This is a genomic window from Curtobacterium sp. DN_7.5, assembly GCF_022655355.1.
GTDB lineage: Bacteria > Actinomycetota > Actinomycetes > Actinomycetales > Microbacteriaceae > Curtobacterium > Curtobacterium luteum.
The window spans coordinates 793,511-908,853 of the sequence record NZ_CP093378.1; the positions used below are offsets into that span (position 1 = coordinate 793,511).

Annotated in this window: 108 protein-coding genes, 1 tRNA gene, 1 pseudogene and 1 riboswitch (1 of these 111 cut by a window edge); of the genes and pseudogenes, 61 read left to right on the top strand and 49 right to left on the bottom strand. The window is 71.9% G+C overall.

What is annotated here, in order from left to right; translation table 11 throughout:
- Positions 1–50 precede the first annotated feature (50 nt).
- Positions 51–1,319 (bottom strand): winged helix-turn-helix domain-containing protein, encoded by a 1,269-nt coding sequence (locus MON03_RS03780; protein ID WP_242090617.1) that lies wholly within the window; start codon positions 1,317–1,319, stop codon positions 51–53.
- 92 nt (positions 1,320–1,411) lie between these two features.
- Between MON03_RS03780 and MON03_RS03785 the strand changes: the two genes are divergently transcribed.
- From MON03_RS03785 to MON03_RS03795, 3 genes are all read left to right on the top strand, one after another.
- On the top strand, positions 1,412–2,653 hold the full coding sequence (locus tag MON03_RS03785) for an AI-2E family transporter (protein ID WP_022902299.1): 1,242 nt from the start codon (positions 1,412–1,414) through the stop codon (positions 2,651–2,653).
- Between the two features lie 187 nt (positions 2,654–2,840).
- Complete coding sequence (gene ilvA, locus MON03_RS03790) at positions 2,841–4,100, top strand: threonine ammonia-lyase (RefSeq protein WP_242090620.1); 1,260 nt, start codon at positions 2,841–2,843, stop codon at positions 4,098–4,100.
- Positions 4,101–4,259: 159 nt separating this feature from the next.
- A complete protein-coding gene (locus tag MON03_RS03795; protein ID WP_242090622.1) occupies positions 4,260–4,751 on the top strand; it encodes a hypothetical protein in 492 nt (163 codons plus the stop codon).
- A gap of 118 nt (positions 4,752–4,869) precedes the next feature.
- Here the strand turns inward: MON03_RS03795 and greA are convergent, their stop codons facing one another.
- A complete protein-coding gene (greA, locus tag MON03_RS03800) occupies positions 4,870–5,358 on the bottom strand; it encodes a transcription elongation factor GreA (protein WP_022902296.1) in 489 nt (162 codons plus the stop codon).
- A gap of 67 nt (positions 5,359–5,425) precedes the next feature.
- Entirely contained in the window at positions 5,426–5,914 is a 489-nt protein-coding gene (locus MON03_RS03805; RefSeq protein WP_175328491.1) for a DUF4307 domain-containing protein, read from the bottom strand.
- 54 nt (positions 5,915–5,968) lie between these two features.
- On the opposite strand from MON03_RS03805, the gene mca reads away from it, so the two are divergent.
- The gene (gene mca / locus MON03_RS03810) at positions 5,969–6,853 is read left to right on the top strand and encodes a mycothiol conjugate amidase Mca (RefSeq protein ID WP_175328492.1); all 885 of its coding nucleotides are present in this window, start codon (positions 5,969–5,971) and stop codon (positions 6,851–6,853) included.
- Positions 6,850–7,152, top strand: a complete 303-nt coding sequence (locus MON03_RS03815) for a hypothetical protein (RefSeq protein WP_022902294.1) — start codon at positions 6,850–6,852, stop codon at positions 7,150–7,152. The genes mca and MON03_RS03815 overlap by 4 nt, the downstream gene beginning before the upstream one ends.
- A gap of 47 nt (positions 7,153–7,199) precedes the next feature.
- On the opposite strand, the gene trhA is transcribed toward MON03_RS03815, so the two are convergent.
- Entirely contained in the window at positions 7,200–7,907 is a 708-nt protein-coding gene (gene trhA / locus MON03_RS03820) for a PAQR family membrane homeostasis protein TrhA (protein WP_242090624.1), read from the bottom strand.
- A gap of 87 nt (positions 7,908–7,994) precedes the next feature.
- Between trhA and MON03_RS03825 the strand changes: the two genes are divergently transcribed.
- From MON03_RS03825 to phoH2, 3 genes are all read left to right on the top strand, one after another.
- Complete coding sequence (locus tag MON03_RS03825; protein ID WP_031272331.1) at positions 7,995–8,780, top strand: isoprenyl transferase; 786 nt, start codon at positions 7,995–7,997, stop codon at positions 8,778–8,780.
- A 146-nt stretch (positions 8,781–8,926) separates the two neighbouring features.
- Positions 8,927–10,036 carry an aminotransferase class V-fold PLP-dependent enzyme gene (locus tag MON03_RS03830; protein WP_242090626.1) on the top strand — a complete coding sequence of 370 codons (1,110 nt, stop codon included), beginning with the start codon at positions 8,927–8,929 and terminating at the stop codon, positions 10,034–10,036.
- 410 nt (positions 10,037–10,446) lie between these two features.
- Positions 10,447–11,802 carry an RNA 5'-3' helicase PhoH2 gene (phoH2, locus tag MON03_RS03835; RefSeq protein WP_242090628.1) on the top strand — a complete coding sequence of 452 codons (1,356 nt, stop codon included), beginning with the start codon at positions 10,447–10,449 and terminating at the stop codon, positions 11,800–11,802.
- A 232-nt stretch (positions 11,803–12,034) separates the two neighbouring features.
- On the opposite strand, the gene MON03_RS03840 is transcribed toward phoH2, so the two are convergent.
- The 5 genes from MON03_RS03840 to xseA all read right to left on the bottom strand — a co-directional run bounded on the left by MON03_RS03840 (position 12,035) and on the right by xseA (position 16,617).
- The gene (locus MON03_RS03840) at positions 12,035–13,456 is read right to left on the bottom strand and encodes a class II fumarate hydratase (protein WP_277927274.1); all 1,422 of its coding nucleotides are present in this window, start codon (positions 13,454–13,456) and stop codon (positions 12,035–12,037) included.
- Positions 13,457–13,673: 217 nt separating this feature from the next.
- Positions 13,674–14,288 carry a carbonic anhydrase gene (locus tag MON03_RS03845; protein ID WP_022902288.1) on the bottom strand — a complete coding sequence of 205 codons (615 nt, stop codon included), beginning with the start codon at positions 14,286–14,288 and terminating at the stop codon, positions 13,674–13,676.
- A 57-nt stretch (positions 14,289–14,345) separates the two neighbouring features.
- On the bottom strand, positions 14,346–14,987 hold the full coding sequence (locus MON03_RS03850; RefSeq protein ID WP_022902287.1) for a DUF4245 domain-containing protein: 642 nt from the start codon (positions 14,985–14,987) through the stop codon (positions 14,346–14,348).
- Complete coding sequence (locus MON03_RS03855; protein ID WP_242090630.1) at positions 14,987–15,247, bottom strand: exodeoxyribonuclease VII small subunit; 261 nt, start codon at positions 15,245–15,247, stop codon at positions 14,987–14,989. Before MON03_RS03855 ends, MON03_RS03850 begins: the two co-directional genes overlap by 1 nt.
- Before the next feature lie 131 nt (positions 15,248–15,378).
- Positions 15,379–16,617, bottom strand: coding sequence for an exodeoxyribonuclease VII large subunit (xseA, locus tag MON03_RS03860; protein ID WP_242090632.1), 1,239 nt, complete (start codon positions 16,615–16,617; stop codon positions 15,379–15,381).
- Between the two features lie 137 nt (positions 16,618–16,754).
- On the opposite strand from xseA, the gene MON03_RS03865 reads away from it, so the two are divergent.
- Positions 16,755–17,819, top strand: coding sequence for a 4-hydroxy-3-methylbut-2-enyl diphosphate reductase (locus MON03_RS03865; protein ID WP_402743432.1), 1,065 nt, complete (start codon positions 16,755–16,757; stop codon positions 17,817–17,819).
- Positions 17,816–18,523 (top strand): DUF6264 family protein, encoded by a 708-nt coding sequence (locus MON03_RS03870; protein ID WP_242090634.1) that lies wholly within the window; start codon positions 17,816–17,818, stop codon positions 18,521–18,523. The genes MON03_RS03865 and MON03_RS03870 overlap by 4 nt, the downstream gene beginning before the upstream one ends.
- A 27-nt stretch (positions 18,524–18,550) precedes the next feature.
- On the opposite strand, the gene MON03_RS03875 is transcribed toward MON03_RS03870, so the two are convergent.
- Together MON03_RS03875 and fbaA are read right to left on the bottom strand one after the other, a co-directional pair.
- The gene (locus MON03_RS03875; protein WP_188889030.1) at positions 18,551–19,810 is read right to left on the bottom strand and encodes a M18 family aminopeptidase; all 1,260 of its coding nucleotides are present in this window, start codon (positions 19,808–19,810) and stop codon (positions 18,551–18,553) included.
- 171 nt (positions 19,811–19,981) lie between these two features.
- The gene (gene fbaA / locus MON03_RS03880; protein ID WP_175328503.1) at positions 19,982–21,010 is read right to left on the bottom strand and encodes a class II fructose-bisphosphate aldolase; all 1,029 of its coding nucleotides are present in this window, start codon (positions 21,008–21,010) and stop codon (positions 19,982–19,984) included.
- 220 nt (positions 21,011–21,230) lie between these two features.
- Between fbaA and glpX the strand changes: the two genes are divergently transcribed.
- On the top strand, positions 21,231–22,220 hold the full coding sequence (glpX, locus tag MON03_RS03885; RefSeq protein ID WP_175328504.1) for a class II fructose-bisphosphatase: 990 nt from the start codon (positions 21,231–21,233) through the stop codon (positions 22,218–22,220).
- A gap of 154 nt (positions 22,221–22,374) precedes the next feature.
- On the opposite strand, the gene MON03_RS03890 is transcribed toward glpX, so the two are convergent.
- Complete coding sequence (locus MON03_RS03890; RefSeq protein WP_242090636.1) at positions 22,375–23,637, bottom strand: DNA recombination protein RmuC; 1,263 nt, start codon at positions 23,635–23,637, stop codon at positions 22,375–22,377.
- Here MON03_RS03890 and MON03_RS03895 point away from each other — a divergent pair.
- From MON03_RS03895 to MON03_RS03945, 11 genes are all read left to right on the top strand, one after another.
- Positions 23,636–23,779, top strand: a complete 144-nt coding sequence (locus tag MON03_RS03895; RefSeq protein WP_022904930.1) for a hypothetical protein — start codon at positions 23,636–23,638, stop codon at positions 23,777–23,779. The genes MON03_RS03890 and MON03_RS03895 overlap by 2 nt on opposite strands.
- 73 nt (positions 23,780–23,852) lie before the next feature.
- Positions 23,853–24,866 carry a 5-dehydro-2-deoxygluconokinase gene (gene iolC / locus MON03_RS03900; RefSeq protein ID WP_277927275.1) on the top strand — a complete coding sequence of 338 codons (1,014 nt, stop codon included), beginning with the start codon at positions 23,853–23,855 and terminating at the stop codon, positions 24,864–24,866.
- On the top strand, positions 24,859–25,848 hold the full coding sequence (locus MON03_RS03905) for a class I fructose-bisphosphate aldolase (RefSeq protein WP_242090638.1): 990 nt from the start codon (positions 24,859–24,861) through the stop codon (positions 25,846–25,848). The genes iolC and MON03_RS03905 overlap by 8 nt, the downstream gene beginning before the upstream one ends.
- Entirely contained in the window at positions 25,845–27,419 is a 1,575-nt protein-coding gene (locus MON03_RS03910) for a CoA-acylating methylmalonate-semialdehyde dehydrogenase (protein ID WP_242090639.1), read from the top strand. Before MON03_RS03905 ends, MON03_RS03910 begins: the two co-directional genes overlap by 4 nt.
- A gap of 9 nt (positions 27,420–27,428) precedes the next feature.
- Positions 27,429–28,334 (top strand): 5-deoxy-glucuronate isomerase, encoded by a 906-nt coding sequence (iolB, locus tag MON03_RS03915; protein WP_022904927.1) that lies wholly within the window; start codon positions 27,429–27,431, stop codon positions 28,332–28,334.
- The gene (iolD, locus tag MON03_RS03920) at positions 28,331–30,247 is read left to right on the top strand and encodes a 3D-(3,5/4)-trihydroxycyclohexane-1,2-dione acylhydrolase (decyclizing) (RefSeq protein ID WP_242090641.1); all 1,917 of its coding nucleotides are present in this window, start codon (positions 28,331–28,333) and stop codon (positions 30,245–30,247) included. Before iolB ends, iolD begins: the two co-directional genes overlap by 4 nt.
- 35 nt (positions 30,248–30,282) lie before the next feature.
- A complete protein-coding gene (locus tag MON03_RS03925) occupies positions 30,283–31,209 on the top strand; it encodes a sugar phosphate isomerase/epimerase family protein (protein ID WP_242090643.1) in 927 nt (308 codons plus the stop codon).
- Between the two features lie 79 nt (positions 31,210–31,288).
- Positions 31,289–32,377, top strand: a complete 1,089-nt coding sequence (locus MON03_RS03930) for a Gfo/Idh/MocA family protein (RefSeq protein ID WP_242090645.1) — start codon at positions 31,289–31,291, stop codon at positions 32,375–32,377.
- Complete coding sequence (locus tag MON03_RS03935) at positions 32,374–33,489, top strand: transaldolase family protein (protein ID WP_242090647.1); 1,116 nt, start codon at positions 32,374–32,376, stop codon at positions 33,487–33,489. Before MON03_RS03930 ends, MON03_RS03935 begins: the two co-directional genes overlap by 4 nt.
- Positions 33,486–34,703 carry a Gfo/Idh/MocA family protein gene (locus MON03_RS03940; RefSeq protein ID WP_242090649.1) on the top strand — a complete coding sequence of 406 codons (1,218 nt, stop codon included), beginning with the start codon at positions 33,486–33,488 and terminating at the stop codon, positions 34,701–34,703. The genes MON03_RS03935 and MON03_RS03940 overlap by 4 nt, the downstream gene beginning before the upstream one ends.
- A 103-nt stretch (positions 34,704–34,806) precedes the next feature.
- Positions 34,807–35,211 (top strand): tautomerase family protein, encoded by a 405-nt coding sequence (locus MON03_RS03945; protein WP_242090651.1) that lies wholly within the window; start codon positions 34,807–34,809, stop codon positions 35,209–35,211.
- 16 nt (positions 35,212–35,227) lie between these two features.
- Here the strand turns inward: MON03_RS03945 and MON03_RS03950 are convergent, their stop codons facing one another.
- Entirely contained in the window at positions 35,228–35,986 is a 759-nt protein-coding gene (locus tag MON03_RS03950) for a GntR family transcriptional regulator (RefSeq protein WP_242090653.1), read from the bottom strand.
- Positions 35,987–36,137: 151 nt separating this feature from the next.
- On the bottom strand, positions 36,138–36,776 hold the full coding sequence (locus MON03_RS03955; protein ID WP_242090655.1) for an exonuclease domain-containing protein: 639 nt from the start codon (positions 36,774–36,776) through the stop codon (positions 36,138–36,140).
- A gap of 134 nt (positions 36,777–36,910) precedes the next feature.
- Between MON03_RS03955 and ychF the strand changes: the two genes are divergently transcribed.
- Positions 36,911–37,984: a redox-regulated ATPase YchF gene (gene ychF, locus MON03_RS03960; protein WP_175328516.1), complete on the top strand. Its 1,074-nt coding sequence runs from the start codon at positions 36,911–36,913 to the stop codon at positions 37,982–37,984.
- Positions 37,985–37,999: 15 nt separating this feature from the next.
- Here the strand turns inward: ychF and MON03_RS03965 are convergent, their stop codons facing one another.
- Complete coding sequence (locus MON03_RS03965) at positions 38,000–38,305, bottom strand: hypothetical protein (protein ID WP_022904917.1); 306 nt, start codon at positions 38,303–38,305, stop codon at positions 38,000–38,002.
- 55 nt (positions 38,306–38,360) lie between these two features.
- Here MON03_RS03965 and MON03_RS03970 point away from each other — a divergent pair, with 55 nt between their 5' ends.
- Positions 38,361–38,750: a DUF2510 domain-containing protein gene (locus MON03_RS03970; protein WP_022904916.1), complete on the top strand. Its 390-nt coding sequence runs from the start codon at positions 38,361–38,363 to the stop codon at positions 38,748–38,750.
- 78 nt (positions 38,751–38,828) lie between these two features.
- A complete protein-coding gene (locus tag MON03_RS03975; protein ID WP_022904915.1) occupies positions 38,829–39,290 on the top strand; it encodes a DUF8821 family protein in 462 nt (153 codons plus the stop codon).
- Positions 39,291–39,302: 12 nt separating this feature from the next.
- Here the strand turns inward: MON03_RS03975 and MON03_RS03980 are convergent, their stop codons facing one another.
- The 3 genes from MON03_RS03980 to MON03_RS03990 all read right to left on the bottom strand — a co-directional run bounded on the left by MON03_RS03980 (position 39,303) and on the right by MON03_RS03990 (position 40,398).
- Positions 39,303–39,497, bottom strand: coding sequence for a HepT-like ribonuclease domain-containing protein (locus MON03_RS03980; protein ID WP_242090657.1), 195 nt, complete (start codon positions 39,495–39,497; stop codon positions 39,303–39,305).
- Positions 39,498–39,670: 173 nt separating this feature from the next.
- Positions 39,671–40,135, bottom strand: a complete 465-nt coding sequence (locus tag MON03_RS03985; RefSeq protein ID WP_042726877.1) for a helix-turn-helix domain-containing protein — start codon at positions 40,133–40,135, stop codon at positions 39,671–39,673.
- Positions 40,136–40,200: 65 nt separating this feature from the next.
- Positions 40,201–40,398, bottom strand: a complete 198-nt coding sequence (locus tag MON03_RS03990; protein ID WP_022904913.1) for a hypothetical protein — start codon at positions 40,396–40,398, stop codon at positions 40,201–40,203.
- Between the two features lie 155 nt (positions 40,399–40,553).
- Between MON03_RS03990 and MON03_RS03995 the strand changes: the two genes are divergently transcribed.
- Entirely contained in the window at positions 40,554–40,892 is a 339-nt protein-coding gene (locus MON03_RS03995) for a hypothetical protein (protein WP_242090659.1), read from the top strand.
- A gap of 80 nt (positions 40,893–40,972) precedes the next feature.
- Here the strand turns inward: MON03_RS03995 and MON03_RS04000 are convergent, their stop codons facing one another.
- The 3 genes from MON03_RS04000 to MON03_RS04010 all read right to left on the bottom strand — a co-directional run bounded on the left by MON03_RS04000 (position 40,973) and on the right by MON03_RS04010 (position 43,017).
- Entirely contained in the window at positions 40,973–41,275 is a 303-nt protein-coding gene (locus MON03_RS04000; protein WP_022904911.1) for a hypothetical protein, read from the bottom strand.
- A 264-nt stretch (positions 41,276–41,539) separates the two neighbouring features.
- The gene (locus tag MON03_RS04005) at positions 41,540–42,148 is read right to left on the bottom strand and encodes an HD domain-containing protein (protein WP_022904910.1); all 609 of its coding nucleotides are present in this window, start codon (positions 42,146–42,148) and stop codon (positions 41,540–41,542) included.
- Positions 42,149–42,240: 92 nt separating this feature from the next.
- The gene (locus tag MON03_RS04010) at positions 42,241–43,017 is read right to left on the bottom strand and encodes an isocitrate lyase/PEP mutase family protein (protein WP_242090661.1); all 777 of its coding nucleotides are present in this window, start codon (positions 43,015–43,017) and stop codon (positions 42,241–42,243) included.
- A gap of 112 nt (positions 43,018–43,129) precedes the next feature.
- On the opposite strand from MON03_RS04010, the gene MON03_RS04015 reads away from it, so the two are divergent.
- Complete coding sequence (locus tag MON03_RS04015; RefSeq protein ID WP_242090663.1) at positions 43,130–44,317, top strand: MalY/PatB family protein; 1,188 nt, start codon at positions 43,130–43,132, stop codon at positions 44,315–44,317.
- A 125-nt stretch (positions 44,318–44,442) separates the two neighbouring features.
- On the opposite strand, the gene MON03_RS04020 is transcribed toward MON03_RS04015, so the two are convergent.
- From MON03_RS04020 to MON03_RS04030, 3 genes are all read right to left on the bottom strand, one after another.
- Positions 44,443–44,646: a hypothetical protein gene (locus MON03_RS04020; RefSeq protein WP_022904907.1), complete on the bottom strand. Its 204-nt coding sequence runs from the start codon at positions 44,644–44,646 to the stop codon at positions 44,443–44,445.
- Positions 44,647–44,745: 99 nt separating this feature from the next.
- Positions 44,746–45,201, bottom strand: coding sequence for a GNAT family N-acetyltransferase (locus MON03_RS04025; RefSeq protein ID WP_242090665.1), 456 nt, complete (start codon positions 45,199–45,201; stop codon positions 44,746–44,748).
- Between the two features lie 130 nt (positions 45,202–45,331).
- Positions 45,332–45,838, bottom strand: coding sequence for a GNAT family N-acetyltransferase (locus MON03_RS04030; protein WP_022904905.1), 507 nt, complete (start codon positions 45,836–45,838; stop codon positions 45,332–45,334).
- Positions 45,839–45,907: 69 nt separating this feature from the next.
- Between MON03_RS04030 and MON03_RS04035 the strand changes: the two genes are divergently transcribed.
- The gene (locus MON03_RS04035) at positions 45,908–46,894 is read left to right on the top strand and encodes a LysR substrate-binding domain-containing protein (protein WP_242090668.1); all 987 of its coding nucleotides are present in this window, start codon (positions 45,908–45,910) and stop codon (positions 46,892–46,894) included.
- Positions 46,895–46,958: 64 nt separating this feature from the next.
- On the opposite strand, the gene MON03_RS04040 is transcribed toward MON03_RS04035, so the two are convergent.
- The gene (locus MON03_RS04040) at positions 46,959–47,216 is read right to left on the bottom strand and encodes a hypothetical protein (RefSeq protein ID WP_022904903.1); all 258 of its coding nucleotides are present in this window, start codon (positions 47,214–47,216) and stop codon (positions 46,959–46,961) included.
- Positions 47,217–47,309: 93 nt separating this feature from the next.
- On the opposite strand from MON03_RS04040, the gene MON03_RS04045 reads away from it, so the two are divergent.
- Genes MON03_RS04045 through MON03_RS04055 form a run of 3 tightly spaced genes read left to right on the top strand, consistent with a single transcriptional unit; the run spans position 47,310 to position 49,912 of the window.
- A complete protein-coding gene (locus MON03_RS04045; protein WP_242090670.1) occupies positions 47,310–48,269 on the top strand; it encodes a helix-turn-helix transcriptional regulator in 960 nt (319 codons plus the stop codon).
- 35 nt (positions 48,270–48,304) lie between these two features.
- The gene (locus tag MON03_RS04050; RefSeq protein WP_242090672.1) at positions 48,305–49,018 is read left to right on the top strand and encodes an alpha/beta fold hydrolase; all 714 of its coding nucleotides are present in this window, start codon (positions 48,305–48,307) and stop codon (positions 49,016–49,018) included.
- 57 nt (positions 49,019–49,075) lie between these two features.
- Positions 49,076–49,912 (top strand): alpha/beta fold hydrolase, encoded by an 837-nt coding sequence (locus tag MON03_RS04055; protein WP_242090675.1) that lies wholly within the window; start codon positions 49,076–49,078, stop codon positions 49,910–49,912.
- A gap of 38 nt (positions 49,913–49,950) precedes the next feature.
- Here the strand turns inward: MON03_RS04055 and MON03_RS04060 are convergent, their stop codons facing one another.
- From MON03_RS04060 to MON03_RS04070, 3 genes are read right to left on the bottom strand one after another with little or no spacing between them, the layout of a single operon-like run.
- The gene (locus MON03_RS04060) at positions 49,951–50,433 is read right to left on the bottom strand and encodes an FBP domain-containing protein (RefSeq protein ID WP_242090677.1); all 483 of its coding nucleotides are present in this window, start codon (positions 50,431–50,433) and stop codon (positions 49,951–49,953) included.
- Between the two features lie 12 nt (positions 50,434–50,445).
- Positions 50,446–51,186 carry a M56 family metallopeptidase gene (locus MON03_RS04065; RefSeq protein WP_242090679.1) on the bottom strand — a complete coding sequence of 247 codons (741 nt, stop codon included), beginning with the start codon at positions 51,184–51,186 and terminating at the stop codon, positions 50,446–50,448.
- A gap of 12 nt (positions 51,187–51,198) precedes the next feature.
- A complete protein-coding gene (locus MON03_RS04070) occupies positions 51,199–51,573 on the bottom strand; it encodes a BlaI/MecI/CopY family transcriptional regulator (RefSeq protein WP_022904768.1) in 375 nt (124 codons plus the stop codon).
- 105 nt (positions 51,574–51,678) lie between these two features.
- A riboswitch (glycine riboswitch) is annotated at positions 51,679–51,778 on the top strand.
- Between the two features lie 169 nt (positions 51,779–51,947).
- Between MON03_RS04070 and gcvT the strand changes: the two genes are divergently transcribed.
- The 3 genes from gcvT to gcvP are packed head-to-tail and all read left to right on the top strand — an operon-like array spanning position 51,948 to position 56,399.
- A complete protein-coding gene (gcvT, locus tag MON03_RS04075) occupies positions 51,948–53,078 on the top strand; it encodes a glycine cleavage system aminomethyltransferase GcvT (protein WP_242090681.1) in 1,131 nt (376 codons plus the stop codon).
- Between the two features lie 4 nt (positions 53,079–53,082).
- Positions 53,083–53,460, top strand: coding sequence for a glycine cleavage system protein GcvH (gcvH, locus tag MON03_RS04080; protein ID WP_175328529.1), 378 nt, complete (start codon positions 53,083–53,085; stop codon positions 53,458–53,460).
- On the top strand, positions 53,457–56,399 hold the full coding sequence (gene gcvP, locus MON03_RS04085; protein ID WP_242090683.1) for an aminomethyl-transferring glycine dehydrogenase: 2,943 nt from the start codon (positions 53,457–53,459) through the stop codon (positions 56,397–56,399). The genes gcvH and gcvP overlap by 4 nt, the downstream gene beginning before the upstream one ends.
- Positions 56,400–56,486: 87 nt before the next feature.
- Here gcvP and MON03_RS04090 read toward each other — a convergent pair whose 3' ends face one another.
- Positions 56,487–58,478: a S9 family peptidase gene (locus MON03_RS04090; RefSeq protein WP_242090685.1), complete on the bottom strand. Its 1,992-nt coding sequence runs from the start codon at positions 58,476–58,478 to the stop codon at positions 56,487–56,489.
- Between the two features lie 317 nt (positions 58,479–58,795).
- On the opposite strand from MON03_RS04090, the gene MON03_RS04095 reads away from it, so the two are divergent.
- From MON03_RS04095 to MON03_RS04105, 3 genes are all read left to right on the top strand, one after another.
- Positions 58,796–60,559 (top strand): ABC transporter family substrate-binding protein, encoded by a 1,764-nt coding sequence (locus MON03_RS04095; protein ID WP_022904762.1) that lies wholly within the window; start codon positions 58,796–58,798, stop codon positions 60,557–60,559.
- Between the two features lie 239 nt (positions 60,560–60,798).
- Entirely contained in the window at positions 60,799–62,322 is a 1,524-nt protein-coding gene (locus tag MON03_RS04100; RefSeq protein ID WP_204620474.1) for an ABC transporter permease, read from the top strand.
- A gap of 85 nt (positions 62,323–62,407) precedes the next feature.
- On the top strand, positions 62,408–63,424 hold the full coding sequence (locus tag MON03_RS04105; RefSeq protein ID WP_022904759.1) for an ABC transporter permease: 1,017 nt from the start codon (positions 62,408–62,410) through the stop codon (positions 63,422–63,424).
- 14 nt (positions 63,425–63,438) lie between these two features.
- Here the strand turns inward: MON03_RS04105 and MON03_RS04110 are convergent, their stop codons facing one another.
- Complete coding sequence (locus MON03_RS04110) at positions 63,439–64,035, bottom strand: PH domain-containing protein (RefSeq protein WP_187289832.1); 597 nt, start codon at positions 64,033–64,035, stop codon at positions 63,439–63,441.
- A gap of 146 nt (positions 64,036–64,181) precedes the next feature.
- Here MON03_RS04110 and MON03_RS04115 point away from each other — a divergent pair, with 146 nt between their 5' ends.
- Positions 64,182–65,957, top strand: a complete 1,776-nt coding sequence (locus MON03_RS04115; protein ID WP_175328531.1) for an ABC transporter ATP-binding protein — start codon at positions 64,182–64,184, stop codon at positions 65,955–65,957.
- Between the two features lie 248 nt (positions 65,958–66,205).
- Here the strand turns inward: MON03_RS04115 and MON03_RS04120 are convergent, their stop codons facing one another.
- The 3 genes from MON03_RS04120 to MON03_RS04130 form a co-directional block, all read right to left on the bottom strand.
- A complete protein-coding gene (locus tag MON03_RS04120; protein ID WP_242090687.1) occupies positions 66,206–66,745 on the bottom strand; it encodes a PH domain-containing protein in 540 nt (179 codons plus the stop codon).
- 203 nt (positions 66,746–66,948) lie between these two features.
- Complete coding sequence (locus MON03_RS04125; RefSeq protein WP_242090689.1) at positions 66,949–67,428, bottom strand: peroxiredoxin; 480 nt, start codon at positions 67,426–67,428, stop codon at positions 66,949–66,951.
- Between the two features lie 165 nt (positions 67,429–67,593).
- The gene (locus MON03_RS04130; RefSeq protein WP_175328532.1) at positions 67,594–68,343 is read right to left on the bottom strand and encodes a CPBP family intramembrane glutamic endopeptidase; all 750 of its coding nucleotides are present in this window, start codon (positions 68,341–68,343) and stop codon (positions 67,594–67,596) included.
- Positions 68,344–68,481: 138 nt separating this feature from the next.
- Between MON03_RS04130 and typA the strand changes: the two genes are divergently transcribed.
- The 7 genes from typA to MON03_RS04165 all read left to right on the top strand — a co-directional run bounded on the left by typA (position 68,482) and on the right by MON03_RS04165 (position 76,536).
- A complete protein-coding gene (gene typA / locus MON03_RS04135; RefSeq protein WP_175328533.1) occupies positions 68,482–70,404 on the top strand; it encodes a translational GTPase TypA in 1,923 nt (640 codons plus the stop codon).
- A gap of 143 nt (positions 70,405–70,547) precedes the next feature.
- Positions 70,548–71,741: an amidohydrolase gene (locus tag MON03_RS04140; protein ID WP_175328534.1), complete on the top strand. Its 1,194-nt coding sequence runs from the start codon at positions 70,548–70,550 to the stop codon at positions 71,739–71,741.
- Between the two features lie 70 nt (positions 71,742–71,811).
- A complete protein-coding gene (locus MON03_RS04145) occupies positions 71,812–72,354 on the top strand; it encodes a hypothetical protein (protein WP_242090691.1) in 543 nt (180 codons plus the stop codon).
- Positions 72,355–72,378: 24 nt separating this feature from the next.
- On the top strand, positions 72,379–73,569 hold the full coding sequence (locus MON03_RS04150) for a PIG-L family deacetylase (protein WP_242090694.1): 1,191 nt from the start codon (positions 72,379–72,381) through the stop codon (positions 73,567–73,569).
- A 9-nt stretch (positions 73,570–73,578) separates the two neighbouring features.
- Complete coding sequence (gene fdxA / locus MON03_RS04155) at positions 73,579–73,896, top strand: ferredoxin (RefSeq protein WP_071292706.1); 318 nt, start codon at positions 73,579–73,581, stop codon at positions 73,894–73,896.
- A 14-nt stretch (positions 73,897–73,910) separates the two neighbouring features.
- Positions 73,911–75,038, top strand: coding sequence for a succinyldiaminopimelate transaminase (dapC, locus tag MON03_RS04160; RefSeq protein ID WP_242090696.1), 1,128 nt, complete (start codon positions 73,911–73,913; stop codon positions 75,036–75,038).
- Positions 75,039–75,237: 199 nt separating this feature from the next.
- On the top strand, positions 75,238–76,536 hold the full coding sequence (locus MON03_RS04165; RefSeq protein ID WP_242091412.1) for a citrate synthase: 1,299 nt from the start codon (positions 75,238–75,240) through the stop codon (positions 76,534–76,536).
- A gap of 301 nt (positions 76,537–76,837) precedes the next feature.
- Here the strand turns inward: MON03_RS04165 and dapD are convergent, their stop codons facing one another.
- A complete protein-coding gene (gene dapD / locus MON03_RS04170; protein ID WP_242090698.1) occupies positions 76,838–77,803 on the bottom strand; it encodes a 2,3,4,5-tetrahydropyridine-2,6-dicarboxylate N-succinyltransferase in 966 nt (321 codons plus the stop codon).
- Positions 77,804–78,012: 209 nt separating this feature from the next.
- Here dapD and dapE point away from each other — a divergent pair, with 209 nt between their 5' ends.
- Both dapE and MON03_RS04180 read left to right on the top strand, forming a co-directional pair.
- Positions 78,013–79,095, top strand: a complete 1,083-nt coding sequence (gene dapE / locus MON03_RS04175; RefSeq protein WP_022905040.1) for a succinyl-diaminopimelate desuccinylase — start codon at positions 78,013–78,015, stop codon at positions 79,093–79,095.
- Entirely contained in the window at positions 79,080–80,336 is a 1,257-nt protein-coding gene (locus MON03_RS04180; RefSeq protein WP_242090700.1) for a hypothetical protein, read from the top strand. Before dapE ends, MON03_RS04180 begins: the two co-directional genes overlap by 16 nt.
- A gap of 104 nt (positions 80,337–80,440) precedes the next feature.
- Here MON03_RS04180 and MON03_RS04185 read toward each other — a convergent pair whose 3' ends face one another.
- Positions 80,441–81,589 (bottom strand): AI-2E family transporter, encoded by a 1,149-nt coding sequence (locus MON03_RS04185; protein ID WP_042726901.1) that lies wholly within the window; start codon positions 81,587–81,589, stop codon positions 80,441–80,443.
- A gap of 127 nt (positions 81,590–81,716) precedes the next feature.
- Between MON03_RS04185 and MON03_RS04190 the strand changes: the two genes are divergently transcribed.
- Together MON03_RS04190 and MON03_RS04195 are read left to right on the top strand one after the other, a co-directional pair.
- Positions 81,717–81,887: a DUF3117 domain-containing protein gene (locus MON03_RS04190; protein WP_022905043.1), complete on the top strand. Its 171-nt coding sequence runs from the start codon at positions 81,717–81,719 to the stop codon at positions 81,885–81,887.
- 109 nt (positions 81,888–81,996) lie between these two features.
- Positions 81,997–82,737 carry an AAA family ATPase gene (locus tag MON03_RS04195; protein ID WP_242090702.1) on the top strand — a complete coding sequence of 247 codons (741 nt, stop codon included), beginning with the start codon at positions 81,997–81,999 and terminating at the stop codon, positions 82,735–82,737.
- A 37-nt stretch (positions 82,738–82,774) separates the two neighbouring features.
- On the opposite strand, the gene MON03_RS04200 is transcribed toward MON03_RS04195, so the two are convergent.
- The gene (locus tag MON03_RS04200) at positions 82,775–83,407 is read right to left on the bottom strand and encodes an O-methyltransferase (protein ID WP_022905045.1); all 633 of its coding nucleotides are present in this window, start codon (positions 83,405–83,407) and stop codon (positions 82,775–82,777) included.
- A 64-nt stretch (positions 83,408–83,471) separates the two neighbouring features.
- Between MON03_RS04200 and MON03_RS04205 the strand changes: the two genes are divergently transcribed.
- Positions 83,472–83,840, top strand: coding sequence for a twin-arginine translocase TatA/TatE family subunit (locus MON03_RS04205; protein ID WP_022905046.1), 369 nt, complete (start codon positions 83,472–83,474; stop codon positions 83,838–83,840).
- A 94-nt stretch (positions 83,841–83,934) separates the two neighbouring features.
- Here MON03_RS04205 and MON03_RS17360 read toward each other — a convergent pair whose 3' ends face one another.
- The 5 genes from MON03_RS17360 to MON03_RS04230 all read right to left on the bottom strand — a co-directional run bounded on the left by MON03_RS17360 (position 83,935) and on the right by MON03_RS04230 (position 89,310).
- Entirely contained in the window at positions 83,935–85,251 is a 1,317-nt protein-coding gene (locus MON03_RS17360; protein WP_277927276.1) for a carbohydrate-binding protein, read from the bottom strand.
- A 145-nt stretch (positions 85,252–85,396) separates the two neighbouring features.
- On the bottom strand, positions 85,397–86,245 hold the full coding sequence (locus MON03_RS04215; protein ID WP_242090704.1) for a class I SAM-dependent methyltransferase: 849 nt from the start codon (positions 86,243–86,245) through the stop codon (positions 85,397–85,399).
- A gap of 63 nt (positions 86,246–86,308) precedes the next feature.
- Positions 86,309–87,457, bottom strand: coding sequence for an Mrp/NBP35 family ATP-binding protein (locus tag MON03_RS04220; RefSeq protein WP_242090707.1), 1,149 nt, complete (start codon positions 87,455–87,457; stop codon positions 86,309–86,311).
- Positions 87,450–87,956, bottom strand: a complete 507-nt coding sequence (locus tag MON03_RS04225) for a DUF1003 domain-containing protein (RefSeq protein WP_042726902.1) — start codon at positions 87,954–87,956, stop codon at positions 87,450–87,452. Before MON03_RS04225 ends, MON03_RS04220 begins: the two co-directional genes overlap by 8 nt.
- 34 nt (positions 87,957–87,990) lie before the next feature.
- Positions 87,991–89,310 (bottom strand): magnesium transporter MgtE N-terminal domain-containing protein, encoded by a 1,320-nt coding sequence (locus MON03_RS04230; RefSeq protein ID WP_242090708.1) that lies wholly within the window; start codon positions 89,308–89,310, stop codon positions 87,991–87,993.
- A 120-nt stretch (positions 89,311–89,430) separates the two neighbouring features.
- Between MON03_RS04230 and MON03_RS04235 the strand changes: the two genes are divergently transcribed.
- Positions 89,431–90,426: a general stress protein gene (locus MON03_RS04235; RefSeq protein ID WP_242090709.1), complete on the top strand. Its 996-nt coding sequence runs from the start codon at positions 89,431–89,433 to the stop codon at positions 90,424–90,426.
- 240 nt (positions 90,427–90,666) lie between these two features.
- On the opposite strand, the gene MON03_RS04240 is transcribed toward MON03_RS04235, so the two are convergent.
- Together MON03_RS04240 and MON03_RS04245 are read right to left on the bottom strand one after the other, a co-directional pair.
- Entirely contained in the window at positions 90,667–91,143 is a 477-nt protein-coding gene (locus MON03_RS04240) for a GNAT family N-acetyltransferase (RefSeq protein ID WP_031274513.1), read from the bottom strand.
- 15 nt (positions 91,144–91,158) lie between these two features.
- Positions 91,159–92,643, bottom strand: a complete 1,485-nt coding sequence (locus tag MON03_RS04245) for an aminopeptidase P family protein (protein WP_242090710.1) — start codon at positions 92,641–92,643, stop codon at positions 91,159–91,161.
- 69 nt (positions 92,644–92,712) lie between these two features.
- Here MON03_RS04245 and MON03_RS04250 point away from each other — a divergent pair, with 69 nt between their 5' ends.
- Positions 92,713–93,585 carry a PHP domain-containing protein gene (locus MON03_RS04250; RefSeq protein ID WP_242090711.1) on the top strand — a complete coding sequence of 291 codons (873 nt, stop codon included), beginning with the start codon at positions 92,713–92,715 and terminating at the stop codon, positions 93,583–93,585.
- Between the two features lie 100 nt (positions 93,586–93,685).
- Here MON03_RS04250 and MON03_RS04255 read toward each other — a convergent pair whose 3' ends face one another.
- Positions 93,686–95,158: a DEAD/DEAH box helicase gene (locus MON03_RS04255; protein ID WP_242090712.1), complete on the bottom strand. Its 1,473-nt coding sequence runs from the start codon at positions 95,156–95,158 to the stop codon at positions 93,686–93,688.
- Positions 95,159–95,242: 84 nt separating this feature from the next.
- On the opposite strand from MON03_RS04255, the gene MON03_RS04260 reads away from it, so the two are divergent.
- Positions 95,243–95,956 (top strand): ferritin-like fold-containing protein, encoded by a 714-nt coding sequence (locus MON03_RS04260; RefSeq protein WP_242090713.1) that lies wholly within the window; start codon positions 95,243–95,245, stop codon positions 95,954–95,956.
- Positions 95,957–96,050: 94 nt separating this feature from the next.
- Here the strand turns inward: MON03_RS04260 and MON03_RS04265 are convergent, their stop codons facing one another.
- Positions 96,051–96,347, bottom strand: coding sequence for a hypothetical protein (locus MON03_RS04265; protein WP_022905056.1), 297 nt, complete (start codon positions 96,345–96,347; stop codon positions 96,051–96,053).
- A 1-nt stretch (position 96,348) separates the two neighbouring features.
- Positions 96,349–96,573 carry a DUF3107 domain-containing protein gene (locus MON03_RS04270; protein WP_031274521.1) on the bottom strand — a complete coding sequence of 75 codons (225 nt, stop codon included), beginning with the start codon at positions 96,571–96,573 and terminating at the stop codon, positions 96,349–96,351.
- Between the two features lie 168 nt (positions 96,574–96,741).
- Here MON03_RS04270 and MON03_RS04275 point away from each other — a divergent pair, with 168 nt between their 5' ends.
- Both MON03_RS04275 and MON03_RS04280 read left to right on the top strand, forming a co-directional pair.
- On the top strand, positions 96,742–99,897 hold the full coding sequence (locus MON03_RS04275) for an ATP-dependent helicase (RefSeq protein ID WP_242090714.1): 3,156 nt from the start codon (positions 96,742–96,744) through the stop codon (positions 99,895–99,897).
- Positions 99,894–103,238, top strand: a complete 3,345-nt coding sequence (locus tag MON03_RS04280; protein ID WP_242090715.1) for an ATP-dependent DNA helicase — start codon at positions 99,894–99,896, stop codon at positions 103,236–103,238. The genes MON03_RS04275 and MON03_RS04280 overlap by 4 nt, the downstream gene beginning before the upstream one ends.
- Positions 103,239–103,707: 469 nt before the next feature.
- Here the strand turns inward: MON03_RS04280 and MON03_RS04285 are convergent, their stop codons facing one another.
- Positions 103,708–104,706, bottom strand: a complete 999-nt coding sequence (locus tag MON03_RS04285) for a phosphotransferase (RefSeq protein WP_242090716.1) — start codon at positions 104,704–104,706, stop codon at positions 103,708–103,710.
- Positions 104,707–104,801: 95 nt separating this feature from the next.
- Between MON03_RS04285 and nudC the strand changes: the two genes are divergently transcribed.
- Positions 104,802–105,737 carry an NAD(+) diphosphatase gene (gene nudC, locus MON03_RS04290; RefSeq protein WP_242090717.1) on the top strand — a complete coding sequence of 312 codons (936 nt, stop codon included), beginning with the start codon at positions 104,802–104,804 and terminating at the stop codon, positions 105,735–105,737.
- Complete coding sequence (locus MON03_RS04295) at positions 105,734–107,482, top strand: ATP-dependent helicase (protein ID WP_242090718.1); 1,749 nt, start codon at positions 105,734–105,736, stop codon at positions 107,480–107,482. The genes nudC and MON03_RS04295 overlap by 4 nt, the downstream gene beginning before the upstream one ends.
- Here the strand turns inward: MON03_RS04295 and MON03_RS04300 are convergent.
- Both MON03_RS04300 and MON03_RS04305 read right to left on the bottom strand, forming a co-directional pair.
- Positions 107,463–108,266 (bottom strand): annotated as a pseudogene (locus MON03_RS04300) (TOMM precursor leader peptide-binding protein); the annotation flags it as partial. The gene MON03_RS04295 and the pseudogene MON03_RS04300 overlap by 20 nt on opposite strands.
- 120 nt (positions 108,267–108,386) lie before the next feature.
- The gene (locus MON03_RS04305; protein ID WP_242090719.1) at positions 108,387–109,784 is read right to left on the bottom strand and encodes a zinc-dependent metalloprotease; all 1,398 of its coding nucleotides are present in this window, start codon (positions 109,782–109,784) and stop codon (positions 108,387–108,389) included.
- A 104-nt stretch (positions 109,785–109,888) separates the two neighbouring features.
- Here MON03_RS04305 and MON03_RS04310 point away from each other — a divergent pair, with 104 nt between their 5' ends.
- The 4 genes from MON03_RS04310 to MON03_RS04325 all read left to right on the top strand — a co-directional run.
- A complete protein-coding gene (locus tag MON03_RS04310; protein ID WP_242090720.1) occupies positions 109,889–110,998 on the top strand; it encodes a YlbL family protein in 1,110 nt (369 codons plus the stop codon).
- 254 nt (positions 110,999–111,252) lie between these two features.
- On the top strand, positions 111,253–114,285 hold the full coding sequence (locus tag MON03_RS04315) for a UPF0182 family membrane protein (protein WP_242090721.1): 3,033 nt from the start codon (positions 111,253–111,255) through the stop codon (positions 114,283–114,285).
- 64 nt (positions 114,286–114,349) lie between these two features.
- Positions 114,350–114,426 (top strand) — tRNA-Met (locus MON03_RS04320).
- A 111-nt stretch (positions 114,427–114,537) separates the two neighbouring features.
- Positions 114,538–115,343 carry the 5' portion of a carbon-nitrogen hydrolase family protein gene (locus tag MON03_RS04325; protein WP_175328553.1) on the top strand. It continues 10 nt past the right edge of the window, so the window shows 806 of its 816 coding nt (coding positions 1–806); its start codon is at positions 114,538–114,540; the stop codon falls past the right edge of the window.

The window sequence follows — 115,343 nt, forward strand, 5'->3', positions numbered from 1 at the left end:
CGGCGCCGCCGGGAGGCCCGTGACGGCGCCGCCACGGGCCTCCCGGCCGGTCAGACGGTGACTTCCAGGTCCGGGAGCGGCTCGGCCACGTCCGTGTCGTCCGCCGACTCGTGCGGGACCAGCGCGACGCCGAGGGCCCCGGCCAGCGCGCGCGCAGCGGTCCCGCGATCGGTGACCTCCACGTCGCCGAGCCCCTGCCACGCCGCTGTGCGCCGCAGCACCTCGGCCAGCCGCTCGGCGTCGAGGTGCTCCCCGGGCTCCTCCCACGCCGTGCGGACGCGGAGCACTCCGCGCTGCCGGTCGCTCTTGAGGTCGATCCGTCCGGTCAGGCGGTCGTCCTGCAGCACGGGCAGCACGTAGTACCCGAACACCCGTTTCGGCGCCGGCGTGTAGATCTCGATGCGGTAGTGGAAGCCGTACATCCGTTCGGCCCGCCGGCGGAACCAGACGACCGGGTCGAATGGGCTGAGCACCGCGTCCGCCGACGTGCTCCGGGGAACCCTGGCGTCCGCGTGCAGCCACGCACGGTCCGTCCACCCGTCGACCCGCACCGGGACGACCTCACCCGCCTCGGTGAGCTCGGCGAGGGCTCGCCCCGTGTCGTCCGCCCGGAGCCGGTAGTAGTCCGCGATGTCCGCGCGCGTGCCGACACCGAGCGCCCGGGTCGCTCGCCGGACGAGTTCCCGGACGGCGTCGGTGCGGTCCGGTGCGTCGTCGAGGAAGCGGTCCGGCAGCACCTGCTCCGGCAACGCGTAGACCCGCTCGAAGCCGGACCGGCCGGCACTGACGACCTCGCCCCAGCGGAACATCTGCTCGAGGCCGATCTTGACGTCGCTCCACCCCCACCACGGCCCGCGGCGCACGTTCGACTCGTGCTCGACCGCGCTCGCGGGGGAGGGGCCCTCGGCACGCAGCAGCGCCCGGAGCTCGTGACGGACCCGCTCCGTGCGGGCGACCTGCTCGACGCGGTTCGGTCGGGCGTCACGCTCGCGGAACGCGTCCATGCGCCACCGGAAGAGCGGGAGGTCGTCGCGCGGGATGAAGGCGGCTTCGTGCGCCCAGTACTCCAGGTACGGGCCGCGTCTGGCTGTGGTGAGCCGGTCGAGCGTGTCCCGGTCGTAGGCGCCGAGCCGGGCGAAGAGCGGGAGGTAGTGGCTGCGCTCGAAGACGTTCACGCTGTCGATCTGGAGCAGGCCGAGCCGGGCGAACCCGCTGTTCAGCGCCCGCGTCGACACCGCCGGCGCCGGCGCCGAGCCGAAGCCCTGCGCGGCGAGCGCGACCCGTCGAGCCTCGGCGGCGGAGAGCGTGGTCCTGACCATGCCCCGACGCTACCGATCCCCCGACACGCCTTCCCGGGGCCCGTATGCCTGATCCGGAACCTGTCAGGTTGCACATCGCTACAGTGGCGGGCATGGCCTGGGGCAGCAAGAAGACTCATCCCGATCCCGTCGTCGAGGACTCGGTGCCCACAGGCATGCGGATCGCGGGGGCGTGGTCGTGGCGCGTGCTCGTCGTGCTCGGCGTGGTGGCGGTGTTCATCTACCTCGTCATGCTGTTCAGCGAGGTGCTCATCCCGTTCCTCATCGGCATCGTGGTGGCGTCGCTGCTCGTGCCGCTGTCGAACTGGTTGCAGCGGCACCACGTGCCGAAGTGGATCGCGGTGCTCGTCAGCCTCGTCGGTGGGCTCGCCGCCGTGGGCGGGCTGATCTGGCTCGTCGTCGACCAGATCGCGGCCGCCTGGCCCTCGCTGCGCGACCGGGCGCTCCAGCAGTACGACTCCGTGCAGCAACTGCTCCAGAACTCCGGGCTCGACATCAGCGAGAAGGACTTCAACAACTCGCTGAACCAGGCGACGAACTGGCTCCAGGACAACTCCGGGTCGATCCTCTCCGGCGCCGCGAGCGTCGGCTCGTCGCTGACCCACGTCCTGACCGGGCTCTTCGTCGTCATCTTCACGGTGATCTTCCTGCTCATCGACGGCAAGAACGTCTGGCGCTGGGTCGTCCGGATCTTCCCGCGCAAGGCCCGCCCGGCGATCGACGGTGCCGGCGTCGCGGGGTGGACGACCCTGACGAGCTTCGTCAAGGTGCAGATCTTCGTCGCGTTCGTCGACGCGGTCGGCATCGGCATCGGCGCGGCCGCCCTGCAGCTGCCGCTCGTCGTGCCGATCGCCGTGTTCGTCTTCCTCGGCGCGTTCATCCCCGTCGTGGGTGCGATCGTGACCGGCATCCTCGCCGTCATCGTCGCGCTGCTGTTCAACGGCTGGGGTGCGGCGCTCATCATGCTCGGTGTCGTCCTCGCCGTGCAGCAGATCGAGGGCCACATCCTGCAGCCGCTCGTGATGGGCAACGCAGTCAAGGTGCACCCCCTGGCGGTCGTCCTCGGCGTCACCGCGGCCTCCGGGCTCGCGGGCATCGCCGGCGCGTTCTTCGCCGTCCCGCTCATCGCCACCCTGAACTCCATGGTGACGACCATCGCGAGCGGGCGGTGGCGCGGGCTCGACTCCGACCACGTGCTCGAGGCGCAGCAGCGCGGCCACGCGGCGAACAAGGAGGAGAAGCGTCGGCGGAAGTGGCGGAAGCGGCACCGTGACGACGTCCCCGAGCCCGGCAGCGACCAGCAGCCGACCGCGTCGAAGGGCACCGCCGGCTGAGTCCGCACGCTGCGGGGCGGCGCGTGGCCGTGCCCGCGGCGCGCCCCGGCCCCGGACGGGTCACGAGTCGCCGCGCACGCGTCACGAGTCGCCGCGCACGCGTCACGAGTCGCCGCGCACACGTCACGAGTCGCCGCGCACGCGTCACGAGTTCGCGGCGACGACCGCGAGCGACGATGATGGGCACGTGACCGACACCACCGCGCCCCAGCTCCCGACCGCAGCGATCCCCACGCTCGCGGACATCGAGGCCGCTCGCGCGACCATCGCCGGCGTCGCCCGCGTGACCCCGATGGAGTCGTCCCAGTACCTCGCGGAGCTCCTCGGCTCACCCGTGCACCTCAAGTGCGAGAACCTGCAGCGCACCGGTGCGTACAAGGTCCGCGGCGCGTACAACCGCCTCGCCGCGCTCACCCCGGAGCAGCGCGCCAAGGGGGTCGTCGCCGCGAGTGCGGGCAACCACGCGCAGGGTGTCGCCCTCGCCGCCCGGGAACTCGGGATCCCGGCGACGATCTTCACGCCCGTCGGCGTCGCCCTGCCCAAGCTCCAGGCCACGCGGCACTACGGCGCGGACGTCGTCCTCCGCGGGCACTCCGTCGAGGAGGCCCTGAGTGCCGCCAAGGACTTCGCGCACCGGACGGGTGCCGTCTTCATCCCGCCGTTCGACCACCCCGCGGTGATCGCCGGCCAGGGCACGCTCGGCCTCGAGATCCTCGATCAGGTGCCGGACGCCGACACGGTGGTCGTGCCGATCGGCGGCGGCGGCGTCATCGCCGGGATCGCCCTCGCGGTCAAGGGCATCGCCGAGCGGCAGGGACGCCACATCCGCGTGATCGGGGTGCAGGCCGCGAACGCCGCCGCCTACCCGACGTCGCTCGCGGCCGGGGAACCGGTCACCGTCCAGACCACCCCGACCATCGCCGACGGCATCGCGGTCGCGCGACCGGGCGACATGAACTTCCCGATCATCCGTGACCTCGTCGACGAGGTCGTCACGGTGACCGAGGACGACGTCGCCCGCGCGCTCCTGGTGCTGCTCGAGCGCGCGAAGCTCGTCGTCGAGGCGGCCGGCGCGGTGGGTGTCGCGGCGATCATGGCCGGCTCGGTGCGCGACACGGGCAAGACCGTGGTGCTCCTGAGCGGCGGCAACATCGACCCGCTCATGATGGAGCGCCTCATCACCCGCGGTCTCGTCGCGGCGTCGCGGTACATCGGCATCCGGATCATGCTCCCGGACCGTCCGGGGCAGCTCGCGCGGGTGGCGCAGGTCATCTCCGACGCGGGCGCGAACGTGGTCGAGGTGCTCCACACCCGACACGGTCAGGGGCTCGTCATCAACGAGGTCGCGCTCGACCTCTCGATCGAGGCCAGGGGTCCCGAGCACGCGCAGGAGGTCCTCGGTCGCCTGCAGGAGGCCGGCTTCCGACCCGAGATGATCGCGCGCTGAGGCACCGGGGGCGCGCCCGCGGCGAGGGCACGCCCGCGGCGTCAGGTGACGTCGCGTCAGCCGACCGCTCCGTCAGCAGACCGCACGGGTCCGGGTCCGCTCCGTCAGGGTTCCGTTCGCGACGGCGACGCCGGCCGGGAGGCGCGTGAGGCTGCCGTCATGACCCTCACGTCGATCCTCCCCACCCTCCGCGCTTCGCTGCCCGATCCGCTCGACCCGACCGTGTGGCCCGCAGCCACCGCCGCGACGGTCGACGACGTGACCGTGCGGGCGGTGTCGATGCAGCGGCTCGCGGCCGTCGCGGGGACGCCCTGCGTGCACACCGCCGAGGAGGCCCCGCCGCGGTACCGCCCGCGCGACTGGCAGCCGCGAACGGTGTGCGTGACCGTCGCTGCCGTGACGCGCGTCCGACGCCCGTGGGGCGTGCTCCTCGTCGAGCTCGACGCCGTGCTGCCCGACTGCGCGGTGCTGACCGAGGCCCGGCTGATCGGCCGCCCGTCGGTGGCGGCCTCCGCGGCCGTCACGGTGACCACGAACCCGGCCGGCACCGCGGGCGTGGACGCGGTGCTCCCGGCGGACGTCGCGGTCGGCGACCTGGTGTGCTTCCCGTGCCGCCGCGCGCTGGCGCACCGGGATGTCGTCGCGCGCTGAACTCGACCGGCGCCGTGGAACCACGAAACCGACGTGGAAGCAGGGCGCTGGCCTGGTTCGACGTCGGCTTCGTGGTTCGACCCGCGCGACACGTCCGCGGGGTCGGTGTGACGAGCGCCTACGGCTCGTAGCGCTCGACCTTCGTGACCTCGACGGCGATCTCCTTGCCGTTCGGGGCGGTGTAGCTCGTCTTCTCACCGGCGCGCAGCCCGAGGATGGCGGCACCGACCGGGCTGACCGGGCTGTAGACCGTGAGGTCCGAGCCCTCGCCGACGATCTCGCGGTTGCCGACGAGGAACGTCGACTCGTCGCCGGCGATCACGGCCGTGACGACCGTGCCGGGCTCGGCGGTGCCGTCGAAGTCGGCCTCGCCCACCGTGGCGTGCTTGAGGAGCTCCGTCAGCTGGCGGATGCGGGCCTCGATCTTGCCCTGCTCGTCCTTCGCGGCGTGGTAGCCGCCGTTCTCCTTGAGGTCGCCCTCTTCACGCGCCGCCTCGATGCGGTCCGCGATCTCCTTCCGGGCCGGACCGGACAGCTGCTCGAGCTCCGCCTGGAGGCGGTCGTGTGCCTCCTGGGTCAACCAGGTGCCCTGGGTGTCGTTGCTCATCGTGATCCCTTCGACAAAGAGCGAGACCGGCCGGTGTGGCCGGTCTCGCTCTGCGGATCACAGCAGTCTAGGGAACCCAGCAGTCGTGGATCAAGCCGGTCACGCCGCGCGTCGTCGTCCGGACCTCGGTCGACACGGTGCGCGAGCGCTGCTCCACGGCGGGGAGGTCGATGACCTTCCACCCGACGATCGTGTACGACTTGTCCAGCACCTGCACGGCGCACTCCGCCCGGGTGCCGGGGTCGACGGACACCTGGCTGCGCACGACGGTGGCGTGGTCGGAGAGCACCTGGTACCCGATGTCGTCGGTGTCCAGCCCGTGGTCGGTCTGCCCCGGCCCCGCCCACACGACCCAGACACCGAAGGTTACGACGATCGCGACCGCGGCGAGGATCGCCAGCAACCGACCCCGTCGCGCCCGTGACGGCGTGCGGCCGTACCGGTCGTCGAGCGCCGCGGTCGCGGTGGCCGCGGCGGGTGCCGGCGTGGCGGGGTGCTGCTGATCGGACAGTTCGGGGCTCCCGGGGTGATTATCCTGATCTCCAGGGTAGTTCACGCCTGGCTGTGCGCCGCCCGCGTCCGCGCCCGCTCCGACCGCGAGGAACCTCCCGTGCCGTACCGTCTGCTCGCCGTCCACGCCCATCCCGACGACGAGTCGAGCAAGGGCGCGGCGACCGCGGCGAAGTACGTGGCCGAGGGCCACCAGGTCCTCGTCGTGTCCTGCACGGGCGGCGAGGCCGGCGACATCCTCAACGACCAGCTCGGCGAGCCGGCGACCACGCGGGCGCACCGCGACATGGCCGGGTACCGCCGGACCGAGATGGCCGCGGCGCAGCAGGCACTCGGGATCGACCACGTCTGGCTCGGCTACCACGACTCGGGTCTGCCCGAGGAGGGCGAGACCGTCCGTCCCGGCACCTTCTCCACGGTGCCGCTCGAGTTCTCCACCGAGGCACTCGTCCGCGTCGTCCGGCGTTTCCGGCCGCACGTGCTCGTCACGTACGACGAGAACGGCGGCTACCCGCACCCGGACCACATCCGGACGCACGAGGTCTCCGTGCAGGCCTGGCGCGACGCCGCCGACCCGACGAAGTACCCCGAGGCGGGGGAGCCGTGGTCGATCGCGAAGCTCTACTACGAGCGCACGCTGAACCCGCGCCGCTTCACCGCGATCTACGAGGCGATGGTCGAGCGCGACCCGGACAGCCCCGGCGTCGAGCAGCTCCGCGAGTGGGTCGAGCGGTTCGCCGACCGGCCGGACCTCGCGACGACGCACGTCGACGTCCGGGGCCACTTCGAGGCCCGTGACGCCGCGCTCCACGCGCACGCGAGCCAGGTGCCGCCGGACAGTTTCTTCTTCTCCTGGCCGAACGACCTCCTCGCGACGGTGTGGCCGACCGAGGACTACCAGCTCGTCGAGGCCCGCGTGCCGACGTCGACGCCGGAGTCCGACCTCTTCGCGGGGATCCCGGCAGACGAGGACACCACCGCGTGAGCACCACCTGGGCGGCACTCGCCGCCGCCACCCCCAGCCCGAGCCCGACCTCGACCGTCCCGGACGTCGACGTCACCCCGGGCGTCGCCGGCTTCATCGCGATCGCGGTCGTCGCGGTCGTGACGATCCTGCTCGTCATCGACATGACGCGGCGCATCCGTCGGACGCGCTACCGGGCGGAGATCCGGGAGCGGCTCGAGGCCGAGGCGGGTGCGGAAGGCGCCGCGACCGACGAGCCGGAGCGGCGTGCCGCCGAGGACGGCCGCGCGGACGTCGGCGACGACACGGAACGCGGGTAGCCGCGACCGACGTGCGGCCGGGCGCGGCCCGCTCAGCGGTACCGCGCTCAGCGCACCGGGTCGAGCGCCACGATGAGCACGCCCACCCACTGCGCCGCGAACGCGACGACCGTGAAGGCGTGGAAGACCTCGTGGAACCCGAAGATCGTCGGCGACGGGTTCGGGCGCTTGAAGGCATAGACCAGCGCGCCGAGGATGTACGCCACACCGCCCGACAGGATGAGGACGGTCATCGGGATGCTCGCCGCGAAGAACTGGGGGAGCAGGCCGAGCGCCGCGCACCCCAGCACGAGGTAGATCGGCACGTAGAGCCACCGCGGTGCTCCGATCCAGAGGACGCGGAACGCGATGCCGAGCGCGGCACCCGACCACATCACCCAGAGCACCACGACCATGAGCGTGTGCGGCAGGGCGCAGATCGCGATGGGCGTGTAGGTGCCCGCGATGAGCAGCAGGATGTTCGTGTGGTCGATCCGCTTGAGGATCTTCTTCACCGTCGGCCCCCACGGGAACCGGTGGTACGTCGCCGAGACGCCGAACATGAGCAGCGAGCTCGCCATGAACACCGCGCTGCCGGCCTTCGCCGCCGGTGAGGCCGCCAGGCACACGAGCACGACGCCCATCGCGATCGCGAACGGGAACGTGCCGAGGTGGATCCAGCCGCGCCAGGCAGGGCGGGGAGGTTCAGTCGCGGTCGACGCCTCTTCGGTGAAGGGGACGTGCGGGAGGGTCCCGGTGTCGTTCGTGGCCTGCATGGGGCGACAGTAGGGCCCCAGTCCGAACGTCCGCCGAACACGCTCGCGTCCTGCGGGTCCGCAGGCGTGGTGCACTACAGTCGTCCCGTGGCGAGCAGGGTGGGACCGACGGGACGGGGCATCCTCTACCGCGCCTACCAGCGTCGCATCCGGAAGCAGATCGACGGTGCGTCGATGCCGAAGCACGTCGCCATGATCGTCGACGGCAACCGTCGGTGGGCGAAGCAGCTCGGCCTCGAGACCGCGGCCCACGGACACCGGGCCGGCGCCGCGAAGATCCCCGAGTTCCTCGACTGGTGCGACGAGCTCGGCATCGAGGTCGTGACGCTCTACCTGCTCTCCTCCGACAACCTCACCGGCCGCGGCGGACAGGAGCTCGACGAACTCGTCGGGATCATCGCCGAGCTCGCCGGGGTGCTCGCCGACCACCGGGACTGGCGGGTGCAGCACGTCGGGTCGAACGAGGGGCTCCCCGCGTCGCTCGTGGACGCGCTGGCGGCCGCCGAGCAGCGCACCGCTGACCACACCGGGCTGCACGTGAACCTCGCCGTCGGGTACGGAGGACGTCGGGAGATCGCCGACGCCATGCGCAGCATCGTGCGGGCCCACGGCGAGGGCGGCGGGACGCTCGACACCCTGGCCGAGGTCCTCACGCCCGAGCTCATCGGTGACCACCTCTACACGCAGGGGCAGCCCGACCCGGACCTCGTCATCCGGACCTCGGGCGAGCAACGGCTCTCGGACTTCATGCTCTGGCAGAGCGCGCACAGCGAGTTCTACTTCGTGGAGGCGTTCTACCCGGACCTCCGCGAGGTCGACTTCCTCCGCGCCGTGCGCGACTTCGGTCTGCGGTCGCGGCGGTTCGGCGGCTGATCGTCCGGCGCCGGTCCGTAGCAGGGCAGCCGTGTCCGCCGCTGCGCGCGGCGCCGGCCTCGTTGCGCGCAACGGATCGGGTTCGGTCCCCTCGCGACCGTCCCAGTAGACTCACAGGGTTTTTCGTTCCACGGAAGGTTGCACCTGTGAACACCGACGAGTACGCCGCGGGCTTCGCCGAGGAGCCCGGCTACCTCGACCACGCCGCGTTCGGCCCCGTCCAGACCGCCGTGCTCGAGGAGCAGCGGGTGCTCGGGACGATCCAGGAGCACATGCGCTTCGGCGCGATGGAGACGCTCGACGAGCAGGACGCCCGTGTGCGCACCGTGGCCGCCCGGCTCGTCGGACGTCGCGACGACCAGGTCGTCTCGCAGACCGCCACCACCCCGGGGCTCGTGCACACCGCGTTCGGGCTGACCGGTGGGGTGCTCGTGTCCGCGGACGACTACCCGTCGATGCCGCTCGCCCTCGCCTCGGCGGCGTCGTCGACCGGCGGCCGCGTCCAGCCCGTGGTGATCGAGTCCGGCGCCGGGTGGACCACGCCCACGCTGATCGCCGAACGCCTCACCGACGACGTCACGGCGGTCGCGGTCTCGCTCGTGGACTGGCGCACCGGCTACCTCGTCGACCTCGCCGGCATCCGCGAGGTCATCGGCGACCGCCTGCTCATCGTCGACGCGATCCAGGGCTTCGGCGTCGTGGACGCCCCGTACGAGGTCGCGGACGTCGTCGCCACGGGCGGGCAGAAGTGGCTGCACGCCGGCTGGGGCACCGGCTTCGTGGCGTTCAGCGACCGGGCGCTGAACCGCCTCCGCCCGGCGCTGTCCGGCCCCGCGGGGACCACCGGCTGGCCGGACGAGGTGCCGTCGGTGCGCCCGGGCGCCGCCGGGTTCCGGTCGACGCGGATGGACCCGGTCGCGCAGGCCCGGTTGGCGGTGTCGCTCGAGCGGCTCGCGTCCGTCGGAGTCCGGGCCGTGCAGGAGCGCGTCTCGGACCGGGTCGAGCGGGTCTTCGGCATCGCGGACGAGTTCGGCCTGGTCGTGGAGTCCAGCCGCGACCCTCGCGAGCGTGCCGGTATCGTGGTGCTTCGGCCGCCGCAGGGTCGGCTGACCGCGCTGTCGGCGGCGATGCACAACCATGGCGTCACCGTGACGACGCGGTCCGGGACCGCCCGGGTGTCGCCGTTCGCGTCGACGACCGACGAGACGCTCGACATGTTCCGCGACGCCTGCCTGTCCTACGCGACGATGCCGTAGGCCGCGCCGCGCGCCTGCCCGAGACTCGCGCTGGGCGACGGTTCTCGCGCTCCGGGGCACGAGAACTGTCGCCCACCACGAGACTCGGCCCCGCGGGCGCGAGACTCGGCCCCGCGGGCGCGCGACTCGGCGGCGCACCGCCGGACAGGAGGCGCGGGGCGGGCCCGCACCGTGCCTCCAGGCCGGTGCCACACGCGTCGGGCGCGACGCGCGACACTCAGGCTGCGTTCACGCGACCGTAACCGGACAGGCCGCGTGTCGCGATTCCGCGCCGCCGACGGCAGTCGTAGGTTGACCGCATCGGGCACCGCGCCCGATCGAAGCGGCCGCAGCAGGTGCTTCGAGACCCGCTCCAGAGGCCGCGTCGAGGACAAGGACCGGGTCCTTCGCGGCCCGGGGATGGAGTGGTCGTGACCTCTCAGAACGTCTCTCGCGGAACACAGCAGCAGCACTCCGCGGACTCGTCCACACCGGTCGCCCAGCGCACGTACGTGCTCGACACCTCGGTGCTCCTCAGCGATCCGCGGGCGCTGTTCCGCTTCGCTGAGCACGCGGTCGTCCTGCCCGTGGTCGTCGTCAGCGAGCTGGAGTCGAAGCGGAACGACCCGGAGATCGGGTACTTCGCACGGCAGGCGCTCCGGATCCTCGACGACCTGCGGGTCGAGCACGAACGCCTCGACTTCCCGATCGCGATCGGCGACGGCGGCTCCCTCCGGGTCGAGCTGAACCACTCCAACCAGGCGGTCCTCCCGTCCGGGCTGCAGCTCGGCGACAACGACTCGCGGATCCTCGCGGTCGCGATGAACCTCGCGAACGACGGGCTCGACGTGGTCGTGGTGTCGAAGGACCTCCCACTGCGCGTCAAGGCGTCCTCGATCGGCATGGCTGCCGAGGAGTACCGCGCCGAACTCGCGGTCGACAGCGGCTACACGGGCCTCACCGACCTGCAGGTGTCCGGCGAGCAGATGGCCGACCTCTACGAGCACGAGGAGATCCGCTCGGCAGCACTCGCCGACGTGCCGGTCAACACCGGGGTGGTCATCCACTCCGAGCGCGGGTCGGGCCTGGGGAGGGTGCACACCGCCGGCTCGGTGGCGCTGGTGCGCGGGGACCGCGAGGTCTTCGGGCTCCGCGGGCGGTCCGCCGAGCAGCGGCTCGCGATCGACGCACTGCTCGACCCGGAGATCGGCATCGTGTCGCTCGGTGGTGCGGCCGGCACCGGCAAGTCGGCCCTCGCGCTCTGCGCCGGCCTCGAGGCGGTCCTCGAACGGCAGCAGCACAAGAAGATCATGGTCTTCCGCCCGCTCTACGCGGTCGGCGGGCAGGAGCTCGGCTACCTGCCGGGCGACGCGGCCGAGAAGATGAACCCGTGGGCGCAGGCGGTGTACGACACCCTCGGCTCGGTGGTGTCCGACAACGTGCTCGACGAGGTCGTCGAGCGGGGGATGCTCGAGGTGCTCCCGCTCACCCACATCCGCGGCCGTTCCCTCCACGATGCGTTCGTGATCGTCGACGAGGCGCAGTCGCTCGAGCGGAACGTCCTGCTCACCATGCTCTCGCGCATCGGGCAGAACTCGCGGGTCGTCCTCACGCACGACGTGGCGCAGCGGGACAACCTGCGGGTCGGGCGGCACGACGGGATCGCCTCGGTGATCGAGCGGCTCAAGGGGCACCCGCTGTTCGCGCACGTGACGCTGACGCGCTCGGAGCGGTCGGCGATCGCAGCGCTCGTGACGGAGATGCTCGACTCGCCGGACCTCGTGTAGCGCAGCGCGGTGGGCGGCCGCGCCGCTGGGCGGCCGCGCCGCTGGGCGGCGGCCGGCTGCGCTCGGCACAACCGAAGTCACCTCGAACTGCGTGATCGCGCGGTTCGGGGTGACTTCGGTTGTGCGGCGGCGACCCGCGCCGGAACATCGCCACCGCGCGACGGACGGGAGGCGCGGTGCCAGCTGGCACCGCGCCTCCCGTCCGTCTGTCGGCCGCGTCGCGCGCTGCGCGTCAGCTCGGGTGCGTCATCGAGAGCACGTCGAGCGCGCTGTCGAGCTGCTCCTCGGTGACCTCGCCCCGCTCGACGTAGCCGAGGGCGACGACGGCCTCGCGGACGGTGATGCCCTCCGCGACGGCGTACTTCGCGACCTTGGCGGCCGCCTCGTACCCGATGACACGGTTCAGCGGCGTGACGATCGACGGGGACGACTCCGCGAAGGCGCGGGCGCGGTCGAGGTTCGCCTCGAGCCCGTCGACCGTCTTGTCGGCCAGCACGCGCGAGCTGTTCGCCAGAAGGCGGATCGACTCGAGCAGCGCGGTGCCCATGACGGGGATGGCGACGTTCAGCTCGAACGCACCGGAGGCGCCGGCCCACGCGACGGTGGCGTCGTTGCCGATCACCCGCGCCGCGACCATGAGGGTGGCCTCGGGGATGACCGGGTTGACCTTGCCGGGCATGATCGACGAGCCCGGCTGGAGGTCGGGGATGTGCAGCTCGCCGAGCCCGGTGTTCGGCCCGGAACCCATCCACCGGAGGTCGTTGTTGATCTTCGTCAGGCTCACCGCGATGACCTTGAGCGCGCCGGACGCCTCGACCAGGGCGTCACGGGCGCCCTGGGCCTCGAAGTGGTCGAGCGCCTCGGTGATGGGCAGCCCGGTGTCCTCGGCGAGCTGCGCGATGACCTCCTGCGGGAAGCCCTTCGGGGTGTTGATGCCGGTGCCGACGGCGGTCCCCCCGAGGGGCACCTCCGCGACGCGGGGGAGCGTGGCGTTCACACGTTCGACCCCGAGTCGGATCTGCCGCGCGTAGCCGCCGAACTCCTGCCCGAGGGTCACCGGGGTGGCGTCCATGAGGTGCGTCCGGCCGGACTTCACGGCATCGGCCCACAGCGTCGCCTTGCGCTCGAACGCCTCCGCGAGGTGCTCGAGGGCCGGGACGAGCGTGCGGGTCAGGGCCTCGGTGACGGCGACGTGCACGGAGGTCGGGAAGACGTCGTTCGACGACTGCGACGCGTTCACGTGGTCGTTCGGGTGCACTGCCGTGCCGGCGACGTCCGAGGCCAGCGTCGCGAGGACCTCGTTCATGTTCATGTTCGAGGAGGTGCCGCTGCCGGTCTGGTACACGTCGACGGGGAACTGGTCGTGGTGCTCACCCGCGATGATCCGGTCCGCGGCGGAGACGATCGCGTCGGCCACGGGCTCGTCGATGATCCCGCGGGCACCGTTCACGATCGCCGCCGCACGCTTCACCCGGGCGAGGGCGACGATCTGCGAGGGCTCGAGGCCGCTGCCGGAGATCGGGAAGTTCTCGACGGCCCGCTGCGTCTGGGCGCGGTAGAGCGCCGACTTCGGCACCCGGACCTCGCCCATGGTGTCGTGCTCGATGCGGAACCCGTCATCGGTCGTCGCTGCGGTCTGGGTGGTGTCGGTCACGTCGTCGTGGTCCTTCCTCGGTGTGCTCCGGCGCGGTCGCGTCGGTGGGTGCTGCGGCGGAGGTGGTCCGCCGCGCCGGTCGTGACGGTCGGTCACCGTCGTGCCGGTGGTGCGTGGTCGGGGCCGGTTCGGTGGTCACGGGCCGGGCCGTTCCGGTCGTGCGGCCGGACTGTCCCGGTCGTGCGGCCGGGACGGCTGGCCGGTCGTCCGGGCCGCGTCAGGCCTGGCCGACGACGGTGTCGACCGAGACCTCGCCGGTGGCCAGGTCGTAGGTCGCCCCGACGACCGCCAACCTACCCTCGGCGACGGCGTCGGACACGGCGCCGGATCGTTCGAGGATCTGGGCGAGGCTGGCTTCGAGGTGCGCGGCACCGATCGACTCCTGCGGCAGCTCGGCGTCGGCGGTGCGGACCTTCTCGACGCTCGGGGCGATCGCGTCGACGAGGGTCTGCAGGTGCGGGGCCGGGACCGGCTCGCCCGACCGGGCCGCTGCCACGGCGCCGCACTTCGTGTGCCGGAGGACCACGAGGAGCGGGGTCCCGAGCGCGACGACCGCGAACTCGATGGAGCCGAGCACGACATCGTCGACGATCTGGCCCGCGTTGCGGATGGCGAAGAGGTCGCCGATGCCCGCGTCGAACACGTGCTCGAAGGGCACCCGCGAGTCCGAGCAGCCGAGGACGGTCGCGAACGGCGCCTGGGACCCGGCGAGCTCCGATCGGCGGTCGGGGTCGATCCGGCCGGTGCGGCGCTTGTCGGCGGCGAACCGGGCGTTGCCCTCGACGAGCAGTCGGAGGGCGTCGGACGGGGTGGAGGCGGCGCGGTCGGGCATGGGGCTCCTCGTGGGCGGCGGTCGGATCGGTTCGGGAAGCGGTGGTGGCCGGGTCGGTCAGCTGTCCGGGAACTGCTTCGAGACCGCGGTCGCGAGCGTCCGGAACGATGCCTCGTCAGCGGTGCCGGCGAGCACGAACGTGTACTTGCCCGCGGTCCGGACCAGGGCGTACGCGTCGTTGCCGGCGCCCTTGCCCTCGTCACGTCGGTCGTACACGGTCCACTTCGTGCCCGCGATCGTCACGGACCCGGTCGCCGGCTTCTGCTCGAGCTGGTTCGCGACCCAGGTGTCGTTCGCCGACACGCCCTGCTGCAGTCCGATGAACTGCTGGTCGGGCGTGAGGAAGCCCACCGTCCAGACGTCGACGCCGTCGGCTGCCTTGTCGCTGTAGTCGGCGCGGTTGGCCGAGAAGCCCTTCGGCAGCGTCGGCGCCGCGAGCGTCACGCCGGGGACGTCGGCGTCCTGCGCCACCTGCCGGTAGTCGACCGCGCGGTCGACGACCTGGGTGTCCGGTCGGACGACGACGGCCACGAGGAACAGGACGATGCCGAGCGAGGCGATCATCGCGATGACGAGGTTGAAGGCGGTCTGGTGCTGACGTCGTGCGGTGCGAGCGGCGTCCTTGCGGGCCCAGGTCTCCTCGGGGGTCTCCGCGCGGCCGAGTTCGGCGACGATCGGGCGTCCGTCGGCGTCCGTCATCAGGCGCCACCCCCGTCCGTGGCCGAGCCGCGCTCGTCGGAAGCGGCACGGGCGGCGTCGAGCCGGGCCCGTGCGCCCACGAGCCACTCTTCGCACCGCGCAGCCAGCGCCTCGCCGCGTTCCCAGAGCCCGAGCGAACGCTCGAGGGTCGCGGATCCCTGCTCGAGCTCGGCGACGACGCGCACGAGTTCGTCGCGGGCCGCTTCGTAGCTCAGCGTGGCGACGTCGACGACCTGCTCGGGTTCCTGCTGGGATGACACACCACGATCCTACCGAGCGCCCACCGACCCGGCGTCGTCCGCCCGGCGTCTGTGGAGGGACGGCGGCCGAGCCGGCCCCGTGCAGGACCGGACCCGAGGAGCTGACGCGGGACGGGCCTCCTGGCCGGGACTCAGACCGCGCCGTCCGGACCCGGCCCGTCGGGCGCGAGCGTGCCGGTGGCGGTCCCGGCGCCGAGCGTCACGTGCACGGGTGTGGCGCCGTCGAGGTCCTCCGAGGCGCGGACGACCCCGCCGTCCGCGGTCTGGACGATCGCGTAGCCGCGCCGCAGGGTGTCGCGCGGCGACAGCGCACGGAGCCTGGCCGTGAGGTGGCCGACGTCCGCGTGGGACCGCTCGAGTCGGCGGTCGACCAGCTCCCGCGCGCGGGAGAGGTCCCGCGCGACCTCTTCCGCACGGGTGTCGACGAGCCACGCCGTCGAGGCGAGCGCCGGCCGGGAGCGCAGCGCGGCGAGACGGTCGGCCTCGACCGAGAGGGTGTGCGAGAGCCGCAGGCCCAGCCGGGCACGGGCCTGCCGGACGTTCGCGAGCTCCTCGGCGACGTCGGGGACGACCCGTTTCGCCGCGTCGGTCGGGGTCGAGGCGCGGAGGTCCGCGACCTCGTCGAGGATCGGGCGGTCGGCTTCGTGCCCGATCGCGGAGACGATCGGGGTGTTCGCCGCTGCCGCTGCGCGGACGAGCCCTTCGTCGCTGAAGCCGAGCAGGTTCTGGAAGTCGCCGCCACCGCGCGCGATGACGATGACGTCGACGGTCGGGTCGGCGTCGAGCTCGCGGATCGCGGCGGTGACCTCGCCCACCGTGCGTTCGCCCTGCACCGCGGTGTGCACGGTGCGGAACTCGACCTGCGGCCAGCGGAGCTGCGCGTTCCGCTTGACGTCCTTCTCGGCGTCGGAGTCCTTGCCCGTGATCAGCCCGATGCGGTGGGGGAGGAACGGCAGGCGCTTCTTGCGCGACGGGTCGAACAGCCCCTCGGCCGCCAGGGTCCGCCGGAGCCGTTCGAGCCGTTCGAGGAGGTCGCCGAGCCCGACGTGCTTCATCTCGACGACCTGCATCGTGAGCGAACCGCCCTTGACCCAGTAGTTCGGCTTGACGGCGGCGACGACGCGGTCGCCCTGCTTGAGGTCGGCTGGCACCCGGGAACGCACGCTCGACCAGATCGAGAAGGACACGGTGGCGTCGACCTCGACGTCCTTGAGCTTGCCGTAGACGTTGCTGCCCGCGACGTTCCACTGCGTGATCTCGCCCTCGACCCAGGCGGTGCCGAGCCGGTCGATCCAGTCGCGGACCTTGGCGCCGAGGAGCGCGACGGGCCAGGGGTTGTCGGCCGTCGGCGGGCCCTGTTCGATCGCCATCTCGCTCCTTCCGAACGCGGGACACCCATGCTGCCGCAGACCGGTGACACGACCGGTCGCACCGCGCCGCGGGGACGTTCTCCACAGGCCGGTCCGTGCCCAGGTCGTGCGGGTCCCGCTCACCTATCATCGGGGACGTGACGATCACCAACGGCCACACGGTCCCCCTCGCCCCGCCGCGGGTGCACGCGGCGCGCGGTCGACTGCGGGACGAGCCGGTCGCCGGCACCAAGAAGGTGTTGCTCGCCGCCCCGCGCGGGTACTGCGCGGGCGTCGACCGTGCGGTCGTGGCCGTGGAGCAGGCGCTCGAGCAGTACGGCGAGCCGGTCTACGTGCGGAAGCAGATCGTGCACAACGTCCACGTGGTGTCGACCCTGGAGCAGCGCGGTGCGGTCTTCGTCGACGACGTCGCCGAGGTGCCCCGCGGATCCCACGTCGTGTTCAGCGCGCACGGCGTCGCACCGGCCGTCGTCGCCGGTGCAGCCGAGCGCGACCTGCACGCCATCGACGCGACCTGCCCCCTCGTCACGAAGGTGCACCGCGAGGCCACGCGCTTCGCGAAGGCCGACCGCACGATCATCCTCATCGGTCACGCCGGTCACGAGGAGGTCGAGGGCACGATGGGTCACGCGCCCGACCGCACGATCCTGGTGAACGGTCCGGACGACGTCGCGGCCCTGCAGGTTCCCGACCCGGACAACCTCGTCTGGCTGTCGCAGACCACGCTGAGCGTCGACGAGACGATGGAGACCGTCCGGCTGCTCCGCGAGAAGTTCCCCACCATCCAGGACCCGCCCTCCGACGACATCTGCTACGCCACGCAGAACCGTCAGGTCGCGATCAAGAAGGTCGCTCCCGCAGCCGACCTGGTGATCGTGGTCGGGTCGGCGAACTCGTCGAACAGCGTCCGCCTGGTCGAGGTCGCCCTCGAGCACGGCGCCGCGGCCGCGCACCGCATCGACTACGCCGAGGAGATCCGGCAGGAGTGGCTCGACGGGGTCCGGACCGTGGGCGTCACCAGCGGCGCGTCCGTGCCCGAGGAACTCGTGACCGAGGTCCTCGAGCAGCTCGCCGATGCCGGCTACGCCGCCGTCGAAGAGGTGGTCACTGCCCACGAGGACCTCATGTTCTCGCTCCCGAAGGAACTCCGGACCGATGCGTCCGGCCAGCCCACCCGGGCGCTCGGCGGGCGGCGCGCATGAGCGGCGACTGGTCCGAGGCCCCAGTGCACGACCCGGGACACGGTCGCGTCGACGACGGCCGGGAGGCCCGTCGCGGCCCCGCGACGTCGGCCGCCGCCCCGGCAGCGGGTCGCGTCCACGGCACGCCGGCACCGCAGTACGGCGAGTACGCGCCCGAGGGCTGGGTGAACCCGGTGCTCGCCGAGCAGGAGCGCGTCGAGCGCGAGGCCGAGTCCCGGGCGCTCCGGGGGCAGGCGGCCCGCGAGACCGCCGGGACACCGGCGCGACCCGGTCAGACAGGCTCCCGTCCGGCGCGCGCCGGAGGCGTCACCACCGCCCCGTCGAGCCGGTTCGGCGCCTCGCCCCTCGACTTCGGGATGACCGTCGGGCTCCTCGTGCTCGGCCTCTGGTCGGTCCTGCAGTCACTGTCGGTCGGACAGGTGGCCTCGGCGGTCCGGCAGACGTTCGAGCAGCGCTACACGACGTTCTCGGACCCGTCGGTGCTCACCGGCGCCGCGATCGTCGGAGCCGTCGCGAGCGTGGTGCTCTTCGCACTGACCCTGTGGTGGTCGATCCGTCGCCTGCGGGCACGCCGGTGGACGTTCTGGGTCCCGCTGCTCGGTGGCGTCGTGTCGACGGCCGTCAGCGTCACGGCGTTCCTCGTCGTCGTCCTGCAGGACCCCCGCTTGGTCGACGCCGTGCTGCGGTCCAGCGGCGGCGCCTGAGCGCGTCGAACCGGGTGGTGCTGCCGACTACCCCGCCAAGAAGGCCGCGACGGCGCCGTGCAGGGCCGCGAGGTCGTCGACGTGCACGAGTTCGCGGACCGAGTGCATCGACAGCAGCCCCACCCCGATGTCGATCGTCGGGATGCCGAGACGCGTCGCCGCGATCGGGCCGATGGTCGAGCCGCCGGCGATCGTGTTGACGTTCACGAACGGCTGGTACTCGACGCCCGCCTGGTCGCACGCCGCCGAGAACACCGCTTCGCCCTTCGCCTCGGTCATGTAGCGCTGGTTCGCGCTGATCTTGAGCAGGGGACCGCCTCCCGGCCGCGGGCGGTTCGTCGGGTCGTGCTTCTCCGGCTGGTTCGGGTGCACGAGGTGCCCGGCGTCGCTCGACAGCAGCCACGAGGCCCGGAACGCCCGAGCAGCGTCGGAGCGGGTGGCGCCGAGGCCCTCCTGTACGCGCCCGAGGACGTCCTCCAGAAACGGCCCGCCCGCACCCGAGGGGGTCGAGGAGCCGATCTCCTCGTGGTCGAAGGCCGCGAACACCGGGATGTGGTCCCCGTCGGACGGCGCCTCGACGACGCCTCGGATTCCGGCGTGCACGCTCGTGAGGTTGTCCATCCGTCCGGACGCCAGGAACTCGCCCGCGAGACCGATCCGGGCCGGCGCCTGGGTGTCCGCGAGGAAGAGGTCCCACGACACGGCCTCGTCGCCGACCTGGTCGCGCAGCCAGCCGAGGACGTCGGTCCCGCCGACGTCGCCGCCCACGCCGACGATCGGGATGGTGTGCCGCTGACGGTCGATCTCCTTGCCGTCGTTCACCCCGCGGTCGAGGTGGATCGCGAGGTTCGGGATCCGGGCGACTGCGCCGGTGGACACGAGCCGGATGCTGCCGTCGGCGTCGACGACCCGGCCGGCGATCCGGAGGTCGCGGTCGAACCACGTCGAGAGCAGGGCGCCGCCGTAGACCTCCACGTTCAGCTGCTCCCAGCCGAGCGTCCGCACCGCGGGGTTCGGCTTCACCCGGAAGGTCGGCGAGTCGGTGTGGGCACCGAGGATCCGGAACGGTGTCGTCGCCGTCGCCCCGGTCGGCAGACGCCAGGCGATCACCGCACCGTCCCGGACGACGACGTACGCGCCGGGCGCGGTCGGCCAGGCGTCGAGTTCGGACAGCTCCGTGAACCCGGCCGCGACGAGTCGGTCCCGTGCCGCTGCCGCCGCGTGGAACGCGGTCGGGGACTCGGTGACGTACTGGGCGAACTCGGAAGCGATGGCGTCGGCGGTCACCCGACCATCGTGGCACGGCACCACCCCGACGGCGGCCAGAGCGACCGGACGCAGCACGGGGCGCGTCCTGTCGGACGCGCCCCTGGGCCCACGCCGGCCGGTACCGGGCCGACGCGCCAGCGGCGGCCCGGCCGTGACCGGTGGGGAGCCTCCCGGCCGTTGCCTGCCGGATCAGCCCTTGGTGTGGCCGGCCGAACCGAGGACCTTCGCGGCCTCGACCACGCGGGCGGCCATGGCGGTCTCGGCGACCTTGCCCCAGGCGCGCGGGTCGTACTGCTTCTTGTTGCCGACCTCGCCGTCGATCTTGAGGACGCCGTCGTAGTTCCGGAACATCGAGTCGGCGATCGACCGGGTGAACGCGTACTGCGTGTCCGTGTCGATGTTCATCTTGATGACGCCGTTGTGCACGGCCTCGTGGATCTCGTCGTCGGTCGAGCCGGATCCGCCGTGGAAGACGAGGTCGAGCGGGTTCTCGCCGGTGCCATGCTTCGCGGCGACCGAGGCCTGGATCTCGCCGAGGAGCTCCGGACGCAGCTTGACGTTGCCGGGCTTGTAGACGCCGTGCACGTTGCCGAAGGTGAGCGCGGCGATCCAGCGGCCCTGGTCGCCGAGGCCGAGCGCGTCGACGACCTTCTCGACGTCGTTCGGGGTGGTGTAGAGCGCGTCGTTCGTGCCCTCGTGCGCGACACCGTCCTCCTCGCCGCCGACGACGCCGATCTCGACCTCGAGGATCGCGTTGATGTTCCGCGTCTTCGCGATCATCGTCTTCGCGATCTCGATGTTCTCGTCGAGCGGCACCGCCGAGCCGTCCCACATGTGGGACTGGAAGATCGGGTTGCGGCCCTGGCGGACCTCTTCCTCGCTCGCGGCGATGAGCGGGAGGACGAAACCGTCGAGCGCGTCCTTCGGGCAGTGGTCGGTGTGGAGGGCCACGGTGATGTCGTAGTTCTTCGCGACCTCGTGGGCGAACTTCGCCATCGCGAGCGCGCCGGCGGCACGGTTCTTCACCGTGTGCCCCGCGAAGTAGTCCGCACCACCGGTGGTGACCTGGAGGATGCCGTCGGAGCCGGCCTCCTGCAGCCCCTGGAGGACCGCGTTGATCGTCTGCGACGACGAGACGTTGACCGCGGGGTAGGCGAACTTGCCGGCCTTCGCTCGTTCGAGCATCTCGGCGTACTGTTCCGGCGTTGCGATGGGCACTGCGATCTCCTTCGACTTCGGTGGTGTCCTCGCTGAGCCTAGTCAGCCGCACGGGGCCCCGCCGGCCGGTTCCGGACAGCCGCGCCAGCGGCGGGCTGGCCGTGCCCGGTGGGGAGAGGCACGGTCCGGGTCACGCGCGCGCGTTCCGTCCTTGCTGCACATGCGTTCACAGCGCTCGCGACCGGCCCGCCTCGCGGCGTGCCGTCGCTACGCTGGGAGCGTGACTCCCACGACTGAGACCGGCTCCCTGTTCCTCCAGCCCGACCGCAACCTCGCGCTCGAACTCGTCCGTGCGACGGAGGCCGCCGCGATCCGTGCGCAGCCGTGGGTCGGGCGTGGGGAGAAGAACCTCGCCGACGGTGCCGCGGTCGACGCGATGCGGAAGTTCCTCGGCACGGTGAACTTCGACGGCGTCGTGGTGATCGGCGAGGGCGAGAAGGACAACGCCCCGATGCTCTACAACGGCGAGCACGTCGGCAACGGCCACGGTCCGGCGTGCGACATCGCGGTCGACCCGATCGACGGCACCTCGCTGACCGCTGCCGGCCGGCAGAACGCCATCTCGGTGATGGCCGTGTCCGACCGCGGTTCGATGTACGACCCGTCCGCCGTGTTCTACATGGACAAGATCGCCGCCGGTGCCGAGGGCCGCGGGGTCCTCGACCTGGAGAAGCCGATCGGGGAGAACATCCGGGCCCTGGCGAAGGCGAAGGACAAGGACATCGAGGACATGCAGATCGCCGTCCTCGACCGGCCCCGCCACGACGAGCTCATCCGTGCGATCCGTGCGACCGGCGCGGGGACGCGGCTGCTGCTCGACGGTGACGTCGCCGGCGGCATCTCGGCGGCGCTGCCGGGGTCGAAGATCGACATGTGCGTCGGGGTCGGCGGCACGCCGGAGGGCATCATCACCGCGTGCGCGATCAAGGCGCTCGGTGGTGTGATCCTCGGCAAGCTGCAGCCGAAGGACGACGAGGAGCGGCAGAAGGCGATCGACGCCGGCCACGATCTCGACAAGGTCCTCGACCAGGACGACCTCGTCACGGGCGACAACACGTTCTTCGTCGCGACCGGCGTCACCGACGGTGTGCTCGTGGACGGGGTCCGGCGTGAGCGCGGCGTCATCCACACGGACTCGATCGTGCTCCGGTCCCGTTCGAACACCATCCGTCGCATCCAGGCCGACCACCGCGCCGAGAAGTGGTTCTGATCCGCTGACCCGGGGGCCGACGCGCGCTCCGCGTGGCGCCGTTCGTACTCGCCCAACCGAAGTCCGTCCGAACCGGGTGTACCCGTGGTTCGGGCGGACTTCGGTTGTGCGGCACGAGCGTCCGCAAGGCCGCGCCCGAACCGCAGTACCGAGGTCAGTCGTCGTCGAGGGCGCCGACGAGCTCCGGCGCGGTGAGCAGCCGCGGCTCGTCGTCGATCGTCGCCGGGTCGGCGATGACCTTCGACTCGTCGAGCAGGGAGAGCCGCCGGGCACTCGGCAGCACCTGCCGTTCGAGTGACCCCACGAAGCGGTTGTAGTCGACGACGGTGCCCCGGATCGCCCGACCGAGCTTGTCGACGTGCCCGCCGAGCGTGGACAGGCGTCCGTAGAGCTCGCGGGAGACCCGGAAGAGCTCGCGCGCCTCGGCCGTCACGACGTCCTGCTGCCACGAGAAGGCGACCGTCTTCAGCACGGACCAGAGCGTCACGGGCGACGCCAGAGCGACGCGTTTGCGGAATGCGTGGTCGAGCAGCCCCGGGTCCGCGGCGAGGGCGCTCGCGATGAGCGACTCCGACGGGATGAACGCCACCGTGAGCTCGGGGGAGGCGTCGTACCCGGACCAGTACTCCCGCGCTGCGAGGGCGTCCACGTGTGCGCGGAGCGCTCGGACGTGCTGCTGCAGGAGCTGGTCGCGGCGAGCCCCCTCGGCGCCGGTCGCGGTGGCGGGGATCTCCGCGGCCTGGAGGTAGGCGCTGAACGGCACCTTCGCGTCGACCGCGATGGTCTTGCCACCGGGCAGGTGCACGACCATGTCCGGACGCGCCGCCCCGGCGGACGTCGTGACCGAGCTCTGCACGTCGAAGTCGACCCGCTCCAGGAGCCCGGCTGCCTCGACCACGTTCCGGAGCTGCGTCTCGCCCCACACACCACGCGTGCTGTTCGACGAGAGCGCGCTCGCGAGGGTGTCCGCAGTGGCCCGGAGGCGCTCCTCGGACTCGGCGGCCGACCGGAGCTGCGCGGACAGGGCGCCGTACTGCTCGCTGCGGGACTGCTCGAGCTCGGCGATCTTGGCGCGCATGACGTCGAGCGTCTGCGCGACCGGGCTCAGCGCCGAGAGGACCTTCGACTCGTTCTGGTTCCGGGCCGCGTCCGCCCCGTGCATCCGCTGCACGAGGTGCTCGAGTTCCGCCGCACGGCGCTCGAGGGAGTCGACCTGCCGACGGTACTGGGCGTCCTGCGCGTCGAGGCGCTCCTCCGCGTCGGCGCGCACCGTGTCGAGCTGCGCCCGCAGTGCGTCCGCCGTGGCGTTCGCGGCGGCGGCGTCCACCCCGGCGCGTGAGCGCGCGAGTGCCCACGCGACGACGGCGCCGACGGCGACGCCGATGACGAGACCGATGACCAGGGCGAGGATCTGCATGACGCGACCCTGGCAGGACCCACCGACACCGCGCCTCCAGGCCGTCGATCGTGCCGCCGCCGGCCGACCGGCGACCTCGCGCCGCGCCGACGCGGCCCGCCGACGCCGCGCCCACCCCGGCGACCTCGCGAGCGCCATGTAATGACATTAGGGCAAAGCGGGTGTACAGTCGGACCGTCCGCCGATGACGCCGCACGGAAGGTCCACCCCGTCGCATGCCGCACGAAGCACCTCACGCACACGACGTGATCACCATGGGCCGCGTCAGCGTCGACGTCTACCCGCAGCAGACCGGCCCCCTCGAGGACGTCACCAGCTTCTCGAAGTCCGTCGGCGGCAGCGCGACGAACGTCGCCATCGCCGCGGCCCGACACGGCGCCGACACGGCGGTCATCACCCGCACGGGCAACGACCCCTTCGGCCGCTACATCGCCCGCACCCTGCCCGAGTTCGGCGTCTCGAACGCGTTCGTCGAGACCGTCGACGGGCTGAACACCCCCGTCGCCTTCTGCGAGGTCTTCCCGCCGGACGACTTCCCGCTCTACTTCTACCGTGCGCCGAAGGCCCCGGACCTCATGATCACGGCGGCCTCCCTCCCGCTCCACGAGATCGAGCGCGCGCGCATCTTCTGGACGACCGTCACGGGCCTCAGCGAGGAGCCGAGCCGGCACGCCCACCACGTCGCGCTGCGGGCCCGCACCGACGCCGCGGCACCGACCGCCCGGCACACCGTGCTCGACCTCGACTACCGACCGGTGTTCTGGTCGAGCCCGGAGGCCGCGTCCCGCGAGGTCGCGGTCGCCCTCGAGCACGCCACGGTCGCCGTCGGCAACCGGGAGGAGTGCGAGGTGGCGGTCGGCGAGACCGACCCCGTGCGCGCCGCCGACGCCCTGCTGGAACGCGGTGTCGAGATCGCGATCGTGAAGCAGGGGCCGAAGGGCGTGCTGGCGAAGACCCGCGACGAGTTCGTCGAGTTCCGGCCGCACACGATCGACGTCGTCAACGGCCTCGGCTCCGGCGACGGCTTCGGCGGAGCCCTGACCCACGGACTCCTCCAGGGGTGGGCACTCGACCGGACCCTCGCGTTCGCGAACGCCGCGGGCGCGATCGTCGCCACCCGCTTCGAGTGCTCCACGGCGATGCCGACGAGCGACGAGATCGAGCGGTTCATCCGGGCGAACCCGGCACCGGGGACCACGCACACCATCGAGGAGACGGCGGATGCCTGAGCTCACGACCGCTGACTTCCAGCGCCTGCGCGACCTGCGTGCAGGCCACCCCGAGCAGGTCGCGGACGCCCTGGCAGCGCGACGGCAGCGCCCGTTGCTCGCCGACGACGGCAAGCTGTTCATCGTGGCCGCGGACCACCCGGCCCGAGGTGCCCTCGCCGTCCGGGACGACGCGTCCGCGATGGCCGACCGGTACGACCTCCTCGAGCGGCTCGTCACGGCCCTCGGTCGGCCCGGGGTCGACGGGGTGCTCGGGACGCCGGACGTCATCGAGGACCTCGCGCTCCTCGGGGCCCTCGACGACAAGGTCGTGGTCGGCTCGATGAACCGCGGCGGACTCCGCGGGGCGACGTTCGAGATGGACGACCGGTACACGGCGTACTCGGCACGCGCCATCAAGGACGCCGGTCTCGACTTCGCCAAGCTCCTCGTCCGCGTCGCGCTCCAGGACGCCGCGACCGCCCCGACCCTCGAGGCGACGGCGCGGGCCGTCAGCGAGGCCGCGGCGCTGCGGCTGCCGATCATGCTCGAGCCGTTCATGTCGTCCTGGCGCGACGGGAAGGTCGTGAACGACCTCACGGCCGACGCGGTCATCACGTCGATGGCGATCGCGGCCGGCCTCGGGGAGTCGAGCGCCTACAGCTGGCTCAAGATCCCCGTCGTCGACGACATGGAACGCGTCATGGCCGCCACCACGCTGCCGACGCTGCTGCTCGGCGGCGATCCGTCCACGCGCCCGGTCGAGACCTACGCCAGGTGGGCGGACGCGCTCGCACTGCCCGGCGTCCGCGGGCTCGTCGTCGGACGGACCCTCCTCTACCCGCCGGACGGCGACGTCGCCGCCGCCGTCGACGTCGCGTCCTCGCTCGTCCACAGCCGGGAGGCGCGGGGCGCGTTCTCCACACCGGCTCGCGGTCCCGCCGACTCGCCTGCCCCGTCCACCACCATGGACTCGTCCATCCCGGAAGGAAGCAACGCATGACCACCACGGACCAGACCACCACGACCGTCGGCCACTGGATCGACGGGGCGCACGTGGCGTCGACGTCGGGGCGGACGGCACCGGTCTACGACCCGGCGCTCGGCATCGCGACGAAGCACGTCGCCCTCGCGGACGAGTCCGAGATCCAGGCGGCCATCGCGAGCGCCAAGGCGGCGTTCCCCGCGTGGAGCAACCTCTCCCTGGCGAAGCGGCAGCAGATCCTCTTCGCGTTCCGCGAGGTCCTCAACCGCGACAAGGCCGAGCTGGCCGAGATCATCACGAGCGAGCACGGGAAGGTCATCGACGACGCGCTCGGCGAGATCGCCCGCGGACAAGAGGTCGTGGAGCTCGCGACGAACATCCCGTCGCTGATGAAGGGCGAGTTCTCCGACCAGGTCTCGACCGGGATCGACGTGTACTCGATCCGCCAGCCGCTCGGGGTCGTCGGCATCATCTCGCCGTTCAACTTCCCGGCGATGGTGCCGCTGTGGTTCCTGCCGATCGCGATCGCCGCCGGCAACACCGTCGTGCTGAAGCCGAGCGAGAAGGACCCGTCCGCCGCGATCTGGCTGGCGCGGAAGTTCACCGAAGCCGGTCTGCCCGACGGCGTCTTCACCGTCCTGAACGGCGACAAGGCCGCGGTCGACGGGCTGCTGACGAGCCCCGACGTCGAGTCGATCTCGTTCGTCGGCTCGACCCCGATCGCGCAGTACGTGTACGAGACGGGCACGAAGCACGGCAAGCGGGTGCAGGCCCTCGGCGGTGCGAAGAACCACATGCTCGTGCTGCCGGACGCGGACCTCGACCTCGTCGCCGACAACGCGGTGAACGCGGGCTTCGGCTCCGCCGGCGAGCGCTGCATGGCGATCTCGGTCGTCGTCGCCGTCGATGGGCCCCGGCCGGCCGGTACCGACGCGTCGCGAAGCGACGTGGCGGCCGAGCCGGTCGGGACGGTCGCGGACGAGCTGATCGCGAAGATCACGGAGCGCGCGGCGACGCTGCGCATCGGTGACGGCCGCCGCGGCTGCGACATGGGCCCGCTCGTCACGGAGCAGCACCGCGACAAGGTCGCCTCGTACATCGAGGTCGCCGAGCAGGACGGTGCCGAGGTCGTGGTGGACGGCCGCACGGTCCGACCGGACGGGGACGAGAACGGGTTCTGGCTCGGCCCGACGCTGATCGACAAGGTCCCGACGACGAGCCGCGTCTACACCGAGGAGATCTTCGGCCCGGTGCTCTCCGTCGTCCGGGTGCAGACCTACGAGGAGGGCCTCGACCTCATCAACTCGGGTGCGTTCGGCAACGGCACGGCGATCTTCACGAACGACGGCGGCGCTGCCCGTCGGTTCCAGCGCGACGTGCAGGTCGGCATGATCGGCATCAACGTGCCGATCCCGGTGCCGGTCGCGTACTACTCGTTCGGCGGGTGGAAGAACTCGCTGTTCGGCGACCACAAGGCGTACGGCACCGACGGCGTGAGCTTCTTCACCCGGCAGAAGGCGATCACCTCGCGGTGGTTGGACCCGGCCACGCACGGCGGCGTCGACCTCGGCTTCCCGTCGAACGGCTGACGCGCTCCGATGACGAACGACACCTGGTTCATCCCCGCCGGTTCCCGCCCCGAGGCGGGCTGGACGGACGTCGTGGACGGACGGATCGCGGGGTGGGCGCACACCGGTCTGCGGACCGGGAGCCTCGCCGACGGCGGTGAGCTGCGCCTCCCGGCCGGTGCGGTGGAACGCATCGTCGTGCCGCTCGCCGGCTCCTTCGAGGTCACGTACGACGGTGCCGCAGGCACCGGTGCGCAGGGCCTGGAGGGACGGGGGAGCGTCTTCGACGGACCGACCGACGTGCTGTACCTGGGTTCCGGGACGGAGGCCCGGATCACCGGAGCAGGTCGGGTCGCGGTCGCCGAAGCGCCCACCGCGGTGGTCAAGCCGACGACGTACACGGCCCGGCAGGACGTGCCGGTGGAGCTCCGCGGCGCCGGGCACGCGAGTCGGCAGGTGCACAACTTCGGCACCCCCGCCGCCCTCGACGCGGACAGGGTGATCGTGTGCGAGGTGATCACGCCCGCCGGCAACTGGTCGTCGTACCCGCCGCACAAGCACGACACGACCGTGCCCGGCGTGGAGTCCGACCTCGAGGAGATCTACTACTACGAGGCCGCGGTCGCCCGGGGCCTCGAGGCTCCGCCGGAGGCCGACCCGTTCGCGCTGCACCGGACGTACGCCTCCGACGACCGTCCGATCGACGAGTTCCGTCAGGTCCGCACGGGCGACATCGCCCTCGTGCCGTACGGCTGGCACGGACCCGCCGTGGCCGCCCCCGGCTACGACATGTACTACCTCAACGTGATGGCCGGCCCCGGGCCGGAACGCGTGTGGGACATCACCGACGACCCGGCCCACGGCTGGGTCCGTCAGGCGTGGGGATCGGAGTCGATCGACCCGCGCCTGCCCTACGGAAAGGACCGCGTCCGATGACCGAGAGCCCACGATCCGGGGCGACCCGGCGGATGACCGTCGGCCAGGCGCTCCTCGAGTTCCTGGCGAACCAGTGGACCGTCGACGGGGACGAGCGCGAGCGCACGATCCCGGGCATCTTCGGCATCTTCGGTCACGGCAACGTCGCCGGGCTGGGGCAGGCGGTGAAGCAGCTCCACGTCGAACAGCCCGGTCTGCTGCCCTACCACCAGGCACGCAACGAGCAGGCCATGGTGCACCAGGCCGTCGGCTTCGCCCGGATGCGCCGTCGTCGCGCGACCTACGCGGCCACGGCGTCGGTCGGGCCCGGCGCCGCGAACATGCTCACCGGTGCAGCGCTCGCGACGACGAACCGACTCCCCGCGCTCCTGCTGCCGTCGGACACCTTCGCGACCCGGACCACCGACCCCGTGCTGCAGCAGATCGAGATGCCGCACGACACCTCACTGCAGGTCACGGACGCGTTCCGGCCCCTGTCCCGGTTCTTCGACCGGGTCGAGCGGCCGGAGCAGCTGTTCTCGATCGCCCTCGCTGCGATGCGGGTCCTCACCGATCCCGCCGAGACCGGTGCCGTGACGATCGCGCTCCCGGAGGACGTGCAGGCCGAGGCGCTCGACGTCCCCGTGTCGTTCCTCCAGCCGCGCGAGTGGCACGTCCGCCGCCCGCTGCCCGAGCACGGACCGCTGGCCCGGGCGGTGGCGGCGATCGCGGCCGCCGAGCGTCCGGTGATCGTCGCCGGCGGCGGCGTGCTCTACTCCGGCGCGGAGCAGGCGCTCGCCGCGTTCGTCGAAGCGACCGGCATCCCCGTCGGCACCTCGCAGGCCGGCGGCGGCTCCCTCGTCTGGGACCACCCGCAGTACCTCGGCGGCATCGGCGCGACCGGTACCGCTGCCGCGAACGCGATCGCCGCGCAGGCCGACGTCGTCATCGGCATCGGCACCCGGTACAGCGACTTCACGACCGCGTCCCGGACCGCGTTCCAGCACCCGGACGTCACGTTCGTCAACGTCAACGTCGCCGCGTTCGACGCGTACAAGCACGGCTCGCAGCTGCCCGTCGTCGCGGACGCCCGGGAGACGCTGGAGGCGCTGACGGAGCAGCTCGCGTCCCACTCGGTGTCGGACCGGTACGCGGCGGAGATCGCGGACCGCAAGCGTTCCTGGGACGAGACGGTCGACACCGCCTTCGCGCCGTCCGGACTGGCCGTCCCCGGTCAGTCCGAGATCATCGGCGCCGTGCAGTCGGCCACCGATCCCCGCGACGTCGTCGTCCAGGCGGCGGGGTCGCTCCCGGGCGACCTCCACAAGCTCTGGCGCGTCCGCGACCCGCTCGGCTACCACGTCGAGTACGCGTTCTCGTGCATGGGCTACGAGATCGCCGGTGGCATCGGGGTGCGCCGGGCCGCCCCCGACCGCGACGCGATCGTGATGGTCGGCGACGGCTCGTACCTCATGCTCCACACCGAGCTCGTCACCGCCGTGGCCGAGGGCATCAAGATCGTCGTCGTCCTCATCCAGAACAACGGCTACGCGTCGATCGGGCACCTCTCCGAGACCGTCGGCTCCGAGCGGTACGGCACGAAGTACCGCTACCTCGACGAGACCGGGTCGTTCGAGGGCGAGCAGGTCCTGCCGGTCGACCTCGCCGCCAACGCCCGCTCCTACGGCGTCGACGTGATCGAGGTCCAGCCCGGGCCGAACGCGATCGAGGACCTCACCGCCGCCGTCCGTCAGGCCAAGGCGAACGACCGGACGACGCTCGTGCACGTGCACGCCGACCCGCTCGTCTACGCCCCGGACGGCGACGGCTGGTGGGACGTCCCCGTCGCGCAGACGTCCACCCTGCCGAGCACGCAGCAGGCCCGCGCCACCTACGAGCAGCAGGTCGCGGCGCAGCGACCCCTCCTCGGCTGAACGACCCACCCACACCCCCGGAGGACACCGACGTCATGACCGACACCGCCACCGCCACCGACGCCATCCGGATCGGGACCGCCCCAGACTCGTGGGGCGTCTGGTTCGCCGACGACCCCGGCCAGGTGCCGTGGCAGCGCTTCCTCGACGAGGCCGCTGCCGCCGGCTACCGCTGGATCGAGCTCGGGCCCTACGGGTACCTGCCGACCGACCCGTCCCAGCTGTCCGACGAACTCGAGTCCCGGGGCCTCGAGCTGTCCGCGGGCACGGTGTTCACCGGCCTCCACAAGGGCGACGAGCAGTTCCAGCGCGCGTGGGACCAGGCCGTCAAGGTGGCAGGTCTCGCGTCGAAGCTCGGTGCCGAGCACCTCGTCACGATCCCCGACCTGTGGCGGTCCGACGCGAACAACGAGGTCCTCGAGCCGCGGACCCTGACCGACGAGCAGTGGGAGCGCCTCGGCAAGGGGCACGACCAGCTCGGCAAGGCGCTCCTCGAGGAGTACGGCGTCCACCAGCAGTTCCACACGCACGCGGACAGCCACATCGGCACGTTCCGTGAGACCGTCCGATTCCTCGAGGTCACCGACCCGCGGTACACGAACCTCTGCCTCGACACCGGCCACTTCGCCTACTACGGCGGTGACAACCTCCGGATGATCGCCGAGCACCCGGAGCGCATCGGCTACCTCCACCTCAAGCAGGTCGACACGGAGCTGCTGTTCGACGTCCTCAAGAACGACGTGCCGTTCAGCACCGCGGTCGCCGACGGCATCATGGTCGAGCCGCCGCACGGGACCCCGGACCTCGCCCCGATCATCGAGGCCGTCGCCGCGATCAACCCCGAGGTGTTCGGCATCGTCGAGCAGGACATGTACGGCTGCTCGGTCGACGCCCCCGGGCCGATCGCCGAGCGCACCTTCCAGCACATCCTCGGCTCGACCTCGGCCGCACGCGTCTCGTAGCGCCGGGCGCCCACCGGCGCGACCCGAGTCATCAGCGACGGCCGGCGGTCGTCTCCAGTCGTCACCTCCAGGAGAACCCATGAGCACCACCGAGAACCTCCGCGTCGCCGTCGTCGGTGCCGGCGCGATGGGCAGCGACCACGTCCGTCGCATCACGTCCACCATCGCCGGTGCGGACGTCGTCGCCGTCGTCGAACCCGATGTCGCACGCGCGACGGCCGCCGCCGCGAAGGCCAGTGGCGCGATCACCGCCGCGTCGTTCGAGGACGCCCTCGACGCCACGCCGATCGACGCCGTCATCGTCGCCACCCCCGGCTTCCTGCACGAGCCCGTCCTGGTGCCCGCGATCGAGCGCGGTCTCGCGGTCCTCTGCGAGAAGCCCCTCACCACGAGCGCCGAGGACTCCCTCCGCATCGTCGAGCTCGAGCAGGCGACGTCCGACCGGCCGCGCATCCAGGTCGGGTTCATGCGCCGGTTCGACCGCGGGTACCAGGAACTCAAGGCGCTCCGCGAGTCGGGCGCCAACGGTGCCCTGCTCGCCCTGCACCACGCGCACCGCAACCCGACGACGCCGCCGAACTTCAGCGAGTCGATGCTGATCCACGACTCCGTGATCCACGAGATCGACATCATCCCGTTCCTCACGGGCGAGCCGATCGTCTCGGTCGAGGTGAAGAAGCCGCGCCGGAACTCGCTCGCACCCGCCGACCTGCCCGAACCGCAGTTCGTCCTCTTCACGACCGCGTCGGGGACGATGTCGATCGTCGAGATCAGCGTCAACGCGCAGTTCGGGTACCAGGTGACGACCGACGCCGTGTTCGAGTCGGGCGTCGCGTACATCGGCCGCGAGACCACGATGCACGTCGTCTCGGCGGGGGTGTCCGGCCAGGGCGTCACGCCGTCGTACATCGAGCGCTTCGGCGCCGCCTACGACGAAGAGGTCCAGCGCTGGGTCGACGCCGCACGGAACGGTGGCATCGACGGCCCGAGCGCCTGGGACGGCTACACGGCGTCCGTGGTCGCTGAGGTCGCCGTCCGCGCCCAGCAGTCCGGGGCCCTCGAGCACGTCACGTACGCCACCGCGAGGCCCGCCTTCTACGAGCCCACCACGACCGATGCAGGCGCGCTCGCCGGGGTCGGCCCCACCACGACGGGACCGAGCCGATGACCACCCCGCTCGACGTGTCGGCCGACCCCTCCGCCGTCGACACCAGGCCGGTCACCCTGCAGGCCGCGACGCAGACCCCGACCGCGCTCTGGAACGACTCCGCCGACCCGCACGAGCTGTCCACCGCGATCCACGAGTACGGGGCCGTCGGCGCGACCTGCAACCCGGTCATCGCCTTCACCTGCATCCAGCAGGACCCCGAGCGGTGGGTGCCCCGCATCCGTGCGATCGCTGCCGAGCACCCGACGGCGGGGGAGTCCTGGATCGGGTGGAAGGCGGTCGAGGAGCTCTCGGTCGCCGCGGCCGAGCAACTCCTGCCCGCGTTCGAGGCGTCCGGCGGGCGGAACGGCCGGCTGAGCATGCAGACCGACCCGCGCCTCCACCGTGACCGCGACGCCCTCGTCGAGCAGGCCGTGCGGTTCTCCGGGCTCGCGCCGAACATCATCGTGAAGATCCCCGCGACGAAGACCGGCATCGCCGCGATCGAGGAAGCCGCGTACCGGGGTGTCTCGATCAACGCCACCGTGTCGTTCACCGTGCCGCAGGTCGTCGCCGTGGGCGAGGCCATCGAGCGTGCCCTCGACCGCCGCGCTGCCGACGGGCTGCCCGAGCAGGAGTTCGGGCACGTCGTCACCCTCATGGCGGGCCGGTTCGACGACTGGCTGAAGACCGTCGTGGCGCGCGACCACGTCATGCTCGACCCCGGCATCCTCGAGTGGGCCGGAGTCGCCGCGGTGAAGAACGCCTACCGGGTGTCCCAGGAGCGCGGCTTCCGGTCGCGCGTGCTCGTCGCCGCCTTCCGGAACCCGCTGCAGTGGTCGGAGTTCCAGGGCGGAGACCTCGTGGTGTCGCCGCCGTTCCAGTGGGTGAAGGACATCAACGACAACGGCTTCCCGTGGCGCCCGGACGCGATCCACGACGAGGTGCCGGCCGACGTCATCGCGGCGCTCCGCGCAGCCACACCGGAGTTCGCCCGCGGGTACGACGTCGACGGCATGACGATCGACGAGTTCGACCGGTTCGGCGCCACGGTGACCACCCTGCGGCAGTTCCTCGACGCCGACGCGAAACTCGACGCGCTGGTCCGCGACATCATCCTCCCCGCCGCATGACCGAACGCGCCCCCGACGCCCGCGACCGCCTCGGCGTCGGCCTCGTCTCCGTCGGCTGGATGGGACGACTGCACTCGCGCGCCTACCGAGCGCTGCCCGACCACTTCCCGGAGCTCGGCGTCCACCCGAGGCTCGTCGTCGCCGCGGACCCGGTCGAGGCCGCCCGCGACCAGGCCGTCGACCGACTCGGCTACGAGCGCGCCGTGGCCGACCACCGCGAGGTCATCGCCGACCCCGAGGTGGACGTCGTCTCGATCTGCTCGCCGAACTTCCTCCACCGCGAGGTCGCCGTCGCCGCGGCCGAAGCCGGCAAGCCGTTCTGGATCGAGAAGCCGATGGGCCGGGACGCCAGCGACTCCCGGCAGATCCACGACGCCGTCCGGTCCGCCGGCATCGTCACGAGCGTCGGCTTCAACTACCGGCACGCCCCGGCGATCCAACGTGCACGGGAACTCGTCCGCGGCGGTCGGCTCGGCCGGATCACGAACGTGCGCGGGTCGCTCCTCGCCGACTACTCCGCCGATCCGGCGGCGCCGCTCACCTGGCGTTTCGAGCGGGAGCGGGCCGGCTCGGGCGTCCTCGGCGACCTGCTCTCGCACGGACTCGACCTCGCGCAGTACGTGGTGGGCCGGATCGCGAGCGTGACGGCGCTCGCCGAGACCGTCATCGCGACACGGCCGCGACCGGGGCAGGGGATCATCGACCGGACGGCGGCTGCGACCGGTGAACACGGACCCGTCGAGAACGAGGACTACGCCGCACTGCTCTTCCGCTTCGACGACGGAGCCGTCGGCACGATGGACTCCAGCCGGGTGATGCGGGGCCCGCACGCCGAGTACGCGCTCGAGGTCTACGGCACCCGCGGCTCGGTGCGGTGGGACTTCCAGCGCCTCAACGAGCTCGAGGTCTTCCTCGACGGCCAGGAGGTCGACGGCTACGCGACGCACTTCGTCGCGCCGGGCGACGGGGAGTTCGCGCGGTTCCAGCCCGGCGCGGGCACGGCGATGGGCTACGACGACCTCAAGACCATCGAGGCCGCGCAGTTCGTCGCGAGCGTGCTCCGCGGTGAGCAGCTCGCTCCGTCGGTCGCCGACGGCCTGTCGGCCGCGAGCATCGTCGAAGCGGCGGAGGCCTCCCTCCGCGACGGCGCGTGGCACGACGTCGCGCGCGTCGACGGAGCGCTCACGTACCCCGCGGCGACCCCCGCGCTGTAGACGCACCGACAGTCGGACTGCAGGCGCGGTGCAAGCTGGCACCGCGCCTCCAGTCCGCTGGGCACCCGCGCACCCCCTCGCATCCCCGACCCCAGGAGGCAGCATGCCGCTCGTCCGCATCGACCTCGCCACCGGCCGCAGCCCGGAGCAGGTCCGCGCCATCGCCGACGCGATCCACACCGCCATCGTCGACGAGTACAGCATCCCGCCGCGTGACCGCTTCCAGGTCATCACGGAGCACCCGGCGCAGCAGATCATCGCGGAGGACGCCGGTCTCGGGTTCGAACGGACCGAGGGTGTCGTGATCATCCAGGTCTTCACGCAGGCCGGACGCTCCGACGACGCGAAGCAGGCCCTCTACGCCGCCGTGCACGACCGGCTGACCGAGGTCGGCGTCGCGAGCGAGGACGTCTTCATCGGCTACGTCGAGAACGGCCCGCAGGACTGGTCGTTCGGGTTCGGGCGCGCGCAGTACGTGACCGGGGAGCTCCAGGTCCCGTCCTCCTGACGGGCTCGTCGAGCGCCTACTTGTCGACCAGCGTCACCTCGAAGGAGTACCGGTCCGGCCGGTAGCAGTGCACGCCGTACTCCACGGCTCGGCCCGAGGCGTCGTACGCCGTGCGGCTCATCGTCAGCACCGGGTCGCCGTCCTCGATCTCGAGGAGGCCGGCCTCCTCGTCGGTGACCGCCCGCGCTCCGATCCGCTGCTTGGCGACGCGCATCGTCACCCCACGGCCGCGCAGCAGCTGGTACAGGCCGTGCGCCGCGAGGTCCTCGTCCGTGATGTCCGTGAACTCGGGCGGCAGGAAGTTCTCGAGGATCGCCATCGGCACGTCCTCGGCGAACCGGACCCGGCGGATGTGCGCCACCGTCGTCCCCGGCTCGACGCCGAGCGCCTCGGCGACGGTGTCCGATGCCGGGACGTCGTCGCGGACGAGGAGCTTCGTCGTCGGCACCTGCGACCCCTGTGTGAGGTCGTCGTACAGGCTCGTCAGCTCGACCTTCCGCGTCACCGGGCCGTGCACCACCTGCGTGCCGATGCCGCGACGGCGCACGAGCAGGCCCTTGTCGACGAGGTCCTGGATCGCCCGGCGGATCGTCGGCCGCGACAACCCGAGCCGTTCCCCGAGCGCGATCTCGTTCTCCAACCGGGCCCCCGGCGGCATCGCACCGGAGCGGATGGCGTCCTCGATGCGCGATGCGACCTGGAAGTAGAGGGGCATCGGCCCGGACCGGTCCAGGTCCATGAACAGGTCGGACGGCAGCTGGCCTTCGTTGGTCATCGCGGTCCTTCGGGGAGCTCGAGCGCGGCACCGCTGCCACCCGGGTCGACGTGCGCGGCACCGCTGCAGCGGGAATGTCGTGACAATACCACCGGGGCCCCGCCACCCCGGGCACGAGCACGACGGGTGTCGCCCTCCGGAACCGCGGTGGTCAGTCCGAGAACACCATCGGCCGACGGGAGAGACGCGGCTGCGGTGCGGCCGTGCGCGGCTTCTCCTCACGCGGTCGGACCGGCGTCACGTGCACCCGGGTCGCAGCGCCCAGCGCCTCGACCGTGTCCGCACGGTGGAGCTGCGCGGCGTGCACCACGATCGCGGCGCAGGCTTCGGCGTCCGCTGCGGCGTCGTGGTGCGCGAAGCCCTCGTGCCCCGCGGCGCGCGCGGCCATCGGCAGCCGGTAAGACTCGAGCGTGTAGGTCTTGCGGGCCACCTGCAGCGAGCACAGGGAGTGGTGCTCGGCCAGCGGCGTCCCCGTCGCGGCGCATCCACCCGCGATCACACCCATGTCGAAGCGGGCGTTGTGCGCCACGAGGACGTCGCCGTCCGCGAACGCCACGATGTCCGCGTACTGCTCCGCCCAGCCCTTCGCCCCCACGACGTCGGCGGCGACGATCCCGTGGATGCGGGTGTTCCACTCGAGGAAGGCGTCGTGCCCGACCGGCGGTTGGATGAACCACGAGGCACGCTCCGCGACCCGGCCGGCGCGGATCTTCACGAGTCCGACGGAGCACGCGCTCGCAGGGGAGCTGTTCGCGGTCTCGAAGTCGATGGCGGTGAAGTTCAACGGCACGGTCCCGATCGTCGCACGGGGCTCCGACATCGGCTGCGGTTGTCGACGGCGTTGCGCCGCGACGGCCGCGTCAGCGGGCTCCGCGCCCGCACGCCGGACCGGTCGTGACCCCGTCGCGGGTAGGCTGTCCTCCCGTGGCTCTCACCATCGGAATCGTCGGTCTCCCGAACGTCGGCAAGTCGACCCTGTTCAACGCCCTGACCAAGAACCAGGTCCTCGCCGCGAACTACCCGTTCGCGACGATCGAACCGAACGTCGGCGTGGTGAACCTGCCCGACCCGCGGCTCGACCAGCTCGCGGAGCTGTTCGGTTCCGAGAAGACCGTGCCCGCGCCGGTGTCGTTCGTCGACATCGCCGGCATCGTCAAGGGTGCGAGCGAGGGCGAGGGCCTCGGCAACAAGTTCCTCGCCAACATCCGCGAGGCCGACGCCATCGCGCAGGTCGTCCGCGGCTTCGCCGACGACGACGTCGTGCACGTGGCCAACAAGGTCTCGCCGAAGGACGACCTCGAGGTCATCAACACCGAGCTGATCCTCGCCGACATGGAGACCATCGACAAGGCGCTCCCGCGGTACGAGAAGATGCTCAAGCTCAAGCAGGCCGAGCCGGTCGTCCTCGAGACCGCTCGGGAGGCGCGTGCCGCCCTCGAGCAGGGCACGCTGCTGTCAGCGACGTCGATCGACCTCACGCCGATCGCCGAGCTCGGGCTGCTCTCCGCCAAGCCGTTCATCTTCGTCTTCAACGTCGACGAGGCCGTGCTCACCGACGAGGCGCGCAAGGCCGAGCTCGCGGCACTCGTCGCCCCCGCGCAGGCCGTGTTCCTCGACGCGAAGATCGAGTCGGAGCTCATCGACCTCGACCCCTCGGATGCGGCCGAACTCCTCGAGTCCACCGGGCAGACCGAGTCCGGGCTCGACCAGCTCGCGCGCATCGGGTTCGACACCCTCGGGCTCCAGACCTACCTGACTGCAGGTCCGAAGGAGTCGCGGGCGTGGACGATCGGCAAGGGGTGGAAGGCGCCCCAGGCTGCCGGGGTCATCCACACCGACTTCGAGAAGGGCTTCATCAAGGCCGAGGTCATCTCGTTCGAGGACCTCATGGCGGCCGGCTCGATCGCCGAGGCCCGCGCGCACGGCAAGGCCCGGATCGAGGGTAAGGACTACGTCATGCAGGACGGCGACGTGGTGGAGTTCCGCTTCAACAACTGAGGCGCCGCGGAGTGGTCACTCGGCGACCTCGTGCATGTTCTGCGCCTGCCACCCCTCCGGCACGGACTCCCGGTACGCGGCAGCGGCGGCCCGGTAGTCCGGCCCGGTCGCCTCGTGCGGCCGGAGTGCCTTCGAGCGGGCGAGCGCCTTGACGGTCGACTCGCCCGTTGCCTTGCTGGTGACCGTGTTGACCTGGAGGAGCTCGAACCCGTCGAGGTCGAGCCCCGCGATCGCGGCAGCTCGGGCCTCGCCGATGGTGTCACCGCTGCCCTCGGATTCCCGGGTCTCGGTGGATCGCAGGGTGCCTCGCAGTGTCGTCACCCTTCCAGTATGGATCGATCGACACGCTGCCCCTGACGTGCGCCAGGATGGGCGCATGACGAACGCTCAGGCAGGGTGGTACGACGACGGCTCCGGCACGATGCGGTGGTGGGACGGCAGCGCGTGGACGGAGCAGGTGCAGCAGCCGGCGGCCCCCGCGCCCGGCATCGGCGGGATGATCGACCGGATCCAGGCCGAGGCGACGTCGGGTGCGAACGCGCGGCCCGCGCCGGCGGGCATGAGCTACGTCGTCCTGCAGGTGGTCCTCAAGGAGAAGTTCTTCGGCACGGGCTCCGGGAACCTGACCGAGCTCGAGCGGGCGATCAACGCGCAGGCCGCGCTCGGGTACCGGCTGCACACGATCACCACGTCGTCGTCGGGCAGTACCGGCTTCGGCGGGGGCGACAGGATCCAGGCGACGATGGTGTTCGAGAAGCTCGTCTGATCACGACAGGTTCGCCGTGGCGCGTCGCCGCCACACGGCGCTAGGTTGTCGCAGAGCAGCCAGCACCGAGGAGCGCCCATGTCGTACGTCGTCGACTTCGTGACCGTGTCCACCGTGGGGCTGGAGTCCTCGCCCGTCGCCGACGCACTCGCGGGGCTCCGCGCGAACGAGGCGCGGTACTTCAAGAACAAGTACGACGTCGACTTCACCACGCAGCCGGCGGCGGAGGTCCCCGACCTCGTGGAGTACGTCGCACGGGTCCTCCGCGAACGGGATGTGACGATCGCGTCCCCGGCGCTGGAGGCGACCGAGTTCGAGGTCGACGGTGTGCGCTGGACGTACGTGTTCTACCAGTCCGGGTTGTCGGTCAACGTGCTCTACACACTCGAACCGGGCGGGAAGCGGGCTGTCGGGTTCAAGCTGTCCGACGGCATGGAGGTGCCTGAGGAGCTCACGGACAAGTTCAAGTTCGCCAGGCAGCGGTCGAAGCTCGCCGGCACGATCCGCGGCTCCTACTTCGTCATCAAGGGCGAGTACTGACGAGCGGGATGGTCAGTCGAGGATCGCGATGATGACCGCAGGGATGCGGAGCTCGATCACGTCCCAGACGATCTCCTTCTTCGCCTTTCGGTAGTCGTGCGACAGGATGTTCCGCGTCCGTCGGACTGCGGCGAGAGACAGTCCCTCGGGCAGCAGCGCAGCGCGGTCTGTGGGGAGGCGTCCGACAAGGTCGTCGAAGTGGATCACCACTGCCTCCGCTGCACGGTAGGTCAGACTCCGCGGCGCGTCGAATGCCGGTCGCCCGTGCTCCACGATCTCGGAGCACTCGGCGAGCAGGTCGAGGAAGCCTTCTCGGAGCGCGGACCAACGTTCGCGTGGTTGCTCGGACTCGCCTCGCGGAACTGGATGGAATCGGTCGCTCACAGCGGCACGGCCTCACCGAGGACGTGGGCGAAGTGCGGGTCGTCGCCGATGTCGTCCGTCAGCAGGTCGACCTCGAAGCCGGTCATCTCCTCGACCGCGTGTGCGAAGCCACCGAGGTCGAAGAGCGACGCCTCCGACGTGAGCCCGACGAGGAGGTCGATGTCGCTGTTCGGGGTGTCGTGTCCGCGGATCGCGGAGCCGAACACGCGGACGTTCACGAGGTGGTGCCGGTTTGCCTCGATCAGGATGTCGTCCGCATAGATGCTGAGCGGGATGCTGGGACGTATCTGAGCCGCACGGAGGATGCGCTCGAGTGATTCTGCGCGGGGCTGCTGTCGGCCACTTTCGTACGCGGAGATCGTGGGCTGTTGCATGCCGGCCGCGCTCGCGAGCGCCGCCTGGGACATGCCGATGTCGAGCCGAGCCGACTTGATGAGATCAGCAGCTCGATCGACGCGCATGGAGCCCTCCCATAGCGAGGGACTATACCGCCTACGACTGCTGATTCAGCCGTGTAGGGGAAGGATCAGCGCCCGCTCCACCGCACCCACGCCTGCACCTGCGCGCGCGCCCCTTCGAGCGACGAGTGTGCACCGCGGATCGAGCGGTCCGGCGACGAGACGACGTACTGCCGTGCCCGGGTGACCTCGCACAGCTGGTCGGCACCGAACGACACCTTCCAGTGGTCCTCGGCGTCCCTGACCCACTCCAGACGATTCGGCATGTCGACTCCTTGTTCACCGCGTCGATGCCGCGGTCGTGAATCGGACAGTAGACCCGGACCCCGTGAGACCGGGGTACGCCCTGGCCCGGATGCGCGGACCTCCGGTGTCGTTCCGGGCACGTTCCGTACCGTCACGGGGAACGAAGGGGGACAACGTGAAGTACATCAGTTGCGAAGGTGTCGACGTGATGACCGGCGATCTCATCGCGGACGCGGTCATGGACTACGCGGCGGTGCTCGGCGCGAACGCGCGGACCGACTCGGTCTCGGTGCCGTCGGTCGGTCCGGACGGCGCCCTGATCCGGACGACCCTCCTCGTCGGGCCGGCCTCCGAGTTCGTCGTGGTCCCGGCTCCGGACGACGTGCTCGAGCCGGAAGACCCGGACTTCATCCGCCGCCTGCGCGACGCCGCGGGCCGGGCCGGTGATGCGCGCCCCCTCGACGCGGACGGCCGGCCGCGGTTCGTCGGCGCTGACGGGCCTTCCCGGCGCTGACGGGCCTTCCCGCCGCTGAGGCCGTGCACGACGAAGCGCGCCGCCGGGAGGACCGGCGACGCGCTTCGTGGGGGAGTGGATCAAGCAGCGAGCAGGAGCTCACCCGCCGTGACGTCCTGCGCCTGCAGGAGCGTGCGGCTGGCCTCGCCGCGCCAGGACCGGCCGGGGATGGTCCAGCCGGCCTCGCCGCGGACCTCCACGCGTGCCCCGGGGGCGACGAAGGCGCCGAGGTCGTCGGCGTCCATCCGGACGAGGTACTCGCGCCCGGTCCAGACGTCCCGGACGGGGAACTCGGCGATGTTGTCGGGGGAGGTGACGGGAGCCGCGAGGGCGGTCCCGATGATGCTGAGTCGGTCGTTGCCGACGTTCGTGATGGTGTTCATGGTGCTGGTCTTCCTGAGTCGTTCGGCGCCGTCGCGGTGTCCGCTGCTCGGTCCGTGACTTCGTGGTCCCGGTCGTTCGCGGTGTCCGCTGGCGCGCACGCCGTGTGTCGACGTGCGGCTCGTCCGTCGGGACGAGCGGTGGTCTCGTGGGAATGCGATCCCGGTTGGATCGGTGTCGAGACGGTTCGGTGTGCGCGAATCAGATGGGTTCGCTGCAGTGCACCAAAGCAACAGTATAGGTCGGAACCTGCCAGGTGTCCAGGCTCAGGCCAGGAACGCGTCCCAGCGGGCTCCACCGGCCGCCACGTTGCCGCTCCGGTCGAGCCGGCCCGCAGGGGATCCGGGCTTCCGCCCGGCCTGCTCGTGGATGCGTCCTGCGAACGTCGCGGAGAAGTCGAGCCGGGGCACGGCTGCGGTCACCGTGCGGAGCACGTCCGGCGGCACGAGGTCGAAGCCGACCCCGGACACGTCCAGCGAGGTCGCGACCTCGAGCAGGTGCCCTTCGACGTCGACGTCCGGGTCCACCGAGGTCCACATGTGGCGCTCGATCACCTCGCCGACGCGTCGTGCTCGCGCAGGGTCCCACCCGGCACCGAGCGCGAAGACCGACCCGACCGCGCCACCCGCGTCCTCGAACGGGATCGTGTGCGCGTCGAACGACGGCGTCACCCCGAGGTCGTGCAGCATCGCCGAGACGAAGAGCAGCTCGCGGTCCGGCTCGAGCCCGGCGGACGAGGCGATCACCGAGGCCCAGGCCCACGACCGCAGGCAGTGGTTCACGAGCGCCGTCGGGGACCACGTGCGGACGACCTCGAGCGCGCGCGCCGCGACGGCGGTGGGCGGTGTCAGCAGGGCGTCGACGTCGGTGGTCACGGCACGACGCTAGCGCAGGTCGCGACGCGACCCCCCTGACGGCCTGGAGGCACGGTGCAGGCCCGCCCCGCGCCTCCAGGCCGTCGACCGGTTCAGTTCAGGGTGGGGGTGTCCTCCGGCACGACGCCGCCGCCGTAGAGGTCGGTCGCCAGGTCGCGGAGCGCGCGCAGCGCGACGCGCTGCGTGAGCGGTCCGTACGAGATGCGGGCGACGCCGAGGGCCTCGTACTCCGCGGCGGGCAGTGCGCCCGGGAGGCCGATCACCGAGAGCTTCCCGCGGCCGAGCCCGTCCACGAGGCGCTCGACGACGTCGCGCTGGATCGCTCCCGGGACGAACACGAGCGGGGCGCCGGCGTCGAGGAACGCCTTGCCGCGGGCGATGGCGTCCTCGATGCTCTCGTCGAGCGGGCGGTCGCCGCCGCGGGCGATGGCGTCGGTGCGGGCGTTGAGCTGGAAGTCGATGCCCTCGGCTTCGACGGCCTTGGTGATCGCGGCGACACGGGCGACGGCCTCGTCGAACGGGCGGAGGCGGTCCTCGACGTTCGCGCCGACGATCCCGACGCCGATGGCGCGTCGGATCGTCTCGGCCGGGTCGTCGTAGCCGTCGTCGAGGTCGGCGGTGACGGGCAGGTCGGTGGCGGCGACGACCGTGGCTGCTCCGGCGAGGGCGACGTCGAGGGGCATGCCGCCGTCCTCGTAGCCGTGGCTCGCGGCGATCGAGTGCCCGGCGGTCGCGATCGCCCGGGTCTCGGGGAGGTCGCTCACGACCTTGGCGCTGATCGCGTCCCACACGTTCACGACGCGGAGGATCTCGGGGGCTTCGTGCAGCTGCTTGAGGGTGGACGCCTTGTCGGCGGTGCTCGTGCTCATGACGCCGACAGTAGGCCGAGCCCGGGGTCGCCGTCCCGTGGTGCGCGCCTGCGCGACGCAGGATGACGGTCGGGGTCGCGCCGTGCCTCCAGGCCGGTGCATCCTGGGACGCATGGCGCACGACGAGCAGGACCCGGTCGGGGACCTCCGCGGGGTCCGCACGAGCATCAAGTGGACGCGGTACGCACCCGAGGTGCTGCCGCTGTTCGTCGCCGAGATGGACCACGAGGTGGCGCCCGAGATCCGACAGGCCCTGATCGAGCGGGTGCAGCAGTCGGACCTCGGCTACCTCGACGGGCCGGGCCCGCTCGCCCCCGCGTTCGCCGGCTTCGCCCGTGACCGGTGGGGCTGGGAGGTCGACCCGGCACGCGTGTACCTCGCGACCGACGTCAGCGTGGGCATCGTGGAGACACTCCGGCTCGCGCTGCCCGACGGCGGGCGGGTCGCGATCACCCCGCCCGTGTACCCGCCGTTCTTCGAGCTGGTCGAGGAAGCCCGATGTCAGGTCGAGGAGGTCCCGCTGCTGGAGCAGTGGGGTGACTACCGGCTGGACCTGGACGGCCTCGAGCGTGCGTTCGCCGACGGTGTCCGGGTGTTCCTGCTCTGCAACCCGCACAACCCGGTCGGGCTCGTGCACGACCACGCCGACCTCGTCGCGCTCGCCGAACTGGCCGCGCGGTACGACGTGCTCGTCGTCAGCGACGAGATCCACGCACCGCTCACGCACCCGGGCGTCCGGTTCACCCCCTTCGCGATGGTGGCGGAGCCGGCCGGGGCCCGCAGCGTGTGCGTGACGTCGGCGAGCAAGGGGTGGAACCTCGCCGGGGTGAAGTGCTCGGTCATCGTGGCGGGGGACGGGCGGACGGCAGCGCTCCTCGACACCCTCTGGGAAGAGGTCGCCTGCCGGACGAGCATCCTCGGCCTGCACGCGAACACGGCGGCGTTCACGCTCGCGACCGACTGGCTCGACGACGTGGTCGCGCGGATCGTCGCGAACGAACGGCTGCTCGGCTCGCTGCTCTCGGAGCACCTGCCGGGTGTGGTCTACACCCGGCCTCGCGCGGGCTACCTGGCATGGCTCGACTTCCGGGGCATCGGGCTCGGGGACGACCCGGCGGTGCCGTTGCGGGAGCACGCGTACGTCGCGCTGAACTCCGGCCTCGGGTTCGGGTCGCAGGGGCGGGGGTTCGCCCGGCTCAACCTCGCGTGCTCGCCGGAGACGCTGCGTGAGGCCGTGTTCCGGATCGCGTCGGCGTACCCGTCCGGCGCGCAGGAGGGGCTGGTCTGGCGGGTGGCGTGAGCGCGGCGGCTGCCTGGCCTGGCCGGGCTGGACCGGGGCGAGACCCGCGGTGAGCGACGTGTCTCGAGCGCTGGCGTGCGAGATCGGTCGCTGACGCCGAGTCTCGGGAGTGTGAGCGGGGTCGGTCAGGCGTCGCCGGGGTCGGCGTCGATGTACTGGTTGCGACCGACGACCCGGATCTGGAGCTCGTCGTCGCGGTCCATCGCGAGGAACTCCCGTGCCACGAAGCCGACGGCGGGCCAGCGGGTCACCTCGGTCACGAGGAGCCCGTCGATGAACACCTGCCACGCGCCGCGCTCGCGGACGGCCTGCACCTGGTACGTCGCCATGCCGCGAGCGTACCGGTCGGACGGGGTACGGGCAGCCGGTGCGCTCGGGTCGTGCGCGCGGGGCGTGTGCGCGCCGTGCGCGCGGGGTGTGCGCCCGGGTCAGTCGACGCGCTTGGCGTAGAAGCGCAGGGTCGGAACCTGGCCGTCCGGACGGCACCAGCCCGCGGGTCCGCGCCCGGTGAGACACCAACCGCGCCGCTCGTAGAGGCGCCAGGCGGCCGGGGTGTCCTCCGTGACGTCGAGGCGGACGTGGCCGCCGGGCAGCGACTGCTCGGCGGCGCCGAGCAGCGCGTCCGCGACGCCCCTGCCGCGGTGGTCGGGATCGACGAACAAGCGGGTGACTTCGGGCATCCGGCCGGGTGACGGCACCGTGATGGCGACGTGTCCGACGACGCGGTCGTCCTCGATCGCGACCCATGCCGCCCGGAGCCCGGTCGGGGAGAGCCATCCCGCCGGGTCGGCCGGCCAGGTGGTCGGCCAGCCGAAGACGTGGGCGCGCCAGAGGACCTCGACCAGAGCGTCCTGGTCGGCGTCGGTCCGCTCGTGGATGCGCATCTCGACCGACGCTATCGACCAGGAGCGAGCATCGGTCAGGTGGACGATCGGTTCGTCCCCCGAGGCGGACACGAGCGTGGGCACCGACCGGCGCGGACCGAGCGCCGATGGCGGCGCTCGGCGGCCGGGCTCAGCCGAGGTCGAGCCGCATGTGCACGTCCGCGCGGGCGTACGGACTCGGTGCGACCTCGTGCGGCTCCAGGTGCCGGAAGCCGAAGGCCTCGTACAGGTGCACCGCGCTGGCGAGCTGTGCGTTGCTCTCGAGGACGACCCGGGTGGCGCCGAGCGCACGCGCCCGCTCGAGTGCGGCCGCGATGAGGCGCCGACCGGTCCCGTGCCCCTGGTGCTCCGGGGAGACGGCCATCTTCACGAGTTCGAACTCGCCGGGAGCGGTCGGGGCCAGACCGACGCAGCCGATGACGACGGTCTCGTCGCGGTCGGTCAACCGGGCGACGAGTACCGCGCCGCCGGGCTCGACCACACGTCCGACCGGGTCGCCGAGGTACCGGCGGTCCTCGTCCTCGAGGGTGAAGAACCGGGTGATCCACGCTTCGTTGAGCGTCCGGAAGGCCTCGGCGTCGGCGGGGGTGGCGAGGTCGGTGATGGAGACGGTGGCGGTGGGCGTGGTGTCGGGCATGCATCCATGATCGATCGGCCGGTCAGGTGTCGTCCAATACTCGTTCTGTGCGATCGATACGCTGCATGCATGGATGTGGACCTCCGACAGCTCCGGGCCTTCCTCGCGGTCGCCGACGAGCTGCACTTCGGCCGTGCCGCGGCGACGCTGCACATGGCGCAGCCGGCGCTCTCCCAGCAGATCCGTCGGACCGAGCGTGACCTCGGCGTCGACCTGTTCGTCCGGACCTCCCGGAGCGTGGCCCTGACCGCCGCGGGCCGGGTGCTGCGGGGTCGGGCTCGATCGCTCCTCGACCAGGCCGCGCGCGACCTCGACGAGACCGTCCGCGTCGGCCGGGGTGAGGCAGGCCGGCTCGACGTCGGGTTCGTGGTGTCCGCCCTGCCCCTCGGACCGATCGAGCGCGTGCAGGCGTTCCGGGAGCGCTACCCGCTCGTCCGCGTCGAGCTGACCGAGGGATACACGTCGCACCTCGTGGCGCGGATCCTGCGTGGAGAGCTCGACCTCGCGGTGGTGCGGGATCCGGACCCGGAACCGGGGGTGCGGCTGCTGCCGTTCCGGAGCGAGCGGTTCGTCGCGGCCGTGCCGACCACGCACCGGTTCGCGACCCGGACGAGTGTCGAGGGTCCCGAACTCGTCGACGACCCGTTCGTGTTCTTCCCGGCGGAGGCGGGGGCGCTGGCGACGGAGCGCAACCTCGCGCCGGTGACCTCCGGCGGACGGCGGCCCCGGGTCGTGCAGGAGGCGACGACCTGGGCGACCGTGCTGCACCTCGTCGGCGCCGGGCTCGGCGTGACGGTGGTGCCGGAGAGCGCGGCCGTCGCGGCACCGGACACCGTGGCGCTCCTCCCGCTGGACGGGAGCGACCACCGGAGCGAGCTGTTCTGGGCGGCCCGGGCCGACGACGACCGGGAGATCCTGCGGAACTTCGTCGCGGCGACCGAGCGGTCGACGGCGCGGCCCACAGCGCGGTCCACGGCGCGGCCGACGGATCGGTCGACGGAAGCGGGGCCGGAGCGGTCGCCGCAGGCGGGGTGGAGCGGCCACCGGGAGGGATGACGGAGCCCGGCACCTCGGCGCGGGAGCGCGGAGTCGACGGCAGCACCGGCGCCCGTCGGTGCGCTCAGGCGAGCGGCAGCACCGGCGCCCGGTGGTGGCCGAGCTCGTCGTCGTGCCAGGGACGGGCCCCGGCGAGCTCCAGCCCGAGCTGCACGAGGACGAAGCGCACGTGCGGTTCGACGTCGGGTTCCCACGAGCCCTCGACCCCGAGCCCGATGGTGCCGAGCTCGTCGTCGGCCTCGTCGTGGACACCGAGTCGCCAGCGCCCGTCGCCCTGCTCGGAGACGACGGCCCAGCGGGCGGCAGCGAAGCGCGACGACATGCCCTGACCGTACCGACGACCACCGACGGTGCGCGGAGCGGGGTTCCGACGATCGGGGTCGCGCGACCTGCCCCGGAACGCGAGAATCGCTCCGTGGAGATCGTCCGACCGCCCGAACGCAGTGCCCTGGCGAGCTTCCTCCGCGCCCGCCGCGCAGCAATGCGCCCGGAGGAGGTCGGTCTGCCCGTCGACCCGCGGCGACGCGTCACCGGGCTCCGGCGTGAGGAGGTGGCTCGGCTCGCGGGGATCAGCGTCGAGTACTACCGGCGGCTGGAACAGGGGAGCGGGCACCGGATGTCGCTCCAGGTGTGTGCGTCGATCGCTCGGGCACTCCGGCTCGACCGTGCCGGTGCGGCGTACCTGCACCGGCTGGCGACGGCGGGGTCGGAGGTCACGTACGAGCTGCACCAGGACGAGGGGCCGCCGCCGGAGCTGGTCGAGCTGATCACCCTCTGGGACCACACCGCCGCGTACATCATCGACCGCAACCAGGACGTCCTGGTCAGCAACGACCTGATGCGCGCGGTCGCCCCGGGGTACGTGGAGGTCGGGAACAACGTCGGCCTCATGCAGTTCGAAGCACCGCCCGGGCTCCGCGCGGCACCGTCCTGGCAGGAGGGAGCGCGCACCACGGTCTCGCGGCTCCGCTACCACGGCAGCCCGGCCGACGCACGGTGGCAGGAGGTCGTGGCGCTGCTCCTCGAGGACGAGGACTTCGCGGACCTGTGGCACCGGCACGAGGCGCACCCGTTGACGTCGGGCCGGGCGCCGAACCACTTCGACGGGTACGGCTGGGTCGACCTCCGGTGGCAGGTGCTCGAGGCGCACCCCGGGCTGTACACGCTCATCTGCTACGGCACCCCCGGCAGCGTGGGGGAGCGTGCGCTCGCCGAGCTCGCGGCCGGCCTGCGGGAGGGACGGGTCAGCGTCCCGGACGGCGCCGTGGCGACACCGACGAGCGGGAGCCGGCTGTCCCGGTACCGGGGAACCGGACCCGGCGGACCGCGATCCGTGTACTCGCAGGGTCACGACAGCCCGGCGGCCGGGTCCTAGCGTGACGCTCGACCCCACCGTCGAGAGGAAGCGCCATGACATCGCCCACCATCGTGCTCGTCCACGGAGCGTTCGCCGACTCCGCCAGCTTCGCCCCGGTCACCCGGCTCCTGCTGGACCGGGGCTTCACCGTCCGGGTCCCCGCCGTGCCGAACCGGAGCCTGTCCGGTGACGCCGCGGTCATCCGTGCGCTCGTCGAACAGATCGACGGCCCCGTGCTCCTCGTCGGCCACAGCTACGGCGGCGCGGTGATCACCGTCGCCGGCGTGGCCGAGAACGTCGCCGGCCTCGTCTACGTCGCGGGCTACGCGCTCGAGGAGGGCGAGAGCCTGGCGCAGTTGCAGGGCGGCTTCCCCGACTCCGACCTCGCGCAGAACCTCGTGTACGCGCCGTACCCGGTCCCCGGCGCCGAGGACGGGACCGACGTGTCGGTCGTGGTGGAATCCTTCCCGGACGTGTTCGCGGCCGGTGTCGACCGGTCGACCGCCGAGGTCCTCGCCGTGTCGCAGCGACCGCTCTCCGCGGTGGCCTTCGGCGAGCCGGCATCGGTGGCGGCCTGGCGGACGAAGCCCGGCTGGGGGATCGTCTCCGCCGCGGACCACACCATCAACCCGGACGTCGAGCGGTTCGGGTACGAGCGCGCCGGCCTCCGCTCGGTGACCGAGCTCGACGCGCCGCACCTCGTGATGCACTCCCACCCCGCCGAGGTCACCGAGGTCATCACCGACGCGATCGCGCAGCTCGGCTGACCCCCTCGACGACCCCGAGACCACCACCGACCGACCGAACAGAGAGCGGAGACGCACATGCCCTTCATCACCACCGACGACGGCGCGGAGATCTACTACAAGGACTGGGGCAGCCACGACGCCCAGCCGATCGTGTTCCACCACGGATGGCCGCTGTCGTCCGACGACTGGGACGCGCAGATGCTGTTCTTCCTCGCCCAGGGTTTCCGCGTGGTGGCCAGCGACCGCCGCGGGCACGGTCGTTCCTCCCAGATCGACACCGGCCACGACATGGACCACTACGCCAGCGACGTCTCCGCGGTCGTCGAGCACCTCGACCTGCACGACGCGGTCCACGTCGGCCACTCCACGGGTGGCGGGCAGGTCGCGCGGTACGTCGCGCGGTACGGCGAGCCCCAGGGGCGAGTGGCGAAGGCAGTGCTGGTCGCCGCGGTGCCGCCGCTCATGCTCAAGACCGACGAGAACCCCGAGGGCACGGACATCTCGGTCTTCGACGGCTTCCGCGAGGCCCTCGCCGCGAACCGGGCGGAGTTCTTCCAGGCCGTGGCGTCCGGCCCCTTCTACGGCTACAACCGCCCCGGCGCCACCCTGTCCGAGCCGGTCGTGGCCAACTGGTGGCGGCAGGGCATGACGGGCAGCGCGCTCGCACACCTCGAGGGCATCACGGCGTTCTCGGAGACCGACCAGACCGAGGACCTCCGCGCGATCACCGTGCCCGTCCTCGTCCTGCAGGGCGACGACGACCAGGTCGTGCCGTACCGGGCGGCTTCGATCAAGCAGGCCGAGCTGCTGCAGGACGCGACGCTGAAGATCTACGAGGGGTACCCGCACGGCCTGCTCACCACGCACGCCGACGTCCTCAACCAGGACATCCTGGAGTTCATCCAGCAATGAGTCCGCCGCGTGGTCGGCGCAGCCCAGCGCTGTGCCGGCTACGCGGTCTTCGACACGTCCTCGGTGAAGCTGCGGACGCGTCGGAGCAGCGCCTCACCGCGCATCGCGATCGTCGCCGGCGGGTTGAGGTGCGGCGGTGCGGTGCGGATGAGCATCGAGCACCCGAGGTCCTCGCAGATGTAGGAGCCGATCGTGTTGCCGTTCCGGCCCGACTCGCCGGCGCGCGCGGCCGAGAAGAGGCGCACCTGCGTCGCGGGCTGCGGCGAGTGGCAGAAGGAGCACATCGCGGCGATGCCGGGCCGGAGCGACCCACCGGCCGAGCGGACGACGATGCCGACGGGCCGGTCGTCGATCCACGAGACGATGTAGCCCCGTCGTGCGGCCTGCGGGTCGCGCCAGCCGAGGAACTCGCGCTCGTCCCACAGCATCTCGTGCAGCCCCGGGATCGGGAGCTGCTCGAGTTCATCGGGGGTGGCGTTGACGAACGACGAGCGGATGTCTGCTTCGGTCAGTGGCTTCACGGTCCGCCCACCCTAACCCTCCAGCCTGGAGGCCCGGATCACCCCGAGCGCGCTCGTCCCGTCCGCCACGAGCACGGCTCGACGGACCGCGTCGCGGCCGAGCCGCCTGGCGGCGGCGTCGTCCGCCGCGAACTCGACGAGCACGCGCGTCGAGCGCGCCATGGCACGCGCGCCGGGCACCCACGGGACCGCGCGTTCGATGGACTCGGCGATGCCGACCGCGACCGCGTGGTGCTGGGACAGGTGGGCGCGCTCGTGGGCGACCACGGCCTCCAGTTCGTCCGTCCGGAGCTGGTCCGCGAGCCCGGTGCTCACGAGCACGCCGCCGGAGCGACCGGGGACCGCGCACGCCAGTGCGTGGTCGGCCTCGACCACCGCGACCGGGACGCCCGCGATCTCGCGGTGGGGCGCCGCCCCGGACCGCATCGCCTCGCGCACGGCGTCGTGCTCCGGCCCGGGACGGACCCGGACCGCGACGACGAAGGCGAGGACGGCGACGACCGCGACGCCGACGTTCAGCCCGTGCGACGCGGAGGTCCCGATGCCGAAGGGATCGGTCAGCGGGCGGTTCGCCAGGACGACGAGCGCGATGCCCGCGACGAACCCGGCGACCCCGAGCAGGACGGCGACCGACCACGACACGAGTGCCGTGCGGGGACGGTCGATGGTCCACGCGGAGCGGGTCAGCACGCGCGGGGCGAGGACGACGACCGCGAGGGCGAGCACGATCAGGACCACTCCGGCGACGACCACGGGCGCTCCCGGTCAGCCCCGGGAGCGAGCGTCGAGGGCGCGGCGGAGGACGTCGAGGTCGTCCGACGCGAGGGAGCCGGTGAACTGCAGGAGCGCGGCTTCGCGGTCGGCCGCGGCGGCGAGCGCGTTCGACATCAGCGACGCGGTCTGCTCCTCGCGGCTGTTCGTCGCGCGGAACGTCAGCGGTGCGTCGTCGTGCTGCTCGCGTTCGACCTGGCCCTTGCGACCGAGCCGGTCGAGGACCGTGAGGACCGTGGTGAGCGCCGGCCGCGGCTCGGGGAACGCGTCGAGCACCTGCCGGGCGCTGAGCCCGTCGGACGCGGACCAGAGCGCGTCGAGCACCGCCTGCTCGAGCTGCCCGCGGGGGCGCGATCGCTGTCCTGCCACCCGAGGATCTTACGACGGCGCTTCTCCGAGATGTCGAACGGGCGGCGACACCCGCCCGAAACACGGCGGCGGTATGCTCGTCCGCGACAACTGAAGCACGGCCGATCACCCGTCGCGGGAGACGTCGGACCCCGGGACACCGGCGTCCGGCACCGAAGGAGCAACGTCCCCGCCAATCTCTCAGGTCCAACACCGCGACGGACAGGCCACTCTGAAAAGCAGGCGCTCCCGGCCACCGGTCGGACCAGCGGCTCGCCCACGGTGAAAGCCGCCGGACCTCACGGGCCGCGGTGAAACTCTCAGGCCCATGACAGAGGGGGAGTTCCCACCCGACGACGGTCGTCGGGTGTCGTCGAGGACGAGAGAACTCCGCCATGCGTTCATCACCGCTCGAGGCCGCGCACGAGGCCGCCGGCGCCACCTTCACCGACTTCGCCGGGTACCGCATGCCCGTCCGGTACTCGTCCGACCTCGCCGAGCACCACGCGGTCCGCAGCGCGGCCGGCGTCTTCGACCTGTCGCACATGGCCGAGGTCGGCGTGACCGGGCCCGACGCGGTCGCGTTCCTCGACCACGCGCTCGCCGGGTCCTTCGGGGCGATGACCGTCGGCCGGGCCAAGTACTCCCTGCTCCTCGGCGAGGACGGCGGCATCCTCGACGACCTCGTCGTCTACCGGACCGAGGAGCACGTCTTCCTGGTGGTGGCGAACGCGTCCAACCGACAGGTGGCGGTCGACGCCCTGACCGCCCGCGCCGCGGGCTTCGACGTCGTGGTCTCGGACGACTCGGACACGACCGCGCTGGTCGCGATCCAGGGGCCGGCCGCTGCCGGCACGCTCGACGCGCTCGTCGTCGCGGACCGGCTGCAGCCCGAGACCCCCCTCGACGAGCTCCGCTACTACCGCGTCCTCCACGCGCTCTTCGACGGTGCCGAGGTGCTCGTCGCCCGCACCGGCTACACGGGCGAGGACGGCTTCGAGATCTACAGCGACCCGTCCGTCGCCGGGACGATCTGGGACGCACTCCTCGAGACCGGCGCCGACCGTGGCGTCGTCCCCGCCGGCCTGGCCGCCCGGGACACGCTCCGACTCGAGGCCGGCATGCCCCTGTACGGGCACGAGCTCGGCACCGACGTCCGTCCCGCGCAGGCCGGGCTCGGTCGGGTCGTCGCGACGTCCGGGTCGTTCGTGGGGGACGCCGGGGTGGAGCCCGCACCGGGCGCCCGCGTGCTGATCGGACTCGTCACCGAGGGCCGTCGGGCTCCCCGCGCCGGCTACGACGTCGTGCTCGACGGCGAGGTCGTCGGCACCGTCACCTCGGGTGCGCTCTCCCCGACCCTGGGGCACCCGGTCGCGATGGCGTTCGTCGACCCGGCTGCGCTCGATGCGGTGTCGTCGGGCGAGCGAGTCCTGCACATCGACGTCCGCGGCACGGCCATCCCCAGCACCGTGACCCCGTTCCCCTTCTACCGTCGCCCCGCACTGCGTCAATCAGAATCGAGCTAGGACCGTGACCGACCAGACCGCACTCCAGTACACCGCCGACCACGAGTGGCTGCTCGTCGAGGGCGACACCGTGACCGTCGGCATCACCGACCACGCCGCCGAACAGCTCGGTGACGTCGTCTTCGTCGAACTCCCGGCCGTCGGCACCGCGACCACCGCGGGCGAGCAGATCGGCGAGATCGAGTCGACCAAGAGCGTCGGCGAGCTCTTCGCCCCGATCGAGGGCGAGGTCGTCGAGGTCAACGACGCCGTCGTCGACGCCCCCGACACCGTCAACCACGACCCCTTCGGCGCCGGTTGGCTCGTCAAGATCAAGGTGGACGGCACCTCGTTCCCCGAGGACCTCATGGACCACGACGCGTACCGGGCGTCCCTCGCATGAGCGACGCGCAGCAGGACCTCCGGACGTCGCAGAACCTGCAGACGTCCTTCGCCGACCGCCACATCGGCACGACGAGCGCCGACCAGCAGGTCATGCTCGACGTCGTCGGCCAGCCGACGCTCGACGCCCTCGTCCGGACGGCGATCCCGAAGTCGATCCACGCCGCCCCCGTCACCGACTCCGTCATCCCGGCCGCGGTCGGCGAGACCGAGGCGCTCGCCGAGCTCCGCGCGAAGGCCGCGCGCAACACGGTCCGCCGCGCCATGATCGGTCTCGGCTACCACGGCACCCACACCCCCGCGGTGATCCAGCGGAACGTGCTCGAGAACCCGAGCTGGTACACGGCCTACACGCCGTACCAGCCGGAGATCTCGCAGGGCCGCCTCGAGGCGCTCATCAACTTCCAGACGATGGTGTCCGACCTCACCGGCATGGCCACCGCCGGCGCGTCCATGCTCGACGAGGGCACCGCCGTGGTCGAGGGCATGCTGCTCGCCCGCCGCGCCTCGAAGGTGAAGGGCGACGCGTTCCTCGTCGACGCCGACCTCCTGCCGCAGACCCGTGCCCTGCTCGACCACCGTGCGGACGCGGTCGGCATCGCCCTGCGCGAGTTCGACGCCGCCGAGGGCCCGACCGACGACCAGCTCGACGGCGCCTTCGGGGTCATCGTCCAGTACCCGGGCGCCTCCGGCCGTGTCGTCGACCCCTCGTCGACGATCGAGCGCGTCCACGCAGGCGGTGGCATCGCGGTCGTGGCGGCCGACCTGCTCGCGATGACGCTCCTCGCTGCGCCCGGCGACCTCGGCGCGGACGTCGCCGTCGGCACGAGCCAGCGCTTCGGCGTCCCGCTCGGCTTCGGCGGCCCGCACGCCGGCTACCTCGCCGTCCGCGCCGGACTCGAACGGCAGCTGCCCGGTCGTCTCGTCGGGGTGTCCTTCGACGCCGACGGCCAGATGGCCTACCGGCTCAGCCTCCAGACCCGCGAGCAGCACATCCGCCGCGAGAAGGCCACGAGCAACATCTGCACCGCGCAGGTGCTCCTCGCCGTGATGGCGTCGATGTACGCCGTCTACCACGGGCCCGAGGGGCTCCGCTTCATCGCCGACCGGGTCGCCCGCACCACCTCCGCACTCGCCGACGCCGCACGCGGTGCCGGCCTCGAGGTCGTGCACGAGTCGTACTTCGACACCCTGACCCTCCGGGCGCCAGGCCGTGCCGAGGCGCTCGTCGACGCAGCGCGCGAGCGCGGGTACCTCCTGCACCTCGTCGACGCCGACGCCCTCCAGGTGTCGGTCGACGAGACGACCACGCCGGACGACGTGACGGCGCTCGCCGTCGTGTTCGGGGCGGTGGACCAGGCCGTCCCCGCGACCGAGACCGCCGTGCGGGACGCAGCCACGGGCCTCCCGGCCGGCCTGCTGCGCAGCAGCGAGTACCTCACCCACCCGGTCTTCAGCGCGCACCGCAGCGAGACCCGGATGATGCGGTACCTCAAGCACCTCTCCGACAAGGACTACGCGCTCGACCGCGGCATGATCCCGCTCGGCAGCTGCACGATGAAGCTCAACGCGGCGACCGAGATGGCGGCGGTGACCTGGCCGGAGTTCGCGAACGTGCACCCCTTCGCCCCCGCCGAGGACGTCGCCGGGTACCTCGACATGATCGGTGACCTCGAGTCGTGGCTCGCGGAGGTCACCGGGTACGACACCGTCTCCCTGCAGCCGAACGCCGGCAGCCAGGGCGAGCTCGCGGGCCTCCTCGCGATCCGCGGCTACCACCTCGCGAACGGCGACACCGACCGCACGGTCTGCCTCATCCCGTCGAGCGCGCACGGCACGAACGCCGCGTCCGCGGTCCTCGCGGGCATGCGGGTCGTCGTCGTGGCGTGCGACGAGGACGGCAACGTCGACCTCGACGACCTCCGCGCGAAGACCGCGCAGCACGGGGACCAGCTCGCGGCGCTGATGATCACGTACCCGTCGACCCACGGTGTCTACGAGCACGACATCACCGACATCACCGCCGCGGTGCACGACGCCGGCGGCCAGGTCTACGTCGACGGCGCGAACCTCAACGCGCTGCTCGGGCACGCCCGGTTCGGCGACTTCGGCGGCGACGTCTCGCACCTCAACCTGCACAAGACGTTCTGCATCCCGCACGGCGGCGGCGGCCCGGGCGTGGGGCCGGTCGCGGCGAAGGCGCACCTCGCGCCGTACCTGCCCGGTCACCCGATGGCGCAGCAGGCCGACCGACGGACGGGCGCCACCGCCGCGGACGCCGACGACCGGCTCGCGCACGCCGGCGGTCCCGTCTCGGCCGCACCGTACGGCAGCCCGAGCATCCTGCCGATCACGTGGACGTACGTCCGCATGATGGGGCTCGAGGGGCTCACCCGAGCGACCGAGACCGCCGTGCTCGGCGCGAACTACATCGCCGCACGCCTCCGTGACGCCTACCCGGTCCTCTACACGGGCCAGGACGGCCTCGTCGCGCACGAGTGCATCCTCGACCTGCGGCCGCTGCGGGACACCACGGGCATCACGGTCGACGACGTCGCCAAGCGCCTGGTCGACTACGGCTTCCACGCCCCGACGATGTCGTTCCCGGTCGCGGGGACGCTCATGGTCGAGCCGACCGAGAGCGAGGACCTCGCCGAGCTCGACCGGTTCGTCGACGCGATGCTCGCGATCCGTGCCGAGGCCGCCGCCGTCGAGCGCGGCGAGTGGCCGGCGGAGGACAACCCGCTCGTGCACGCGCCGCACACCGCCGCGTCGGTGATCTCGGGGGAGTGGGCGCACGCCTACACCCGCGAGCAGGCCGTCTACCCGCTGCCCGGCATCAGCGCGCGGAAGTACTGGCCGCCGGTGCGCCGCATCGACCAGGCCTACGGCGACCGCAACCTCGTGTGCGCCTGCCCGCCGGTGGAGGCGTTCGCGTAGCGAGCTACGTCGTCCGCGACACGCCAGTGAACACACGGGAGGCCCGTGGCGGATCCGCCACGGGCCTCCCGTCCGTCGTCAGGAGCGTCAGGCGACCGGCGCGACGGGCAGGTGCTGCGCCCACCAGGCCAGCACGTGCTCGAAGCGCTGCACCCGGTGCCGCGGACGCCCCGAGCGTGAGAGCTCGTGGCCCTCACCCGGGAAGACCAGCAGCGACGCGTCGACCCCCGCGCGCTTCAGCGCGACGAACTGCCGGTGGCCCTGCTCGATCGGGCAGCGCCAGTCCTCCTCGGAGTGCGCGACCATGAACGGGATCGTCACCTGCGCGGCGTACGTCAGGGGGCTGCGGCGACGCTGCTCCTCCGGGTCGGCGCCGACGTAGGCGTCCGCGAAGAACCAGCCGATGTCCGAGCTGCCCGCGAACGAGTCCCAGGCGTTGACCGCGCGCTCGCTCCACGCCGCGACGAACCGCTCGCCGTGGTGCGCCGCGACCCAGCTCGTCATGAAGCCGCCGTACGAGCCGCCCATGATGCCGACGCGGGAGCCGTCGAGGTCCGGCCGCTCGAGCGCCGCGTCGAGCAGGGCGAGCACGTCGTCGACGTCGACGGTCCCCATCGCGCCGATCACCGCGCGCCCGTGGTCGAGCCCGTACCCGCCGGAGCCGCGTGGGTTCCCGATGACGACGGCGTAGCCGGCGCTCGCGTACACCTGCGCCTCGTCGAAGAACGCCCACGTGTCCTGGCCGAACGGGCCGCCGTGCACGACACGGAGCACCGGGTGGGGGCCGTCGCCCTCGGGCAGCACCACCCAGCCGTGCACGGGCGTGCCGTCGGGGGAGGTGCCGGTGACCTCCTCGATGCGGCGGACGCCCGGGGCGGCCGCGTCGTCGCGGACGGGAGCGGCGTAGTCCGTCAGGACGCTCGGCTCGGTGCTCGCACCGGTGGCGAGGTCGACGACGAGGACCTCGCCGGGGGAGTCCGTCGTGGCGGCAGTGGCGACGAGCACGTCGTCCGCGACGTCGAACCCGGACACGACCAGGCGTCCGCCGAGGACCACCGCGAGGTCCTCGAGCCCGATCGGCGCCGTGGTGTCCCCCGGGACCCGGCGGACGCCGACGGTCCCGCGGTCGAGCACGGTGACGAGGACGTCGTCGCCGTGCAGCACCGGCGTGCCGGTGACGTCCACCGTCTCCCGGGCGGTGAGCCGCACCGGGTCGGACCCGTGGTCGGCGCGCCACAACCCCTGCGGCTCCGCGACGAGCGTCCCGTCCGCGTGCGACGCCCCCGTGTAGAAGACGGTGCCACGGGGCGTGACGACGGTCTGGTCGACCGACCCCTCCGTGCGGATCGCGAGTGCGAGCGAACCGTCGGTCGCGTCGACGCGGTACAGGTCGTCGTCGTGCGTCTCCCGGTCTCCGAGGTCCCGCGGGGCGACGACGAGGAGCGCGCTGCCGTCCGGGTACCAGCGCGGCGCGGCGAGCGAGCACGGCGCGCTCGTCAGGGCGTGCTGCACCGGGGCGGCATCGCGGTCGGTGACGTCGACGACCACGACCTGCTGGAGCTTGTCGAGCAGGTACCCGGCGCCGTCGACGTGGAAGTCGAGCCGGGTCACGAGTCGCGGCGCCTCGGCGGACGGGGCCGGTCGGCGGTCGTCGTCGCCCGGGACGGCCGAGCCGTAGCGGCCGGGCTCCGGGAAGCGGGCGGTCACGGCGATGCGCGTCGAGTCGGGCGACCAGACGGGGGCGCCGGCGCCGAGCGGCAGCGCCGTGACGACCCGGGCCTCGCCGCCGTCGACCGGTGCGACGGCGACCTGGGGCCGCTCGGCGCCGTGCTCGTCCGCCACGACGCGGAGGAACGCGAGGGTCCGGCCGTCGGGGGAGAGGACGGGCGCCGAGTCCCGGTCACCGGCGGTCCAGCGGATGGGCCCCGACCCGGTCACCTGCTCGACGGTGGTGCGGTAGCGGTCGCCGTCGAGATCCGGGCGGGACACCGAGACGAAGGCCGAGCCACCGTTCCGCGGGTCACCGGAGACGGTCGGGGAGGAGGGGACGTGGAGGTGGTGGATGTCGTTGGCGAGCACCCTGCCACGCTACGACCCGGACGCCGGACCATGCGGGCAACTGGCCGCCGAGCGTTCCCCGAGCGTTCATCGCTTCCGTGGCTGTTCGCAAGACTGTTCGGTAACGCGTGCGACGTCAAGCCTCCCTGTTGCGCATCGGGCCCGCCGGGCGCAAGTATCCGCAGTCTCACGCAACGATCCACTGCACACGTTTCCGGTGTGTAACAAGTTCTCCCGAGATTTTGAGGGGTCTCCGACGGCCACCTAGGGTTCTTGCGAACGCGGCGTGGAGCCTGCCTCCCTCGTGTTCGGTCACATTCCATCAGGAGGATCACAGAGTGAACATCACCAAGAAGCGAGGGCGCCAGCTGCTCGGCGCCGTCGCCCTGGCCGGGGCGGCTGCGATCGCCCTCGCCGGTTGCACCACTTCTCCCAGTGCCAATGAGTCGGGTTCGGCGTCGAACAAGACCATCACCGTCGCGCAGGTCAACGAAGTCACGTCGTTCAACTACAACACCCCCCAGGGCAACCTGGACATGAACGGCATGATCAACTACATGACCCAGCCGCAGTTCGTGACGCTGGGCTCGGACTACAAGATCACGCCGAACACCGACCTCGGCACCGTCGAGAAGCTCAGCGACGACCCCCTGACGGTCAAGTACACGCTGAACAAGGACGCGAAGTGGTCCGACGGCAAGTCCATCACCTCTGACGACCTCCTCCTGGGCTGGGCACAGGCGTCCGGCTACTACGACTCGGCCACGCAGGACGAGTCGACCGGCAAGGTCACGAGCGGGACGCAGTACTTCTCGCTCGCGTCGGCGTCCCCGTTCAAGACGGACTACCCGACGGACATCACCAAGGACTCCATCACCATCAAGTACAAGGAGCCCTACGTCGACTGGCAGCTGGTGAACCCCATCCAGTTCCCGGCGCACGTCGTGACGGAAGAGGCCGGCACCACGGTCGACGACCTCCTCACGGCGCTCAAGGACACCCCCGCCGGTGACCCCGCCAAGCCCGCCGCGGCGAACTCGGTCCTCAAGAAGGTCGCCGACTTCGTCAACACCGGCTACGACAAGACCAGCCTGCCGAGCGACAAGAAGCTCCTCGTCTCGGGTGGCCCGCTCATGGTCTCCGCCTGGACCCCGAAGCAGTCGATGACCCTCGTGCCGAACCCGGAGTACACCGGCGAGCACAAGGTCAAGTTCGGCAAGCTCGTCGTCCGCTTCATCGGTGACGCGAACGCCCAGGTGACCGCGCTCCAGAACGGCGAGGTCGACGCGATCCAGCCGCAGGCCTCGGCCGACACGGTGAAGGCGCTCGACGCCGCCTCCGGTGTGAAGACCATCGAGGGCTCGCAGGTCGCCTACGACCACCTCGACCTGAACTTCGGTTCGTCGGTCTTCAAGGACGAGAACGTCCGCAAGGCGTTCCTCCTCACCATCCCGCGTGAGCAGATCCTGAACTCGATCGTCACCCCGATCAACAAGGACGCCAAGGTCCTCGACTCGCAGCTCTACCTGCCGGGCCAGGACGGCTACGACGACACGGTCAAGAACAACGACTCGTCCGACTACAGCAAGGTCGACATCGCCGAGGCGAAGAAGCTCCTGAACGGCGCCACCCCGTCGATCAAGATCCTCTACAACACCGAGAACCCGAACCGCGTGGACACGTTCCAGGCGATCCAGGCCTCGGCCGCCAAGGCCGGCATCAAGGTCGTCGACGGCGGCTCGCCCGACTGGTCCTCGCTCCTCGCGGGTGGCGACTACGACGCCTCGATCTTCGGTTGGGTGAACCCGGGTGCCGGCAACGCCGCGATCCCGCAGCTCTTCCAGACGAACAACTCGGGCAACTACAACAAGTTCAACGACGCCACGGCCTCGAAGCTCGCTGTCGAGACCCAGAGCACGCTGGACGAGTCCAAGCTGAACGACATGAAGATGGAGATCGACAAGATCGCCTTCGACAAGGCGTACGGTCTGCCGCTGTTCCAGAGCCCCGGCCTCTTCGCCACCGGCTCGAACATCAAGGGCATCGAGTACTTCGGTGGCCAGACGGGCATCTTCTGGAACGTCTGGGACTGGACCAAGTGATCCTGACCGGTCGCTGATCAGCACCACGCACGAGGGGGCGCCGGACTCGACGAGTCCGGCGCCCTCCCGTGAGCCGGGACACCGACCGGCCTACACCCCCACGGCCGAGACCCGGCCCCACGCCGCTGAGCATGGTCGAAGACGACCCTGCCCGCGGGACCCAGTACCCTTGCTGCTCGGGCCGCCCGATCGGACGACCAGCAGCACGAACCACCACACCGGAGAGGCACCCATCGCCCATGGTGAGTTTCATCGCGAGACGGATCCTCGTCTCGGTCCTCATCCTCATCGCCGCGTCGTTCATCATGTACAACCTGGCGGCGATCGCGGGGAACCCCCTGCAGGACCTCCAACAGAGCAACTCGCCGAACCGTGAGCAGCTCATCGCCGCACGAGTCGCAGCGCAGCACCTCGACCTGATCCCGCCGCTGCGCTGGGGTCTGTGGATCAGCGGCGTCGGCAAGTGCGTCATCGGTCAGTGCGACCTCGGCGTGACGTTCCAGAACCAGCCGGTCGCCCAGCTGCTCCCGCAGGCCGTCGGTTCGACGATCCAGCTGGTGACGTTCTCGTTCGTCCTGGCGATCATCTTCGGCATCGGTCTCGGCGTCGTGACCGCGCTGCGCGTCTACTCGGGCTTCGACTACTCGATCACCCTGGTCAGCTTCTTCCTCTACTCGCTGCCGTCCTTCCTGATGGCCGTGCTCCTGAAGTCGTTCATCGCGCTCGACTACAACAACTTCCTCGTCGACCCGAGGATCCCGCCGGTCAACCTCGTCGTGATCGCCGTCGTCGTCGGTCTCGTCATCCAGTTGATCGTCGGCGGCATCCTGAAGCGTCGCCTGATCGTCTTCGCGGTCAGCGCGGTCGTGACCGCTGGCATGCTCCTGCTCATGCAGGCCACCGGCTGGTTCACCGACCCGTCGCTCGGCCCGGTCTTCGTGATCCTCTTCACCGCCGGCATCGGCCTCGCGATGGTGACGCTCCTCGCCGGTACGAAGAACCGTCGTGCATGGCTCACCGCGGGCATCAACGTGCTCGCCGCGATCATCGCGTACTTCGCGATCCAGGGCCTGCTGAACGTGTCGTCCGTCGGCACGATCGTCATCCTCGCGATCGTCACCGTGCTCGTCGGCCTCGCGTCGGGCTACTTCGTCGGCGGACACGACCGCGGGCTGATGATGCGCATCGGTGCGCTGACGGCGTTCCTCAGCGCCGGGGTCATCCTGCTCGACCGCTTCATGCGCTCGTGGATCGACTACACGCAGAACTACGTGTCGCGTCCGATCGCGACGGTGGGCTCGCAGACCCCCGGCCTGACCGGCGACATCTGGATCACCGGCATCGACACGTACACGCACCTGCTGCTGCCGACGATCTCGCTCCTGCTCATCAGCTTCGCGAGCTACACGCGGTACTCGCGGTCGGGCATGCTCGAGGTCCTCGACCAGGACTACGTCCGCACCGCTCGGGCGAAGGGCCTGCCGGAGCGCACCGTCATCGTGCGCCACGCGCTGCGCAACATGCTCATCCCGATCGCGACGCTCGTGGCGACCGACATCGGCGCGCTGCTCGGTGGCGCGATCATCACGGAGCGCGTCTTCGCGATCTCCGGCATGGGCAGCCTGTTCAACAGCGGTCTGTCCATCACGGACGTGAACCCGGTGATGGGGTACTTCCTCGTCATCGCGATCACCGCGATCGCCTTCAACTTCCTCGCCGACCTGGCCTACTCGGCCCTCGACCCGCGGGTGCGCGTCCGATGACCGCCGCCACGACGACGACCGTCGCCACGGCCGCGGTCACGGGACCCACCGACCAGGCGGACCTGCACCTCCAGGAGGACAACCGATGAGCACGATCCAGGGCGGCGCCCCGCTCGAACCCAACATCGGCGACGGCACGGACGTCGGCGAGACCCCCGGCTCGCACGAGAAGCGCGTCGGCGAGAGCCAGGGACGGATCATCCTCCGTCGCTTCCTCGCCAACAAGCTGGCCGTCATCGCACTGATCGTCTACCTGCTCGTGCTGGTGTTCGCCGTGTCAGCGGTCGGCCTCGGCCCGATCCCCGGCTGGTGGCACTACTCGTACAAGGCGCTCGAGGACCTGCAGAACGGCGGCGCGCCGACGGCGGACCACCCGTTCGGGCAGGACCGCATCGGCAAGGACTACTTCGCGCTGACCATGCGCGGCATCCAGAACTCCGTGCTCGTCATGATCGTGATCGGCCTGTTCGCCACGTTCATCGGCGTCGTGATCGGCGCCATCGCGGGCTACTTCCGCGGCACCGTGGACGCCGTCCTCATGCGCATCACCGACATCTTCATCGTCATCCCCGCGATCGTCATCGGCGCCGTGGTCGGCAAGACGGCGAACGGTCTCGGCGCGTGGGGCCTCGCGCTCCTGCTCGGCCTGGTCTCGTGGATGGTCATCGCCCGTCTCGTGCGTGCGGAGTTCCTCTCGCTCCGCGAGCGCGAGTTCGTCGAGGCGGCCCGGGTCGCCGGCGCGTCGGACGCCCGGATCATCTTCCGGCACATCCTCCCGAACGCCATCGGCGTCATCATCGTCTCCGCGACGCTGCTCATCGCCTCGGCGATCCTGCTCGAGACGGCGCTGAGCTACCTCGGCTACGGCATCAAGGCGCCGGACTCGTCGCTGGGTCTGCTCATCAGCCAGAACCAGTCCGCGTTCCAGACCCGCCCGTACCTGTTCTGGTGGCCCGCGACCTTCATCGTGCTGCTCGCGCTCTGCGTGAACTTCATCGGTGACGGCCTGCGCGACGCCTTCGACCCGCGCTCCAAGCGGTTCAGCCTCCGCAAGACGCGCGAGCCGCAGAACACCTCCGGCTCGGAGATGATCAGCGCGTGACGTCCGCCGCCCTCCTAGCGCGCCGCGATCGCGAACCAGCCGCCGACGGCGGTCGCCGCGAGCAGCACGATCGACGCCCAGTGCAGTGTGACCGGCACGCGCACGGCGTCGGCCGTGCCGAGCTCGATGGCGCCGCGTTCGCGCAGCTGGTCCCAGCGGTGGCGGACGAGGTAGGCGGCGTCGCCCGACGCGGTGGACAGCAGGTCCCCGGCCCGGCGTCCGCCGTCGCCGGTGTCCGGGACGCTGCGGCCGTGTCGCTGCTCCTGACGCCTCGCGAGTGCCACTCCGGCACGACCGGGCGCCGGGGCGGCCCAGACCGACACGCGCCGGCTCGGGGTGACCAGGCTCAGGGCGAAGCGCGTGTCGACGTGCACGAGCGCCGCCCAGGGCACGCGCACGGTGTGGAACACGTTGACGACCTCGACGCCGTCGTCGTCGACCGTCATGCGCGGACGCCAGAGCGCGACCCAGCCGAGCGCGACGCCGAACAGCGTCGGCACGACCGCCAACGCCCGGGCCGTCCAGGTCCGGTCGGTCAGGACGGTCGTGACGAACAGCAGGGCCACGATCAGCCAGAGCGCGACCGCGAGTCCGCGGTTGAACCTGGACACGAACACATCGCGCGTCGACGGGGAGGCAGGCATGCCTCCATCGTCGCAGGTCCGGGCCGTGCGGCCCGACGCCTGTCGCCCCGTCGTCGCCTCACCAACACCACCCACGCGGCCGCCACGAGCGGTCGGGAAAGGACCGGACGTCGTTGAGCACGCCCGCCTCCGCGGCCACCACCCCGGCCGCCACCAGCACCCCCGTCGTCAAGGTCTCCGGACTCGACGTCGACTTCGCGGTCGACGACGTCTGGACCCCCGCGGTCAAGCACCTCTCGTACGAGATCCACTCCGGTGAGGTCCTCGCGCTCGTGGGCGAGTCCGGCTCGGGCAAGTCCGTGAGCTCGATGTCGATCCTCGGCCTCCTGCCCCGCAACGCCCGCGTGAACGGCTCGATCGAGTTCAACGGCAAGGAGCTCCTCGGGCTCCGGTCGGCGCAGCTCCGGGAGTACCGCGGCAAGGAGATCGCGGTGATCTTCCAGGAGCCGATGACGGCCCTGAACCCGGTCTTCACCGTCGGGTCCCAGATCGTCGAGACGCTCCGCATCCACTACGGCATCTCGCCGAACGAGGCCAAGGACCGCGCCATCGAGCTGCTCACGCTCGTGGAGATGCCGGACCCGCAGAAGGCGTTCAACTCGTACCCGCACCAGCTCTCGGGCGGTCAGCGGCAGCGCGCGATGATCGCGCAGTCGATCTCCTGCGACCCGAAGCTCCTCATCGCGGACGAGCCGACCACCGCCCTCGACGTCACCGTCCAGGCGGAGATCCTCGACCTCATCCGCGACCTCGCCGGCAAGCTCGGCAGCGCGGTCCTCCTGATCACGCACGACATGGGCGTCGTCGCCGACCTCGCGGACCGCATCGTCGTCATGCAGCAGGGCGTGGCGGTCGAGACCGGTACGGTCCGCGACGTCTTCGCGGCGCCGCAGGACGAGTACACCCGCACGCTGCTCGACGCCGTGCCCCGCCTCGGTCAGGCCGGCGACACCGTGATCGACCTCACCGAGACCCTCGAGTCGGTGGTCGAGAGCGACGCACCCGTGCACGTGGGGGAGACCCTCACCCACACGGACGTCGTGCAGACGCTCGGGCCGGCGGTGCTCGAGTTCTCGAACGTCGTGATCGAGTACCCGGGCCGCGGCCGCGTCAAGGCGTTCCGGGCCATCGACGGCGTCGACCTGTCCGTGCACGAGGGTGAGGTCGTCGGCCTCGTGGGCGAGTCCGGTTCCGGCAAGTCCACGCTCGGACGTGCCGCGATCGGCCTGCTGCCGATCACGTCGGGCGGGCTCGAGGTCACCGGCATCGACCTCTCGAAGCCGACCCGATCGCTCGTCCGCCAGGTGCACCAGAACGCCGGCATCGTCTTCCAGGACCCGTCGTCGTCGCTGAACCCGCGCATGACGATCGGACAGTCGATCGGGGAGCCGCTGCTCCTCGGCAAGGGGATGAAGGGACGCGAGCTCGAGCGGGAGGTCGAGTCGCTGCTCGAGGCGGTCCGGCTCCCCACGTCGTACTCGACGCGCTTCCCGCACGAGCTCTCCGGCGGCCAGAAGCAGCGCATCGGCATCGCCCGCGCGCTCGCCCTCCGGCCGAAGCTGCTCATCGCGGACGAGCCGACCTCGGCGCTCGACGTCTCGGTGCAGGCGACGGTGCTCGAGCTGCTCAAGGACCTGCAGCGCGAGTTCCGGTTCGCGTGCCTCTTCGTCACGCACGACCTCGCGGTCATCGACGTGCTGGCCGACCGCATCGCGGTGCTCCACCACGGCCACCTGGCCGAGGTCGGCACGCGTGACCAGATCCTCCGCGACCCGCAGGACCCGTACACGCAGCGCCTCATCGCCGCCGTGCCGCTGCCGGACCCCGACGTCCAGCGCGAGCGTCGCGAGCTGCGGCGGCAGATCCTCGCCGCCGGCTCGGACGAGTAGGCCTGCAGGGCGACACGACCGACCGCGCCCCTCGACACCCTCCGGTGTCGAGGGGCGCGGTCCGTCCGGGCCCCGGCACCGGTCGCACTCGGTGCGTGCCGGGTCGGCCTGGAGGCACGGTGTGCGCCCGCCTCGCCGGGCCCGCCCGCCTCGCCGGGCCCGCCCGGCTCGGGGACGCGCCGAGCGCTGCGTGGCCGCGAGCGCTGCGTGGCCGCGAGCGCTGCGTGGCCGCGAGCGCTGCGCGACCGCTAGAGCTGCGCGGCCGCCATCGCCCCGACGAACCCGAGCACGACCAGCGCGAGGACGGACCAGCCGTGCGCCCGGTGCACGATCGGCGCAGCGGTGACGCTCGCCGGGGGCGGGCCGTCCTGCTCGACGACCGCGGGGACCATCGCGCGCACCTCGTCGGCCGCAGCCTCGACGCTGAGCCGGACCGTGCCTCCAGGCCGGAGGGAACCGAGCCGGGCCGTCGGCCGCGTCGCGATCCAGGTGCGGCGCACGCCCTCGCTCGAGACGACCTCGAGCCCGTACTTGGTCCGGACGTCGGTGACGCGCCGCCAGGCGTAGGTGCTCTCGCGACGGACGTCGACGATGCGGAGCGCCTCAGGGGTGAGCACGATGCGCGGGCGCCAGAGCACGGCCCAAGCGAAGAACATGATGAAGAGGCTCGGGAGGGGCGCCAGCCAGGGGGAGCCGTCGCCGACGACCGCGAGGGGGACGAGCGCGACGGACACGGCCCACAGCGCGACGGCGAGGACGCGCATCCCGGGCGCGACGATGATGGTCACACACACAGCGTAGGAGAGTGTTCCGAGAGCGCCTCCCCGGAGACATCCGGGGAGCGGGTGTGACACACCGGCGCGTATCTCCGGATGACCCGATTCTCCGGGGAGGCAAGTCCAACGTGGACCTCTCGTTGCGCCAATCGTCCCCGCACCCCCGTTCGGGTGTCAATACCCCAAGCTGGGAGATTCCGGAGACCGACACGCCGTCAGCCGACGAGTTGCTCGATCTGCTCGCGGATGACCTCCGCCTTCGGGAAGCGCAGGCCGACCATGCCGACGTGCCGCCAGCGCACGATCCCGTCGGGTCCGATGACGAACACCGAGCGCCGGAGGCCGATGCCCGGTGCACGGACCCCGTAGGACCGGACGACCGCGCCGGACGGGTCGCTCAGGAGCGGGAAGGTCAGCGACGAGCCCCGCGCGAAGGACTCGTGGGAGTCGAGCGCCTGGGGGCTGATCCCCCACACGACGGCGCCGAGTTCGTCGAAGTCGTCGAGCTCCTCCTGGTAGCTGCACAGCTGTGCGCTGCACACGGGGGTCGCGTCGCCCGGGTAGAAGGCGAGCACGACGGTGCGGCCGATCTGCGCGGACAGGTCGTAGACGCCGTCGGTCCGACTGCCGTCGCGCACGACGGTGCCGGCCAGGCTGAAGACCGGCGCTGGTTCGCCGACCTCGGGGATGCTCATGTGCTCACGGTACGGCCGTGGATCGGCGACCTGGCCGCGGATCGCTGTGGATCCGCTGTGTGCGCCCAGAAGTGGGGTGCACGTGGTCGGTGAGGACGCTGACGCTCGAACGGGGGAGTCCGCGCCCGGGAACGCTGCCGAGGACGAGCGTCGACGGTCCGGTCGTCAGCGGAAGAGCTGCGGGAACGCCGCTGCCACCCACGGGTAGCCGACGAACACCACTGCGTCGAGCAGGCAGTGTGTGATGACGAGGGGGAGGAGCCGACCCCACTTCGTGTAGATCCACCCGAACACGATGCCCATGACGGCGTTCCCGACGAACGCGCCGAAGCCCTGGTAGAGGTGGTAGCTGCCGCGCAGCACCGCGGTGGACAGGATGACCTGCCACCGCCCCCAGCCGAGCCCGCCGAGCCGTTCGTAGAGGTACCCGATGACGATGACCTCCTCCTGCAGGCCCGACCGCACCGCCGAGAGCAGCAGGACCGGGATCGTCCACCAGTACGAGTCGAGCGCCGCCGGGTCGACGTTCACCGTGAAGCCGAGTGCGCGTCCGGTGAAGTAGAGCGCGAGCCCGGGGATGCCGATGCACAGCGCGATGAGGGCCGCGCCGCCGAGGTCCGGCCGCACCCGGAACCGGTCGATGCCGAGCCGGCCCAGGTGCGGGCGGGTCGTGCTCCACAGGAGGTAGCAGACGAGCGCCACCGGGGCGAGGTCGACCGCGATGCCGACGAGCTGTCGGGCGAGGTCGACGTACTGGACGGTCGTCGTCGACTGGTTGAGGGCCGTGGACTGCTGTCCGAGGGGTGTGGTCTGCGACAGGTCGTCGATGATCTGCAGGATCGAGTACAGCGCGCTGCCGCCGAGCGACAGCAGCAGGACGATCGTGATCTCGGTCCACGTTCGCCGTCGGCTCATGGTCTGTACTCCTGCTGCTTGCGACTTACCGGTAGACTGGCGTGTCGGGCGTTCTGCCCACCTCCGGGCAGTGCCACCACGGCGCACGCGCCGCCGTCGGCCGCCCGATCTTCTTCCGAACACCAAAGGATGTCCTGTATGGCGCTCGCCACCCGGTCCGACCTGCGCAACGTCGCCATCGTGGCACACGTCGACCACGGCAAGACCACCCTCGTCGACGCGATGCTCACGCAGACCAACTCGTTCGACGCCCACTTCGAGGGCGAAGACCGGATGATGGACTCGAACGACCTCGAGCGCGAGAAGGGCATCACCATCCTCGCGAAGAACACCTCGGTGCTCTACAACGGGAAGCACGCCGAGGAGTTCAACCCGGGCGGCCGCATCACGATCAACGTGATCGACACCCCCGGCCACGCCGACTTCGGTGGTGAGGTCGAGCGCGGCCTCTCCATGGTCGACGGTGTCGTGCTGCTCGTCGACGCGTCCGAGGGCCCGCTGCCCCAGACCCGCTTCGTGCTGCGCAAGGCCCTCGCCGCGAAGCTCCCGGTGATCCTGCTCGTCAACAAGACGGACCGCCCGGACTCCCGCATCGACGAGGTCGTCTCCGAGTCGCAGGACCTCCTGCTCGGCCTGGCCTCCGACCTGTCGGACGAGGTCGACGACCTCGACCTCGACGCCATCCTCGACGTCCCGGTGGTCTACGCCTCCGGTCGCGCCGGTGCCGCGTCGCGCACCAAGCCCGCCGACGGCAGCCTGCCGGACAACGAAGACCTCGAGCCGCTGTTCGAGGCGATCCTCCAGCACGTGCCGGCCCCGACGTACGACGACGAGCACCCGCTCCAGGCACACGTCACGAACCTCGACGCCTCGCCGTTCCTCGGCCGCCTCGCGCTGCTGCGCATCTTCCACGGCACGATGAAGAAGGGGCAGACGGTCGCGTGGGTCAAGCACGACGGCTCCGTCCAGAACGCCCGCATCACCGAGCTGCTCATCACGAAGGCCCTCGACCGCTACCCGGCCGAGTCCGCGGGCCCCGGTGACATCGTCGCCGTCGCCGGCTTCGAGGACATCACCATCGGCGAGACGCTGACCGACCCCGAGGACGTCCGCCCGCTGCCGACCATCACGGTCGACGACCCGGCGATCTCGATGACGATCGGCACGAACACCAGCCCGCTCGTCGGCAAGGTCAAGGGCCACAAGCTCACCGCGCGCATGGTGAAGGACCGCCTCGACCGCGAGCTCGTCGGCAACGTCTCGCTCAAGGTCCAGGACATCGGCCGCCCGGACGCCTGGGAGGTCCAGGGCCGCGGTGAGCTGGCGCTCGCCATCCTCGTCGAGCAGATGCGTCGTGAGGGCTACGAGCTCACGGTCGGCAAGCCGCAGGTCGTCACCAAGCGCGACGAGAACGGCAAGCTCCTCGAGCCGTACGAGCACATGACGATCGACACGCCGGAAGAGCACCTCGGCGCCATCACCCAGCTCATGGCCGCCCGCAAGGGCCGCATGGAGAACATGGTGAACCACGGCACCGGGTGGATCCGCATGGAGTTCATCGTGCCGTCGCGCGGCCTCATCGGCTTCCGCACCTCGTTCCTCACCGAGACCCGCGGCACCGGCATCGCGAACGCGATCTCGCACGGCTACGGCGAGTGGGCCGGCCCGATCCAGACCCGCATCAACGGCTCGATCGTGTCCGACCGTTCCGGTGTCGTCACGCCGTTCGCCATCACGAACCTCCAGGAGCGGATGACGTTCTTCGTCAACCCGACGGAGGAGGTCTACGAGGGCATGGTCATCGGCGAGAACTCGCGCGCCGACGACATGGACGTGAACATCACGAAGGAGAAGAAGCTGACGAACATGCGTTCGTCGACGGCCGACACCTTCGAGTCGATGACCCCGTCGCGGCAGCTGTCGCTCGAGGAGTGCCTCGAGTTCGCCCGCGAGGACGAGTGCGTCGAGGTCACGCCGGACGCCGTCCGCATCCGCAAGGTCGAGCTGGACGCGCAGGCCCGCCAGCGCGCGTACGCCCGCCTCAAGCGCCAGGACGCGTAGGCACGTCGCGTAGGCCCGTCGCGTAGGAGCGTCGCGTCAGCATCAGCATCAGCCTGGAGGCCCGTCCTCCGTCCGTCGGCCCGGTCACCTCGTCGAGGTGGCCGGGCCGTCGGCGTCCCACGGCTCGGTTGTACGGTGGACGGGTGACGTTCGATCTGCTTGCCATCTACCAGGACCTGCACGCACACCCGGAGCTCGGCTTCCAGGAGACCCGGACGGCGGGGGTGATCGCCGAGCGGCTCGCGGAGCTGTCCGGCGTCGAGGTCACGACGGGCGTCGGCGGCACGGGCGTCGTCGCGGTCCTGACGAACGGCGAGGGACCGACCATCTGGCTCCGCGCCGACATGGACGGGCTGCCCGTGCAGGAGCGCACCGGTCTGCCGTACGCGAGCGAGCACACCGGCCAGGACGAATCGGGCGCCACCGTGGCGACGATGCACGCCTGCGGCCACGACATCCACGTCACGTGGCTGCTCGGCACGCTCGAACGCCTCGTCGCGACGACCGACGAGTGGCACGGCACGGTCGTCGCGGTGTTCCAGCCGGCGGAGGAGGTCATCTCCGGAGCCCGCGCGATGATCGACGACGGGCTCGTCGAGCGCTTCCCGCAGCCCGACGTCGTCCTCGGTCAGCACTCCGCACCCGCACCGGTCGGCACCGTCGCGGTCGGCTCCGGGCCGGTCATGGCGTCGAGCGACCGGCTGACCGTGACGTTCACCGGCCGCGGGGCGCACGGCTCGGCACCGCAGGCGTCCCTCGACCCGATCGTCACCGCCGCATCCGCGGTGGTGCGGCTGCAGACGGTCGTCGCGCGCGAGGTCGCACCGAGCGACGCGGGCGTCGTCACCGTGGGCTCGTTCCACTCCGGGACCCGCGCCAACATCATCCCGGACCAGGCGGTCATCGAGATCTCGACGCGCGCCCGGAACGAGGAGACCCGCGCCCGGATCATCAGCTCGATCGAGCGGATCGTCCGCGCCGAGAGCGAGGCGGGCGGCCTCCCGGCGCCGACCATCGAGCGCTCGCCGGGAGCGGACGTGCTCGTGAACGACCCGGAGCAGGCGGCGAAGGTCCTCGCGGCCGTCGGTGCCGCGGTGCCGAACGCGATCGACCTCGAGTCCGGCCTCGCCATGGCGTCCGAGGACGTCGGCCAGCTGGCCACCGCCGCGGGCGTGCCGATCGTCTACTGGTTCACCGGCATCACCGACCCGGAGCTGTTCCGCACCGGCCGGGACATCCCGAGCAACCACTCGCCGTTCTACGCACCCCAGGCCGAGACGGCGATCCCGGTCGGCGTCGACGCGGCGGTGGCCGCGGCGCGCGCGTACCTGGCCTGACCGCCGCCGGACGGGAGGTTCACAGCGAACACGCGCCGGGCCTCCCGTCGGACCATCTATGGTGCTGCGCATGCGTACCCCGACCCGCACCCTGATCGCCGCCGTCGCCGCCGGCATCGCCCTCGCCGGGCTGAGCGGCTGCTCGTCCGAGTCCGTCAAGCAGACCACCGACTTCGGGTCGAGCGTCGCGTCGGGCGTGTCCGAGACCGTCAAGGGCATCGACGGCAAGGCGATCCAGGACGGCATGGCCTCGGTCGCCGGGGGCATCGACGGCGCGCTGGACACGGCGCTCAAGGGAGCGAAGGTGACCTCGGACGGGCAACTCCCGGACGGGTTCCCGACGACGGACGTCCCGCTCGTCGACGGCACGGTCCTCGGCGGAGGAGCGGGTCCGGACGGCTCCGGCTGGGTCGCCCAGGTCCGGGTCGGGTCGGTCGACGGGTTCCAGGCCGCGGCCGACGCCCTCACCGGTGCCGGGTACACCGAGTCAGTGCAGCGGGCGGACTCGACGAGCGCGTTCGGCCTGTTCCGGAGCGACGGGTACCGCGTCGTCCTGACCGTCGCGAAGACCGACGCCGGGGTCACCGCGACCTACATCGTGACCCCGCGCTAGGGCGTTCCCGTACGCTGGTCCCCGATGTCCGAGGCCCCCGTCACCCGCCCAGAGCGCGTCCTGTTCGTGCACGCCCACCCCGACGACGAGACCCTCGTGTCGGGCGGGACGATCGCCACCCTGCTCGAGCTCGGCGCCGAGGTCACCGTCCTCACGGCGACCCGCGGCGAGCGGGGCGCGATGCTCACTCCCGAGCTCGCGCCGCTCGAAGGCGACGGCCCCCGCGTCGCCGCCCACCGCGAGGGCGAGATCGCAGCGGCCCTGGCCGCGCTCGGCTCTCCGGCGCACCGCTGGCTCGGGGGACCGGGAGCGCGCCCGACCGACCTGCCCGAGCGTCGGTACGCCGACTCGGGGATGCAGTGGGGACCGGACGGTCGTGCGACGGCCGCCGACGACGCCCCGGCGGACTCGCTCACGATGGCCGACCTCGGCGAGGTCGTGGATGACGTCCGCGCCGCGATCCGTTCGACGATGGCGGACGCCGTGGTCAGCTACGCGGACGACGGCGGCTACGGGCACCCGGACCACGTGCGGGTGCACCACGCGGCCCGGTACGCCGCGAAGGCCGAGGAGGTCCCGTTCTCGATGATCGTCGACCCGGACTCCGGGCTCGCCGACCTCACCGTCGACGTCGCGCCGGTCCGGGCCAAGGTCCGCGCCGCCCTCGAGCAGTACCGGTCGCAGCTGACGGTCGACCCGGTCGACCCCGCCGACCCGACCGCGCTGTCGTGGGTGATGCCGCACGGTGAGCGGCAGGTCGCCCCGGCGGTCGAGGCCTTCCGGCACGACGCGGACGCGGTGCCGCCGACGCCGCAGACCTTCGCGGAGTTCACCCCGCAGGGCAAGGCCACCGCGGTCGTCGTGTCGTTCGTGCTCGGACTCGTCGCGGGAGGCCTCGGCTCCGTCACGCACCAGCAGACCATCGGCACGTTCCCGATCGGGGCGTTCCTGCCGACGCTCGTCGTGGTCGGGCTGCTCGCCGGACTCCGACTGCTGTCCCGGTCGCGGGTGCCCGTCGTGGCGGCCTGGCTCGGCATCGCGATCGCCACGACGTTCCTCCTCCAGCTCGTCCTCGCGAACACCGCGGGCTACGTGTGGATGATCGCGCCGACCGCGGTGGCGTTCGTCGTCCTCGTCTGGCCGGACTTCGGCGACACCCGTCGTCCCACTCGCGGCGGCGCCCGGCTGTCCGGACCTGCCCAGGGCCGTGAGTAGACTCGACCCGTGACGTACGTGATCGCTCAGCCCTGTGTGGACGTCAAGGACCGCGCCTGCATCGACGAGTGCCCGGTCGACTGCATCTACGAGGGCGACCGCTCGCTGTACATCCACCCCGACGAATGCGTCGACTGCGGAGCGTGCGAGCCGGTCTGCCCGGTGGAGGCGATCTACTACGAGGACGACCTCCCCGAGGAGTGGGCCGACTACTACAAGGCCAACGTCGAGTTCTTCGAAGAGGTCGGCTCGCCCGGCGGCGCCGCGAAGGTCGGCGTGATCCACAAGGACCACCCGGTCGTCCTGGCCGAGCCCCCGCGCGGCTGACCCCGGTCCCGCACGTGGCGCTCGACCTCCCCGACTTCCCCTGGGACCAGCTCGTCCCGTACAAGCAGCGCGCGGCCGCGCACGAGGGCGGCATCGTCGACCTCAGCGTCGGCTCGCCCGTCGACCCGACTCCCGATCTCGTCCGTCGCGCGCTCGCCGAGGCCACCGACGCGCACGCCTACCCGCAGGTCGCCGGGACGCCCGCCCTGCGCGAAGCCATCGCCGCCTGGTACGGCCGCCGGCAGGGCGTGACGCTGACCGCGGACCAGGTGCTGCCGACCATCGGGTCGAAGGAGTTCATCGCGGGCCTCGCGCTCTGGCTCGGCATCGGCCGCGGCGACACCGTCGTGTTCCCCGAGGCCGCGTACCCGACGTACGAGCTCGGTGCCGCGCTCGTCGGTGCCACTGCGTTCGCCTCCGACGACCCTGCCGCGTGGCCCGCCACGACGAAGCTCGTCTGGCTGAACTCACCGGGGAACCCCGACGGGCGCGTGCTCGAGGTCGAGCAGCTCCGGGCAGCGGTCGGGCGTGCACGGGAGCTCGGTGCGGTCATCGTCGGCGACGAGTGCTACGCCGAGCTCGGTTGGGAGCCGCCGTACGACGCCGCTCCGACGCCGACCATCCTCGACCCCCGGGTCGTGGGCGACTCGCTCGCGGGTGTCCTCAGCGTCTACTCGCTCTCGAAGCAGTCGAACCTCGCCGGGTACCGTGCGGCGTTCGTGGCCGGCGACGCCGACCTGCTCGCGGACGTCCTCGCCGTCCGCAAGCACACCGGCATGATGCCGCCGCTGCCCGTGCAGCAGGCGATGATCGTCGCGCTCGAGGACGAGTCCCACGTGCAGCAGCAGAAGGCGCGCTACCGCACCCGGCGGAACATGCTCCGACGGGCACTCGACGGCGCCGGCTTCCGGGTCGACCACAGCGAGGCCGGGCTCTACCTCTGGGTGACGCGGGGCGAACCCGCGCTCGACACCGTCGCCTGGCTGGCCGACCACGGCATCCTCGTCGCTCCCGGCACCTTCTACGGCGCTGCCGGGGCCGAGCACGTCCGGGTGGCGCTCACCGCCACCGACGACCGGATCGCCGCGGCCGCGCAGCGGCTCGCGAGCGGCCGACGCGTGGGCCGGGTGGACGCGGACTGAACGGGGTCCGTCGGGCGGGTGTCGTGCCTCCCGTCCGGCGCGCACCACGTGGTGCGCTGCCAGCGCAATCCGTGGTTCCCACCAATCCCGGAGCACGGGGGTGTGCACGACCGACAGTGCGCGCGATTAGGCTGTCACCGTGACTGACACTGCCAACGACGCTCAGAAGACGGCCACACCGCCCACCACGCCCGTCCCCGTGAGCCCGGCTGCCGAGCAGCAGACCGCGACCGCGACGCTGACGTACCCGGGTGGCTCGGCGGAGTTCCCGATCCTGCCGAGCGTCGACGGTGCGTCCACGGTGGACATCTCGACCTTCAAGAAGCAGACGGGGATGAACACCCTCGACTACGGCTTCGTGAACACCGGCTCGACGAAGAGCGCGATCACGTACATCGACGGCGACCAGGGGATCCTGCGCTACCGCGGCTACCCGATCGACCAGGTGGCGTCGAACTGCACCTTCCTCGAGGTCGCCTGGCTCCTCATCTACGGCGAGTTGCCCACCGCGGACGAGCTGGAGTCCTTCGACGCGCGGATCCGGCGGCACACGCTGCTGCACGAGGACCTCCGTCGCCTGTTCGACGCCCTCCCGCACTCGGCGCACCCGATGTCGGTCCTCTCCAGCGCGGTGAGCGCCCTGTCGACCTACTACGAGGCCGACATGGACGTCGACGACCCCGAGAAGGTCGAGCTCCAGACCGTCCGGCTCCTCGCGAAGCTCCCGGTCATCGCCGCCTACGCGCACAAGAAGGCGATCGGCCAGGCGTTCCTCTACCCGGACAACTCGCTGTCCTTCGTCGACAACTTCCTCCGGCTGAACTTCGGCACCATGGCCGAGACCTACGTGCCGAACCCGGTGCTGTCGAAGGCGCTCGAGCGGCTGCTCATCCTGCACGAGGACCACGAGCAGAACGCCTCGACCGCGACGGTGCGCCTGGTCGGGTCGACGAAGGCGAACATGTTCGCCTCGATCTCGGCGGGCATCAACGCCCTGTACGGGCCGCTCCACGGCGGTGCGAACGAGGCCGTGCTCGAGATGCTCCAGCAGATCAAGGACTCCGGCGAGCCGGTGTCGCGGTTCGTCGAGCGGGTGAAGAACAAGGAGCGCGGCGTGAAGCTCATGGGCTTCGGGCACCGCGTGTACAAGAACTACGATCCGCGCGCGAAGCTCGTGAAGGAGTCCGCGCACGAGGTGCTCGAGGCCCTCGGCGTGCAGGACGACCTGCTCGACATCGCGATGGAGCTCGAGCAGATCGCGCTCGAGGACGAGTACTTCGTCAGCCGCAAGCTCTACCCGAACGTCGACTTCTACACGGGCATCATCTACAAGGCGATGGGCTTCCCGCCGCGGATGTTCACGGTGCTGTTCGCGATCGGGCGGCTGCCGGGGTGGATCGCGCAGTGGCGGGAGCTGAACAACGACCCGCTGAACAAGATCGGGCGTCCGCAGCAGCTGTACGTGGGGCACCCCGAGCGGGACCTGCCGGCGCGGTAGGCGTCGGGTGCGGTCCGGGGTCCGGGGTCCGGGGTCCGGGGTCGGTCGCGACACCCCGCTCAGGTCCGCCGAGCGGTCACGATCTGTCGGGTGGCGGCGCCGAGGACGACAGTTCTTGACCGTCCGGCGAACGTGAGCGGGGCGTCGTGACCGCTCGCACCGGCCGGCGCAGGCGCACGGGTACGTGCAGTCCGGCGCGCGGTGGGCGTGTTCACTGACGATCGCGACCGCCACCGCGGTCGCGTTCACTGACGATCGCGACCGCCACCGCCTGGAGGCCCGGGTGCGCGTGCGCGTGGCGCTACGCGTGCAACGCGGTGTTGAGCTGGACGCCCTGCCCCTGGCGCTGCAGGGCCTCGACCGCGCCGGTCACGGAGTTGCGGCGGAACAGGATGTTCGGCGTGCCCGACAGCTCGGCGGCCTTGACGGTCTTCGCCGTTCCGTCCGGGTTCGGGGCGGTACCGACGAGGACGACCTTCGTGCCGGCCGTCACGTAGAGACCGGCCTCGACCACGGAGTCGTCGCCGAGGGAGATGCCGAGCCCCGCGTTCGCCCCGAGGAGTGCCCGCGCGCCGAGGGAGACGCGGTGGGTCCCGCCGCCGGAGAGCGTGCCCATGATGGACGCGCCGCCGCCGATGTCGGTGCCGTCGCCGACGACGACACCCTGCGAGACACGTCCCTCGATCATGGCGTCGCCGAGGGTGCCGGCGTTGAAGTTCACGAAGCCCTCGTGCATGACGGTGGTCCCGGGGGCGAGGTGTGCACCGAGGCGCACGCGGTTGGCGTCGCCGATGCGCACGCGGTCCGGCACGACGTAGTCGACCAGGCGCGGGAACTTGTCGATCGCGTGCACCGCGATCCCGGCCCGCTGGAGCGCCGGACGGAGGCGGGTGAGGTCCGCCGGGGCGACGGGGCCCGCGTTGGTCCACGCGACGATCGGCAGGTGCGCGAACACGCCGTCGAGGTTCACCTCGTTCGGGCGGACGTGCAGGTGGCTGAGCAGGTGCAGGCGGAGGTACGCGTCAGGCGTGCTCGCAGGGGCGGCGTCGATCGTGACCTCGGTCGTGACGGCCTCGATCCGGACGGCACGGCGGGGGTCGTCGCCGACGTGGGCCTGCAGGTCCGCCGGGAACGTCGCGTCGGCGGGCACCGGGCCGAGGTGCGTCTCGGGGTACCAGGTGTCGAGCGTCGTGCCGTCGGCGGCGATCGTCGCGAGGCCGTGGCCCCAGGCGGTGGTCGGGCGGTCGGTGGCGGTCGTGTCGGTCACGGGACCAAGGGTACCGAGGTGCCGTAGCCGACCACCGTCCGGCTGGACGGCCTGTGGAGGACCCGTCGCGGGCCTCCAGGACGGTGCACACGCAGGCGCCCTGTCCCGGTGGGCCGGCCGGGAGGCACGCCACCTGTGGACGAGCTGCCGACGTTCCACAGGTGGTGGGCTCGGTGGGGGTGGCAAGGGTCGGCCGGTAGGCTGCCCGCATGCCGGAGCCGCTCGACCTCACCGCCTCGTCCATCGACATCACGCGTGCCATCTGCGACATCGAGTCGGTGTCGGGCAACGAAGGCGCCCTCGCCGACGCGATCGAGGCGGCCCTCGCGCCGCTGCCGCACCTCGAGGTCACGCGCGACGGCGACGCGATCGTCGCGCGGACGACCCTCGGCCGCGACCGCCGGGTGGTCATCGCCGGGCACATCGACACCGTGCCGCTCAACGACAACCTGCCGACCGAGTTCCGCACGGCGGAGGACGGCACCGAGATCCTCTGGGGCCGCGGCACCGTCGACATGAAGGCCGGCGTCGCCGTGCAGCTGAAGCTCGCGTACGACCTCGCCGAGCCGACGAACGACGTGACGTGGGTCTTCTACGACCACGAAGAGGTGAGCGACGCGCTGAACGGCCTCGGTCGCCTGGCGCGGACCCGGCCGGAGCTCCTCGCCGGTGACTTCGCCATCCTCGGCGAGCCGTCCGGAGCGCAGATCGAGGGCGGGTGCAACGGCAACCTCCGCGCCGAGGTCCGTGCGTACGGCAAGCGCTCGCACAGTGCCCGGAGCTGGATCGGCGACAACGCGATCCACAAGGCCGCGCCGGTCCTCGCGACGCTCGCGGCGTACGAGCCGCGCACGGTCACGGTCGACGGGCTCGAGTACCGCGAGGGCCTGAACGCCGTGGGCATCACGGGCGGCATCGCCGGCAACGTGATCCCGGACGAGGTCATGGTCCACGTCAACTACCGGTTCGCCCCGTCGCGCAGCGCGGACGAGGCCGTCGCGCACATCCGCGAGCTGTTCGACGGGTACGACGTGCAGATCGTCGACCTCGCCGCCGGCGCCCGCCCCGGGCTGGACGCGCCGCTCGCCCAGGAGTTCGTCGCCGCGGTCGGCGGTCCCGCGCCCCGGCCGAAGTACGGCTGGACCGACGTCGCCCGCTTCTCCGCCCTCGGGGTCCCCGCGGTCAACTACGGCCCGGGCGAGCCGGTCTTCGCGCACCACGACGACGAGCAGGTCCCGCTCGCGCAGATCACCTCGGTCGAGGACGGCCTCCGTCGGTGGCTGACCGCCTGACGGCCGGCGGGACGCTCCGCGCACGGTCGCGTTCGGCCGTCCGGTGGCGTGCCCGCTACCGCGCGGTGCCGTGGTGGGCGCGGATCACCGTGGTCTACGTCCTCGCCCGCATCGTCACCACCGTGATGATGCAGGGCTTCGCGGCGGTGCAGTCGGCGAACTCGTTCACGGCCGAGCACCCGTCCTACCTGGCCTTCGCATCGATCTGGGACGGCGCCTGGTACCGCGTCATCGCCACCGGGGGCTACCCCTCCACACTGCCGGTGGACGCAGCCGGGCACGTCACCGAGAACGCGTGGGCCTTCATGCCGGCGTACCCGTTCCTCGTGCGCGGGCTGATGCTCCTCACCGGAGCGTCGTTCGAGGCGGTGGCGGTCACGGTGTCCCTCGTGGCGGGTTGGGGCGCGGCGCTCGTGTTCCGTCGACTCGTCGGCCGCTTCCTCGATGCGCCGCGTGCGACGTTCGCCACCGTGCTGCTGTGCGTCGCGCCGACCTCGGTCATGTTCCAGGTCGCGTACGCGGAGGCGATGGGCCTGTTCCTCCTGCTGGTGGCGCTGCTCCTCGCGGTCGACCGCCGCTGGTGGACGATGCTGCCCGTGGTGCTGCTGCTCGGGATGACCCGTCCCACCGGCCTGGCGTTCGCGTTCTTCCTCGTGCTGTTCCTCGCGGTCTGGTGGTTCCGACCGGCATGGGTCCGTGAACCCGCCCGACCCACGTTGCGGTCCGCGCTGCCGCCAGCGCTCGTCGCGGTCGTCTCCGGGGCCGTCGGCCTCGCCTGGCCGGCGATCGCGTGGGCGGTGACCGGTGCACCGAAGGCGTACACCGACACCGAGCTCGCGTGGCGCTCGTCGTACGTCGGGTGGGGCGAGCTCGTGCCCTTCTCCCCGTGGGTCGAGGGCTTCACCTGGTGGCTGGGCTGGCCGGGCGGCTGGGTCGCCGCGCTGGCGATCCCGGTCGGACTCGCCGCGGTCGGAGTGCTCCTGTTCGTGCCGGCGGCGCGTCGGGTCGGACTCGAGCTGCGGCTCTGGGTGGTCGCCTACCTGGTCTACCTGCTCGCGGTGTTCTTCCCGCAGTCGAGCACGTGGCGGATCCTGCTGCCCATCGCGCCGCTGCTCGCCGTGGTGGCGCTGCCGCGGTCCAAGACCTACCGGGTGCTGCTGGTCGCCGTCGCGCTCGTGCTGCAGTGGGTGTGGCTGTACGCGAACTGGTGGGTCGACGGCTACGACTGGACGCCGCCGTGATCGGTGCGGCGCAGTCGCACGAGGCTGCTCAGCACGGCTGACCGCGCGGAGCGGCTGCCGCGACGGGAGGCGCTCCCGCCGACGCCGTCCGTCAGCGCCGTCCGCTAGTCCTCGGCCGGTTCGTGCCGCTCGATGCGCTCGATGTCGGACAACGGCACACCGTCCTCCGGGCGCCACGCGGCCGCGGCGTTCACCATCGCGTTCACCGTGGCGATGAACGGCACGGCGAAGAACGCGCCGACGACTCCGGCGATCGTCGTGCCGGCGGTGACGCCGAGGACGACGCCGAGCGGGTGCACCTTCACGGCGCTGCCGGTCAGGAACGGGTGCAGGACGTGGCTCTCGAGCTGCTGCACGAGGACGATGATGCCGAGCATGATGAGCGCCGGCACCCAGCCGTTGAACACGAGCGCGATCACCACGGCGACGATGCCGGCGACGATCGCGCCGACGACGGGCACGAACGCGCCGAAGAACACGATGACGCCGATCGGGATCGCGAGCGGGATCTGCAGGATGAGCGCGCCGATGACCACGCCGAGCGCGTCGGTGATCGCCACGACGAGCTGCACGCGGATGAAGCTCGTGAGCGTCTTCCATCCGGCGTGACCGGCGACGTCGATGCGGGCGCGGGCACGTCGGGGGAAGATGCGGACGACCCACTGCCAGATGCGTGGCCCGTCGATGAGCACGAACAGCGTCGTGAAGACGATGATGAACAGCCCCTCGAAGACGTGGATCGCACCGGAGCCCGCGGCGAGGAAGCCCGAGAAGATCGACGAGGCGTGCGACTGCAGGTAGTCGGAGCCGTCCGAGATCCAGCGGTTGACCTGGCTGGCCGTGATGCCGAACGGCTCCGAGGCGAGCAGCGTCTGCAGCGAGGAGATGCTGTTGTGCAGGCGCTTCTCGAGCGACGGCAGGTCGTACCGGATCTGCGCGGTGACGATGAGCCCGAGGCCGCCGATCGCGACGAGCACCGAGACCAGGCTGGTGAGGATCGCGGTCCACTTCGGCCAGTGGTGCCGTCGGAGGAACGACGACATCGGGACGAGCAACGCGCAGAGCAGCAGCCCGATGAGGAACGGGACGACGATGTCCTGCAGGAGCACCACGAGGAGGACGACGACGGCGAGGGCCGCGCCGACGACGAGCATGCGCCACGAGAACGCCGCGGCGATGCGCATGCCCGCGGGTACGGAGTCCTCGGCGGTTGCGGATTCGGCTCCGCGGAGCATTGAGCGGATGTTCGGCATCCGCCAAGGTTAGGGAGGAAGGCCGCGAGAACGTCGCGTTTCGCGACCCCCAACCTGGGCGGTTTCGCAGTTGCCCCTCCGATACGGGATAATGGGACGGCATGTACTGCACGAAAGGGGACATCTGATGGCAGCCATGAAGCCGAGGACCGGTGACGGGCCGATGGAGGCTGTTAAGGAGGGTCGACTCATCGTCGTGCGGGTTCCGCTCGAGGGTGGAGGCCGCCTGGTCGTCTCGGTCAACGATGCCGAGGCCAAGGAACTCCACGACGCACTCGCCGAGGTCGTCTCGGCCTAGTCCGTCGAAGCACTGAACGACGGAGCCCGGAGCGCGTACGCTCCGGGCTCCGTCGCGTCCGGACCGGGTCCGGACCGGGGCCGTCGGTGGCGCCGGGCAGGATGTCCTCGTGCGCAGGTCCCACATGCCGATCACCCGGGTCGAGGAGTTCAACGACCCGGGTCCGATGCCCCGCGACGTCTGGCCGGCGACGCTGCCGCCCGTCCGGCAGCTGCTCGACGAGGGGCTCGACCTCGACCCCGTGACCGTGTTCGTCGGGGACAACGGCGTCGGCAAGTCGACGATCGTCGAGGCGATCGCGCTGCAGTTCGGGATGGGGCCGGAGGGCGGCGGCACGGGCTCGCGGCACTCCACGAGACCGTCGGAGTCGATGCTGTGTGAGCACATCCGCCTCCGTCGCGACTTCGGTGCTCCCCGGGGCGGGTTCTTCCTCCGCGCCGAGACCATGCACGGGTTCTTCACCTACCTCGAGGAGCACCCGAACCCGAGCCGACCCGAGCCGGTGTTCCACGAGCGCAGCCACGGCGAGTCCTTCCTCGACTTCGTCATCGACCGTGCGCGGTGGCCCGGGCTCTGGATCCTCGACGAGCCGGAGTCGGCGCTGTCGTTCTCCGGGTGCCTGGCCCTGATCGGCCTCCTGCAGTCCATCGTGGAGAGCGGTGTGGGCCAGGTCATCCTCTCGACGCACTCACCGGTGCTGGCCGCGTTCCCCGGCGCGACGATCTACGAGGTGGGGGAGTGGGGGCTCCGCCGCACGGCATGGGAGGACCTGGACCTCGTCCGGCACCAGCGGTCGTTCCTCGAGTCCCCGGAACGCTACCTGCGCCACCTCCGTGACGAGGACGACTGACCCTGACGAGCCCGACGACGTGACCCGAGGAGCCCGACTACGCCGTGAGCTTGGTGAGCTGCAGCAGCCCGTCTCCGGCGGGCGACAGCGCACTCCGGACCGCACCGGAGGTCGACACCTCGGTGAGGAGCAGTCGGAAGTCGGTCGTCGCGCGGTCCCGCTTCACCGGGTCCGCCACGCGTCCCCGCCAGAGCGCGTGCGGCACCAGCACGGTCCCGCCGAGGCGTGCGAGCCGCAGTCCGTGCTCGACGTACTCGATCACGTGCTCCGGGTCGGCGTCGACGAGCACGACGTCGTACGAGGCCTCGTTCATCCGGGGGAGCACCTGGTTCGCCCGCCCGGGGATGAGCCGGATGCGCGCGGGAGCGGTGCCGGCGGCGAGGAACGCGTCCCGGGCCGCCTGCTGGTGGTCGACCTCGACGTCGATCGTGGTCAGGGTCGCTTCGGGTGCGCCGGCGAGCAGGTACAACCCGGAGACGCCGAGCCCGGTGCCGATCTCGATGATGCTCGTCGCCCGCGACGCCGCGGCGATCACGCTGATCTGCGCACCGATGGCAGGGGAGATCGCCTCGACCCCGAGCTCCAGCGAGTGCTCACGCGCGCGGGCGATCGTCTCGGGTTCGGCGACGATGTCCTCGGCGAACTTCCAGTTCGACTCTTTCTCTGACACGCACACTCCGTTCGGAGGACAACTCTACGGGTGATGCGCGGGGCGGACCGGTTACGCTCGTACCGTGTTCGACGGCTTCGAGAAGTTCCTGGTCATCGGGATCATCGCTGTCCTGATCGTCGGGCCGCAGCGCTTGCCCACGTACGCCGCGAAGCTCGCCGACTTCGTCAAGGCCGTCCGCCGGTTCGCCGACACCGCGAAGGAGCGGATGCGCGACGAGATGGGCCCCGAGTTCGACGACATCGAGTGGCAGAAGCTCGATCCCCGGCAGTACGACCCCCGTCGCATCATCCGTGACGCGCTGCTCGACAGCGGTGGCAGCGTCGCTGCCGTCGAGACGGCGCAGGTCACGGCGTCGAAGGTCCGCGCGACGGCACCCGTGGTGCCGCTCGCCGCCGGCGAGGCGGCCCCGTTCGACAACGAAGCCACCTGACGACGCGGGCCGACGGTCCGGCAGGTGACCGGACGACGGACTGGAGGCCCGGTGCCAGCCGGCACCGGGCCTCCAGTCCGTCACGTGGTGGCGTCTACTGCAGGTCGGCGAGGAACCGGTCGGTCCACGCGAGTGCCGGTGCGCTCGGGACCGAGCTGCACGTCGCCATCGCCGTCGTCGAGGAGCACGGCGTGTCACGGTCGAGCGACCACACGTGGATGCCGGCCAGGCCGTTCGCCTTCGCGTAGGACGTCAGCGTGTCCACGTCGGCGAGGGTGAAGACCTCGTCCGAGGCGTCGTTCACGCCGAGCATCGGGGTGACCTCGATCTTCGACGGGGCGATGCCGTAGGTGTGCTCGAGGTTCGTGACGGCCTGGATCGCCGACCGTCCCATCGCGCAGGTCGATCCGGAGAGGACGCAGTTCGCGGTGGTGGCCCGCCCGAAGTCCATCGTCATGAGGTTGACCGTGTAGTGGGTCAGCGTCGACGCCGTGATGGCCTTGACGACGGCGTCGCCGGTGCTGTTCAGGCCGCCGTACGACCCGTCGGACGCCGCGAGGGTCGCGAGCGTGAACGAGAACCGCATGCCCGGGTACTTCGCCTGCGCGAGCGCCGCGGCGTTCACGAGGTTCTGCACGTCGGCGGTCGACTGTCCGCTCTCGATGTCGAAGTCGACGCCGATCATGTGCGAGGTCGCGTACCGGGCGATGAAGGACTGCAGTGCCGTCCCCGAGCACGTGAAGGACCCAGCAGCGCCGCCGGTGCTGACGATGTAGTTCACCCCCGCGGCGTCGAGCTTCGGGATGTTGGCGCTCGCGAACGCATCCGCGGCGACGCCGCCCCAGTTCTCGCTACCGCAGGTGCCTGTCGCGAACGCGAGGGTGATGGCCTTCAGCCCCGGCTCGCGGGTCGACACGAGGCTGTTCGACGATCCGACGACGGGGATGCGCGTCCCGGTGACCGCCGTGTTCATGACGTTCGTGTTCCAGTCGAGGTTCACCGTGACGTCCTTGTACGGGCTGAAGACCAGTCCGCTCGCGGTGCCGCCGCTGCCGCCGGTCCCCGTTCCGCCCCCGGTACCCGTCCCGCCGCCGGTACCCGTTCCGCCACCGGCGCCGGTCCCGCCTCCGGTGCTCGTCCCGCTGCAGGCGCCGGTCGAGCTCCACGGCTGCCCGCTCCCGGTCGCTCCCGAGTGCGTCGCCGGATCATCGCCCTGCGTCCACCAGTTCGCGGTGTAGTTGGTGCCGTTCTCGCTCACGGTGGCGCCGCCGGAGTACGCGGTGCCCGCGCTCCACGCGGTCGCGCACGCCGGTGTGGCGGCGGTCGCCGGGGCTGCGACGACGGCGCCGCCCGCGAGCGCTGCCGCCACCACCGCGACGATGCCGATCCTGGTCCTGGTCCTGCTGATCACACGGTTCTCCTGTCCTCGGCCCGGCATCGTCGCCGGGCGGGCTGGAACCCCTGCGGACCCGATTCCGCAGGAGCATTGTGGAATACTCCTGCACAATGCACTCGCGGGAACGACCTGTCCATGAAAGGACGTACAGGTCTCGGGATCAGTCCTTCGTCGCGACGACGGTGAAGGTGGTCGGGACCCGGTCGCGATCGGAGCCCGGCCAGGCGAACTCGCCGTCACCGGTGTCCTCCATGCGCTCGCTGAACCGCCACGGCAACGTCCGGCCCTCGTCGAGGAGACGCAGCCGCAGCCCGGCCCCGAGGAGGGCGTTCACGATCTCGGACAGCGGGTGCGGCCACTCGTACGTCCGGGTGTTCGCGACGGTCCCGTCACCCGCGTACGTGCCCGATTCGTCCCACTGCTGCGCGGTGCCGTCGGCGAAGTACCGGTGACGTGCGACGAGTTCGTCCGCGGATTCATCGAGGGCGTAGAGCGCCGGGTGTCCGTCACGGATGAAGAACACGCCACCGGGGCGGAGCAGTGCGGCGACCTGCACGGCCCAACGCTCGAGGTCGTCGAGCCAGCAGATCGTGCCGATGCTCGTGTAGACCACGTCGAAGTCGCCGGCGACCGCCGCTCGTGCGTCCAGGACGTCCGTCTCGACCCAGGTGACGTCGAGTCCGAGTCGGTCGGCGAGGGCACGGGCGGATGCGAGCGCGGCGGGGGAGAAGTCCACGCCGGTCACCCGTGCACCCTCCCGCGCGAGCGACACCGTGTCGGTGCCGATGTGGCACTGGAGGTGGCAGAGGTCGAGCCCGTCGAGCGAGCCGCCGGGCAGCCAGCGCGCCAGGACGGGGAGGTCCGCGCGGACGACTCCCGACCGGTGCGCCGGGTCGTCCAGCGCGTCGATCTCGTAGGCGCCCTCGTGGATCGGGACGCGGTCGTCCCAGTTCGCGCGGTTCGTGTCGCGGGCCTGCTCCCAGTCGACGCTGACGTGATCAGTGCTCATGCCGTCGACCCTACCGAGCGGACCGCTCGACCCCGGTGCGCGCAGCACGACCCCGGGCGCGGTTCAGCCGACCGACAATCCGAGCTTCCGCCCCGCCAGCCCGCGGCCCATCGTGGTCAACCGCTCCGCGATCGCCGTGAGGGCCACGGCAGCGGGGTCGTCGGGCGCGCCGAGCACCACGGGCACACCGGAGTCCCCGCCCTCCCGCAACGGCACCGACAGCGGCACCCGGCCGAGGACCGGCACCGGGGCGTCCTGGCCGCGGGACAGCCGGGCCGCGGTCTCGTCGCCACCGCCCTCGCCGAACAGGTGCAGCACCGAACCGTCCGGCTGCACGAGTCCGGCCATGTTCTCGATGACGCCGATCACCCGCTGCCCGGTCTGCCGCGCGACGATCCCGCTGCGCTCGGCGACGTCGGCCGCCGCGGCCTGCGGGGTGGTCACGACCAGGACCTCGGCGTGGGGGAGCAGCTGACCGACCGAGATCGCCACGTCGCCCGTACCCGGCGGGAGGTCGAGCAGCAGCACGTCGAGGTCGCCGAAGAACACGTCGGTGAGGAACTGCGACACCGTCCGGTGCAGCATCGGCCCGCGCCACGACACGGCGGTCGAGACGTCGTCGACGAACATGCCGATCGAGACGACCTTCACGTCGTGTGCCACGGGCGGCAGGATCATGCTGTCCACCCGGGTCGGACGGGGAGCCACGCCGTGCTCGTCCGTCAGGCCCATGAGTCCCGGGATGCTGAAGCCGTGCACGTCGACGTCGACGATGCCCACACGCTGTCCCCGTGCTGCGAGCGCGACCGCGAGGTTCGCAGTGACCGTCGACTTGCCGACGCCGCCCTTCCCGCTCGTCACGGCGACCACCCGGGTCAGCGAGTCGGGCGTGAACTGCGCGCCGCGCGGGCGACCCGCCCGGAGCCGGTCGGTGAGGGCGGCGCGGGTCGCCGGGGACATCACGGAGACGTCGACGTCGACCGCGGTGACGCCGTCCACGGACCCGGCGGCGGCGCGCACGTCGCGCTCGATCGTGTCGGCGGCCGGGCACCCGGTGATCGTGAGTTGCAGGTCGACGCGCACCGTGCCTCCCGGCTGGACGTCGACCCCACGGATCATGTCGAGCTCCGTGACGGGCCGACGGATCTCGGGGTCGATCACCCGGCTGAGCGCCGCGAGGACCGCGCCGCCCAGCTGCTCGTCGTCAGCCACGCGCGCCGGAACCGGCCTCGTCGGCGAACCCGGCGAGGCCGGCACCGTCGGCGTCGCGCCGGTCGAGCTCCTCGAGCAGCGACCGGAGCTCGGCGCGGATGAAGTCCTTCGACGCCATGTCCCGCATCGCGAGGCGCAGCGCGACGACCTCGCGGGCGAGGTACTCGGTGTCCGCGAGGTTCCGTTCCGCGCGCTGCCGGTCCTGCTCGAACTGCACGCGGTCACGGTCGTCCTGCCGGTTCTGCGCGAGCAGGATGAGCGGCGCGGCGTAGGACGCCTGGAGCGACAGCACGAGGGTCAGCGCGGTGAAGCCGATCGCGGCGGAATCGAACTGCCACGACTTCGGCGCGAGGGTGTTGTAGCCCATCCAGACCGCGCAGAAGAGGGTCAGGCCGACCAGGAACCAGGGCGTGCCCATGGCTCGAGCGATGCCCTCGGTGGCGCGACCGAAGGTGTCGCCACGGCCGCGACGGCGCGTCGGCAGCACGCGGGTGCGCATGCCCTTCGGGGAGTCCAGGCGCTCCTGGCGGGTGTCATCCGTTCGGGCCAAGGGTGGTCCTCCTTCCCGTGGTCACGGTCGTCTTGCGCGAGCGTTGGCGTGGCAGTGGTGAGGGTTCCCCCTCGCCCTGACTTCGCCAGTCGTCCGGCAGGACGTGGTCGAGGACGTCGTCGATCGTCACCACCCCGACGAGTCGGTGGGCGTCGTCGACCACGGGGACGGACAGCAGGTTGTAGGTCGCCATGATGCGCGTGACCTCCGCGGCGCTCGCGTCGACCCGGACCGGCTCGGTCTGCTGGTCGATGAGCGTGCCGAGCCGCTCGTTCGGCGGGTAGCGCAGCATGCGCTGGAAGTGCACGAGTCCGAGGAACCGGCCGGTCGGCGGCTCGTACGGCGGGAGCACGACGCACACGCTCGCGCCGAGGGCCGGCGCGAGTTCGTGCCGACGCACCAGTGCGAGCCCCTCCGCCACGGTCGCGTCCGCCGAGACGATCACCGGCTCGGTCGTCATGAGACCGCCGGCCGTGTCGGGCTCGTACTCGAGGAGCATGCGGACGTCCTGGGCCTCCTCCGGCTCCATGAGCTGGAGGAGGGCCTCGCTGCGGTCGTCCGGGAACTGGGCGAGGACGTCGGCGGCGTCGTCGGGCTGCATCTGGTCGAGCACGTCGGCGGCGCGGGCGTCCTCGAGACGGCTGAGGATCTCGATGCGCTCCTGGTCGGGCATCTCCTCGAGGACGTCGGCGAGCCGGTCGTCCGGGAGTTCCTCGGCGACCTCGAAGCGGCGCTCCTCGGGGAGGTCGAGCAGGGTCGACGCGAGGTCGGCCGGCAGCAGGTCGGAGTAGGCGGCGATGACGTGCTCGGCGGACTGGGCCTCACCAGGGAGCTCGTCCTCGGTGACCTCGTTCCAGGACGCGAAGGTCGTCGGACCCTTGCCGAACGGGGACGGTGTCGTCTTCGGCTTGCGGAGGAAGAGCTGCGAGACCTCCCAGTCGCCCTGCCCGCGGTCCTCGATCGCGACGTCCTCGATCGTCGCCCGGATGCGCTGGTTCTTGATGAGCACCTTGCGGCCGAGCATCTCCGCGATCACCCGGACCTCGCCGCCGCGCTGCTCGAAGCGGCGCATGTTGACGAGCCCGGTCGTGATCACCTGCCCGGCTCCGATCGAGGTGATGCGGCCGACCGAGACGAAGATGCGGCGCTTGCCGGGGACCTCGACGATGAGCCCCACGACCCGCGGGGCATCGACCCGTCTGTAGACCACGAGGACGTCCCGGACGCGGCCGACGCGGTCGCCCGCGGGGTCGAAGACGGAGCACCCGGCGAGGCGGGCGACGAAGACCTTCGTGGCGCTCACTCGTCCAGCGTAGTCGGTCGGTGGGCCCGGGTCGGTGGAGCCCCGGTCGTCGGGGCGCCGGTCGGCGGCCTCCCTGGGAGTGCACGTGCGATTGCAAGGTGTCCGGTGGATGATGGCTGTGTGAGCAATCAGAGCCCCTTCGGCGGCCGGACGGCCCAGGCATTCCCGACACTGCCGCGCGGCGACGTCCTCGGCACCTACGACAGCTACCCGGAGGCGCAGCGCGTCGTCGCGAAGCTCGCCGAGTCGGACTTCCCGGTCGCGAAGATCGCCATCGTCGGCAACGACCTCAAGACCGTCGAGCGCGTCACCGGCAAGATGACCTACGGGCGCGCCGCCATCGCGGGAGCGCTGTCCGGCCTCTGGCTCGGGTTCTTCTTCGGCATCGTGCTCACCCTCTTCTCGCCGCAGGCCGGTGGCCTCTTCTTCGCCGCAGCCCTGATCGGTGCCGCGTTCGGCATGCTCTACGGCATCGTCTCGTTCGCGATCACGAAGCGGCAGCGCGACTTCACGAGCGTGCACCAGGTGCTCGCCACGAACTACCAGATCGTGGTCGACCCGCAGCTGACCGGGCAGGCGCAGCAGATCCTCGGGCAGTTCGGCGCCACCCCCTCGACCCACTGGACCTCGGCGTCGTCGCCGTCCTCGTCGCAGGGCGCGCCGACGCCGCGGCAGGAGCCGTGGCGCCCCGAGCCGCGTCAGCAGCCGTCCCCGTACGGCGGGCACGCGACGCCGCACCAGCAGCCTGGAGGCACGCAGCACCCCGGCACGTCGGCCGGCGGCCCGCAGCAGGGCGCGCCGCGCTACGGAACGAACGACGGTCCGCGCTACGGGGAGACCCCGTCCACCGGCGCCGGAGGGTCGGCGGCCGGGTCGTCGGGTCCCGGTGCCGCCGGTGGAGCGCCGCAAGCGCCCTCGGGGCCGCCGCGGTACGGCACGAACGACGGGCCCCGGTACGACCCGGCGGCGTCGGGCCCGGCTGGCGGTGCTCCGGCAGCGCGACCGGATGCGCCGCCGCAGTTCGGCGAGCGGGTGACCCCCGCGTCGGCGCCGGAGTCGGGTCGAACCTCGGACGACGAGCGCCGTACGGGTGACGAGGAGTCGCCGCGGTCCTGAGTTCGGTTCGTCGATGACGGCGGCCTGCGGTCGGCGGAGCGGCGCTGTCGCGTCGGTCGCACGACGTGCCGTGCCCGGTGTGCGTCGGTCGCACGACGTGCCGTGCCCGGCGCGCGTTGGTCGCGATGGATGTCGCCGGGCGCGGACGTGAGCGGCACGTCGTGCGACCAACCGAACGCAGAGCCGCACGCGCGCTGCCGGAGACGGACCCGCGGACCCACGGACGCGCGGACCCGCGGGTCAGAGGACCTTCGAGTAGCAGATCGAGGTCGCCACGCCCGCGTACGGGCCGAAGTTGGCGATCCGCGTGAAGCCCTCGCGCTCGTAGAACCCGATCGCCCGCTTCTGCTCCGTGCCAGTCTCGAGGACGAGCGCCGGTGACCCGAGGTCGAGCGCGGCTTCCTCCAGCCGCCGCAGGATCGCCGTCGACACCCCGGCGCCGCGCGACTCCGGCCGCACGTACATGCGCTTGATCTCGGTGATGCCGTCCTCCACGATCCGCAGCCCGCCGCAGCCGAGCGGCGTACCGGAGGCGTCACGAGCGAGGAAGAACACCGCGATCGAGTCCGCCGTGGGCTTCTCGCCCGGCTCGGTGTCCTGCCCGTACGCACGGTCGATCTCCACACGCTGTGCTGCGCGGAGTCGCTGGGCGTCCGGGGAGTCGAAGTGCTCGACCTCGATGTCGAGGTCGTCCGTCGTCGGCGTGTGCTCGGGCATGGTCACCCGCTCAGGCTAACGGCCGGAGCGGGCGATCCACCCCTCCACTTCCGAGGGGGTCCGGGGGATGCCGACCGACAGGTTCTCGGCGCCGTCCTCGGTCACGAGGATGTCGTCCTCGATGCGGACACCGATGCCGCGGAACTCCTCGGGCACCGTGAGGTCGTCCTGCTGGAAGTACAGGCCGGGCTCGATCGTGAACACCATCCCCGGCTGCACGATCCCGTCGATGTACATCTCGCGGCGGGCCTTCGCGCAGTCGTGCACGTCGAGGCCGAGGTGGTGGCTCGTTCCGTGGACCATGTAGCGGCGGTGGAACTGGTTGTCCTGCTGCAGGGACTCCTCCGCCGTGCCGGGCAGGAAGCCCCACTCCGCGGTCTTGCGGGCGATGACCTCCATCGCGGTGGCGTGCACCTGACGGAAGGTGATGCCCGGCTTGACGATCGCGAACGCTGCGTCGGCTGCCTCGAGCACGGCCTCGTAGACCATCCGCTGGACGTCCGTGAAGGTGCCGCTGACCGGGAGCGTCCGGGTGATGTCGGCCGTGTAGAACGAGTCCACCTCGACGCCGGCGTCGATGAGGATGAGGTCGCCCGGCTGCACGGCGCCGTCGTTCCGGGTCCAGTGCAGGATGCACGCATGGTGCCCCGACGCCGCGATCGTGTCGTAGCCCACCGTGTTGCCGTCGGCGCGGGCACGGCGGTTGAAGGTGCCCTCGACGATGCGCTCGCCGCGGGGGTGCGCGAGCACCGCGTCGAAGTCGGCGATCACGTCGTCGAACCCGGCCTTGGTCGCGGCGACCGCCTGGCGGAGCTCGTGCACCTCGTACGCGTCCTTCACGAGCCGGAGCTCGGAGAGGTCGCGCGCGAGGACGTCCTCCGTGGCGGGGGCGCCGTCCTGCTCCGGGGCGCCGCCGACGACGCTGCCGAAGCGGTCGTCGAACGAGCGGGTCAGCTCGGTGTCGGCGTCGCGGACCACGAGCACAGTGGCGTCGAGGCCGTCGACGACCGCGTCCAGGTCGCCCAGGTCGGCCGTGTCGAGCCCGAGGTCTGCGGCGACCTCCGCGAGGGAGGGGCGCGGCCCGACCCAGAACTCGCCGATCTCGGGGTTGGCGTAGAACTCCTCGGAGTCACGGCCCGCCGTCGCCCGGAAGTACAGTGTGGCGTCGTGTCCGGAGCCGTTCGGCGTCATCACGAGGACGGACCCGACGACCGTGTCGGTGCCCCAGCCGGTGAGGTGCGCGAACGCGGAGTGCGGCCGGAACGGGTAGTCGCAGTCGTTCGAGCGGACCTTCGCCTGCCCGGCGGGCACGACGATCGTGCGGCCAGGGTGCAGCTCGGAGATCCGGGCGCGGCGCGCGGCGGCGTACGCGGCCTGCTCCCGCGGCTCCGGGAGCGGGCGCTCCCGCTCGGCCCACTGCGACCCGATGTAGTCCTTGAAGGTCGAGGACCCGGGAGTCGTGGAACGGTTGCTCGTCGCGCGGGGAGTGGTGTCGGCCATGGCTCCATCCTCGCACCGTCCCGGGGTCCGTGGCCTGTGCGCGCGTTCACCTGTGGATAGCATTGAGGAGTGCCCGATCCGTTCATCGACCTGCACACGCACTCGAGCGTGTCCGACGGCACCGAGCGCCCTGCCGAACTCGTGCGGGCCGCGGCGGCCGCCGGGTTGGACGGCGTCGCCCTCACCGACCACGACACGACGGCGGGCTGGGACGAGGCGATCGCGACCGCCCGGCAGCTGCCGCTCACACTGCTCCCGGGGCTGGAGCTCAGCACGCGCGTCGGCTACCGCAGCGTGCACGTGCTCGGCTACCTCGTCGACCCGACGGACCCGGGCCTCGTCGCCGAGACGACGCGGATCCGCGACGGTCGGCTGGAGCGCGCCCGACGCATGGTCGAGCGCATCGGCGAGGACCACCCGCTCACCTGGGACGACGTGCTCGCGCAGGCGAGCGACGGCGCGACCATCGGGCGGCCCCACATCGCCGACGCGCTGGTCGCCCGCGGTCTCGAGTCGGACCGCAGTGCCGCCTTCCGCGGCATCCTGCACCCCGCGTCGGGCTACTACGAGCCGCACGAGGCCCCCTCGCCCCTGCGCGGCGTCGAGCTCATCCGCGCTGCCGGTGGCGTGCCGGTGATCGCGCACCCCGCGGCGTCCTCGCGCGGCATCGTCATCGACGAGGACGCGCTCCGGACCCTCGTCGACGCCGGACTCGGCGGGCTCGAGGTCGACCACCGCGAGAACGTGTCCCACGGCAAGCGCACGCTGCTCGACTGGGCCACGCGGTACGGCCTGTTCGTCACGGGGTCGAGCGACTACCACGGCACGGGCAAGCCGAACCGGCTCGGCGAGCACCGCACCGCCCTGGTCGCGTTCGACGCGATCGTCGGCGAGGCCACCGGTTCCGCGCCGGTGTCCGGCCCGGGCGCGCGCCTGTCCTGACCCGCGCCGCCTCGCAGCCCACCTCCGCGCCGGCTGCTCCGGCGGGCGGGGACGACGAAGGGCCCGTCGCGTGTGCGACGGACCCTTCGGCCTGGAGGCGCTACTCGCCCTCGCCGGCTGCCTGCGGTGCCGAGGCGGTCGCCTCGGACGAACCGCCACCGCTGCGGCGACGGCGGCGACGACGGCGCTTGGCGGCGCCGTCACCGGTCGCGGACTCGTCAGCGCCACCCTCGGCCGGTGCGGCCGCGGGAGCCTGCGCGTCCGACTGCTCGCTGCGGGCCGGCGCCGAGCCTCCAGACCGGGTCCGGCTGCGCGAACGCGAACGCGACGCGCCCTGCCGCTCGCCGCCCTTGGTCTCGGCGGTGCCGGCGGACGCGGCGTGCGCCGACGCGCCGGGGAGGCGACCCTTCGTCCCGGCGGGGATGTCGAGGTCGGAGAAGAGGTGCGGGGACGACGAGTAGGTCTCGACGGGCTCGGGGATGCCGAACTCGAGCGCCTTGTCGATGAGCGTCCACTTGTGCAGGTCGTCCCAGTCGACGAACGTCACCGCGATGCCGGTCTTGCCCGCTCGGCCCGTGCGGCCGGCGCGGTGCAGGTACGTGTCCGGGTCGTCCGGGATCGTGTGGTTGATGACGTGCGTGACGTCGTCCACGTCGATGCCGCGGGCGGCGACGTCGGTCGCGATCAGCACGTCGCGCTTGCCTGCCTTGAAGGCGGCCATGGCGCGCTCGCGCTGTTCCTGGTTGAGGTCGCCGTGCACGGCCGCGGCGTTGAACCCGCGGTCCTTGAGCTCCTCGACGAGCTTCGCGGCGGCGCGCTTCGTGCGGGTGAAGATCACGGTCTTGCCGCGCCCCTCGGCCTGCAGGATGCGGGCGATGACCTCGTCCTTGTCGAGCGAGTGCGCGCGGTAGATGACGTGCTTGATGTTCGCCTGCATCAGACCCTCGTCGGGGTCCGTGGCGCGGATGTGCACCGGGCGGCTCATGAAGCGGCGGGCCAGTGCGACGATCGGCGCCGGCATCGTCGCCGAGAACAGCATCGTGTGCCGGACGTCGGGGACGGCCTGGAAGATCCGCTCGATGTCGGACAGGAAGCCGAGGTCGAGCATGCGGTCGGCCTCGTCGAGGACGACCTCCTGCACGTGGGAGAGGTCGAGCAGGCGCTGGCGCTGCAGGTCGATGAGTCGACCCGGGGTGCCGACGACGATCTGCGCGCCGGCCTTGAGCTGCTCGATCTGGCCCTCGTACGCCTTGCCGCCGTAGATCGACACGATCGTGGTCGACCGGTTCGACGTGGCGAGCTCGAGGTCCTCGGTCACCTGCACGGCGAGTTCGCGCGTGGGGACGACGACGAGCGCCTTGACGCCGTGCTCCGGGTCGGTGCCGAGGCGCTGGATGAGGGGCAGGCCGAAGCCGAAGGTCTTGCCGGTACCGGTCTTGGCCTGACCGATGATGTCCTGCCCGGTCAGGGCGAGCGGGATCGTCTGCTGCTGGATCGGGAAGGGCTCGATGATGCCCTTCGTCGCGAGCGCGTCGACGATGTCCTGCTCGATGTTGAGGTCTGCGAAAGTCAAAGAATCACCTTAGTCCTGGTGGAAGTCCCGCCCAGTCTACCGACGCCGACCGGGGTCCCGGGTCCGGCCCCCTATGCTGCTGGCGTGGTGTCTTGGTGGAACCGGAAACGCGCCGCGCAGCTCGCGGCTGCGTGGCTCGCGTCGCGCAACCCGAAGAACGCGTCCGGGGAGCGGCTCCAGCTCGACGACGTCAGCCCCGAGCTCGACGTCTACCTCGGCCAGGCCGCGTACCTGCAGCTGTCGATGTACGAGACCATGGGGCGGGCCGGTGCCACGGCGCCGACGCTCTCGGGTCGCCTGGTGACCGGCGTCCTGGCGACGACCGCCCTCGAGCGACACCGCACGATCGTCGCGGAGATCGAGCGCATCGGGCAGGACCCGGCCGAGCTCATGGCGCCGCACCGCGAGGCGATCGACCGGTTCCTCGAGCGGACGAGCGGCGCGGACTGGTACGAGTCGATGCTCACCGGCTACGTCACCGCCGGCATCCTCAACGACCTCTTCGACAGCCTGCTCCGCTCACTGCCGATCGACGTCCGGCAGCGGCTCCGCACCGTGTTCGACGCGCGCGAGGAGGCGGCGGTCGTCGAGGAGCTCACGGCGCACATCGAGGACGACCCGCGCGTCGGCTCCCGGCTCGCGATGTGGGGCCGGCGGCTCGTCGGCGACACCCTGCTCGTGGCGCGGTCGGCGCTCGCGTCGCACGCCCGCGAGGACCAGTCACGACTCGAGCCGGTCTGGACCGAGCTCATCGCGGCCCACAGCCGGCGGATGGACGCGCTCGGACTCACGGCCTGACGGGCGCGGACGCGCGTCGACCTTGCGCCGCGGTTCGCGTGGGCCCGTTCGGCGCGGGTTCGGCCGCGGTTCGTGCGGAGCCGCTCTTGCGGGCTCAGGCGCCGTTCGCGCGGACCCGCTCGTAGAAGGCCTCGTCAGCAGCCCGCCGGCGACGGCCGAGCACCCATGCCACCACGGCGGCCACGACCCCGGAGCCGAGGAGCGCCACGACCCAGATCCACCCGCCGTCGTACGGCCAGCCCGCCCAGGTCAGGGCCTCCCAGAGCACCGCGGCGGCGACCCCGCCGACGACGGGCCCGACCAGCGCGCCCCGGCTCGTCCGCCAGGGCAGCACGACGTGCACGACGGCGCCCACGAGGAGGCCGCCGAGCACGGCGAAGAGGAGCTCCACGTCAGGCGACGAAGCCGATGCGACGAGACTCCTCCGCGCCGACCTCGACGTAGGCGAGTGACGCGACCGGCACGATGAACCGACGGCCCTTCTCGTCCTGGAGGGACAGGTGCGTGGCCTTCGCCGTGAGGGCCTCCGACACCGCCTGCTCGATCTGGTCAGCGGTCTGCGCGCTCTCGAACGCGATCTCGCGCGGGCTGTTCGTGATGCCGATCTTGATGTCCACGACCTCAGCGTAGCGGGGTGCCCCGGGCTTGCTCCGGGCGTTCGCCGCGAGCGCACGGCAGCCTTGCGTGCACGAGCGTCCGCGGCCCCGCACCGACTTGCCGGACGCGCTCCCCGGCCGTCCGTGTCGGGGGCCGCCGGTGTCGGTCGTCGTGGGTACCGTTCGAGCGTGCCCCGGACGACGCTCACGCCCACCACCGACGACGCGGCCGTCGCGCGCGCGTTGACGTCGGATCCGGCGCAGGCGGCCGTGCTGGCGCTGCCCGTCGGTCGGCACGCGGCCGTGATCGGTGCGCCGGGGACCGGCAAGACCACGACCCTCGCGCGGTTCGTGGCCGGCCGGATGGGCGGTGCGGACGCCGTCTCGCCGGACGGGCACGCGACCGTGCTCGCGCTCACGTCCGCACGGACCGCAGCGACGGCGCTCCGTGACCGTCTGGCGGCCGCGGTGGACCGTGTGGTCCCGGGGGCCCTCGCCCGCACCGTGAACTCGCTCGCGTTCCAGGTGGTCGCCCACGCCGCGGTGGCCCAGGGCCAGGACGTCCCGACCCTCCTCACCGGTGGCGAGCAGGACCGCATCATCGCGGACCTCCTCGCCGGGCACGAGACCGACGGCACCGGTCCGGACTGGCCCGAGCCGATCACGGCCGTGGTGCGCGAGCGCGCCGGGTTCCGCACGGCGCTGCGTGACGTGATGATGCGCGCCGTGGCCGCCGGCATCGAACCGGACGACATGCGCGAGCTCGGCGACGACACCGGCCGTCTGGAGTGGCGTGCTGTCGGGGACTTCGTCGACGGCTACCGCGCTGCGCTGACCGCCTTCCGCGCGACCGCCCTCGACGCGGCCGAGCTCGTTGCCTACGCCACCGCCGCGGTGCTCCGGGGCGAGGTGCCGCCGGCCGTGGCAGCCCTCCGCACGGTCGTCGTCGACGATGCGCAGGAGCTCGTCGAGGGCGAGATCGCGCTGCTCGGCGCCCTCGCGCGGTCCGGCGTGCAGGTCGTCGCGTTCGGCGACCCGGACATCGCCGCGTCGGCCTTCCGCGGCGCGGTGCCCGACGTGCTCGGTCGTCTCGGCGCGCGGCTCGGGGTCGCCGACGTCGAGCAGGTCGTCCTCGGGACGGTGCACCGCCACGCCGAGCCGGTCCGCGCACTCGTCTCCGGCATCACGGCGCGGATCGGCACCGCGGCCGCCGGACGGCAGCGAACCGCCGTCGCCACGGCCGCGGACGCCCGCCCGGACGCGGTCGTGCACGTGCAGGGGAGCAGCCGGGCGGCCCTCGTCGTCGCGATCGCCCGTCGGCTCCGCGAACACCGGCTCCTCGACGGCGTCCCGTGGCACCGGATGGTCGTCGTCACGCGCAGCGGAGCGGCCATCCCCGAGCTCGTCCGAGCGCTCTCCGTGGCCGAGGTCCCCGCCACCGCGGGTGCCGCGCCGGTGCGGGTCCGCGACGACTCGGCAGCGCGCGCGCTCCTCGACGCGGCCGCCGTCGCCCTGGGCGTGCTCCCGCTCGACGCCGACCTGGCGACCGCGTTCGCCACGGGGCCGCTCGGTGGCCTCGACACGCTCGCGATGCGTCGGCTGCGGCTCGCCCTGCGCCGTGAGGAACTGGCCGGTGGTGGTGCCCGCTCCGCCGACGAGCTGCTGGTCGAGGCACTGGGCGCACCGGAACGCCTGGCCACGATCGACGCGGGGTTCGCCCGGCGCGCGACCCGGTTGGCCCGCAGCCTCGTCCAGGCACGAGCCGACGCCACGGCGGACGCCAGCATCGAGGAGATCCTCTGGGGTCTGTGGGAACGCAGTGGGCTCGCGGGGGTCTGGCGGTCCCAGTCCGAGGCCGGCGGGGTCGGCGCCGGTGAAGCCGACCGACACCTCGACGCCGTGGTCGGGCTCTTCACCGCCGCGAAGCGCTTCGTCGAGCGGACCCCGGACGCCCCCGCCCGCGTGTTCGTCGACGACCTGCTCGACGCCGACCTGCCGGAGGACTCCATCGGCCCGGACCGCACGGCCGGCCGGGTCCGGGTCCTCACCCCGTCGGCCACGGTCGGGCTCGAGTGCGACGTCGTCGTGGTCCTCGGACTGCAGGACGGCGTCTGGCCGAACACCCGGGTCCGCGGCAGTCTGCTCGACCCCGACGGACTCGTCCGCGCGGCCGAGGGCAGCGAACGGACCGCGGTGGACGACCTGGCGGCCGTGATCGCCGACGAGCTCCGGCTGTTCGCCCGCGCCGTGTCCCGCGCGACCACACAGGTGGTCATCGGCACGGTCGCGAACGACGACGAATCGCCCTCCCCGTTCGTCCGGCTCGTCCCCGTGCCGCCGGACCGGGCCGCGTCCGTCCACCCCCTGTCGCTCCGCGGACTCGCCGGGTCGCTGCGGCGGCGCGTCGTGGCCTCCGGGGACCACGAGGCCGCCTCCGCCCTCGCCCGGCTCGCCGCCGCCGAGGTGCCCGGTGCGGCTCCCGACGACTGGTACGGCCTGGCCGAGCCGACGACCGACGCCCCCCTCGTCGACCTCGACGCGGAGCCGGCTCCCGAGTACGAGGGCGGTCCCGTGGTCCCGCCGACCGTGGCCGTCTCCCCGTCGCGCATCGGCACGTTCGAGGAGTGCCCGGTGCACTGGTTCGTGCAGACCTTCGGCGGATCGGCGCCGAGCCCGGCGATGGGCATCGGCACGATCGTCCACGACGCGATGGAGCACGCCACGAGCGTCGACGTCGAGTCGCTCTGGGCACACGTCGACGCCCGGTGGGACGAGCTCACCTTCGAGTCGCCGTGGGTGGCCGACCGCGAGCGCGCCCGGACCCGCCGGATGATCGAGGGGCTCAGCGACTACCTCCGGACGTTCGCCGCGGCCGGACGCCGACTCCTCGGCGCCGAGACCTCGTTCTCCCTGGTGACCGGTCCGGCGCGGATGCGGGGGAGCATCGACCGGATCGAGGTCGACACGGAGGGACGGATCAGCGTCGTCGACCTGAAGACGGGCCGATCGATGCCGAGCGAGAAGAACGACATGCCCGAGCACCCGCAGCTCGGCGCCTACCAGCTCGCGGTCGAGGACGGCGCGGTCGAGGGCATCCCGGCCGGGTCCCCGATGGCGGACGCCCGGCTGGTGTTCGTGCAGAACGCCAGGAGCGACCGCGCCTACTCGGAGCGGACACAGCACGCGTTCGACCCGGAGGGCCGAGCGGCCTACCGGGAACGCCTGCACGCCGTGGCGCGGGGGATGGCCGGCCGCACGTTCCTCGCGAACGTCGACGACCACTGCGAGCAGTCCCGGACCGGGGCCGAGTGCCGGATCCACGTCGTCGGAGAGGTCACCTGGTGAGCACCGAACGAGCCGACACCGACCGGGCCGGCGCAGACGCTGCCGTCGCCGACCGGGCCGGCACCGAGCCGGCCGGCACCGACCAGGACAGCAGCCAGCAGATCGGTGCCGTGCAGCCGCCAGCAGACGCCCCCGTGGTGCCCCGCAGCGCCGACGTGATCGCCGATGCCCTCGGCCGTCCTCGCCCGACCGCGCAGCAGCGCGCCGTCATCGAGTCGCCCCTCGCGCCGGCCCTCGTCGTGGCCGGCGCCGGGAGCGGCAAGACCGAGACGATGGCGTCCCGGGTCGTCTGGCTCCTCGCGAACGGGATGGTCCGCCCCGACGAGGTCCTCGGCCTGACGTTCACACGCAAGGCCGCCGGCGAGTTGTCGGTCCGCATCAACGACCGCATCCGGGCGCTCGAGGAGGTCGGCCTCATCACCCCGGGCGACGCCTTCGAAGCGCCCACGGTGTCGACCTACAACGCCTTCGCGAACGCCGTGTTCCGCGAGAACGCGCTCCTCGTGGGTCGCGACGGCGAATCGCAGGTGCTCACCGAGCCCTCGGCGTGGCAGCTCGCCCGCCGGGTGGTGGTGGACGCCCGCGACGACCGGCTGGCCGGGCTCGACCGTGACGTCGACACGATCACGGCGGCGGTCGTCGCGCTCGCCGGGGCCGCGTCGGAGCACCTCGTCGAGCCCGAGCAGCTCCGCCGGTTCGCGATCGAGTTCGCCGGGGTGCTCGAGCTGCCGGGCAACCGCGGCAAGCCGTACGCCGACGTCGTCAAGGCCGTCGCCGCGGTCGGCGGGCTCGAGCCCCTGGCAGACCTCGTCGAGCGGTTCCGTCGGCAGAAGGTCGACCGTGGCTTCGTCGAGTTCTCCGACCAGATCGCACTGGCGCTCGCCGCGGCGGAGTCGGCTCCGCGGGTGGTCGACGACCTCCGTCGGCGCTTCGGGGTCGTGCTCCTCGACGAGTACCAGGACACCTCGGTCGTGCAGACCCGGTTCCTCGCTCGGCTGTTCCAGGGGCACCCCGTCATGGCGGTCGGCGACCCGCACCAGTCGATCTACGGCTTCCGCGGGGCGAGCGCGGCGAACCTCGGACGCTTCCCCCGCGACTTCGGCTCCGCCGGCTCCGAGCCGCCGGTGACGTTCCCGCTGTCGACGAGCTGGCGCAACCCGGTGGACGTGCTCGCCGCGGCCAACGCCGTCGTCGCGCCGCTGTCCGAGGCGTCGGAGGTCGCGGTCGAACGGCTCACAGCCCGTCCGGGTGCCGACGACGGGTCGGTCGAGGTCGTGTTCGCGGAGACCCTGCCGGAGGAGGCAGCAGCGGTGGCGGCGTGGTTCCGGGCACACCGTCAGCGGGACCCGCGGGCGTCGATGGCGCTCCTGCTGCGCGCACGGAAGGACCTCGCCGCCTTCACCGGGGCGCTCGGCGACCTCGGGGTGCCGTTCCACGTCCTCGGGACCGGCGGGCTGCTGCAGCGGCCGGAGATCGTCGACCTCGTGGCGTGCCTGCGCGTGCTCCACGACCCGGCCGCGGGGAACGACCTCATCCGGCTGCTCGCCGGAGCCCGGTGGCGGGTCGGCGCGGCGGACATCGCGGCGCTGCACGACCTCGCGAAGTGGCTGTTCGGCCGCGACCACACCCAGCAGCGCCTCGACGACGACCTGACGGCGGCGTTCCGGGCCTCGGTCGCGGCGGGCGAGCACGGGTCCGTCGTCGACGCGCTCGACTTCGTGGCGACGGCCCCCGACGAGCACGGCGCGCTCGACCGCATCACCCCGGCCGGGCGGCAGCGCATGCGCGCCCTCGGGCAGCAGCTGCAGGCGCTCCGGCAGCGGGCACGCGGCGACCTGGTCGACTTCGTGACGCTGGTCGTGCAGGAGATGCGGCTCGACATCGAGGTCGCGGCGCACGAGCAGGGGAGCCAGGCGTTCCTCGACGCCTTCCTCGACGAGCTCGCCGGCTTCGTCGCGACCGACGACCGCGCGGACCTCGGAGCCTTCCTCGGGTGGATCGACGCGGCGGCACGCCGGGACGACATGGGCCCGCGTTCCGAGGAGCCGGAGGCCGGGACGGTCCAGATCCTGACCATCCACGGCTCGAAGGGGCTCGAGTGGGACGCCGTCGCAGTGCCGCGGATGGTCGAGGGCGGCCTCCCGGCGCGGCCCCAAGAGGGCTCCTCGGGGTGGATCGGCTTCGGCCGGCTGCCCTACGAGTTCCGTGGGGACGCCGACGAGCTCCCGCGGCTCGCGTGGCGCGGACAGGAGACCCAGAAGGACGTTCGTGACGCCATCGACGCGTTCAAGGGCGAGGTGCAGGCCCGGAACGAGGACGAAGAGCGACGACTCACCTACGTGGCGCTGACCCGCGCGCGGCACGACCTCCTCGTGTCGGGGTCGTTCTGGTCCGGCGGCGTCAAGCCCACCGCACCGAGCCGGTACCTCGCCGACCTCACGGTCGCCGGCGTCCTGCCGGCCGGTGCCGTGCCCGAGCAGTCGCACCACGAGCACGACCCGCTGGGGGAGTCGGGCGCCACCCAGTCGTGGCCGCACCTGCCGTTCGGGCACCGCGAGGCCCGCGTGCTGGCGGCAGCCGAGCGTGTGCGGAACGCGAACCCGGGCGCTGCCGGTCGGTTCGCGGCCGACATCGACCTGCTCCTCGCCGAACGTGATGCGGTCCGCAGCGCGCGACACACCGTCATCGTGCCGCACCGAGTGCCCGCGTCCGGCTTCAAGGACTACCTCGCCGAGCCGGACACGGTGGCGGAGCGGCTCCGCCGACCCATGCCGGAGCGGCCGTACCGGGCGACGCGACTCGGCACGCTGTTCCACCAGTGGGTGGAACAGCGGGCGAGGTCCGGGGGTTCGCTCGAGACCCTCGGCGGGGACGTGCTGGACCTCTGGGACGGCGAAGCCGACCTCGACGCCGACGACCTGCCCGACGCCTCGGTCGCAGCACCCGTCACCGATGACGACGCCCGCCGGCTCGCGGCCTTCCAGGAGACCTTCGCACGGTCACGGTGGGCCGACCGGACGCCGATCGAGGTCGAGCGCGAGATCCACATCCCGTTCCTCGGCCACAGCATCATCTGCAAGCTCGACGCCGTCTACGAGATCGACGGTCGGGCGGAGGTCGTCGACTGGAAGACGGGCAAGGCGCCCACCGGGCAGGACGACCTCGCGGCGCGGCAACTGCAGCTCGCGCTCTACCGTGTGGCCTACGCCGAGTTCACCGGCCGCCCGCTGGACGAGGTCGACGCGGTGTTCTACTTCGTCGCGGACGACCTCGAGGTGCGGCCGACGGAACTGCTCGACCGGGTAGGCCTCGAGCGGGCGTGGCGCGAGGCGATCGGCTGAGGCCCGCCTGCGGCGAGCCGCGGTGCGGCTCCCTGCGCGCGTCGGCACCGCCTGGAGGCCCGGTGCCGGCCCCGGGACCGGCACCGGGCCTCCAGGCGGTCGCGCCGTGCCGTGCGCAGGTCGCCGAGCGGTCGCGCCGTGCCGTGCGCCGGCCGACGAGCGGTCGCGCCGTGCCGTGCGCAGGTCGCCGAGCGGTCACGAACCGTCGGTTGCGGGCGTCCGGGGCGACGGGTCGTGACCGGTCGCCGGAGGTGAGCGGGGAGTCGTGACCGTCCAGTGGACTGGTGATGCCCACACCCGCGCCGGTCGCGCCATGCCGTGCGCCGGCCGACGGGCGGTCACGACGTGCCGTGTGCAGGTCGCCGGGCGGTCACGAACCGTCGGTTGCGGGCGTCCGGGGCGACGGGTCGTGACCGGTCGCCGGAGGTGAGCGGGGAGTCGTGACCGTTCGGCGCGAGCGCGACCGGGGTCAGCCGTGCCGACGCTCGGTCGACGACAGCAGCTGCTCGACCTCGCCGATCTCCATGGTCTCCGGGGACACCGACTGCAGCGGCGCTGCCGTCGGCGCGTGCACCGCGTCGACCAACCGGTGCATCATCGCGACCGCGTCGTCGACTACCTCGGTGCTCTTCACCTGCACGCCGTGCAGCAGCCACTGCGCCGTCTCGAGCTCGTGGTGCACCCGTGCACGCTGCGCGAGCTGCCGGTCACGGCCGCCGCCGTTCGTCTCGTACGCGCTGAGGACCGTGTCGAACGCGTCCTTCCGCCCGGCGAGCACCCACGCGAGGTCCTTCGCGGGGTCGCCGAGCCGGAGCTCGCCCCAACCGAGCACCCCGGTCACGGCGTCGCCGTCCACGAGGAGCGCCTCGGTGCCCACCGAGCCGTGCACGACCGTCGGCGTGAACTGCCACAGCTGCTGGTCGCGGGCCGCGCCCTCCCACCGCTCCTTGAGCGCGGCCGGGACGAGCTTGGTGGCGACCGCGCGGTCCATGACGGAGACCGCGGACCGGAGGACCTCGAACGGGGTGAGCGACGGGAGGCCGGCGTCGGTGACGAAGCTCGTCGGCAGCTGGTGGACCGCCGCCACCGCACGGCCGACCGAGGTGGCGAGACCGGGGCGGTCGGCGAGGTCGCGGAGCGCGGGGTGGGCGCCGGGGACGTAGGTGGTCACGATGGCGCGCGTCGACCCGATCGGGGCCTGTCCGCGGTACTCGGCGACGGCGAACGGGAGGCGCGTGCGGATCCCGGCGCTCAGCGCCCGGATCGCGACGAGGTCGGCCGACTGGCGCGCTTCGGCCCGCTGGTTGCGGGGCCGGCGGATCGCGAGTGCGGCGCCGTCGGCGTCGCGGAGGACCGCGGACTCGTAGTCCCCGGACGCCGCGGAGCCGAGCGTGCGTGTCCCCGTGACGACGAGCCCGGGCACGGCCGTCGTCGCCAACGCGGCTAGAGTGAACTGGGATCCCGCCATGCCCATCAGGGTAGGTCCGTGTCGTCGCCATCCGGGCACGCCACGCTGACCCGGGCACTCCCGGCCGAAGCCGCTGATCTGAGGAGCCCTCCGCCGTGACCGTCGAGTTCGCCGCCAGACTGCCCCTGTCCCGGAACGAACTCGACCGCGACGCGGAGTTCCGCACGACGCCGGACCTCGACCGCGTGCTCCGCGACGACCCGGCCACGCGGTACCTCCCGCTCCGTGGTTCGGAGATGCTCCGGAACGCCGACGGCACGCTGCGCTTCGTGTCCGCCGCGGACGTCCCCGAGGACACCGTCCTGCTGTACCTCGGCCGCGCGATCGCCGACGCCGCCGACGCCCCGGCCGGCACGCGCTTCGTCGCCGCCTTCGTCGACCCGGACACCGCACGCGCGATCGAACCGGACGAGGACGCCTGGGAGAGCCTCCGGATGTTCGGCACGGAGCTGTCCGCGCGCGACCAGGGCCTCGCGGTCGAGGCGGTCGCGATGGCGAACTGGCACGCCGTGCACGGCTTCTCGCCCCGCACCGGTTCCCCGGCGTCGGTCACCACGGGTGGCTGGGTCCGCCGCGACCCCGAGGGGCACGAGCTCTTCCCGCGCACCGACGCCGCGATCATCGTCGGCGTGACCGACGCCGAGGACCGCATCCTCCTCGGCTCGAACGCGGCGTGGGACCAGGACCGGTACTCGCTGCTCGCCGGGTTCGTCGAGCCGGGTGAGTCCCTCGAGGACGCCGTGCGGCGCGAGGTCTGGGAGGAGTCCGGTGTCCGCGTCGAGGAGCCGGAGTACCTCGGGTCGCAGCCGTGGCCGTTCCCCGCGTCGCTGATGCTCGGCTTCCGGGCCCGCGCGGTCGACGGCGACCCGAGCACCGCCCGCCCCGACGGCGTCGAGATCCTCGACGTCCGCTGGTTCTCCCGCGACGAGATCCGGGAGCGCGCCGGGGACACCCTCCTGCTGCCCGGCCGCACCTCCATCGCCCGCGCCATCATCGAGGAGTGGTACGGCGGCCCGCTGGACCTGCCGTGAGCGGCGCCGCAGCACCGCCCGCGGGTGCCGCGGGGCCGTCCGCCGAGGAGCTCCTCGCCGCGCTCGACCCGGAGCAACGGGCGGTCGCACGGACACTGCTCGGCCCCGTCGCGGTCCTCGCCGGCGCCGGCACCGGGAAGACCCGGGCCATCACGCACCGGATCGCGTACGGGGTCGCGACCGGGACCTACTCGCCGAACCACGTCCTGGCGCTGACCTTCACGACCCGCGCGGCGGGGGAGCTCCGTTCCCGCCTGCGCGCGCTCGGGGCGGGGACGGTCCAGGCGCGCACCTTCCACTCGGCGGCGATGGCGCAGCTCAGCTACTTCTGGCCGGACACCGTCGGTGGCCACGCACCGCGCCTCGTCGACAAGAAGGGCCGGGTGATCGCGCACGCGGCGGACACCGTCGGCCTGCACGTCGACACCCCGGTGCTGCGCGACCTCGCGGCCGAGGTCGAGTGGCGCAAGGTGCAGATGCTGACGCTCGAGGAGTACGAAGCCGCTGCAGCGGACCGGACGATGCCGCGGGACACCTCCCCGCGCCGGGTTGTCGACCTCATGCGCTCGTACGAGCAGCTCAAGGACGACCGCCGGCAGCTCGACTTCGAGGACGTCCTCCTCGCCACGCTCGGCATGGTCGAGTCGGAACCGCGGGTCGCGTCCTACGTCCGGCAGCAGTACCGGTTCTTCGTCGTCGACGAGTACCAGGACGTCTCGCCCGTGCAGCACGCGCTCCTGCGGGCCTGGCTCGGCGGTCGTGACGACGTGTGCGTGGTGGGTGACGCCAGCCAGACGATCTACTCCTTCGCCGGGGCGTCGAGCGGGTTCCTGCTCGGGTTCGGCTCGGAGTTCCCACGCGGTTCGGTCGTGCGGCTCGAGCGCAACTACCGGTCGACGCGCGAGGTCGTCCACGCCGCCAACACGCTCATGCGCGGCCGTCCGGGTGCGCTCGACCTCGTCGCGCAGAGCACCGCGCCCGGTCCGGAACCGACGGTCCTCGCGTGCGTGCACGACGGTGACGAGGCGCAGACGGTCGCCCGCACGATCACGGACCTGGTCGCCGGCGGGTCCGCATGGGGCGACGTGGCGGTCCTCTTCCGCGTCGGCGCGCAGTCCGCCGCCCTCGAGTCGGCGCTCGGCCGCGCCGGCGTGCCCTACCGGGTGCAGGGCGGCACGCGGTTCTTCGACCGCCCCGAGGTGAAGCTCGCCGTGCACCACATGCGGGGTGAGGCGGTCCGGCAGACCGACGACGAACTGACCCGCCGCGTCGGTCTGGTGCTGCAGGTGAGCGGCTGGACGCCGACCCCGCCGGAGGGGACGGGAGCGGTCCGCGAGCAGTGGGAGGCGCTGCAGGCGATCATGGGCCTCGCCGAGGACGCCCCGGCCGGCACGACCATGCAGCAGTTCACCCAGGACCTGGTCGACCGCGCTGCGACGCACCACGAGCCCGAGCTCGACGCGGTCACGCTGGCCACCCTGCACTCCTCGAAGGGCCTGGAGTGGCCGCACGTGGTGATCACGGGCGCGGCGGAGGGGCTCCTGCCGATCTCCCACGCGACCACGGACGCCGAGGTCGACGAGGAGCGCCGCCTGTTCTACGTCGGCCTCACGCGGGCCCGTCGGTCGGTGACGGTGACGTGGTCGCGACAGGGGTCGGTCCGCGGGGGGACGCGGACTCCGAGTCGGTTCCTGGCAGCCCTCGACACGCGCAGCGCGGATGGGGCAGCAGCGTCCGGCGCGTGACCGACAGGTCCGACCGGTCGAGGACGAGCTGGTCCTGGTCGTCGTCGGGTCGCTGCCGGGCGACGGTGGCGCTCGGCACCCGTGCGAGGACGATCGCCACCGTCGTCGCCGCGACCGCGGCCGTCCGCCAGGGACCGAGCGGGGCGGCGCTGCGGCCCCACACCTGTGCGGCGAGCACCGGCCACGCCGGGTCGTCGTCGGCACGGTCGTACTCGACGCACTGCAGGCAGGGCCCGGCGTCCGGCGTCACGACCGGGCCGACCCGGACGCTGCCGTCGCCGACGACCACCGCCACGTGCGGGACGTCACGGCGGGACCACGCTGCGCGGAGGGCCGGGTCCACGACGTGTTCGGCGACGACGACGGCGAACTGGGCGTCGTCCGCTGGCGGCGCCGCACCCGCACCGTGCTCGACGCCCGTGCCGTCCGCCGGCGGGAGCGTCCGGAGCACCTCCACGCCCTCGCCCTCGAGCTGGGCGGCGACCGTGTCGGCGAGCGGCCCCGCGCCGTGGACCTGCACCCGTGGGCGCGTCGGCGGCAGGACGTCGACCACCGCGGGGGACGCTGCGGCGAGGACCGCGGCCGCGAGCTCCGGCCGGCACCCGGAGGCGTGGGCGAGGGCGGTCAGGGCATCGCGACCGGTCTCGTGTCGGAGGGCGCAGAGGAACCGTTCCTCGGCCGTGGTCGGGACCGGGACGACGGCGCGCGGTGGGTCGACGCCGAGCTGCACGGTCGCCGGGTCGCGCCAGACGAACTCGAGCGTCGGGTCGATGCGGATGCCCATGCACCCACCGTCCCGCAGCACGGGGCCGTCCGGGGCGACCGGCACCGATCTGTGGAGAACCCCCGGACGCCGGCCCCCGGGCGTCAGGCCCCCGGGCCTCCGGACGTCAGGCCCCGGACGTCAGGCCCGCGGAGCGGACCCGTCGTCGGACCCGTCGCCGTCCTCGACCCGACCCTGCTCGTCCTCCCGCGGCCGCGAGCCCGTGCTGTCGTCGAGGAGGTCCTGCAGCGCCCTGTCGAACTCGTCGTCCTCGGCCGAGAAGCCCGGGTTCTTCAGCCGGAGCACCAGGGCGTCCGGGGCGTCGATGTCCTCCGAGGTCGGCACCGCGTCGAAGTGCGACCACAGGGCGTCGCGGCCCTCGGCACCGAGCTCGTCGGTGACGCGCTGCCACATCGCGGCGGCCTCGCGCAGACGACGGGGCCGCAGTTCCAGGCCGACGAGCGTCGCGAACGCGGACTCCGCCGGTCCGCCCGAGGCACGGCGACGGCGGACCATCTCGGCGACGGCGTCGGCGCGGGGGAGCCGGGCGGTCGCCGCCGCGGTGACGGTGTCGACCCAGCCCTCGACGAGCGCGAGCATCGTCTCGAGGCGGGCGAGGGCCGCGTCCTGCTCGGGGCTCCGCGGCGGGATGAGCGCACCGGACGCGAGGGCGTCGCGGAGCTGCTCCTGGTCCGTGGGGTCGATGTCCGCGGCGAGCTCCTCGACGCGGTCGAAGGGGATGTGGATCCCCTTCGCGTAGTCCGTGATCGACGAGATGATGTGCAGCCGCAGCCACCGGGCGGACCGGAACAGCCGGGCGTGCGCGAGCTCCCGGACGGCGAGCCAGATCCGGACCTCGTCCTCGGGCACGTCGAGTCCCTCGGCGAACTCGGCGACGTTCTGGGGGAGGAGCGCGGCGACCTGCTCGTCGAGGAGCGGGACCCCGACGTCGCCGCCGGACACGACCTCCTTCGAGAGCTGGCCGACGACCTGGCCGAGCTGGATGGCGAACAGGGCACCGCCGACACCGCGCATCGCCTTCGAGACGTCGCCGAGCATGGCCTTGAGCTCCTCGGGGGCCCGCTGGTCGATCGCCTCGGTCAGGGCGTTCGCGATGCTCGAGGCCACCGGCTCGGCGATCTGCGTCCACACGGGCGCGGTCGCCTTCGCCCACTGCTCGCGGGTGTAGAGGCTCGGCGTGGCGGTGAGCTCGGCGACCGTAGTGACCTCGTCGAGCCAGAGTGCGGCGACCTGGAAGGCCTGGTCGGACGCCTGCGCCGTCGCGGGGTCGACGGCGTGCCCGCCCTCCCGCGCGATCGCCGTCGCACGCTCGGCGGTGACCGAGAAGTCGATGCCGTCCCCACCCGACTGCGCGGCCCGCTGGAGCTGGCTCATCAGGTTCGCGACGAACGCCGGGTCGTTCGGGAGCCCGGCCGCGCCGGCGAGCTGCGACGGGTCGATCTGGCCCTCCCCGGACAGCAGCTTGCGCAGCATCTCCTGGAAGTCGTCGTCCGGCCCCGGCTGCGGTTCATCAGGCATGGCGACTACGCTAACCGCTGCTCACGGGCACCGACCTGGGACGCTCCCGTGGGAACGCCCGAACCGCTGCGCCGAGGGCGAACACCCCCGTGGAAGGACCCTGCGTGACGCTCTTCGCCCCCGAGCCCCGCCGTCGATCCCGTGCCCGGACGCTCGGCTGGGCGTTCGTCATCGGGGCCGTCGTGCTCGGCCTGCTCGCGAGCTTCCTGCCGAGCCCGTACCTCATCGAGGTCCCCGGCCCGGTCTACAACACCATCGGCACGCAGCGGCAGGGGGAGGGCAAGGACGCGAAGGACGTCGAGCTCATCCAGATCTCGGGCCGCGAGACCTACCCGACCTCGGGCGCGCTCGACATGCTCACCGTCGGCGTCCAAGGCGACGCGACGCACCGGCCGAGCTGGACGAGCGTCATCCGGGCGCTCTTCACGAAGTCGGAGGCCGTGATCCCGGCCTCGGCGATCTACCCTCCGGGATCGACGAACGAGCAGGTCAGCCAGCAGGACACCGCCGACATGCAGCAGTCGCAGCAGTCCGCCGTCGCCGCAGCCCTCGTGCAGCAGGACATCCCCGTCCCGACCGAACTCGAGGTGGGCACCGTCCAGAAGGGGTCGGCCGCCGACGGCACGATCGAGAAGGGTGACGTCATCCGCGCCTTCGACGGGACGCAGCTCACCGAGGACGTCGACGCGTCGAGCCTCCGCGCCGCGGTCGCGAAGCACGGGACGAGCAGCCCGGCGACGATCACGATCGAGCGCGACGGGAAGGAGCGGCAGGTCCGGGTCACCCCGCGCGAACAGGACGGCACCGCGCTCCTCGGCGTCGGCGTCACCGAGCGCTACGACTTCCCCTTCGACGTGAAGATCACCCTGCAGGACGTGGGCGGCCCGTCCGCCGGCATGATGTTCGCGCTCGGGATCATCGACGAGATCACCCCGGGCAAGCTGAACGGCGGGAAGCACGTCGCCGGCACCGGCACGATCACCGCGCAGGGCGAGGTCGGCGCGATCGGCGGCATCCGCCAGAAGATGTACGGCGCGGAGGAAGCGGGAGCGACGATCTTCCTCGCCCCCGCCGACAACTGCGACGAGGTGGTCGGACACGTGCCCGACGGGCTCGACGTCTACAAGGTCGCCACGCTCGACCAGGCGGTCACCGACCTGCAGACCATCGCGTCCGGGAAGAGCACCGCGAAGCTCGCACGCTGCACGTCGTAGGAACGGCCACGCGCTCCACGCGACGTGCGCGCACGTCGCGATCCGCGCCTCCAGGCGGCCCGCCGGGAGGCCCGGATCACCTTCCTGAGTCCCCGCACAGTTTCACTGTCGGCAGCGACCAATAGGATCGACGCACTGACGGCCCGCCGCGCCGGGCCCGCCGGTCCGACACGTCTGGAGCACATCAAGTGACGACCACCTCGTCCACCTCGGGTCCATCCTCCTCTGGGCGGCGTTCGCCGCGGGTCCCGATCGTGGTCACGATCATCGTGCTGGCTGCACTGGTGATCGCCTTCTTCATCTTCGCGAGCCTCTACACGGACTACGCGTGGTTCGCGCAGCTCGGGTTCCAGCAGGTCCTGACCACGCGGTGGATCGCGGGGACGTCGATGTTCGTCGCCGGGTTCCTCGGCATGGCGGTGCCGGTCTACCTGAGCATCGCGTTCGCGTTCCGGTTCCGTCCCGTCTACGCGAAGCTCAACTCGCAGCTCGACCGCTACCAGCAGGTCATCGAGCCGCTGCGCCGCGCGGTCATGATCGGCATCCCGGTCGTCCTCGGCGTCTTCGCTGGCCTGTCGACCTCCGGCCGGTGGAGCATGGTCCTCGAGTACTTCAACCGGACCTCGTTCGGCAAGAAGGACCCGCAGTTCGGCCTCGACATCGGGTTCTACGTCTTCGAGCTGCCGTTCTGGCGCTCGATCGTCGCGTACGCCTCGGCGGTCGTGCTCATCGCCGGGCTCGCGGCGCTCGCCGCCCTGTACCTGTACGGCGCGATGCGCTTCGGCGGGCGCGAGGTCCGCATCTCCCGCGCGGCCCGCGTGCAGCTCGCGGTCACGGCCGCCGTCTACATCGCGCTGCAGGCCGTCAGCCTCTGGCTCGACCAGTACGCGACCCTCGCGAAGAACAACTCGCTCATCACGGGTGCGCAGTACACCGACGTCAACGCGGTCATCCCCGGCCGCGAGATCATGGCTGGAATCGCCGCGATCGTCGCGATCCTCTTCATCGTGACCGCGGTCATCGGTCGCTGGCGCATCTCGATCGTGGGCACGGGGCTGCTCCTCGTCGCCGCGATCGTCGTCGGCGGCATCTACCCGTGGATCGTCCAGCGGCTCCAGGTGAAGCCCTCCGAGGGCTCGTACGAGTCGGCGTACATCCAGCGGAACATCGACGCGACGCGTGACGCCTACGGGGTCGCGTCGACCGAGGAGCAGAACTACGACGCGAAGACGAGCGCGTCCTCGGGAGCACTGGCGTCGGACGCGCAGACGACGGCGAACATCCGCCTCATCGACCCGAAGATCGTCTCGGACACCTTCAGCCAGCTCCAGCAGTACCGCCAGTACTACAAGTTCCCGGACACCCTCGACGTCGACCGCTACGACATCAAGGGGCAGACTGAGGACACGGTGATCGCGGTCCGTGACATCAACCTCGACGGGTTGAGCGCCAAGACGAACACGCAGTACAACCGGACGTTCGTCTACACGCACGGCTACGGCGTGGCCGCGGCGTACGGCAACCAGCGCGCGAGCGACGGCAAGCCGGTCTTCCTCGAGTCCGGCATCCCGTCCAGCGGCGCCCTCGGCGACTTCCAGCAGCGCGTGTACTTCGGCGAGAACTCGCCGCAGTACTCGATCGTGGGCGCGCCGAAGGGCTCGAAGAACATCGAGCTCGACTACCCGTCCGGCTCGGAGGAGAGCGACGACGCCAGCAACGGCGGGAACGCCACGACGACGTACGCCGCGGACGGTGGGCCGAGCATCGGCAACTTCTTCAACCGGCTCGTCTACGCCGCGAAGTTCCAGTCGGAGCAGATCCTGCTGTCGCAGCGTGTGAACGCCGACTCGCAGATCCTCTACGACCGCAACCCCATCCAGCGGGTCCAGAAGGTCGCGCCGTACCTGCAGACCGACCAGGACGCCTACCCGGCGATCGTGGACCACCGGATCGTGTGGGTGGTCGACGGCTACACGACCACCAACGCGTACCCGTACTCGCAGAGCGCGAGCCTGCAGGCGAGCATCAGCGGCGCGGAGTCGTCGGCCTACAGCACGGACCAGGTGAACTACATCCGGAACTCGGTGAAGGCCACGGTCGACGCCTACACCGGCAAGGTGACGCTCTACGCGTGGGACACGACGGACCCGATCCTCAAGACCTGGCAGAAGATCTTCCCGAGCACGCTCAAGCCGGTGTCCGCCATGAGCGCCGAGCTCCTCGACCACGTGCGGTACCCGACCGACCTGTTCAAGGTGCAGCGCTCGATCCTCGCGACGTACCACGTCACCGACGCGAACTCGTTCTACTCGGGTGACGACGCGTGGCAGACGCCGCAGGAACCGACGAAGGAAGCCAACAGCGACTCGTCCTCAGGCTCGTCCGCGATCACCAACACGACGACGAACGGCCTGGGCACGCAGACCACGACGACGACCAACGCCGAGGACCTGCAGGACCCCTACTACCTGACGATGAAGGTGCCGGGGTCCGAGACGAAGTACTCGCTCTACACGACCTACATCCCGCAGCAGTCGGGTCGGGGCGCGGACAGCCGGAACGTCCTGACCGGGTACCTCGCGGTCGACTCGGACGCCGGGGGCGCCGGCACGGGCAAGAAGGCGTCCGGCTACGGCAAGCTCACGCTGCTGACGATGCCGAAGACGGACAACATCCCCGGTCCGCTGCAGGTGCAGAACCTGTTCAACTCGGACACGAACGTGTCGGCCGAGCTGAACATCCTGAAGCGCGGCAACTCGACGGTGAAGCAGGGCAACCTGCTCACGCTGCCGGTCGGTGGCGGGTTCCTCTACGTCCAGCCCGTGTACGTCCAGTCGACGTCGAGCGGTTCCTACCCGCTGCTGCAGAAGGTCCTCGTGGCCTTCGGTGACAAGATCGCGTTCGAGGACACGCTCGACCAGGCGCTCGACACGCTGTTCGGCGGCAACTCGGGTGCGAACGCCGGCGACCAGGGGGTCTCCGACGGCTCGAGCGACTCCGGCTCGGGTTCGTCCGGCTCGGGCTCGTCGGGCTCGGGTTCGGGTTCGTCCGGCTCGGGCTCGTCCGACAGCGGCTCCGGTTCCGGGTCGAGCTCCGGCAGCGGTTCGGGCTCGAGCTCGGGCAGCACCGACAACGCCGCGTTGCAGAAGGCGCTCGAGGAGGCGAAGCAGGCGCTCGCCGACCGCCAGGAGGCCTACGCGAAGAACGACCTGGTCGCCGCCGCCGAGGCCGACCAGCGCCTGCAGGACGCCATCGAGGCCGCGACGAAGGCCGAGGGCGGGAACTGACACGCCGAGGGCGGGGTGCTCGATTTGCACCCCGCCTCGGGCCCCGCTAGGCTATTGGATGTGCCGCGGGGTGGAGCAGTTCGGTAGCTCGCTGGGCTCATAACCCAGAGGTCGTAGGTTCAAATCCTGCCCCCGCAACCAAGCGTCACACGAAGGCCCCGGTCCACTCGGACCGGGGCCTTCGTCGTTCCCGGGCCGTCCTCGCCGCCGGGCCACGGTCGCGCCGGAGTCCGCCGCCGGTACGCTCGCGGCATGGGCACCCTGACGATCGCGGCCGCGCAGTTCGCTCCCGTGGACGACCCCGTGGCGAACGCCGCGACGATCCGGCGGTTCGCGGAGCAGGCCGTGCAGCGCGGGGCACAGCTGCTCGTGACGCCGGAGTACAGCTCCTACTTCACGGCCGACATCGACGACCGGTTCGTCGCCGCGGCGCAGGCCCTCGACGGGCCCTTCGTCACCGAACTCCGGGCGATCGCGGTGGACACCGGCCTCACGCTCGTGGTCGGTGTCGCCGAGACGGCCGACGACCCCGCACGGTTCCGGAACACGCTCGTCGCGGTCCGGCCCGACGGCTCGCTCGTCGGGACCTACCGGAAGGTGCACCTCTACGACGCGTTCGGGTCGCGCGAGTCCGACCGCATCGACGCCGGTGACCCGGAGCAGCTCCCGGTCTTCGAGCTGGACGGCGTGCGGGTCGGGCTCGAGACGTGCTACGACCTGCGGTTCCCCGAGGTCACCCGGCGTCTGGCTGCGCCGGAGCACGGCGCTGCCGACGTGGTCGTGCTGCCCGCCGAGTGGGTGCGCGGGCCGGGCAAGGAGCACCACTGGCGGACCCTCCTCACGGCGCGCGCGATCGAGAACACCGTGTGGGTGGTCGGCGTCGGTCAGACGCCGCCGATCGGCGTGGGCGGTTCGGTCGTGCTCGACCCGGCGGGCGTGGCGGTCGGCGCTGCCGGCGCGACCCCGGGGCTGCTCGTGGCGACGATCGACACCGAGGTCACCACGGCGGTGCGGTCGGTGAACCCGTCCCTCGCGCTCCGCCGGTACGAGGTCGTGCC

Bases quoted from the DNA above. Each gene is read 5' to 3' on its own strand.
- MON03_RS03780 (WP_242090617.1), bottom strand. From the start codon at position 1,319: ATGGTCAGGACCACGCTCTCCGCCGCCGAGGCTCGACGGGTCGCGCTC.
- MON03_RS03785 (WP_022902299.1), top strand. From the start codon at position 1,412: ATGGCCTGGGGCAGCAAGAAGACTCATCCCGATCCCGTCGTCGAGGAC.
- MON03_RS03795 (WP_242090622.1), top strand. From the start codon at position 4,260: ATGACCCTCACGTCGATCCTCCCCACCCTCCGCGCTTCGCTGCCCGAT.
- greA (WP_022902296.1), bottom strand. From the start codon at position 5,358: ATGAGCAACGACACCCAGGGCACCTGGTTGACCCAGGAGGCACACGAC.
- trhA (WP_242090624.1), bottom strand. From the start codon at position 7,907: ATGCAGGCCACGAACGACACCGGGACCCTCCCGCACGTCCCCTTCACC.
- MON03_RS03845 (WP_022902288.1), bottom strand. From the start codon at position 14,288: ATGCCCGACCGCGCCGCCTCCACCCCGTCCGACGCCCTCCGACTGCTC.
- MON03_RS03850 (WP_022902287.1), bottom strand. From the start codon at position 14,987: ATGACGGACGCCGACGGACGCCCGATCGTCGCCGAACTCGGCCGCGCG.
- xseA (WP_242090632.1), bottom strand. From the start codon at position 16,617: ATGGCGATCGAACAGGGCCCGCCGACGGCCGACAACCCCTGGCCCGTC.
- MON03_RS03870 (WP_242090634.1), top strand. From the start codon at position 17,816: ATGAGCGGCGACTGGTCCGAGGCCCCAGTGCACGACCCGGGACACGGT.
- MON03_RS03895 (WP_022904930.1), top strand. From the start codon at position 23,636: ATGACGCGACCCTGGCAGGACCCACCGACACCGCGCCTCCAGGCCGTC.
- MON03_RS03890 (WP_242090636.1), bottom strand. From the start codon at position 23,637: ATGCAGATCCTCGCCCTGGTCATCGGTCTCGTCATCGGCGTCGCCGTC.
- iolC (WP_277927275.1), top strand. From the start codon at position 23,853: ATGCCGCACGAAGCACCTCACGCACACGACGTGATCACCATGGGCCGC.
- MON03_RS03905 (WP_242090638.1), top strand. From the start codon at position 24,859: ATGCCTGAGCTCACGACCGCTGACTTCCAGCGCCTGCGCGACCTGCGT.
- MON03_RS03910 (WP_242090639.1), top strand. From the start codon at position 25,845: ATGACCACCACGGACCAGACCACCACGACCGTCGGCCACTGGATCGAC.
- iolB (WP_022904927.1), top strand. From the start codon at position 27,429: ATGACGAACGACACCTGGTTCATCCCCGCCGGTTCCCGCCCCGAGGCG.
- iolD (WP_242090641.1), top strand. From the start codon at position 28,331: ATGACCGAGAGCCCACGATCCGGGGCGACCCGGCGGATGACCGTCGGC.
- MON03_RS03925 (WP_242090643.1), top strand. From the start codon at position 30,283: ATGACCGACACCGCCACCGCCACCGACGCCATCCGGATCGGGACCGCC.
- MON03_RS03930 (WP_242090645.1), top strand. From the start codon at position 31,289: ATGAGCACCACCGAGAACCTCCGCGTCGCCGTCGTCGGTGCCGGCGCG.
- MON03_RS03935 (WP_242090647.1), top strand. From the start codon at position 32,374: ATGACCACCCCGCTCGACGTGTCGGCCGACCCCTCCGCCGTCGACACC.
- MON03_RS03940 (WP_242090649.1), top strand. From the start codon at position 33,486: ATGACCGAACGCGCCCCCGACGCCCGCGACCGCCTCGGCGTCGGCCTC.
- MON03_RS03945 (WP_242090651.1), top strand. From the start codon at position 34,807: ATGCCGCTCGTCCGCATCGACCTCGCCACCGGCCGCAGCCCGGAGCAG.
- MON03_RS03950 (WP_242090653.1), bottom strand. From the start codon at position 35,986: ATGACCAACGAAGGCCAGCTGCCGTCCGACCTGTTCATGGACCTGGAC.
- MON03_RS03970 (WP_022904916.1), top strand. From the start codon at position 38,361: ATGACGAACGCTCAGGCAGGGTGGTACGACGACGGCTCCGGCACGATG.
- MON03_RS03975 (WP_022904915.1), top strand. From the start codon at position 38,829: ATGTCGTACGTCGTCGACTTCGTGACCGTGTCCACCGTGGGGCTGGAG.
- MON03_RS03985 (WP_042726877.1), bottom strand. From the start codon at position 40,135: ATGCGCGTCGATCGAGCTGCTGATCTCATCAAGTCGGCTCGGCTCGAC.
- MON03_RS03990 (WP_022904913.1), bottom strand. From the start codon at position 40,398: ATGCCGAATCGTCTGGAGTGGGTCAGGGACGCCGAGGACCACTGGAAG.
- MON03_RS04000 (WP_022904911.1), bottom strand. From the start codon at position 41,275: ATGAACACCATCACGAACGTCGGCAACGACCGACTCAGCATCATCGGG.
- MON03_RS04010 (WP_242090661.1), bottom strand. From the start codon at position 43,017: ATGAGCACGAGCACCGCCGACAAGGCGTCCACCCTCAAGCAGCTGCAC.
- MON03_RS04015 (WP_242090663.1), top strand. From the start codon at position 43,130: ATGGCGCACGACGAGCAGGACCCGGTCGGGGACCTCCGCGGGGTCCGC.
- MON03_RS04020 (WP_022904907.1), bottom strand. From the start codon at position 44,646: ATGGCGACGTACCAGGTGCAGGCCGTCCGCGAGCGCGGCGCGTGGCAG.
- MON03_RS04025 (WP_242090665.1), bottom strand. From the start codon at position 45,201: ATGCGCATCCACGAGCGGACCGACGCCGACCAGGACGCTCTGGTCGAG.
- MON03_RS04030 (WP_022904905.1), bottom strand. From the start codon at position 45,838: ATGCCCGACACCACGCCCACCGCCACCGTCTCCATCACCGACCTCGCC.
- MON03_RS04035 (WP_242090668.1), top strand. From the start codon at position 45,908: ATGGATGTGGACCTCCGACAGCTCCGGGCCTTCCTCGCGGTCGCCGAC.
- MON03_RS04040 (WP_022904903.1), bottom strand. From the start codon at position 47,216: ATGTCGTCGCGCTTCGCTGCCGCCCGCTGGGCCGTCGTCTCCGAGCAG.
- MON03_RS04050 (WP_242090672.1), top strand. From the start codon at position 48,305: ATGACATCGCCCACCATCGTGCTCGTCCACGGAGCGTTCGCCGACTCC.
- MON03_RS04055 (WP_242090675.1), top strand. From the start codon at position 49,076: ATGCCCTTCATCACCACCGACGACGGCGCGGAGATCTACTACAAGGAC.
- gcvT (WP_242090681.1), top strand. From the start codon at position 51,948: ATGCGTTCATCACCGCTCGAGGCCGCGCACGAGGCCGCCGGCGCCACC.
- gcvP (WP_242090683.1), top strand. From the start codon at position 53,457: ATGAGCGACGCGCAGCAGGACCTCCGGACGTCGCAGAACCTGCAGACG.
- MON03_RS04100 (WP_204620474.1), top strand. From the start codon at position 60,799: ATGGTGAGTTTCATCGCGAGACGGATCCTCGTCTCGGTCCTCATCCTC.
- MON03_RS04105 (WP_022904759.1), top strand. From the start codon at position 62,408: ATGAGCACGATCCAGGGCGGCGCCCCGCTCGAACCCAACATCGGCGAC.
- MON03_RS04125 (WP_242090689.1), bottom strand. From the start codon at position 67,428: ATGAGCATCCCCGAGGTCGGCGAACCAGCGCCGGTCTTCAGCCTGGCC.
- MON03_RS04130 (WP_175328532.1), bottom strand. From the start codon at position 68,343: ATGAGCCGACGGCGAACGTGGACCGAGATCACGATCGTCCTGCTGCTG.
- typA (WP_175328533.1), top strand. From the start codon at position 68,482: ATGGCGCTCGCCACCCGGTCCGACCTGCGCAACGTCGCCATCGTGGCA.
- MON03_RS04145 (WP_242090691.1), top strand. From the start codon at position 71,812: ATGCGTACCCCGACCCGCACCCTGATCGCCGCCGTCGCCGCCGGCATC.
- MON03_RS04150 (WP_242090694.1), top strand. From the start codon at position 72,379: ATGTCCGAGGCCCCCGTCACCCGCCCAGAGCGCGTCCTGTTCGTGCAC.
- dapE (WP_022905040.1), top strand. From the start codon at position 78,013: ATGCCGGAGCCGCTCGACCTCACCGCCTCGTCCATCGACATCACGCGT.
- MON03_RS04185 (WP_042726901.1), bottom strand. From the start codon at position 81,589: ATGCCGAACATCCGCTCAATGCTCCGCGGAGCCGAATCCGCAACCGCC.
- MON03_RS04190 (WP_022905043.1), top strand. From the start codon at position 81,717: ATGGCAGCCATGAAGCCGAGGACCGGTGACGGGCCGATGGAGGCTGTT.
- MON03_RS04215 (WP_242090704.1), bottom strand. From the start codon at position 86,245: ATGAGCACTGATCACGTCAGCGTCGACTGGGAGCAGGCCCGCGACACG.
- MON03_RS04225 (WP_042726902.1), bottom strand. From the start codon at position 87,956: ATGCGCACCCGCGTGCTGCCGACGCGCCGTCGCGGCCGTGGCGACACC.
- MON03_RS04240 (WP_031274513.1), bottom strand. From the start codon at position 91,143: ATGCCCGAGCACACGCCGACGACGGACGACCTCGACATCGAGGTCGAG.
- MON03_RS04245 (WP_242090710.1), bottom strand. From the start codon at position 92,643: ATGGCCGACACCACTCCCCGCGCGACGAGCAACCGTTCCACGACTCCC.
- MON03_RS04285 (WP_242090716.1), bottom strand. From the start codon at position 104,706: ATGGCGGGATCCCAGTTCACTCTAGCCGCGTTGGCGACGACGGCCGTG.
- MON03_RS04305 (WP_242090719.1), bottom strand. From the start codon at position 109,784: ATGCCTGATGAACCGCAGCCGGGGCCGGACGACGACTTCCAGGAGATG.